The organism is Ruminococcus sp. OM04-4AA (assembly GCF_003462585.1).
GTDB classification, from domain to species: domain Bacteria; phylum Bacillota; class Clostridia; order Lachnospirales; family Lachnospiraceae; genus Mediterraneibacter; species Mediterraneibacter faecis.
In genome coordinates, this window is sequence record NZ_QTZH01000007.1 from 1 (window position 1) to 89,795 (window position 89,795).

68 protein-coding genes and 7 pseudogenes are annotated in these 89,795 nt (G+C 39.7%); 12 read left to right on the forward strand and 63 right to left on the reverse strand.

The genetic code is table 11. From position 1 onward, the window contains the following. Window positions 1-201 precede the first annotated feature (201 nt). Window positions 202-1,545 carry a phosphoglucosamine mutase gene (gene glmM, locus DXB52_RS03640; RefSeq protein WP_118106560.1) on the reverse strand — a complete coding sequence of 448 codons (1,344 nt, stop codon included), beginning with the start codon at window positions 1,543-1,545 and terminating at the stop codon, window positions 202-204. Window positions 1,546-1,834: 289 nt separating this feature from the next. On the opposite strand from glmM, the gene DXB52_RS03645 reads away from it, so the two are divergent. Both DXB52_RS03645 and DXB52_RS03650 read left to right on the forward strand, forming a co-directional pair. Then, complete coding sequence (locus DXB52_RS03645) at window positions 1,835-3,481, forward strand: SulP family inorganic anion transporter (protein WP_118106561.1); 1,647 nt, start codon at window positions 1,835-1,837, stop codon at window positions 3,479-3,481. 17 nt (window positions 3,482-3,498) lie between these two features. Beyond that, on the forward strand, window positions 3,499-4,296 hold the full coding sequence (locus DXB52_RS03650) for an HAD family hydrolase (protein WP_118106562.1): 798 nt from the start codon (window positions 3,499-3,501) through the stop codon (window positions 4,294-4,296). Between the two features lie 101 nt (window positions 4,297-4,397). On the opposite strand, the gene DXB52_RS03655 is transcribed toward DXB52_RS03650, so the two are convergent. The 7 genes from DXB52_RS03655 to DXB52_RS03680 all read right to left on the reverse strand — a co-directional run bounded on the left by DXB52_RS03655 (window position 4,398) and on the right by DXB52_RS03680 (window position 9,568). Beyond that, window positions 4,398-5,108, reverse strand: coding sequence for an acyl-[acyl-carrier-protein] thioesterase (locus tag DXB52_RS03655; RefSeq protein WP_055147974.1), 711 nt, complete (start codon window positions 5,106-5,108; stop codon window positions 4,398-4,400). A gap of 21 nt (window positions 5,109-5,129) precedes the next feature. Then, window positions 5,130-5,816, reverse strand: coding sequence for a stage II sporulation protein R (spoIIR, locus tag DXB52_RS03660; protein ID WP_118106563.1), 687 nt, complete (start codon window positions 5,814-5,816; stop codon window positions 5,130-5,132). 125 nt (window positions 5,817-5,941) lie between these two features. Further along, window positions 5,942-6,625, reverse strand: coding sequence for a GntR family transcriptional regulator (locus DXB52_RS03665; RefSeq protein WP_020436287.1), 684 nt, complete (start codon window positions 6,623-6,625; stop codon window positions 5,942-5,944). Window position 6,626: 1 nt separating this feature from the next. Next, window positions 6,627-7,502 (reverse strand): 4-(cytidine 5'-diphospho)-2-C-methyl-D-erythritol kinase, encoded by an 876-nt coding sequence (ispE, locus tag DXB52_RS03670; RefSeq protein WP_117541605.1) that lies wholly within the window; start codon window positions 7,500-7,502, stop codon window positions 6,627-6,629. 76 nt (window positions 7,503-7,578) lie between these two features. Continuing rightward, entirely contained in the window at window positions 7,579-8,733 is a 1,155-nt protein-coding gene (locus DXB52_RS03675; protein WP_472519941.1) for a DUF3794 and LysM peptidoglycan-binding domain-containing protein, read from the reverse strand. Then, window positions 8,730-9,137: a DUF3794 domain-containing protein gene (locus DXB52_RS16585; protein ID WP_472519942.1), complete on the reverse strand. Its 408-nt coding sequence runs from the start codon at window positions 9,135-9,137 to the stop codon at window positions 8,730-8,732. Before DXB52_RS16585 ends, DXB52_RS03675 begins: the two co-directional genes overlap by 4 nt. A gap of 11 nt (window positions 9,138-9,148) precedes the next feature. Continuing rightward, on the reverse strand, window positions 9,149-9,568 hold the full coding sequence (locus DXB52_RS03680) for a protease complex subunit PrcB family protein (protein ID WP_117569928.1): 420 nt from the start codon (window positions 9,566-9,568) through the stop codon (window positions 9,149-9,151). 173 nt (window positions 9,569-9,741) lie between these two features. Here DXB52_RS03680 and DXB52_RS03685 point away from each other — a divergent pair, with 173 nt between their 5' ends. Then, the gene (locus tag DXB52_RS03685; protein ID WP_117541611.1) at window positions 9,742-10,482 is read left to right on the forward strand and encodes a lysophospholipid acyltransferase family protein; all 741 of its coding nucleotides are present in this window, start codon (window positions 9,742-9,744) and stop codon (window positions 10,480-10,482) included. Between the two features lie 81 nt (window positions 10,483-10,563). On the opposite strand, the gene DXB52_RS03690 is transcribed toward DXB52_RS03685, so the two are convergent. From DXB52_RS03690 to DXB52_RS03715, 6 genes are all read right to left on the reverse strand, one after another. After that, window positions 10,564-11,031 carry an S-ribosylhomocysteine lyase gene (locus DXB52_RS03690; RefSeq protein ID WP_117541613.1) on the reverse strand — a complete coding sequence of 156 codons (468 nt, stop codon included), beginning with the start codon at window positions 11,029-11,031 and terminating at the stop codon, window positions 10,564-10,566. Window positions 11,032-11,130: 99 nt separating this feature from the next. Then, window positions 11,131-12,123, reverse strand: a complete 993-nt coding sequence (locus DXB52_RS03695; RefSeq protein WP_118106564.1) for an aldo/keto reductase — start codon at window positions 12,121-12,123, stop codon at window positions 11,131-11,133. 96 nt (window positions 12,124-12,219) lie between these two features. Beyond that, complete coding sequence (locus DXB52_RS03700; RefSeq protein ID WP_020436293.1) at window positions 12,220-12,375, reverse strand: rubredoxin; 156 nt, start codon at window positions 12,373-12,375, stop codon at window positions 12,220-12,222. Window positions 12,376-12,469: 94 nt separating this feature from the next. Beyond that, window positions 12,470-13,090, reverse strand: coding sequence for a flavin reductase (locus DXB52_RS03705; RefSeq protein ID WP_117541617.1), 621 nt, complete (start codon window positions 13,088-13,090; stop codon window positions 12,470-12,472). Between the two features lie 400 nt (window positions 13,091-13,490). Then, window positions 13,491-13,757 (reverse strand): helix-turn-helix domain-containing protein, encoded by a 267-nt coding sequence (locus tag DXB52_RS03710; protein WP_117541619.1) that lies wholly within the window; start codon window positions 13,755-13,757, stop codon window positions 13,491-13,493. Between the two features lie 50 nt (window positions 13,758-13,807). Next, window positions 13,808-14,713, reverse strand: coding sequence for a hypothetical protein (locus DXB52_RS03715; RefSeq protein ID WP_118106565.1), 906 nt, complete (start codon window positions 14,711-14,713; stop codon window positions 13,808-13,810). A 272-nt stretch (window positions 14,714-14,985) separates the two neighbouring features. Between DXB52_RS03715 and DXB52_RS03720 the strand changes: the two genes are divergently transcribed. Beyond that, the gene (locus DXB52_RS03720; RefSeq protein ID WP_118106566.1) at window positions 14,986-16,383 is read left to right on the forward strand and encodes an MATE family efflux transporter; all 1,398 of its coding nucleotides are present in this window, start codon (window positions 14,986-14,988) and stop codon (window positions 16,381-16,383) included. Between the two features lie 292 nt (window positions 16,384-16,675). Here the strand turns inward: DXB52_RS03720 and DXB52_RS03730 are convergent, their stop codons facing one another. After that, a complete protein-coding gene (locus tag DXB52_RS03730) occupies window positions 16,676-17,005 on the reverse strand; it encodes a hypothetical protein (RefSeq protein WP_003127052.1) in 330 nt (109 codons plus the stop codon). Window positions 17,006-17,018: 13 nt separating this feature from the next. After that, window positions 17,019-17,244, reverse strand: a pseudogene (locus tag DXB52_RS03735) (helix-turn-helix transcriptional regulator). A gap of 760 nt (window positions 17,245-18,004) precedes the next feature. On the opposite strand from DXB52_RS03735, the gene DXB52_RS03740 reads away from it, so the two are divergent. After that, entirely contained in the window at window positions 18,005-20,587 is a 2,583-nt protein-coding gene (locus tag DXB52_RS03740; protein ID WP_181989152.1) for a bifunctional diguanylate cyclase/phosphodiesterase, read from the forward strand. 103 nt (window positions 20,588-20,690) lie between these two features. Here DXB52_RS03740 and DXB52_RS03745 read toward each other — a convergent pair whose 3' ends face one another. From DXB52_RS03745 to DXB52_RS03780, 8 genes are all read right to left on the reverse strand, one after another. Continuing rightward, window positions 20,691-21,515 carry a TPM domain-containing protein gene (locus DXB52_RS03745; protein WP_055163004.1) on the reverse strand — a complete coding sequence of 275 codons (825 nt, stop codon included), beginning with the start codon at window positions 21,513-21,515 and terminating at the stop codon, window positions 20,691-20,693. A 12-nt stretch (window positions 21,516-21,527) separates the two neighbouring features. Then, complete coding sequence (locus DXB52_RS03750; RefSeq protein ID WP_118106568.1) at window positions 21,528-22,625, reverse strand: TFIIB-type zinc ribbon-containing protein; 1,098 nt, start codon at window positions 22,623-22,625, stop codon at window positions 21,528-21,530. Between the two features lie 63 nt (window positions 22,626-22,688). Further along, window positions 22,689-24,053: an SPFH domain-containing protein gene (locus tag DXB52_RS03755; RefSeq protein WP_118106569.1), complete on the reverse strand. Its 1,365-nt coding sequence runs from the start codon at window positions 24,051-24,053 to the stop codon at window positions 22,689-22,691. 178 nt (window positions 24,054-24,231) lie between these two features. Further along, the gene (locus DXB52_RS03760) at window positions 24,232-25,605 is read right to left on the reverse strand and encodes a hypothetical protein (RefSeq protein ID WP_118106570.1); all 1,374 of its coding nucleotides are present in this window, start codon (window positions 25,603-25,605) and stop codon (window positions 24,232-24,234) included. Window positions 25,606-25,758: 153 nt separating this feature from the next. Then, window positions 25,759-27,024 (reverse strand): MFS transporter, encoded by a 1,266-nt coding sequence (locus DXB52_RS03765; RefSeq protein WP_118106571.1) that lies wholly within the window; start codon window positions 27,022-27,024, stop codon window positions 25,759-25,761. A gap of 27 nt (window positions 27,025-27,051) precedes the next feature. After that, window positions 27,052-27,927 (reverse strand): shikimate dehydrogenase, encoded by an 876-nt coding sequence (locus DXB52_RS03770; protein ID WP_118106572.1) that lies wholly within the window; start codon window positions 27,925-27,927, stop codon window positions 27,052-27,054. 28 nt (window positions 27,928-27,955) lie between these two features. Next, complete coding sequence (locus tag DXB52_RS03775) at window positions 27,956-29,929, reverse strand: FAD-dependent oxidoreductase (RefSeq protein ID WP_330677943.1); 1,974 nt, start codon at window positions 29,927-29,929, stop codon at window positions 27,956-27,958. Between the two features lie 35 nt (window positions 29,930-29,964). Next, entirely contained in the window at window positions 29,965-30,801 is an 837-nt protein-coding gene (locus tag DXB52_RS03780; RefSeq protein WP_117826845.1) for a sugar phosphate isomerase/epimerase family protein, read from the reverse strand. Between the two features lie 426 nt (window positions 30,802-31,227). On the opposite strand from DXB52_RS03780, the gene DXB52_RS03785 reads away from it, so the two are divergent. Further along, window positions 31,228-32,115 (forward strand): LysR family transcriptional regulator, encoded by an 888-nt coding sequence (locus DXB52_RS03785; RefSeq protein ID WP_118106573.1) that lies wholly within the window; start codon window positions 31,228-31,230, stop codon window positions 32,113-32,115. 21 nt (window positions 32,116-32,136) lie between these two features. Here DXB52_RS03785 and DXB52_RS03790 read toward each other — a convergent pair whose 3' ends face one another. The 9 genes from DXB52_RS03790 to DXB52_RS16340 all read right to left on the reverse strand — a co-directional run bounded on the left by DXB52_RS03790 (window position 32,137) and on the right by DXB52_RS16340 (window position 39,672). Continuing rightward, on the reverse strand, window positions 32,137-32,865 hold the full coding sequence (locus DXB52_RS03790; RefSeq protein WP_117541640.1) for a DUF554 domain-containing protein: 729 nt from the start codon (window positions 32,863-32,865) through the stop codon (window positions 32,137-32,139). Between the two features lie 144 nt (window positions 32,866-33,009). Further along, the gene (locus tag DXB52_RS16590) at window positions 33,010-33,207 is read right to left on the reverse strand and encodes a hypothetical protein (protein WP_472519943.1); all 198 of its coding nucleotides are present in this window, start codon (window positions 33,205-33,207) and stop codon (window positions 33,010-33,012) included. Between the two features lie 5 nt (window positions 33,208-33,212). Beyond that, complete coding sequence (locus DXB52_RS03795; RefSeq protein ID WP_472519944.1) at window positions 33,213-33,686, reverse strand: FadR/GntR family transcriptional regulator; 474 nt, start codon at window positions 33,684-33,686, stop codon at window positions 33,213-33,215. A gap of 166 nt (window positions 33,687-33,852) precedes the next feature. Continuing rightward, on the reverse strand, window positions 33,853-35,328 hold the full coding sequence (nhaC, locus tag DXB52_RS03800; protein WP_118106574.1) for a Na+/H+ antiporter NhaC: 1,476 nt from the start codon (window positions 35,326-35,328) through the stop codon (window positions 33,853-33,855). A gap of 12 nt (window positions 35,329-35,340) precedes the next feature. Then, window positions 35,341-36,522 carry a trans-sulfuration enzyme family protein gene (locus tag DXB52_RS03805; protein WP_118106575.1) on the reverse strand — a complete coding sequence of 394 codons (1,182 nt, stop codon included), beginning with the start codon at window positions 36,520-36,522 and terminating at the stop codon, window positions 35,341-35,343. Between the two features lie 675 nt (window positions 36,523-37,197). Further along, window positions 37,198-38,334 (reverse strand): Fic family protein, encoded by a 1,137-nt coding sequence (locus DXB52_RS03810; protein ID WP_117569936.1) that lies wholly within the window; start codon window positions 38,332-38,334, stop codon window positions 37,198-37,200. Window positions 38,335-38,498: 164 nt separating this feature from the next. Then, on the reverse strand, window positions 38,499-38,876 hold the full coding sequence (locus tag DXB52_RS03815) for an IS3 family transposase (RefSeq protein ID WP_181989153.1): 378 nt from the start codon (window positions 38,874-38,876) through the stop codon (window positions 38,499-38,501). A 119-nt stretch (window positions 38,877-38,995) separates the two neighbouring features. Next, a complete protein-coding gene (locus tag DXB52_RS16335) occupies window positions 38,996-39,349 on the reverse strand; it encodes a helix-turn-helix domain-containing protein (protein ID WP_207661750.1) in 354 nt (117 codons plus the stop codon). Beyond that, entirely contained in the window at window positions 39,271-39,672 is a 402-nt protein-coding gene (locus DXB52_RS16340) for a helix-turn-helix domain-containing protein (RefSeq protein ID WP_207661749.1), read from the reverse strand. The genes DXB52_RS16335 and DXB52_RS16340 overlap by 79 nt, the downstream gene beginning before the upstream one ends. A gap of 156 nt (window positions 39,673-39,828) precedes the next feature. Between DXB52_RS16340 and DXB52_RS03825 the strand changes: the two are divergent. Next, window positions 39,829-39,942 (forward strand): annotated as a pseudogene (locus DXB52_RS03825) (winged helix-turn-helix transcriptional regulator); the annotation flags it as partial. A 22-nt stretch (window positions 39,943-39,964) separates the two neighbouring features. Here the strand turns inward: DXB52_RS03825 and DXB52_RS03830 are convergent. The 14 genes and pseudogenes from DXB52_RS03830 to hcp all read right to left on the reverse strand — a co-directional run bounded on the left by DXB52_RS03830 (window position 39,965) and on the right by hcp (window position 70,042). Beyond that, window positions 39,965-40,555 (reverse strand): nitroreductase family protein, encoded by a 591-nt coding sequence (locus DXB52_RS03830; protein WP_117542065.1) that lies wholly within the window; start codon window positions 40,553-40,555, stop codon window positions 39,965-39,967. Between the two features lie 99 nt (window positions 40,556-40,654). Then, window positions 40,655-40,867 carry a PF20097 family protein gene (locus DXB52_RS03835; protein ID WP_117542064.1) on the reverse strand — a complete coding sequence of 71 codons (213 nt, stop codon included), beginning with the start codon at window positions 40,865-40,867 and terminating at the stop codon, window positions 40,655-40,657. Between the two features lie 70 nt (window positions 40,868-40,937). Then, a complete protein-coding gene (locus DXB52_RS03840) occupies window positions 40,938-41,267 on the reverse strand; it encodes a DUF6054 family protein (RefSeq protein ID WP_054753011.1) in 330 nt (109 codons plus the stop codon). Between the two features lie 94 nt (window positions 41,268-41,361). Continuing rightward, window positions 41,362-42,456 (reverse strand): annotated as a pseudogene (locus DXB52_RS03845) (ATP-binding protein); the annotation flags it as partial. A 219-nt stretch (window positions 42,457-42,675) separates the two neighbouring features. Then, complete coding sequence (locus tag DXB52_RS03850) at window positions 42,676-47,583, reverse strand: beta-N-acetylglucosaminidase domain-containing protein (RefSeq protein ID WP_147343347.1); 4,908 nt, start codon at window positions 47,581-47,583, stop codon at window positions 42,676-42,678. Between the two features lie 198 nt (window positions 47,584-47,781). Next, a complete protein-coding gene (locus DXB52_RS03855) occupies window positions 47,782-52,956 on the reverse strand; it encodes a discoidin domain-containing protein (protein ID WP_118106579.1) in 5,175 nt (1,724 codons plus the stop codon). A gap of 504 nt (window positions 52,957-53,460) precedes the next feature. Continuing rightward, window positions 53,461-58,455: an NPCBM/NEW2 domain-containing protein gene (locus DXB52_RS03860; protein WP_472519945.1), complete on the reverse strand. Its 4,995-nt coding sequence runs from the start codon at window positions 58,453-58,455 to the stop codon at window positions 53,461-53,463. After that, window positions 58,356-59,564 carry a hypothetical protein gene (locus DXB52_RS03865; protein ID WP_118106581.1) on the reverse strand — a complete coding sequence of 403 codons (1,209 nt, stop codon included), beginning with the start codon at window positions 59,562-59,564 and terminating at the stop codon, window positions 58,356-58,358. The genes DXB52_RS03860 and DXB52_RS03865 overlap by 100 nt, the downstream gene beginning before the upstream one ends. Before the next feature lie 348 nt (window positions 59,565-59,912). Continuing rightward, window positions 59,913-61,289 (reverse strand): melibiose:sodium transporter MelB, encoded by a 1,377-nt coding sequence (gene melB, locus DXB52_RS03870; protein WP_117542059.1) that lies wholly within the window; start codon window positions 61,287-61,289, stop codon window positions 59,913-59,915. A 21-nt stretch (window positions 61,290-61,310) separates the two neighbouring features. Further along, the gene (locus DXB52_RS03875; protein WP_207658681.1) at window positions 61,311-63,389 is read right to left on the reverse strand and encodes an alpha-galactosidase; all 2,079 of its coding nucleotides are present in this window, start codon (window positions 63,387-63,389) and stop codon (window positions 61,311-61,313) included. Between the two features lie 23 nt (window positions 63,390-63,412). Continuing rightward, window positions 63,413-65,365 (reverse strand): beta-galactosidase, encoded by a 1,953-nt coding sequence (locus DXB52_RS03880; protein ID WP_117542058.1) that lies wholly within the window; start codon window positions 65,363-65,365, stop codon window positions 63,413-63,415. A gap of 179 nt (window positions 65,366-65,544) precedes the next feature. After that, the gene (locus DXB52_RS03885) at window positions 65,545-66,576 is read right to left on the reverse strand and encodes a LacI family DNA-binding transcriptional regulator (protein ID WP_117542057.1); all 1,032 of its coding nucleotides are present in this window, start codon (window positions 66,574-66,576) and stop codon (window positions 65,545-65,547) included. 265 nt (window positions 66,577-66,841) lie between these two features. Next, the gene (locus DXB52_RS03890) at window positions 66,842-68,353 is read right to left on the reverse strand and encodes a DUF438 domain-containing protein (protein WP_118106582.1); all 1,512 of its coding nucleotides are present in this window, start codon (window positions 68,351-68,353) and stop codon (window positions 66,842-66,844) included. Window positions 68,354-68,437: 84 nt separating this feature from the next. Further along, the gene (hcp, locus tag DXB52_RS03895; protein WP_181985434.1) at window positions 68,438-70,042 is read right to left on the reverse strand and encodes a hydroxylamine reductase; all 1,605 of its coding nucleotides are present in this window, start codon (window positions 70,040-70,042) and stop codon (window positions 68,438-68,440) included. 160 nt (window positions 70,043-70,202) lie between these two features. On the opposite strand from hcp, the gene DXB52_RS03900 reads away from it, so the two are divergent. Next, window positions 70,203-70,865, forward strand: coding sequence for a Crp/Fnr family transcriptional regulator (locus tag DXB52_RS03900; protein ID WP_117569854.1), 663 nt, complete (start codon window positions 70,203-70,205; stop codon window positions 70,863-70,865). Window positions 70,866-71,087: 222 nt separating this feature from the next. Here the strand turns inward: DXB52_RS03900 and DXB52_RS03910 are convergent, their stop codons facing one another. The 6 genes from DXB52_RS03910 to DXB52_RS03940 all read right to left on the reverse strand — a co-directional run bounded on the left by DXB52_RS03910 (window position 71,088) and on the right by DXB52_RS03940 (window position 78,682). Next, complete coding sequence (locus tag DXB52_RS03910; protein ID WP_118106583.1) at window positions 71,088-71,750, reverse strand: GGDEF domain-containing protein; 663 nt, start codon at window positions 71,748-71,750, stop codon at window positions 71,088-71,090. 224 nt (window positions 71,751-71,974) lie between these two features. Beyond that, on the reverse strand, window positions 71,975-72,562 hold the full coding sequence (locus DXB52_RS03915; protein ID WP_117542053.1) for a hypothetical protein: 588 nt from the start codon (window positions 72,560-72,562) through the stop codon (window positions 71,975-71,977). Between the two features lie 489 nt (window positions 72,563-73,051). Then, complete coding sequence (locus DXB52_RS03925; RefSeq protein ID WP_118106584.1) at window positions 73,052-73,768, reverse strand: hypothetical protein; 717 nt, start codon at window positions 73,766-73,768, stop codon at window positions 73,052-73,054. 29 nt (window positions 73,769-73,797) lie between these two features. Beyond that, window positions 73,798-77,856 (reverse strand): NPCBM/NEW2 domain-containing protein, encoded by a 4,059-nt coding sequence (locus tag DXB52_RS03930; RefSeq protein WP_181989154.1) that lies wholly within the window; start codon window positions 77,854-77,856, stop codon window positions 73,798-73,800. A gap of 115 nt (window positions 77,857-77,971) precedes the next feature. Continuing rightward, window positions 77,972-78,094, reverse strand: coding sequence for a hypothetical protein (locus DXB52_RS16595; protein WP_264466046.1), 123 nt, complete (start codon window positions 78,092-78,094; stop codon window positions 77,972-77,974). Between the two features lie 354 nt (window positions 78,095-78,448). Then, the gene (locus tag DXB52_RS03940; RefSeq protein WP_117542050.1) at window positions 78,449-78,682 is read right to left on the reverse strand and encodes a hypothetical protein; all 234 of its coding nucleotides are present in this window, start codon (window positions 78,680-78,682) and stop codon (window positions 78,449-78,451) included. A 387-nt stretch (window positions 78,683-79,069) separates the two neighbouring features. On the opposite strand from DXB52_RS03940, the gene DXB52_RS03945 reads away from it, so the two are divergent. The 3 genes from DXB52_RS03945 to DXB52_RS03955 all read left to right on the forward strand — a co-directional run bounded on the left by DXB52_RS03945 (window position 79,070) and on the right by DXB52_RS03955 (window position 80,795). Further along, entirely contained in the window at window positions 79,070-79,333 is a 264-nt protein-coding gene (locus DXB52_RS03945) for a type II toxin-antitoxin system Phd/YefM family antitoxin (RefSeq protein WP_005339381.1), read from the forward strand. Continuing rightward, window positions 79,330-79,662 (forward strand): type II toxin-antitoxin system RelE/ParE family toxin, encoded by a 333-nt coding sequence (locus tag DXB52_RS03950; protein WP_117542049.1) that lies wholly within the window; start codon window positions 79,330-79,332, stop codon window positions 79,660-79,662. Before DXB52_RS03945 ends, DXB52_RS03950 begins: the two co-directional genes overlap by 4 nt. 623 nt (window positions 79,663-80,285) lie before the next feature. Next, window positions 80,286-80,795, forward strand: coding sequence for a helix-turn-helix domain-containing protein (locus DXB52_RS03955; RefSeq protein WP_117542048.1), 510 nt, complete (start codon window positions 80,286-80,288; stop codon window positions 80,793-80,795). Between the two features lie 88 nt (window positions 80,796-80,883). On the opposite strand, the pseudogene DXB52_RS03960 reads toward DXB52_RS03955, so the two are convergent. The 9 genes and pseudogenes from DXB52_RS03960 to DXB52_RS04000 form a co-directional block, all read right to left on the reverse strand. After that, window positions 80,884-81,240, reverse strand: a pseudogene (locus DXB52_RS03960) (hypothetical protein); the annotation flags it as partial. A 234-nt stretch (window positions 81,241-81,474) separates the two neighbouring features. Further along, complete coding sequence (locus DXB52_RS03965; protein ID WP_118106585.1) at window positions 81,475-82,941, reverse strand: ABC transporter ATP-binding protein; 1,467 nt, start codon at window positions 82,939-82,941, stop codon at window positions 81,475-81,477. After that, the gene (locus tag DXB52_RS03970) at window positions 82,941-83,657 is read right to left on the reverse strand and encodes an energy-coupling factor transporter transmembrane component T (protein ID WP_117542045.1); all 717 of its coding nucleotides are present in this window, start codon (window positions 83,655-83,657) and stop codon (window positions 82,941-82,943) included. The genes DXB52_RS03965 and DXB52_RS03970 overlap by 1 nt, the downstream gene beginning before the upstream one ends. A gap of 136 nt (window positions 83,658-83,793) precedes the next feature. Continuing rightward, window positions 83,794-83,994: an MptD family putative ECF transporter S component gene (locus DXB52_RS03975; protein ID WP_237976327.1), complete on the reverse strand. Its 201-nt coding sequence runs from the start codon at window positions 83,992-83,994 to the stop codon at window positions 83,794-83,796. Between the two features lie 70 nt (window positions 83,995-84,064). Further along, window positions 84,065-85,438 (reverse strand): annotated as a pseudogene (locus DXB52_RS03980) (sensor histidine kinase); the annotation flags it as partial. Beyond that, window positions 85,426-86,088, reverse strand: coding sequence for a response regulator transcription factor (locus DXB52_RS03985; protein ID WP_118106586.1), 663 nt, complete (start codon window positions 86,086-86,088; stop codon window positions 85,426-85,428). The pseudogene DXB52_RS03980 and the gene DXB52_RS03985, both read right to left, overlap by 13 nt. A gap of 14 nt (window positions 86,089-86,102) precedes the next feature. Next, window positions 86,103-86,842, reverse strand: a pseudogene (locus tag DXB52_RS03990) (lantibiotic immunity ABC transporter MutG family permease subunit). A gap of 1 nt (window position 86,843) precedes the next feature. After that, window positions 86,844-87,574, reverse strand: a pseudogene (locus DXB52_RS03995) (lantibiotic immunity ABC transporter MutE/EpiE family permease subunit). Then, window positions 87,567-88,280, reverse strand: coding sequence for a lantibiotic protection ABC transporter ATP-binding protein (locus tag DXB52_RS04000; protein WP_055225704.1), 714 nt, complete (start codon window positions 88,278-88,280; stop codon window positions 87,567-87,569). The pseudogene DXB52_RS03995 and the gene DXB52_RS04000 overlap by 8 nt, the downstream one beginning before the upstream one ends. A gap of 291 nt (window positions 88,281-88,571) precedes the next feature. Here DXB52_RS04000 and DXB52_RS04005 point away from each other — a divergent pair, with 291 nt between their 5' ends. Continuing rightward, window positions 88,572-88,775: a helix-turn-helix domain-containing protein gene (locus DXB52_RS04005; RefSeq protein WP_118106587.1), complete on the forward strand. Its 204-nt coding sequence runs from the start codon at window positions 88,572-88,574 to the stop codon at window positions 88,773-88,775. Window positions 88,776-88,879: 104 nt separating this feature from the next. Here DXB52_RS04005 and DXB52_RS04010 read toward each other — a convergent pair whose 3' ends face one another. Further along, entirely contained in the window at window positions 88,880-89,413 is a 534-nt protein-coding gene (locus DXB52_RS04010) for a methionine--tRNA ligase subunit beta (RefSeq protein ID WP_330677939.1), read from the reverse strand. Window positions 89,414-89,795 lie beyond the last annotated feature (382 nt).

The following is an 89,795-nucleotide window of genomic DNA, read 5'->3' on the forward strand; positions in this document are numbered from 1 at the left end:
AGCATTCTTATGGGGGAAGGGGAATTATGCCCTTTTTTATGTAATATAACTATTATTATAATCATAAGCAAAAGGACGCATGAAAAAACTCTCGTTTTTTCACACGCCCTTCTTTTTTTGAACAAAGAAGATGCCTCGCGAAAAACTATATTTCACAAGGCATCTTTTACTGTCTTACACGACAACTCTCTTCTTAATTATTTACTCGCAAAGTCCTTCGCTTTCAATTACTTTCACTACGCTGTCTACGTATTTCTCGCAGATCTCGTCAGAAGCTGCTTCTACCATAACACGGATCACCGGCTCTGTTCCACTCTCACGAACAAGAATACGTCCGTCTGTTCCAAGTTCTTCAGCTGTTTTCTCTACTGCTGCCTGAACTGTTGCGTTATCCAGTGCTGTCTTTTTATCCTTTACACGAACATTCTTCAGAAGCTGTGGGAAGATCTTCACTTCATCTGCAAGTGTTCCAAGTGTCTGCTTCTTCTCAATGATCGCTTCCATAACCATAAGAGATGTCAGGATACCATCACCTGTACGTGCATGCTTGCTGAAGATGATGTGTCCGGACTGCTCTCCACCAAGAACATATCCATTCTTAAGCATGTTCTCGTAAACGTACTTGTCACCAACTGCTGTCTGCTCATACTTCATACCAATCTTATCGCATGCTTTATAGAGTCCCAGATTAGACATAATTGTTGTAACAACTGTATTGTCTTTCAGTTTTCCCTGCTCCATGAGATATTTACCACATACATACATAATGCGGTCTCCATCTACAACATTTCCATTCTCATCGACTGCGATACATCTGTCAGCATCTCCATCATAAGCAAATCCGACATCCAGATGTTTCTCTTTTACATACTCCTGCAGAACCTCGATATGTGTAGAACCACAGTTTGTATTAATATTCACACCATTTGGCTCATTGTTGATCACATAAGTTTTTGCTCCAAGTGCATCGAATACACTCTTTGCAACACTTGACGCACTACCATTCGCACAGTCAAGTCCGACTCTCATATCCTTGAAAGAACGTGTTGCGAGAGAGATCAAATGACCGATATAACGGTTTCTTCCTGCTGCATAGTCAACTGTGCGGCCAATGTTCTCTTTTGTTGCCAGCGGGATTTCATCAATCTCACCATCGATATAAGCCTCGATCTTTGCCTCAACCTCAGCATCCATCTTATGACCTTCGCTGTTGATTACCTTGATGCCATTATCATAGTATGGATTGTGGCTCGCTGAAATCATAAGTCCACAGTCAAAATCTTCTGTTCTTACTACATATGAAACACTTGGTGTGGTTGTCACATGAAGAAGATAAGCGTCAGCGCCTGATGCTGTCAGTCCTGCAGCAAGTGCATACTCAAACATGTAGCTGCTTCTTCTTGTGTCTTTTCCGATTACGATTCTGGCTTTGTGCTCCTGTCCGAAATACCATCCAAGATAACGTCCTACCTTAAATGCATGCTCTACTGTCAGAACTACATTTGCCTCACCACGGAAACCATCTGTTCCAAAATATTTTCCCATAATAATCTTCCTTTTCTTTCTTGTGATACCCTTTTGTTATCAGATCTATTCACAAATTTGCTACCGTAAAACACATTTTCATTATATCAAACATGCTTTACAAGTTATTCCTATTATATTACCTTTATAAATCAGATACAAGCTTTTTTTCTCTTAACATTACACTTAACATTACTCTTCATGTCTTTAAAAACATACACGGTTTCCTCTTCTCAGTGTCCCTTTTTCTATGCTATACTTGAAAGGTTATGTTTTATAGTTATCATAAAAGAAAGGATTAATCTATCAAATGAATTCATTGAAGCCGATGTTACTTACATCATTAAAGAGCTACAATCGTTCTCAGTTCATCAAAGACGTGACTGCCGGAATCATTGTAGCAATTATTGCATTGCCGCTGTCAATCGCACTGGCACTTGCATCCGGTGTAGGACCGGAAGCTGGTATCTTCACTGCGATCGTTGCCGGATTTGTCATCTCTGCACTTGGCGGAAGCAGTGTACAGATTGCCGGACCAACGGCTGCATTCGCAACAATCGTCGCCGGCATTGTTGCCAAAGACGGAATGGATGGACTTGTCATTGCAACAATCCTCGCCGGTATCTTTCTGGTTCTGATGGGACTGTGCCATTTCGGAAGTCTGATCAAATTCATCCCATTTACGATCACAACCGGATTCACTTCCGGAATTGCTGTTACAATTGTAATCGGACAGCTGAAAGATTTCTTCGGACTTACCTATCCGGATGGGGTAAAACCGATCGAAACAACAGAGAAATTCCGTGCTGTTGTTGAAAACTTCTCTACAATTAATATTGATGCACTGATTGTCGGTGCAGTAAGTCTTGCTGTTCTGATCATTGCTCCATACATCTTCAAAAGAATTCCTGGATCTTTGATCGCAGTTATCATTGGAATCCTGATGGTTCAGTTCCTGCCGTTAAAAGTTTCTACAATTGGAAATCTTTATACAATCAGCAACTCGCTTCCATCCTTCCATCTTCCGGCTGTATCACTTGAAGTTGTTCAAAATGCTCTTCCGAACGCATTTACGATTGCTGTTCTCGCAGCGATTGAATCTCTGCTTTCCTGTGTTGTCGCAGACGGAATGATCAACGGCAAACACCGTTCCGACATGGAACTTGTAGCCCAGGGAGCCGGCAACATTGCTTCTGCCCTTTTCGGCGGAATCCCTGCGACAGGAGCTATTGCAAGAACTGCTGCAAATATTAAAAACGGCGGACGTACTCCGATTGCCGGAATCGTTCATTCCATTACACTGGTCATTGTACTTGTCGTACTGATGCCATATGCCGGAATGATTCCAATGCCAACAATCGCAGCAATCCTGTTTATCGTTGCATATAATATGTGCCAGTGGCGTACCTTTGTAAAACTGGTCAAGACTGCTCCAAAGAGTGATATCATTGTACTTTTTGCTTCCTTTATCCTGACAGTACTCTTCGACCTGGTCGTAGCAATTGAGATTGGTATGGTTCTTGCCTGCCTGCTCTTTATCAAGCGTATGAGCGAAGAAACACACGTCAACAGCTGGACTTATGTGGATGATGACACCCCGGATGTCGATGAACACCTTCAGAAACTTCCACTTCAGATCCGTGTCTATGAGATCTCAGGACCTCTGTTCTTCGGAGCAGCAAGTGCGATCGAACACATTGTCGTAAAAGATTTTACTACCTGCCTCGTTCTTCGTATGCGAAGCGTTCCTGCACTGGACAGTACTGCTATGAATGCTTTGGTTGATCTGGTAGAAGTCTGTGAGTCAAAGGGAATTACGGTTGTCTTTTCCCACGTCAACGAACAGCCAATGAAAGTTATGGAGAAAGCCGGATTCACAGAACTGGTTGGAAAAGAAAACTTCCAGCCGAATATCAGTGCCGCACTGAAACGTGCTGAAGAAGTTATTGCAGAATAATCAGGAGGATTTTACATATGATCAAATTAATCGCAAGCGACCTTGATGGTACGCTTCTTCATAACGGAGCACAGAAACTGACTCCTCGTGCCATAGAACTGATTCATGAACTGACACAAAAAGGCGTTCACTTTGTTGCTGCAAGCGGACGCCAGTATGATAATGAGCGCAGACTGTTTTCTGAGATTAAGGACGAGATTTCCTATATTGGAGAAAATGGTTCTATCTGTATTCATCAGGGAAAGGTGATCTCTCGCGGAATAATTGCAGATGACCTTGCCTGCCGCATTATAGATGAAGTGAAAAAATCACCGAATTTTGATATTCTCATTTCCAGAGAAGATGCCTGTCTGATCGAAGATCATCATGAAGCTTTTGTAAATCATATTGTAAATGTCATGCAGAACACAACAAAAATCGTAGATGACCTAAGTAAAATCGAAGGTCCGTTTCTCAAGATCGCAATCTGTAATATGATTGATGACACAAAAGTAATCATGCAATATTTAGAACACTTACAGGAAATGTTCGGTGCAGAGATCAAGGTCGTTACTTCTGGAAATATCTGGATTGACTTCATTGCTCCGGGAACAAATAAAGGTGCTGCTCTTTCTAACCTGATGAAATTATTCCATGTAAAACCAAAAGAATGTATGGCATTCGGAGATCAGCAGAATGATTTGGAAATGCTTGAACTGGTCGGTCACAGCTACGCGATGTCTAACAGTGCACCTGGTGTATCCTACTATGCGGATGAAGTAACTGATTCTGTTGAGGATGTTCTGGAAGATGTCCTGGCAAGTCTTAATAAGTAAATATCACCTGCGAACGTTACTTGTTCGCAACAAAAATCTCCCGAATGTTCACAGAAATTTCTGTAGGAACATCCGGGAGTTTTTCTATTCTATCTCTTCTTTTATATTTCTTCTTTAAATTCCAGAACTGCATATGGTTTTGCCTGTTCGTCACAGAGTTCCACAACAATCCTGTCTGCTTCTTTACTCAGCTTCGGGTAGATCATATCCCCCAGTACAGCTGCCTTTTTATACTCTACACGCAACTGTGCAATCTGAAGATCATCCGGAAGAAATTCCAATGCCATCTGCACATACTGACAGTTATTCACATGCTCATTTGTGTCAATATGATACTTTCTGACTGGAAATGCTTCCAGATCATCTGTCTCTTCCGGAAGTCGGATTTTTCTTCCCTCATATGGTATATCAAGTGGTTCTTCTACTCCATACAACTGAACATCCTTTGGCTGCGGCCTGGTTGGTCTTCCTGTCTCTGTATCAATAAATGCCCAGACTGAATTCGCACAGGCGAGATATTTTCCATCTGCATCTTTCATATAAAAGTTCCTGTTTCCAAACAATCCCTTGAATTCTGTTGCAAATGTTCCGATTGTGATCTTCTCACCAAGCTCCGGTTTCCGATTCAGGATCACCTGCCAGTAAGATAAAAGCCACGCTCTTTTCTCTTCCTTCAGAACCGTTGTACCAATTCCAAGATCCTCCGACTGGAAGGTACTACAGTCCTGAAAATAATTGATCAACGCCGGAACGGTCATCGTACCGTGATGATCTACCTCGCTGTAACGTACTCTGCTGTCAAATTCATACATTTTCTTAACCTCTTTTATTTCTTATTTCCAAAAATACCAGCCAATCTTAAACTTTGTATTCGCTGTCACTTTGGAATATTCTTCTTCCGTCAGTACCTGTTTTAATTGCTTCTTTCCTTTGTCAGGAACCACCGCATTCGTTGTATCCAGAAAGCAGAGATTCGGATAAAGCACGCACCACCAGTTATGTCCCTCTGCACTTCCCAGTTCTACCCGCAGTGCCTGATAATTTCCCGCAGGAAATGTCACATCACCGTAAGTCCTGTCAGGAAAGTAACAGGTTGTCACAGCCACATTCACACTCTGATCTTCTCCTGCCGCCGCAACTGTCTTTTCTCCGATTGCACGAATCTCATCTATATGTGTACGTGCCCACTGCACAGTCTGCTTAAGACACTGTTTCTCTTCCGGTTCTTCTGATAATTCTTCTTTCATATAATCCAATACTGCATCTCTTACCTGCAATTTCAGATTCTGGTCCTTTTCGCTGTCACTATTCGCTAACACATGAAAGCGAAACACTTCCTGCGCCAGGTGCTTCTGTGTTTCTTCCTGTGCATATAATTCTTGTTTTGTATATATCATTCCTGTGAAAAAAGCAGCGATCAGAAGCCCCGCTGCCACTGAAAAAATCTCTACTCTTCCCGACAGTTTTTCTTCCCGGGCAGATTTCAACTTTCTTTTGATCAATGCAAACCGTTTCTTCATAATATCATCCTCCATCTATGAACAGTAACATGATAAATCAATTTTGTTCATACATGGAGTCTTTCCACAAAAATGAATTCCATACATATACAATAAAGAATGTGCCGAGGCACATTCTTTATTCTTTAAGCATTTTCTTCTTTCTCACGGATAGTGCCAACAACCGTTTCTGCCTGGTTCTTAATATGTTGGCTTGTAAACTTTGTAGCCAGCTCTTTATCATGTCCGGCAATCGCATCAATAATTGTCTGATGCTCATTCAACAGTTGTGGGTAGCATTCTTTCTTCTTCAGATATTCAATTCTGTATCTATACATCTGTTCGCGCAGATTATTCAGAAGCTGGATCAGTCTGCGGTTATCTGTTGCAGCGTAGATAATATCATGAAATGCAACGTCTGCCTGTGCGATCTGTGTAATATCATCACTGTTGAGAATAGACTCAAACGTCTCTGCTGCTGCACGAAGCTCGCGCACTCCTTCTTCATCCATTCTGTCACATGCAAGCTGTACTGCAAGCTCTTCTAATGCACAGCGCACTTCCAGCACATCTCTTAGATTCTTCTCTGTGATTTCTGCAACCTCGGCACCTTTTCTCGGGATCATGAGGACAAGTCCTTCCAGCTCCAGTTTACGGATTGCTTCACGGATCGGGGTTCTGCTCACTCCGAGTTTATTCGCCAGCTGAATCTCCATCAGGCGCTCTCCCGGTTTCAGTTCTCCGCGCAGAATCGCCTGTCTCAATGTATTAAATACCACATCTCTCAGAGGCAGATATTCATTCATTGTTACTTCAAAATCAGTTCCCATTTTACTTCCTCCTAACGTTGTGTATATTCGTTACGTATGCCTGTCTTGTCAGACCTTTGTCCCGAATCATCTTCTGTGCTTCTCTTGCTGATGCCCGGTTTTCAAACAGACCAAACACTGTTGGTCCACTCCCGCTCATCATTGCCCCGATTGCTCCGCAATCCTGCATCACCTGCTTGATATCCGCGATCACCGGATGCATCGGTATTGTCACATCCTCTAACACATTCCCCATAGAATCTGCAACCTTGTGAAGATCTCCCTTCCGAAGTCCTTCCAGAATTCCGTCAATATCCGGATGCTCGACAATCTCTTTGGAGTCCAGTGCTTCATACACCATCTTCGTTGAAACACTGATCGGAGGCTTGGCGATCAGTACCGTACATTTCGGCATTGCCGGAAGAACGCTTAACTCTTCTCCGATTCCTTCTGCCAGAACAGTTCCGCGCATAATACAATATGGAACATCTGCTCCAAGCTTCACTCCACGTTCCATCAACTGCTGCTGCGTCAGGTGCAGCCCAAACAACCGGTTCATTCCAAACAGAACGGCTGCCGCATTTGAGCTTCCTCCTGCAAGACCAGCAGCTACCGGAATGTGCTTATTCAGTGTGATCTGAACCCCTTCTTTCAGATCAAATTCATCCATCAGAAGCTGCGCTGCTTTATAAGCGATATTGCCATCCCCGGTTGGAAGAAACTTCAGATTTGTTGTCAGTGTAATTCCAGGTTCTTTCTTCTTCGCAATCTTCACTTCATCATACAGATAAATAGACTGCATGACCATTCTGACATCATGGTATCCATTCTCGCGTCTTCCAAGCACATCCAGGCCTAAATTAATCTTGGCAAGTGCTTTTAATTCAATTTGATTCATCCTATGTGCCTCCATCGCTGTTTTCCAAAGAACTAGATGTGAAAATTTACACAAATGTATCTTGTATACATAGTACTTACAGTATACTCATATTTTCTTTAAAAATCAACAATTTATCCCCTATTTTCACATTTTCATTTTCCAATTCGTTTACATTCATAATCCCCTCAACTGTAGTCATATACTGTTTTGCCAACTCCCAGAGATCTTCTTTCTCCTGCACAATATGACCAACGATTCCCGGCCTCTTATCCATCTGTTCAAGATCCAGCGGTTTCTCCAGGACAGATACGATTGTCTGAAGTTCTACCTCCCGCCGTAAGAATGCATCAAATGCAAGAATTGCTCTCACTTCTACAGCCTCACTGCCTGCCATAGACACCTGGATCTGATCTACATGGTGACTCATTGTACAACGTACATTTTCCGGAAGATCGGAACATTCGATCAGATGTTGGAATGGTATCATCCCCTGCCAGCTTCCATATGGTCTTGCATCATCTCCTCTCAGGTAGAGAAAGCTAAGATGCAGGATTCCTTCTATTTGGATTCCTTCTTCTCTATACTCCGTATGCTCTATCTGGATTTCCCCTCTGCTGCAGAGTACTTGAAGTACATCATCTTTTAATTCTGGAAGTGAAAGCCGTTCCGTTAGTTTATATCTGGATTGGTTCTGCATTAAAAGCTCTTCAAAAACCGTCTCCTGTTTTTCCGGAATACACTGCTCTTGCAAAGAGTAAATATCTTCTAACAACTCCATCTCCTGCTCTTCGTAAAAGTTCATCCGCAGCAGTAATGTCCCTTCAATCCCAAGGACCCGCATCTCGCCGTCCTCATCCATGCGGATATCAACCAGTGTATCCTCCAGCGTATGTTCCACAGAATAGAACATTCCTTCTGTCAAGCCATTGCAAAGAAGTTTTCCTTCATATGGAATCACCTGGCTGACCCAGTCTGCCTTCAATTCTTCTGACAGATAGAGACAGAACACCTGCAGTTCTCCTCTGACTGTCACCTCATCTGTCCCCGGGCGTAATTCTAACTTTCTACCGTGCACTTCGGATAACAGAATCTGGCTGATACTCTCCTTCGTTCCCGGTAATGTAATCTCTTCTTTTATTCTATAAGTGTCTTTTTTTGTGTCTGACAATCCAAGCAGACGAAACTTTTTCATTTTTTTATAAACTGCATGCTCACTTTCCACATCTTCCGTGACTTCTTCACTTATCATCTGGTTCTTCCAATTTCAAGCTCTGTCAGCAGATGCAGACTCAGCTTTCTGGAATGCACCATTGATACACTGAACTCTGTTCTGAGATTTTTCAGGAAATATTCTTCCTCTCCCGGTTGTTCTACATATACCATCTCTTCGAATGGAAGCTTTCCTTCTAAAACTGCCGGTTGCGGATCCAAAGAGGCTGTCATGTACAAAATCTTAAATTGAGCTTTTCCACTGATTTTCAGATAATTTTCCACAAGCTTCATATCTTCCGTCTTCACGCAGACTATCCCTTCAATTACATTTCCCACATCCTCCTTTGCATCCGGAACGTTATAATCTTCGTCCAGCTGAAACTGATCGTAAATACATTTTCCCTCATGCATCAGACGTATCGCTCTCTTCACAATTTCCATCCTGCTCCTCCTCAATCAAACATAACCTCTTTTTCTGTTCCACTGATTTCCACGACTATGTATGGAAATGTCGTGATTTCTTTCGTCTCTTCACCAGTTGCCGGTCCCATCAGACTTGTATGCAAACAAACTGCATGCTCCGTTTCATAAAGTTCCTTCACCTCAATCGTATATCCTGTTGTCGGACATGCACCGTATCCTTCTGCAAGATATGTCTTTCCCTGATCCGAGTAGACAAAATGAAATGCTTTCTTTTTTAACTGACCGATCACTTCTGTCATCTCCTCCGGAAGATGCTCCTGGTCGATCAGAATATATTCCAGATCTTTTTGTTTTTGCTCTTTCTCAATCCTGGTAATACATCCGCTTATAAAAAAACAGACACACAGTAGAAACACAGTTAAAATGCCCTTTTGTTTTTTATTTTTCATTACAATATTTCAGATACTGTAAACAGTAACGCCATCCGGATTTTTTATTTCCCTTCAATCTATGCATCAGTTGTATTTTTTATGCTGCTACGGTATAATAAGGCTACATGCGCCAGTAGTTATTTTATATTATGGCGACTCTATTATTCATAAGACAAAAGAAAGGATATTGTATGTTTCGATTTATTTTTGTTGCATTTTTTCTGATTCTTTACCTGATTCTTTCGATTCCTGTTTTCTTTGTGGAATGGCTGATCGGTAAGTTTAATCCACATGCGCGTGACATCAGTTCTCTGCGTATTGTCCAGTGGGGATTTAAAGTGATTTTGAAAATGACCGGTGTGGAAGTCACTGTGATCGGTGAGGAGAATGTACCGGATGAACCTGTTCTCTTTATCGGAAACCACCGCAGCTTCTTTGACATTCTGCTTACCTACAGCAGATGCAAGAACCTGACCGGCTATGTTGCGAAAAAAGAAATGGAAAAAGTTCCGCTTCTTTCCACCTGGATGCGTTTCGTCTATTGTCTCTTCCTCGACCGAGAGAATCCAAAGGAAGGACTGAAAACAATCCTGCAGGCAATTGATTATGTAAAGAAGGGTATTTCCATCTGTATCTTCCCGGAGGGAACCCGCAATAAGGGCGAAGAATTAACTATGCTTCCGTTCAAAGAAGGTGCTTTCAAGATTGCCACAAAGACCGGATGCCCAATCGTACCGATTTCCATGAATAATACTGCTGAAATTTTCGAGAATCATTTTCCAAAGATCAAGAAAACACATGTTGTTCTCGAATACGGTACTCCGATCTATCCAAATGAACTGGATAAGGATGTAAAGAAACATATCGGAAGTTATGTGCAGAATATCATGGACGAGACGATTCATAAAAATGCTGCACTCATTAACAATTAGAATTGCTTTCTCTAAAGCAAGGACAGGTGATTGGTCTTACAAACCAGTCACCTGTCCTTTTTTCAATGTTTTAATTTTTCTTTACTCCGGATATACAAGATTGCGCTCATTCACCAGTGCATCCTTGTATTTCTTAATGTAATACTTCGCCATATCCAGATTCTGCTCCTGATAGTTGCCACACTGTTCCGGAGCTGCTCCCGGAATCTCTCCCTCGAATCCAATAATGAAGTCACACATCTCAAGAACCAGATCAAGTACATCCTCTGAATCCAGATTTCCGAACATTACAAGATAACATCCTGTTCTGCAGCCCATTGGTCCAAAGTAGATCACGTCATCCTTCTTCTCACTGTTGCGGAGAAATGTTGCGGCCAGATGCTCGATCGTATGAAGTGCCGGAGTGTCAACTACCGGTTCCCTGTTCGGTGCTGTGATTCTCAAGTCAAATGTCGTTGTCACACAGTCTCCTTTGGCATCTCTTCTGGAAACATACAGACCCGGCATCAGATCCAGGTGATTGATTGTAAAGCTTGCTATTCTATCCATAGTAAAATCTCCTCTTTCAACTTTCATTTTTATCCAGTATAACACAGATTAGAAGTGGCAACTAGCTTAAAACAAGTACATGATGAACAAACTTACTGCTTAGTCCAGCGACAGTTCATCAATCTTGCGGAGCTCCTCTTCTGTAAATTCTGTATTCTGTATTGCCTTGATATTATCCAATACCTGTTCCGGTTTTGATGCACCTACAAGAACGCTTGTTACAATACCATCCTTCAAGATCCAGCTCAATGCCATCTCTGCCAATGTCTGACCTCTTCCGGCTGCCAGTCCGTTCAGTTCTCTGATCTTCACAAGTTTTTCCTCTGTCAAAGCAGATTTCTTCAGGAAACGACCGTCCGTCATAATTCTGCTGTCTTCCGGGATTCCTTTCAGATAACGGTCGGTGAGAAGTCCCTGCGCCAGTGGACTGAATGCAATAATTCCCTTCTCCAGCTTCTTCGCAGTGTCTTTCAATCCATTTTTCTCAATTGTTCTATCAAAGATAGAATATCTGTTCTGATTGATCACAAATGGGCACTTCAAATCTCTTAAAATTGCTTCTGCCTTTTCCAATGTTGGACCATCATAATTTGAGAGACCCACATAAAGTGCTTTTCCTGACTGAACTGCACTTGCAAGTGCACCCATTGTCTCTTCCAACGGAGTCTCCGGATCCATCCGGTGATGGTAGAAAATATCCACATAATCAAGCCCCATGCGCTTTAGGCTCTGATCCAGACTGGAAAGAAGATATTTTCTACTTCCCCAGTTTCCATAAGGACCCTCCCACATATCAAATCCAGCCTTTGTACTGATCAGAAGTTCATCTCTGTATATACCAAGTTCTTCTTTCAGAATCTTGCCAAAATTCTTCTCCGCACTTCCGTAAGCCGGTCCGTAATTATTTGCCAGATCGAAGTGTACGATTCCATTATCAAATGCTGTGAGAAGGATTTCCTTCATATTCTCATAGACGCCTGTATCTCCAAAATTGTGCCACAATCCAAGTGAAATTGCCGGGAGCTTTAATCCACTCTTTCCGCAACGTACATAAGCCATTTTCTCATATCTGTCATTTGCTGCCTGATACATGTTTCTCTTCCTCTCTTTCGTAACGTAAAACAGGTGATAAAATAGTTCTGTATCTATTCTACCACCTGTTTTCATTATTTTAAATAAAATTTCTCTTTACTCCTCAGAGAACTGATCCTTTCCTGCGGAGCACAGCGGACATTCAAAATCTTCCGGTACATCTTCCCACTTTGTTCCCGGTGCAATGCCGCCTTCCGGATATCCCTGCTCCTCATCATATTCCCATCCGCATAAATCACATACATATTTCATAATTCCATATCTCCTTTTCTCTTCATCTTCATTTTATAATTATTCCTGATCTCACATCTGTTCACTACATGACAAGATCAATGAATTATTACCATTAGTTTTCAAAAATTGGTTCAAAATCGCTGACATCATGTCCGCAGATCGGGCAAATAAAATCTGCCGGAAGTTCGCTGCCTTCATATACATAATTACAGATTTTACATCTCCAACCAACGATCTTCTTATCCTGAGGTATCTCTTTCTTCTTTGGTTTTACACGATTCTGGTAATCTGCATAAGTAAGCGGTGCATTCTCATTCAACAGTTTTGCATCTGTTACTTCTGCAATAAACAGAGTATGTGTACCAAGATCCTGCTGTTCCAGAACCTTACCACTGATTACAGCACATGCCTGATATCCCATATATGGTATATCATTCTGATCAACCGGAAGCGTCAGATCTTTCATCTTATCCACATCTCTTCCTGACTGGAATCCGAAATGCTTGATCGTCTCAAAGGAACACTGCACATCTAACAGACTCAATGCAAAGATTCCGCTTTCTTTGATCAGATCACAAGTATAATTACTATTTAAAACAGATATTGCAATTCGAACCGGATCATTTGCTACCTGCATGCATGTGTTCGTAATACAGCCATTTACTTTCTCGCCGGAACGCGTGGATAACATAAATACTCCGTAAGACAGATTGTAAAGTGCTTTTTTCTCCATGTGATTACCTCCCTTTTTATTTCAGTAATAATTACTATTATTATATTCATATAATAGCTGATTTCTTAGCTATTGTCAACTGTAAATTTTATTTTCTCCAGTTTTTCTTTAAATTTTCTTCTGTTTTTATTTGAATTTTCAGACAATCATTTCTACTTATGCTATACTATCATTATAGTAACTCTGTTTTTATTTGAATTTTCAGACAATCATTTCTACTTATGCTATACTATCATTATAGTAACTCGTTAACAGCAACATTTTGTAAAGGCAGGGATGATTATGAATTTAAACTATCTTGAAGAAACAATTAGAACATCTAAATATCTTGTTTGTCTCGCCGGAATGGAAGGAATAATGCTTGAAAAAGAGGCTGCACATGACAGCCTCTTTTCACCTTCTACTCTTCACCATATCCTAGAATCTCTTTAATCTCCGGAATTGTCTTCTTCTGTTCTCTTAACCGACGAATCTGCGCAATCCTTTCTAAGCTCTCAACTCTGCGGTATCTTCTGGTCAGATTCTCTTCTGCCTGCTCGAACGGCAGCATTCCTTCCTCTGTATAAAACTTCAAAGTACTGTAGCGCACTGCTGTAAGCCGCACAAGCTCTCCGATCGTCACATATTCTGCCTGCTCTATTACTTCCATGCTTCTCTGTCTTGACATCAGCTCACCTTTTCTACCGTCCACATAATTAGTATTTCCGTACTTTCTTCCTACTGCCAGTATGCCGGTACCAGGTTGACTCCCTGAATCGGTACTTTATATGCTGTTTTCGTCATTGGGAAGATACGGTAATATATGTTGCCTATTTTTAGTAAAGTCTCACTGCCTACTCTGATCTCCTCTACCGCAAAGCCTTTTTTCTTCAAATGTTCTACAGCCGCAGCTCTTCTGTCCGCCACGTTAGTTCCAAAAATAACCGTATCGATAAATACGGATTTTCTTCTGTCAAGGTAAGGAAATACAAGATTAACACCCTCTAAATATGGATTCTTAAGCAGTTTACTCTTAGTCTTCACAAACCGATTCATAAATCCTTCAAAAACATTATGAAATTCTGCTTCCCATAATGCACGGTACTTCTCATCCTGAACAGCAACTTCTGTCATACGTTCTTCTACACGATTCTGCTCTGATACAGAAAACAAGTCATGGATACAGCCACTTTCACGGAGAAGCCATAAGAGAACCGCATCTTCCAAACTAATTGGACCATCCTCTAGAATCTCTGCACGAAGTCCTTCTTTTATTCTGATATAACTTGTCTCATCACTAAGGTATGCCTTTAGTTCAACACCTGATGTATCATAATTCATATCACAGCCCAAAATATCCGGTACTTCCTTTAGAAGTTCTTCTGTTTCCAAAACAGCAGCCACTTCTTTCTCAATCTGAGTCTCCTCTTTTTTCTTTAATGTTTTTGCCATCTGTACCGCTTTCTGCAGTGCTGAAGAAAATTCTAAAAATGAATCCACATCTGCTTTTCCTAATTCTGTCTCCAACACCTGCGCAGCAGAAACAGCTCTCAATACAGCACTTTTTGCCACGCTTGGATGAATACTCTCCTGTCCGTCCAACGCAAGTAATGCATATTGCTGAGATAATGTAAGATCTTTCATACCTGCTTTCCTCCTATTTCCTGATTGCCATTTTTATTTTTACTTACTACTTACTACTTACTACTTACTACTTAGAAAATATCATACAGTACGCAAACTGTCAAGTTGTTACTATTACTTCTACTGACTTTACCTATTAACACAATAATTCAAGAATGCCAAACTGACCTTTAAGACATTTTCAAGTCTTCAACTATTGAAACGTACACCATGTAATGCTATCATTAATAATTGACGCTTTAAATTAAGTTTTCGTAATAACAGGAGAATATATGAACCAAAAAACAGCTTCTGCCTCTGCAGCAGAGAACAAAATGGGAACCATGCCAATCGGCAGACTCTTGTTCAACATGTCCTTACCGATGATGGTTTCCATGCTAGTGCAGGCACTTTATAATATTGTAGACAGTATCTTTGTAGCAAAGCTGTCAGAAAATGCTCTTACCGCAGTCTCTCTCGCCTTCCCGTTACAGATGCTGCTCATTGCAGTTGCAACCGGTACCGGCGTCGGTATGAATGCACTCCTTTCCAGAGCACTCGGAGCAAAGCAAAATGATGAGGCAAACAAAATTGCATCTAACGCTGCATTTCTTTATATCATAAGCTATATCGTATTTCTTATTCTTGGCTTTACCGTAGTAAAACCTTTCTATGCAAGCCAGATTGGAAATGCAGATATTGAGATCATGGAAATGGGAATCGATTATCTGAGCACTGTTATGATCTTCTCTATGGGACTGCTGGCACAGATTTGCTTTGAACGACTGCTCACTTCCACCGGAAGAACGATTTTCAGTATGACTTCCCAGTTGTGTGGTGCGATCACGAATATCATTCTTGACCCGATCCTGATCTTTGGTCTGATCGGCTTCCCTAAGATGGGCGTTACCGGTGCTGCCTTAGCTACAGTTATCGGACAGTGTGTAGGCGCACTTGTCGCATTTATCTGTAACCATAAATTTAACCCTGATGTGAAACTTCAGTTCCGTGGTTTCCGTCCGGACGGAAGAATTATCAGAACAATTTATGCAATCGGTATTCCATCTATTATCATGCAGTCGATTGGTTCTGTTATGACATACTCCATGAACCGTATCCTGATCACATTTTCATCTACTGCAACTGCCGTATTCGGAGTGTATTTCAAACTGCAGAGCTTTTTCTTCATGCCTGTCTTCGGTTTGAATAACGGTATCACTCCGATCATTGCATTCAACTACGGTGCGCAGAATAGAAAACGTATGGTCAAGACGATCAAGCTCAGTATGGCAACAGCATTTTGTATTATGCTCTTCGGATTTCTTTGCTTTGAATTCGTTCCACAGGTACTTCTCGGAATGTTCAACGCATCTGCTGATATGCTTACGATTGGAGTCCCTGCGCTTCGTATCATCGGTATCCATTACTTACTTGCATGGTTCGGCATCATCTGCGGTACTGTATTCCAGGCGCTTGGAAAGGCCGTGTTCAGTATGATCGTATCCATCATGCGTCAGCTTGTAGTACTGATTCCGGCTGCATATGTACTGGCAAAATTTGGTGGTCTTCATGCAGTATGGTGGGCTTTCCTGACTGCTGAGATCATGTCACTGATTGTCTCACTTATCTTTCTGTTCAGGACTAATCGGACGATTATTTCCAAGATCCCGGATGGAAGTGATATTCTATAAAGGGAAAAAGTTATGAAATTTACTACAAATTTTATATCTAATTTTCGATTATCCGCATAAACACTATACTTTCAAGTATTTTGAAGTATAGAAAACCATTCATTTTACCACGAATTTACCACGATTGAATGAGCCTTGATATGATGATAAAACGACTAAGGGAGATAGCACAAATAACTGTGCCTCTCCCTATATTTTCTTTGTTTATTCCGTTGATTACTTCATTTGATTTCAAACTTTAACGCCTTTTTATATCTCGTTTTTTTATTCCTATTATATTCATACCTCAATTCTACTTTTTAAAGCTAATAAGTTTTCCGTTGTATTTTACAATGATGAATATGATATAAAACACTCCTACAACAATCAAAGTAAGCCCTATGTAGTAGCCTAATTCAGAATGAGAGATTAAATTGATAATCGGCATAGCAATAACGCCAATGCTAACCAGTAGAGAACCTATTCCTATTCTTTTTGTAAACGCTTTTTTATCTTTTGGGTTGAGATGTGTATAATGATAACTATGTAAGAAAGTAATATTTTCTTTTATACCCACTTGATAAGATAAAAATAATAAAAACAATCCCATAACTATTTCAACAACCACTTCTTCTATTTCCATAATCATACACTCCTTAATCAAAATAAAATAATTCCTCAAATTTTTTATCTAAAGCTATACAAAGCACTAATGCTAATTTTGCTGTTGGATTGAACTGTCCTGTTTCAATAGAACTTATTGTGTTACGGGAAACTCCAACCATTTCTGCTAATTCCGTTTGCGATAATTTTTTTTTCTTTTCGCACCTCTTTTAATCTATTTTTTAAAATTAAATTATGGATCTCTTTAATCCTGTTCATCCTGTTTGGCACTGTCTTTTCAGGTTGGATCTTTCATCAAAATACGACCCGTGAACATTTAGTTTTTGACAATACAACCCAGCTTGTGACAACTGAACGATCCGAAGATAATATTCGAATTGAAGATGTCATTCTTCCAGATTCTTTTCAGAATCAACAATCCATTTTGTTCAAGACAACCCATACCCGGGCTGAGGTATTGCTTGATGGAGAGAAAATCTATGAATTTGGAAATGATACTGACACATTAAGATTCATGAAGTCTCCCGGCTCTTGTTGGCATATTGTCGATCTTCCAAAAAACAGTGATGGAAAACACTTGCAGGTCAGGATTATTCCTGTATATTCAGACTACTACGGAAATTCTTTCCATCTTTTTGGAGGGACAAAAGGAGACTGTACCCTGAAGATCCTGAGCAACAGTCTCTGTTCATTGGTTCTAAGCTGCGAAATCTTATCGTTAGGAATCATCTGCCTGATTTTATGCTTTTCTATAATGAGGAAAAATGATAAATATTCGTCAGATGAATCCTACATGATTTTCCTGAACCTTGGTGTTTTTTCTCTTTTGATCACACTTTGGACTCTAAAGCAATGTGGTTTTCTGCAGTTTTTAATTCCAGATTCAAGAGCACTTTATTTTATAGACTACTTTACTTTTTTCCTGTTTCCAGTACCTTTTAACTTTATTCTATATGATATCTGTAAAAGCAAATATCGTAAAGGAGCTGTACACCTGTCCATTCTCTATCTGTGCAATATGGCAGCGGCAGTATTGCTTCAATGTGCAGGAATCATCGATATCTTCCGCATTCTTCCGATAACTCATCTGATCATGCTGGTGAATGTAATTTATACAGTAACATTGATTCGTTATGAATCTATAAAATTACAAAATGAAGCTGCCAGACATTTTAAATATCCAATGTATCTGGTCATGGCATTGGGTGCTGCAGAACTTATTGCTTACTATATCCGGCATTTTCAACAAACCTCCATCTTCCTTCCATTGGGAACGATGCTATTCATCCTTTTGCTGGTCTGGATCCAGGTATCACGTTTTTATGATCAATATCTCCAGAAACAAAAGCTTGTTTACCTACAGAAACTTGCGAACACGGATCTGCTTACAGATACTATGAATCGAAATGCCTATGAAAAGAAAGTGAATCGTCTTAACGAACAGAAAAACGAACTTCACACTACCGGTTTTATTCTTTTTGACCTGGATAATCTGAAAATAATTAATGACCGGTTTGGACATGAGAAAGGCGATGAAGCTCTGCAGTTATGCTCTCAGTGCATTAAGCAATTCTTTCCTGAAAAAGAAAATCTTTTCCGCATTGGTGGAGATGAATTTGCATATTTCTACAATAAGAATAAGGAAAATAATATCGAAGACAGAATTGCTCAATTAAATCAAACTTTAGAAGCAACAGCGCATACATTTAACTATCCATTAAGTATTTCCTCCGGATATGCCTGTTTTCTTCCGGAAATGGATAGTACTTTTAAAGACCTTGCAAAACGAAGTGATCTCATGCTGTACCGCATAAAACGAAAGCGGAAACTTGCATATGCAGGCAATTCAGAACTTCTGACTGCCAACACGCTTATTAATACAGGAACATCTACCGAGGAAAAGCTGCATGAAGAAATCTTCAGCCACACAGAAAATTATCAGGATCTTTCGCTCAAAGAATTATGTAATATCATCAATCTGCTCAGCCCAAGCACAGATGGTTTCCTATATATGCTGGATTTCAGAACCGACTTTTTCTATATTGCTCCACAAGCTTTAGATCGTTTCTGTCTGCCTGGAAATGAATTCCATAATATGACAAAAGAACTTAAAGAATTCGTATACAAAAAAGATTATCCGCTTCTGAAAGCGGAACTGGATGATCTGCTCAACACAGACCGGAACACATATAATATGGAGTACCGCTGGCTGGATCTTAACAGGGAACCCGTCTGGATCAACTGCCGTGGCTATATCGTACGTGACGATCAGCAAGAGCCGATCTATCTGATCGGATGCATCAATGAAATTGGTAACCGACAGAAAGCAGATAATATTACCGGACTTCTCGGAAAAACTTCTTTAGAAAAATATTTCAAAAATTCGGTTTCTACGCTTAATAAAGGCTTCCTACTTCATATCGGAATTGACGGTTTTAAAATGATTAATGAAAACTATGGATGGGATTACGGAGACTACATTCTTCGAGAAACAGCGTCCTGCATCTTATCCTGTATCTCGGATAGCCAAAAGGTCTACAAGATAGCTTCAGATGAATTTATTATATTAGATACAACATCCTCTGATATGACAACAGCATCCAACCTTTATGACCACATATGCAAACATATTAATCAGTTTATTGAAGAAAACAACTTTGCTGCAGTATTTACTATTTCTGCCGGTATCCTGCCGCTTCCGGATCTATCACGGACCGGTTATGAAGAGATTATAAAGCGAACTGACTTTTCGCTGACCGTGGCTAAGCAGCATGGAAGAAACTGCTGTTATATATTCCAGGAAGAAGAGTACCAGAATTTCTTACGTATCCGCGAGATCACAAATGAGCTTCATTCAGCAGTAAATCATGATTTCCGTGGATTCTCAGTATGCTTCCAGCCAATCATGGATATCCGCCAGGACAGACTGACCGGAGCAGAGGTTCTGATACGCTTTACTTCTAAAAAATTTGCACAGATCTCGCCGGCTGAATTTATACCACTTTTAGAGACAAGCGGACTGATTATTCCAACCGGACGCTGGTTCATGCGAGAAGCAATAACTGCTTGCCGGAAAATCCGGATGCAAATTCCTGATTTCAAAGTTAATATTAATGTATCCCAGGTGCAGATCACAAAATCAGGTGTTATTACAGACCTTATCAGCGAGATGAACGCTTCTGGTCTTCCGCACACTGCAATTGTAATCGAACTGACAGAAAGTATTCTGCTTGAAAAAAATGAAAAGGCTCAAAACTTCCTGAAAGAATTAAAACAGGCCGGCTTGCAATTAGCGTTGGATGATTTTGGAACCGGTTATTCCAACTTTCATTATCTGAGTGAACTTCACCCTGATATTGTTAAGATCGATCGTGGTTTTACTTCAAAGGCAATCACAGACAAAAAGGAATATTATCTGTTAAATCAGTTTAGTAACATGATTCATAATCTTGGTCTGAAACTTTGTATTGAAGGTATTGAGACAGAAGACGAATTACAGAAGATGAAACTTCTGAAACCGGATTACTGCCAGGGATTTTACTGGGGACAGCCGTGTCTTTATGATGAGTTCAGGAAATATTTTGTGGATGTGAAAAGATAATTACAGCATTAAAAAAGAGAAGCCGATTCCCAATCATTTGGGAAATTGCTTCTCTTTTTTCACTATTAAAATTGCCCCGGTATTCTGTATCCGGACATCTCTCCTAGAATTTTCCGCCACCGCCTCCGGCAGTGCTTCCGGAAGATGTTGTATGTGTACTGCTTCCGCCGCCACCACTGGAAGAATCATTTTTCTCTTTTTTCGTTTTTGTCATTGTATTATACAGGAATATGTCTCTGCTCTCAGTAAGATTCATACTTCCAGCTTTCACATAATTATTAGCTGCTGCCTGGAAACGTACTGTTTTCAGCTTTGATTTCATAGTGCCAACAACAATCAATGAAAGGACGATACCAGCTACTAATGAAATCGGAATCCAGATCCATGACATTGGTTTTTGTGGTTCATTATCGATATCATAAGGTTCTCCGGTTTTTGCCTGCGTAATAAAATCATCACACTCGTCAGCAAATGTATCAAATGCTGCCGCAAAATCACCATCAGACAAATCACCCGTCATCTCTTCTCCTATGTACTGGATACCTGCATCCGTAAATGCTGTAATAGCATATCCGTAGGTTGCCATATACCAATCATGATCTTCCATGCTGATCAGAAGTATTGTTCCATCCTTGTCCGGTCCATAACCATAATTATGAGACTCGTAGAATCGTTCCGCATAATCAGATACCGTCAGTCCATCCAGTGTATCGGTTGTGGCAACCGTCACATCTACCTTCTGTCGCGTACTGATCTCATCTAACTTACTGGTTAACAGCTCCCTCTCATCTGCAGACAGGAGCTCCGCATTGTCGATGACACGAGGATATTCATTCGCAAATCCTTCTGTTTCCTCCGCAAAAGCCGGAACTGCAAGACCTAGACAGAGGATGAGGATCGTCATAAACGATAAAATTCTTTTCTTCATTTCCCCACCTCCCTAAAACAGTCCGATCAGGTGCAAAAGCCATGCAGCACCATACGTTACAACTGAGAATATAGCTGCCAGCATCACTGTCCAGCGTGCTGCTGCACCTTTATCTACCGGCAGATCGCCGACAAACTTTCCTGTCTGTCCATTCATTGCAAAGGTGTATTTATTTCCGTTCCATGTCGTATTCAGAAGCCATACCGGATACAGTGCATACTTTGCTTTTCCGCCATGAAATTGTACACTGCTATTGTCTGTTGTTACTGTAGCATAACCACCTTTTACTGTCTCAGCAAAAGCTTCCTCTGTAGAATGTTTTACACGTTTATTAGCACGTTCAATACTTTGTTCAGCAGTTACGTCATACTTATCTGCCAGATATCCTGCGAGATAAGCAGTCTGGAAATCCACCGCACCTGAAATATTGAATGGCTCGATAGATTCCATCAGATCATCTGCCATCTTTGTGGAGCCATCTACCGGAACATTTTCAAAACCAATACTTCCACCCCGGTGAACCATAAAATGACTTGTCTCAGTATAATCATAATCACTGTCACTCCACATGCGTACCTTTGTTGCCCGATAGCGGACTGCGGCATCTACATTTGTATCAAAAAGCCAGAATGGAACGTAAATACCTTTGATCTCATCAATATGATTCTGATCCTTGAAGATCTTTGGCAGAAGACGTTTTCCGGTCAGATGCTTCTTCAATCTTTCTTTTGCTGCCTTTTTATCTAATTTGAACGGGATCACCAGATCCGGTTTTAATGCTCCCGCAAATTGTCCCATCATTACGATCGGATTATCACAGAATGGGCAGGATGTTGCTGCCATGTTGGCATCTCCGACAATCTCGCCTCCACAGGACTTACACACATACGTGCGTAAACCATCTGTTTCACCTTCCTGCCATTCACTGCCTGCGGAAGTATCCCACTCCATGTCATCTGTCTGTTCATTCTGCAGCTCTGCATCATAACCTTTGAGTGCATCCATCTCGAACTCAGTATCACAGTACGGACACTTCATCTTCTGAATCTTACTGTCAAAGGCGATTGCACCGCCACAGCAAGGACATTTATATTCCTGCAAGCCTGCCATAACTCATTCTCCTTTCTTCCGTGCCGTGCTTCCGGCAGTTATTTTCTAACTGCTATTCATCCGTTACTGTCTGTCGTTCTCGTCAAAGATATCTCCACACTCCGGACAGAATCTCGGCGGATTCTTCGGATCTTCCGGTTCCCATCCGCACTTATCACAACGGTAAAGCGGCGCTCCTGCCGGCTTCTTTGCTCCACAGTTCGTACAGAATTTGCCTTTGTTTACTGCGCCACAGGAACACGTCCAGCCTTCGTCCTCTGCCGGTCTCTTTGTTCCACAGTTCGGACAGAAATTACCTGTTACTGTAGTACCACATGCACATTTCCATCCGCCTGCTGCCGGAGCTGCCTGCGGTGCCGGTGTCGGCTGTGGTGTCGGAGCTGCCTGCTGCTGTGCTGCCTGCTGAGCCTGCTGTTGCTGTCCCATAGCGAAAAGATTCTGTGCATTCATTCCACCACCTGCAGCGTTCATTGCCATACCCATGCCCATGAATCCTGTCATAGCTCCTGCCTCGTTGCCCGCTGCAGTCTTCATCGCATCTGCCTGAGCACCGACAAGTGTAGCTGCTGCCATTGTAGGATCACGCATGATAGCTGTACGCTGTGCCTGTTTAATCAGTTCTGCATCCTCGTCCGGAAGAATAACTGATCCAAGAGCAATACTTACAACCTTCAGTCCACGAAGAGTTCCCCATTTCTCTGAAAGTGCAGTATTCATGGCATTTTCAAGATCTGTATTGTGTGTTACGATCTGATTTGGACGAAGTTCCATCTCTGACAGACGGCCAAATGCCGGCTGCAGGGCTGAGATAAATTCTGTCTTAAGAGTACTGTCAAGTTCTTCACGGGAATATTCCTGTTCTACATTTCCACATACATTTGAATAGAACAACAGTGGATCAACAATCTTATAAGAATATACACCTGAACAACGGATTGATACGTCAATATCCAATCCAATCTTGGAGTCTACTACACGGAACGGAATCGGATTCGCTGTACCAAAACGGTTTTCCAGAATTTCTTTTGTATTAAAGTAATAAATTCTCTGATCCTTACCTGTATCTCCACCATAAGTAAAACGCTTGCCTACGGTTTTAAATGTCTCTTTAATGCTCTCACCGAGATTACCCGAGAAAATAGATGGTTCTGTTGAGGTATCATATGTAAATTCACCAGGCTCTGCACAAACTTCTACAACCTTGCCCTGTTCTATAATGATCATACACTGTCCATCAGCCACGGCAATACCGGAACCGTTAGAAATGATATTGTCATTTCCTTTTGTATTAGAAGAACGACCTGTCGTTCTCTTCTGACCCTTTGTAACAAGCACTTCTTTCGGCATAGATTCGCAATAGAAAAACTCCTTCCATTGATCCGCTAATGTTCCACCAAGTGCACCCATACCTGCTTTAATAAGTCCCATACTGACTCCTCCTTTTGCGATATATCCGATGTGTTTATTTTATCTATAATTTTATTATAACAGAATAAAAAAAATCTGTCTCTCTCAAAAAAATTGTATTTCTGCTGCTTTTTACGCAAAAAGCAGCTAGTCTATTTTCCAGACTAACTGCTCCTGTTGAATTCCATATCTAATTCTTTTATTCTTTTTGTTCTGTCTCTGAGATCTCTAATTTCTTCTTCTGAAATTCCATATTAGACAGTAAGATGTTCATTGCAAAACCTACAAGCAAAGCCCATCCGGAACCTTTGAATGCAAGCACTGCTGCCATTACTCCGGCAATACTTTTATCTGTACTCGTCTTACAATAATCCATACCAATTCTTGCACATACATATGCCTGGAATAACAAAGTGATCGCAGAACCCACGCCCATGATTGGTTTCATGAATGACACGATCGGCACTAAAATAACACTGATGAATGTTGCCATACGGAAAGAACTCATTCCACCGATCAGCGATTTCATCGCTTTCTTTCCTTCTTTATAACGCATTGCAACAGATACGGTCATACCAATCCAAAGCGGACCTGCCAGTGGTGGGAACGGTGCAAAAATTGCAAGGATCAGGTTTCTAAGACCACTGATCAGGTTTGATCTGCTTGAATTAAAGTCAATATATTCGTCAGTTCTGCTGTCCTGTGCTTCCTCTACCAACGTCTGTGATGTAACAAAATCTCCAAACGCAAGTACATAACAGATCAACGCCAACGGAATTGCACTTATAAATTTTGAAATCGGTGGAAATCCGACTGCAAAAATACTGACTGTGTGGAAAATATTACTAAAGTCAGGAATTCGGATGAGTGTTCCAAGTTCGAGAACCGGTTTTGACAATTCTCCAAGCAATACTCCTGCTAACATAGCAATCAGATATGGGAATAAGTTTCCATATTTTGCCATGATATCCAATATTTTATGTTTTTCTCTGTTCTTTTCACAGAACGGTGAAAAACTCAAAAACGCAAGTAACAATGTACCGGAAAGTGTTGCGATTGGCGCAGTCATCAGCTGGCTTCCATCTGAGAGCTGTCCTTGCAATACTGTAATCGGTGCTGCAATCAGAATACCGCCTTTGATTGAATTCGGCACACCATTCACGAATTTATCTGCAAGCTTGGTAATTCCCATAAATATAAATACAAATGCAACAAGCAGCTGCAATGCAATCATTGCCTGAATACGCTCCGGTCCTTTTGGGAATCCATTTAAATATGCCAGTGTAAATGGTAATGTCGGTGTGATCCATCCCGGGACAACCGGATCTCCTAACCATCCATGAAGCATGTACATAAATACTTCAATGATGACGCAGCTCCATGCAAGTTCATACGGAAGTCCAAGATTATCCGTCAGATACGGAATCGAACTTAACGCAGTAGCGCCAAGGATCAGACCTTGAAAAAATTCTACATATTCTAATTTATAATGAATTCCCGGAATACGCCACTGAAATGGGCCGAGTGGAATATAGGGAAGTTCGTTGGCTTTTCTTGTTCTTTTCGGACTCATCTTTTAAGCTTCTCCTTCATTTTTCGATTTACAAGTGTCTATTTTTTAACAATTTAATCTCAAAAAAAGGACTGCATTCTTTTTGATGATAACATCTTTTGGAACAACAGTCCATTTTTTTCGTATGAATTGAGATTGTTACTATGTTACTTCCTATAATACACTTTTCCCGAAGATTTTTTTGTGCTGTGCTACTAAGTAGAGAGAACTTAAAATAGCAAGGATTGCAAATACTAACAGCATGATCATGAGGCTGTATACTGCACTTGCCTCACCAGATGATTTTGTAAGCTGTGCTGCCACTACTGGGATCAGGTAGCTTGCCGCACCCATAAATGTGTAATAAATACCAGTATTTCTCCCCTTCGGTCCTGGGTTAAATAACTGAACAACTGCAAGACCTGTCTGAAGAGCACCTCCTGCTGCGAAGAATCCCAACATTGCGATAGCGATGTAAATGATTGCTACCTGATGGATAAACAGTACACCCGTAAGTGCCACTGCTGTACAGATAGAATCAATAAGGACAACCTTTAACGGGTTCCATTTTAATTTTGCCATCATGAACGCCCAGAAAAGTACTGCACAGATAGACCCAATTGTATAAATAGAAGTCATACCTGCTGCCTGAATCTCGGAAAGTCCACATACGGAAAGTCCAAATGCTTTTGTATACTGCTGTGCGCCATACATGATCGCCATGCAAAGGAACGCATAAAACATTACAAGAAATACGATAAATTTATTTGGCTTTACAAGCATTGCAGCCTGCACTGCATTATCGGATTTGTCTTTCTTTCCTTCTGACACTTTCTTCTGATCATCATAAGCAAACGGTGCAATAATTGCAAGTACCAGACAAATAACTGACATTACAACCGGAATAATAACATTTAATTTCCAGTTTCCGCTGTTTGCATTATGAACAACCAGGAATGGATAAATCATACCGGAAACAGAAACAAAAAATTTGATTCCGATCAGTGCAGATCCAGGTGCTGCCGGATAAGCTTCCTGTACAGCCGGATATCCTGATGCATCCCAGAAACCGGATGTTGCAACTCCTGAAACAAATCCACATACAGAAGCAACTAATGCACTTTTTGTAAATAAGAATCCAAGGAAGCATAGAATATATAATGCTGCTCCACCGATCATTAATTTTTTACGTCCTACATGATCCGAAATCTCTCCACCGATCCAGACGCTGACGAATTTACCAAAGCCTGTCCATGCAACTGCTGTACTTACCGCTGCAAGACCTGCTGCATATGCTGCTGACTGTGGGTCTGTCATATTGAATCCCCACTGTTTTGCAAAGTTTACGTTGTTCTGACTTAAAATGATAGCCTGGATACCATGTGTTAAATAGCAAAAATATACACAAAGGATAGACCACAAATATTTCTTTGCTCTCATTCCATCATTCTCCTTTTGTGAATGTAATTATTTTGCCTGAGCCTTCTGAAATTCCTGATACTCAGCAAGTGGCATCTCTTTTCCAACAAACAGTTCGTAGTTAACTGCCCCCTGCTGCAGAAGCATTCCTGCGCCACCGATTGCTTTGCATCCTGCTTCTTCTGCTTCAAGGATCATCTTTGTCTTCTCTGGATTGTATACAGTATCTGCAACGACAAGATCCTTACGGAATAAAGATTTGTCAACCAGAGTTACATCCTCGTGTGGTTTCATTCCCATAATCGTTGTATTGATAAGAATATCACAAGTTTTAATTTCTTCTTCCAGTTTAGCCTTATCAGCAAGATCATCTACAGTAACAACACAGTCCGGACACTTCTCTGCTAATTTAGCCTTTGTTCCTTCTGCTCTTTCGTAGAATTTATCTTTCACATTGAAAATATTAACTTCTTTTGCTCCGTCTAATGCTAACTGAACCTGAATAGCTGTAGCTGCTCCACCGGCACCAAGTACAACGATCTTTTTATCTTTTACAGATACACCGTTGATCTCGAGATTTTTAACAAATCCAACACCATCTGTAATGTATCCTGTGATCACACCGTTATCATTTACAAATGCGTTACATGCTCCGATGATCTCTGCTGCCGGAGAAAGTTTGTCAACTAACTTTGCTGCAATATTTTTACATGGCATTGTAAAGTTACCCGCGCGCATGTTGAATAAACGAATTGCCTCAAATGCTTTTGGCATTTCTTCCTCTGTTACATCAAACGCCAGATATGCATAATCTAATCCGTCATGCTGGAAACTGAAGTTGTACATTGCAGGTGATCCTGAGTGTCCAACCGGTGATCCAAATAATCCCATTAAGCCTGTGTGTCCAGAAATTCTTTTTTCCATGATTCTAATCCTCCTGATATAATTTCATTTATAAATTCAATGCAACCTCATATGCTTCTTTTGTGGCATCCAGTGCACGGCGTGCTCTTACTGCGTCACCTATCATGTGGACTTCTGGTACAATGTCTTTTAATTCTTCTGCAAAGTCATAAACTACGTTCTGTCCATCACGGTGTGTATAACGTGAGCTGAATCCCATAGAGAGGACAACTGTGTCGAATCCTCTTGCCTCGTAGATCGTCTCGTCTGATTTATCTGCTGCATTTTTGTAACTTACGCCATCTGAGAAGATCTCTGATACAGCTGCACTTGTAATCTGTTTGATGCCATATTTCTCAAATGCTTCCATAAGAAAAATTCTGTGCTCATGGATCACATCCGGTCCGATCGCATCTCTCATTTCGATAATGGCTACTTCATGTCCCTGCTCTGCTAAGAAGTCTGCTGTCTCTGCACCTACCATACCGCCACCAACAACTAAGACTTTATGTCCTACCGGGCGTGTTCCTTCCAGGCAGTCAACACCATAGACGATATCCGGATTTTCAATACCTTTGATAAATGGAAGTACTAAAGTCTCAGCTCCTGTTGCAAGGATCACTGCATCCGGTGTATCTTCTTTCAACATCTGTGCAGTTACTTTTGTATTCATCTTGATATTAACTCCGGCTTTTTCACATTTTACAATGTAACTTCTGATCATACCTGTGATATCACCTTTTCCTGGTGGATATGCAGCCAGTCTCATATTACCGCCAAGCTTATCTGTAGCTTCAAATAATGTTACATCATGTCCGCGTCTCCTCGCTGTAAATGCAGCACACATACCTGCCACACCACCACCGATCACGTAAACTTTTTTCGCCTTCTCAGCCTTCAGAAGTCCTTCTTTTTCATGTCCAAGTACTGGATTTACAAGACAACAGATTGGTTTACCTGCATACATATTGGCAACACAGCCCTGAAGACAGGCGATACATGGTGTAAGATCTTCCAGTCTTTCTTCCATTGCTTTCTGTGGTGTGTGCGGATCTGCAAGTGACTGACGTCCAAATGCTACTAAATCTGCATTTCCCATTTTAATGATCTGTTCTGCAAACTGTGGTTCTGTATATCTTCCGACTGTAATAACCGGAATAGAAACACATTTCTTGATATTTGCAACAAGCTCTGCTGAGAATCCGCCGTGAATTCCTGTCGGAGCCCACATATACTCATCTTTTAAATGTACTGCACGGGATACGTGAAGACCATCAATTCCGCAATCTTCTAAATAAGAAGCAACTGCACACATATCGTGATTATCAAGTCCTCCAAACATATCTTCTGTACTGTTAATACGTGCAAGAACAGCAATCTTTCCTTCTGTTTTCTTCTTTACTTCTTCAATAATGAGACGTGAAAATCTCATTCTGTTCTCAAAGTTTCCGCCAAATTCATCGACACGCTTATTTGTTCTTGGTGACATAAATGAATTTACAAGATAGCCGTGCGCCATGTGGATCTCTACTGCATCTGCTCCACCTTTCATTGCACGTTCTGCTGCTTCACCATATCCTTTTACAAGCTCATACACTTTTTCTGTAGATACTTCTTCAGGAATGTCTCTTCCATCTGCTGATGCAATTGCTGTAGCAGCCTGGATCGGTGCTCCTGCATTCTTTGCATTTCCTTCCGGTCCTGCATTCTGAAGCTGGATAGATACCTTTGCACCTTCTTCATGGCAGGCATCTGTAATTTTCTTTAGGCTTTCAATGCTGTTGTCATCATAAAGGCATGGTTTCTTAGGACCGCCCTTCGCTCCTTTATGTACTACAGTCGCTTCAATTGTGATCAGACCAAACTGACCTTTCGCACGCTCACCATAGTAAGCCACAGATTCGTCACTCCATGTTCCGTCTGAATTTGCGAAATTATTTCCCATCGGTGGAACCACAAAACGATTTTTAACTGTCATAGGTCCAATCTGAATCGGAGAAAACATATTTTTGAATTTCATCATTTACCTCTCTCTTTGGCATCATCTGTTTTTTCAAATTAGTCTACCAACTCTGGCCAAACTTCTTTTAATACTTTCTCTGTATTTTCATATGTATAAGCAGCTGCTTCTTTCAGTCCTTTTCCAAGAATTGCATCAGAAATAACTTCTACACCAACAACCTTCGGATCAACTCCTGCGTCTTTGATCATCTTAACAAATCCTGCTGTATCTTTTGCTCCTGTTCCCGGTGCAAGACGATCGTGCATAGACTCATCTCTTAAAATAGATGCTGCATATGGTCTTTCATAAGCATCATTGATCTGGATAGAAATAACTTTCTTGGCAATCTCCGGTGTAAGGATATCGTATGGCTGATCTGCTCTTACCCAGTGCCATGTATCAAGAATGAGCATTGCGTTGTCGCATCCAGAAGCTTTTACAACTTCCCATCCTTTCTTAAGATCCGGAATTCCGCTGTATGGCATCGGCTCAACACCAATGATGTATTTTCCTGCTCTCTGGCAAAGTTCTTTTAATTTCTGTGCTGTGTACTCAACAGAATAATTTTCCATCAGTCCACAGTTGATGTGGCCTACTCCAAAGAGTTCGCACATATGGAAACACATCTGCTCTTTGTATTTCTGCTCATAAGAACGATGTTCCTCACACCACTGAACAATGTACTCTACCTCTGTTACTTTCATATCATGTTTGTCAAGAATTGCAAGAATGTCTTCATCATGAAGTCCTTCATTCAATGCATCAACATAAGTCTCTGCGCGAAGACCGATTCCTTCATATCCTGCTTCCTTTGCAGCGATTACACGATCTTCAAATTTGCACTGATCTCCAAGTGTCCATGAACTTACTGTGATTGGGTTTTTCTTTGACATAATTCTTCCTCCATTGTAAAAATTGAATATAATCCATTGGATTTTCCTGTTCAATCTTGTTATTTTTTTCTGTTTTTATTATATCTGCTTGTTAAATAAATGACAAATTAGTAATTCTATCACAATCCATGCATTTTGTTTATAGATTTTATTTACACTTCGTGTTACGATATTATTATCAATAAGCATTATTGCGTATTTATCCCTCAAATAGAGTAACTGTTCAGAGCCAACCTCCAAAATGCTACGCATTTCGTCGGTGTGGCGTATCCGCCAAATAAAATTTCAAAAACAGTCTTAAAAATGCAAGCATTTTACATCTGTTTTATGAAATTTTGCTTGGCTCTGAACAGTTACCAAATAGATATAAAATGAACCAAATTAAATGGGAAGATACAAATTTTTATAAGGAAGGTATCAGACTTTATGAATCTCTATCATCTTAGATATTTTGTTACTCTCGCTCATTTAGAACACTACACAAAGGCTGCGGAGATCCTTTCTATCACTCAGCCAAGCTTAAGTCATGCAATCTCATCTCTGGAAAGTGAGCTCGGAGTAAAACTCTTTGAAAAAGATGGACGTAACGTTGTACTCACAAAATGTGGACAGGCTTTTCTTGTCGATGTGGAGCAGGCTTTGGATATGCTGGATTCAAGTATCAATAAACTGCAGATGACCGGATTTGGAGAAGGTCGCATCGATATTGTTCAACTCCGTACGCTCAGCAGTGCAGTTGTTCCGAACTTTGTAAAAGGTTTTTTGGATTCCACGCCTAACAAAAAAATCGATTTTTATTTTCACAGTTCAACCGGACTCACATCCGACATGATCCAGGGATTAAAAGAGCGAAAATACGACATCGCATTTTGTTCCAAGATGGACAACGAACCTCTCGTTGAGTTTGTTCCGGTTGCAAAACAAGAGCTTGTACTGATTGTACCTAAAGGACATCCTTTGGACGGAAAAACTTCGATTAATCTAAAAGAATCGCTTACGTATCCACATATCGTTTTTTCTAAGCGAAGCGGTTTAAGACATGTGATTGACAAGTTATTTGAAAATTGTGGCGGATACCCACAGATTGCTTACTCGATGGAAGAAGATCAGGGGGTTGCCGGATTAGTCAGTGCCGGATTCGGCATCGCAGTTGTACCACGAATGCCGATTCTTTCCTCCTTGCCGGTTTCAATCATAGAGATTGCCACTCCGTCCTGGGAGAGACTCTTCTACATGGCAACTTTGAAGAATGTTTATCAGGCACCTGTTATTACGAACTTTAAGAATTATGTATTGGAACATGCTGAAATATAGAATGATAAGTTTTCTTCTATTTTACAGCATCGGTACGATCATATTTACCCAGAACCAGCTCACCGGCATCACAAGCACCATGGCCGGGATCATGTCTGCGACTGGGAAATCGTGAATCTTTGCGATCCGAAAACCAGTTGCAAGAAGCAGGAAGCCTCCGCATGCCTTGAAATCAGCAATCATATCCGGCGTGGTCAACGGAAAGATAAGTTTTGCTGCTGCAAATATGATCAGAAAAATCACGCACTGCGGAACCGCAACTGCTACAATCACCATGCCTAATGTTCCTCCAAAAATCATCGCAGTAAAGAAATCCAGAATCGACTTTGAAATCAAAATTGTATGATCTCCACTCATTCCGGAATCCAGTGAACCGTAAATTCCTGTTCCACTGGCACAAAACAATACGATGATCGTCACAAGCATTGACATATACTCTTCTCTGGACATAGATTTGTTCTTATTTGGGAAGAGTTTTCCCACTGGTTTCTCCATGCAGGTCGCTGCGCTATTAATCATTCCGCCCAGATTGACTGCCAGACCAATGGCAGTTCCAATGATTACTGCGAAAATAACAGCAGGCATATTTTTCATAAGCCCAATGGAACTGACACCCATTCCCATTGCGCAGATTCCAAAAATCTTAGTAAGCTCTGCATTAAACTTCACGGGCAATTTGTGCCCGAATAATGCCCCGATCGCACCGCCGGCTGCAACCGACAAGGTATTGATAATAACTCCTATTGGCATAATTCATTCCTCTACTTTCTAAAACACAGATGCGGTGTAAGGAATCTCCTACACCGCAAATTTTCAGTTTGATATTCAGTTTATCATAATATTTTTTATAATGTAAAGCTTTTATTTTCTTTTTCAACTGACAAAATCTTTACTCTATTCTCTTTTTTTTGCTATTTCGAATCCATATTCGTTAATCTTATCTATTGCCTGTATCGCTATCTTCATATCACGATCCTTAAGAGCCTGCGCAAGCATCAAATGTTGCGGAATAGTTGCAAGCCAAATAGAATCATTTCCATCTTCTGAATCTTCTTGCAGTATAAATCGGTACGAACGAATTTTATTTATCATCTGTTCTATTGCGTTATTCCGTCCAATTTTATAAAGACTATCATGAAGCTTCGATCTAATACATGACTATATAGATTGTCTCCAGCTAATTTTACCATCTCCGCTGCTGTTGCTACTAATTGGTCTTTCTCCTGAAATGTTCCGCGCTCCATTGCATTCTCCACGGCTTTATGATCTAAAGCACTTTGAAGTTCTTCCATTTCTTCTAACGAACAGTTAGTAAGCTGAAACGTAAATGAATTATTTTCTCCATAAGGATTATTAATAAATACACCACTCCCTGTTTTTACATATATCAAGCCACGGTCTTCTAATATTCTCAATGCTTCTCGCACGGAATTACGACTTGTTTGCAGCATGGCTGACATATCACGTTCCGATGGCAGCTTGTCCCCTGGCTGGAGATTATTCATTTGAATGTACCGATAAATAGCATCTGAAATTTTCAAATAAAGAGATTTCTTTTCTATCGGTTTCATTGAAATTCTATTTTCATTTTCTGTATTATTTATATGATTCATAAGACTTCCCCAATTTCTATATAACTACATTAATAAAAGGACCCAATATCTTTTACAGATACTGAATCCTTTTAATTATAAGAAATTCTTATGAAAACGTCAAGTTTGTCCTTTGGGTCAAATATTACTCTGTTTTTCCAGATAACTCAAGGTACTCTTCATATGCAGCCGATCCTTTTTTAATCTTCGCAATTCCAAATCCTGTGAATCCCCAGATAATTGCAAAAATAACTCCTGTATAGCACAGCACTGCCCATGGCGCATACTGTACTGTCGGTACGCCAAGTACAGATGTCATATATACGCCAGCCAATGACCATGGTACTAAAGGTTCTACGACGGTAATACTGTCTTCCAGTGATCTTGACAAGTTCTTTGATTCCAATCCACGTTTAATATACTCTGGACGGAACATTCCACCAATCATAAGGAATGTCACTGTAGCTTCTCCGATTACTGTAATCATAATTACCCCGAGAATAACCGTGAGTGTAATCAACTGTCCTGTACCGTGGATATGTTTCATGATTCGTTCCAGAATCAATTCCATACTTCCACATACAGTAAGTGCTCCGATAAAGGAGAATCCGCAGAATGCCATTAATGCAGTATTCATCATAGAACTCATACCACCTCTCTGAAGAAGGTTCGGAACCTGTTCTACAATATTTTCAAGATCCATAGATGTGTGAAGCATCTCCATCTTAAATCCGCTAACCATACTTGCTGCACAATCTGTAAATGAAAATCCCTGAACTAGCATTGCAAGTACAATTGCTACAGCAGAAGAAATAATCATAACCGGAATCGTAGGTTTCTTCATAAGAGATCCTGCAATTACAATCACACAAGGAATCAATAATAACAGCCCTACCGGCATTGCGAGATTAAAAAGTTCTCCAAGTGTATTAATAATCTCGTCAACCTGCCCCACCTGTGAGTCACTTGCGAAGTGAGCTCCTGCAATAAGATAAACTACACAGCTCACGATAAATCCAGGAACTGTTGTGTAAAACATATGTCCAATATGCTGATATAAGTTTGTCTCTGTTGCAATTGCAGACATATTTGTACTGTCTGATAATGGTGACATCTTATCTCCAAAATAAGCACCTGCAACAATCGCTCCTGCAACTGCCGGAAGCGGTGCACCCATACCTGCTGCCACACTGATCAGTGCTGCGCCAACTGTTCCTGCAGCTCCCCAGGAAGTACCTGTGCTGACAGAAAGTATTACTGTTACAAGAAATGAAGTAATAATAATATATTTGGGACTAATAATCTGAAGTCCTATATATACAAGAAACGGAATTGTTCCACTTACTACCCACGCACCAATCATAAGTCCAACACAAATCAAAATCATGATTGCCGGAAATGCTTTTGCAAGTTTAGCTACTATTTCATCTTCGATTTCTTTCCATTTATGTCCCTGATACATGCACACACATATTGTAAATGCAGCACAAATAATCAAAAGAATCTTAATATCAATACTATAAACAACCAATCCTGTAAAAAGAACAACAAACATAAAAATCAACGGTAATACAGCTGTAAAGGGGGTTGGTTTTTTTACTTCTTTTCTCTCTTCTCCCATGATGGTTCTCCTTTATGAAATTTTATCAAGTGCCTGCTGCAAATCAGCAATCAGGTTTTCTGTTCCTTCAAGGCCACAGTGAATTCGTACAATATTTCGTGATACATTTAAGAATGCACACTGCTCTTCCGTCCAGTTATATGTATAAGCAATTGCAAGGCTTTCAAATCCTCCCCAAGAACATCCTTTCTCAAAGAGTTTTAGGCTATTAACAAAGGTTTCTGTCTCTTCTAATGTTCCGTCAATCTCAAGACTCATCAGTCCACATTCACCTTTCTGCTGTTTTCTTGCAAGCTCATATTGTGGATGTGATTCAAGTCCTGTAAAGAATACACGCTTAACCCTTGGCTGCTTTTCAAGGAATTTAGCCACTTCCATTGCCGTCTCGTAATGTCTCTGCATACGAACGTCTAATGTACGTAGTCCACGAATCGCCAGCCAGGCTTCCATTGGTCCAAGAACTCCGCCAAACCAATCTCTTTGAACCATAATCTCACGCATAAACTCTTCGTCCTTTGAAACAAGGACTCCACCTACAAGATCACTATGTCCGCCGATATACTTTGTCATGGTATGCATTACAATATCAATTCCCATATCCAATGGTTTTTGGAAAATCGGAGTGGAGTATGTATTATCAATGTACGTTTTGATTCCATGCTCTTTAGCAAGCTTTGCTACCCCTTCCAAATCTACAACATTAAATAAAAGCGTTGTAGGACTCTCCAAAATAATCATTTTCGTTTCTGGACGGATTGCATCTTCGAATTCCTTTACAGTTCTTCCATCAACATAAGTAACTGTTACATCATATTTCGGACTAAGGAACTCATCAAGTAAATGCTGTACTGGTCCATAACTTTCCTTAATACAAATCACATGACTTCCTGCTGTACAAATCTTAAGAATAGCCGCTGCACAAGCTGCCATACCTGCTGAAAATACAACTGCTCTTGAACCGTGCTCTAGTGCAGCAATTTTCTTTTCGAGAATTGCAACAGTTGGATTAGATGCTCTTCCATAATAGAATTCATCTTTAAAAATATCTACGTCGAAATAATCTTTTACCGTATCAAATACATGAAGTGAATTCATAAAAATCGGAGGCGTTACAGATTTCATATACTTTTCTGGATCTTCTCCTACGTGTGTCATTGCCAGTAAATCTTGATTGTCTGCTAATTGTTTTGACATCTTCTCTTTCCTTTCTTTTATTGGTTTGATGGTATTGTGGTTGATTGGCTCAACCAATTTATGTGATTATTATACATCTATTAACGTTTTTGTCAATATTTTTATGTGTATAAAATATTTTTTAGGCTTTCTGTATAATTTTTATTTTCTTCTTTTGTGCAAATGATACAACACAATCAAAGCAATATATCACTTCTTCGATTTGTCGTTCGTTTTTCGTTCCAATTCCTATATAGACTAAATCCGAAAAATGCAGTAAAATCAGTAATAGCTCGACAATACCGAAAGCGAATATAGATTGTTGGAGGAAGTTATGATTCAAAAAATCGAGAACAGAAGAAGTATAAGAAAATATAAAGAAGATAAGATTAGTAAAAAGTCACTCATACACTTATGCCAGAATAGGCATTTGCCATACCAGATGCGGAAAATACAGTAAGGATCATGCAAGAAGCCCCAGCCAAGAGACCTCGGAAACCATTCGCAGATATTGTTGAATTTAGGTAAGTTTTCTTTAAAAGCAAGATAGACGAAACGACTCTCCACTGTTTATCTACCTTGCTCACCCTAGTATCAAATATTTATCTATCTCTTAATTCTAGCACATTTTTTCAAGAAGCAGATCTGATTTAATAGTGTATTTCTTTTAAAATCTGCCCCTTTACACTGCCTCGATTACCTCTTAAATTTATATTTCCCTTTTCCGTAACCGGATACAGGTTCAATAATCTCTGCCTGCACCAAATTGGAAAGAAGTTTGGAAGCACCTGAACCTTTCAGCTCGAGAAGCTTCATAACTGCACTTCTTCCAAATACCTCATCAAAGCCAAACTCTTCAAAGAGTCTATGAATATGAACTGTCGTTTTTACTGAGAAAGCACTGCCTTTTTCGGAAAGTACACTTTCAATATCCACTTTTTCGTCTTGAATATCCACTTTTTCATTCTCAATATCCACTTTTTGATCTTGAATGTCCACTTTTCCTTCATTCAAAAGTCCACTTATATGAAGATTTCGACTATGAAGCTCATTTTTCTCGTTCAAAAGCAGATTTCTGAGAAATGTTTCCAAATACTCTGTTGTTTCGTGAATACCTGTTTGCAGGTTCGTATAGTTTGCACGGACAAGTGCATTTCTGAAATACCACGCATTTTCCGCAAAAATATCATTGGTTGCAGAGAATCCAAGTGTCCTTAGATATTTAATGAAGAACACTGCCGTTGTTCTCGTATTGCCTTCCCCGAAGATATGGATTTGCCATAACCTTGAAACAAATACCGCAAGATGATGAATAATCCCATCCATTGAAAGCCCTTTATAACTAAAGTCTTTCTCCTGCGAAAAATCGTATTCAAGTGTGGCTCTCAATTCAGAAGCACTACCGTACATAACAGTTGCCCCATCAAGCACCCATTCTTTCTTTGTAATATTGTAATCTCTAATCTTTCCTGCGTGTTTATAAATACCCTGAAAGAGTTTGCGGTGGATAGCGATATACTCATTCGGAGAAAATGTAAACGCTGTTTCAGAAAGAATTTCTGCAATACGGGACGAAACCTTATCTGCTTCTTCAGTACGCTCATCGTCAGACAAATGCACTGGTCTTTCTTCATAGTAACTGTCGATAAGACTCTGTGCTTCTTTCATTGTGATTTTGCCTTCAATATTCTGAATGGCAGTATCAATCAAATATTTAGATGGTTTGAGTCCGTCCACTGCCTGAAGTCCGATGGCCGTACTCCAAGCATAACCCTTATGAGCTTTATCTGGTTCAGACTCCCTCAAATATTCCTTAAACGGGTCTTTTTCCATATCCACTACCTCGCTTCATAATTTTATAATTCAAGCTTCCTTTCCAATTTCCGATTTTGTTTATCTTATTTTACTAGAAAAGGTAAGAGATAAAACGGTTTCAACACTTTATATAAACATATCATATCGTAAAACATGCATTCCTTCAATGTACACAAGTTCTATTATATACATTTCTTCAATATTACAAAAGAAGAGAACTCCCCGTCAAGTAGACAATTGAAATCCCCTGTCACATCAGTGAGCCATTTCTCATTTGGTGCTTTGGCAGTGAACTCGCGATTAAGTATGTTTTCAGCTATATACTGAGGGTTTGCAGCCTGTCTTGTGCACCAGTTGTTAGAATACTTGATAGTTGATTTTATATTAAGTTTACGGCAAATGCGTAGCACACGTTTATCGTTTACATCAATACCATGATATCGTTCCAGATCATCTCTGATCCTTCGATAGCCTTTATCCGGTGACTCTGTATGAATCTTTTCTATCTCATCAGCAATAAGTCTATTCTTTTGTTCACTTTCAGGAATTTCTCTATGCAACCATTTATAGTAAGCGGCTCTGGAAACTCTGCCAAGTTTACAAAGTGCAGCGATTGGATAATTATGTTCTTTGTGTTCTTCTTTGATTGCCTGATATATATGTTCATGACGAATCAGGCTTAGCCCAGCCTCCTCTCTATTTCTTCGAGTTTTTTTAAGAAAGATGCCTCCATTTCAGCACGTGCTTTCTCTGCTTTTAAAATTTTAACTTCAGCACGCAGCTTTTCTAATTCACTCATCTCATCTGGATGTTTTCGTTTGCCACGGTTATCTCTTAAAGCTTCCACTCCACCAGCTTCATATTTGACTATATAATTACGAGCCTGTTGATAGGACACCTGGTATTGTTCTGCTGTTTGGACATAATTACGATCATGTGCGATACAATACTGTACTATTTCAACCCGTTCTTCAAAAGTAGTTTTTTTCCTTTGGTCATGATAATGCTTCCTCCTGTTCCAGAAGATTTTAATTCTTCATGACCATTATACTTCTTTATCCAGATTTGTAACTTAGCTTTTGAACGGATTCCGTATTTTTTGCAAATATCATCTTGAGAACCATAGCCTGCTAAATAATCTAAGACTGCTTGTTGTTTCAATTCTTTGGAATACTTTTTATTCCCTTTCAATGTGAATACATTTGCTCCCATAGATTCATAGTTTCGAATCCATTGTTGGACAGATGCGAGACTTACATCAAACATATCGGCAATTCGCCGTTGGCTTTCTTTTTCCTCCAGATATAGATTTACAGCGTATATCTTATCCTCAACAGATACTTTTCTTTTAGACATAAAATATGCTGTGTCATTTGAGGATACCTTTACTAACTTCTTTCATACTCTCTTTTTCTTCTTTCACAATCAACGGAATTTCTAAACAACCTTTATTCTGCTATATTAATTTCTAGTGATTTCATCAAGCTCATTCATTTTCATCACCTCTTCCGTATTCGCACAGTTTATCCGGAGGTTTCCCCAAGAGTTGAATACAGTCTAAGCGAACTTGGACTTACTCTGAAACCTATTCTCGACTCAATGGTCGAATGGGGAACGCCTATAAAAAAATGTAGGAAGAATTTTTTATTTATCTGTACTCAACAATGTCTGTCAAAGGTTTCCGTGGTCTTTTGGCTGGGGCTTCATTTGCAAATCCGATAGCGACAATTCCTGTCAACTGGCTGTCTGTTTCAATGAAGTCTATAAGTTCATTATATGCAAAACACGTATTTGCAATCCATAATGTACCTAATCCATAACTTGTCGCAGTCAATATCATGTTTTCAATAGCAGCGCCTATCGATAGCGAATCACAAATTTCCACAATACGTTTTTCATCTTCAATACTATCAAATGGAGTTTTCTGATTTGTATTAAGCACTGCTATAAGACATGGTGCTTCTTCCATAACTCTAACAGTATTCTCAGCATCCGGTATAGCAAATGCCCATTCTGGCATAAGTTTATGAGTGATTTTTTCTGACTTTATTCCCTGGTGCATAACATCAACCAGCTTAGACTTTTCTTCACCTTGATATACAATAAATTTCCAAGGTTGTCTGTTTTTGGCAGATGGAGCAAGAGTCGCACTGTAAATTATATCTTCAATTATTTCCTTACTGATCTCATGCCTTTTATATTTTCTTATACTCCTTCTGTTCTCAATTTCTTTAATCATAGATTTTACTTTCCTATCAATTATCGTCTATAAGCACTCTTGGCAATACTACGCACTATCTCACATTTCATATAAAATTTTGAATTCTACAAATTGAATTTATCTATTTGCATAATCAATCAAAATCTTTTTGCAACTACTGCAACGATAAGCTTCGCAATGAGGGATTCCGCCTGAACCTTTACTCAGTTCCAAATCGTCCGATTTTTTAATACGAAAAACTTTTATCGGATTATCAACTGCAAAAGTAATGTCTCGTGAGCTCATTAGGTATCCTCTTATCATTTCTTCACCACAATATGGACATTTCATGCCGATTTGCCTCCCTCGTAAAACTTTAATTATTTTTTTCGCAATAATATTGCAAATAAAACGATTAGAACTAATCCAACAACTCGATTAACTTATCAAGAAATGCCTCTTCCCCCCATGTATTAATTTTGAAAAATACAGCTTGGCTTCCTCCTGCTGTAATTGCAGAAAGTTGTACTGGATCTTTATCATTTTGAAAAAGTGTAATATTAAGACTCACTCTGTTTCCTCCTGCATAGCTGTAACGCTCAAAAACACGAACGCTGCAACGCGCAGTTCCACTTCGAAAGTCACTGGCATCTTCTAGCGTTGCAGACATACTACCATTTATTATTCCGTCTTCAATTTTAGAAAGCAACTGATCAAAATCTTCATTTATATATCTTTCTATTTTTGCCATGCAAAACACCTTCCTCTCAACTATCTAAACTGAAATTTGAATCACTATTTACTTATGCTTCATAGTGCCTGTCACCAATGTGTTCTATCCAATGTCAAAACTCTAAACTATCCGCGTTCAAAAGGAAATATTTCATTCCCATGATGACAAATCCCTCATCATTTCTCCAAGGTCTTTTGCTGCCATTTACAATGACAACCTTCTTGAAAGAGTCCGGGATATTACGCAGAGAATTGAACTCCTGAGTCTGCTTTTCTTCTGAAGTCATGTCATAAGCAACCTGGATGTAGTATCTCTGATTTCCTTGGTTAACTACAAAATCAACTTCCAGCTGCTTACGGACACGCTTGCCCTCTTTATCTTTATCAAAGATTTGCACAACACCCACATCAACATTGTAGCCACGAATCAGAAGCTCGTTATAAACAATGTTCTCCATGATGTTGGTAGGTTCCTGCTGTCTGAAATTCAAACGGGCATTTCTCAGTCCTGGATCAGTAAAGTAGTATTTCAGATTTGCACCAATATACTTTCTGCCCTTAATATCGTATCGGTTTGCTTTAGAAATCAAAAACGCATCTGCCAAATAGTCAATATGATTGGAAATCGTTTTATTTGTATAACTCATCTGACGCTCACTGGCAAAGGTATTAGCAATCTTTGAAGGGTTGGTCGGTGCGCCAATTGCAGATGCAAGCACATCAACCAGAATGCCAATTTCATCCACATTTTGGATCTTGTTTCTTTCAATTACGTCCTTCAGATAAACATTTGCAAAAATGTTTTTCAGGTAATCTGCCTTCTGTCGTTCACTCTGTAAACCTACGACCTGCGGCAATCCTCCATAGATCATGTAGTCATCCCAGGCATCGTCGTAATCACCTTCATAGACAGAATAAACCTCTGCAAAAGAGAGGGGGTAGATTCTGATCTCATCACCTCTGCCACGGAACTCAGTCACAATGTCGCTGGACAGAAACTTAGAATTGCTTCCGGTGACATACACATCAATGTTGCTCATCATATTATTGAATGGCATCGAGATCTCATCCAAAGTCTTCCCCCATACGTCCGCATCCTGCAACACAAGGCCCTCCGATAAAATCACATTTCCTTCATTCTGAAGAATCACTTGCAAGCCAAATAAATCCCTATAAAACTCTATGGATTTTTCTATATCATCTACCACAATCAGTACATTCTTTAGTTACTGCATGGCTATAATGCAAAATATAATGTAAATTTAAAGGAGAAAATACACATGAAAAAAATTAAGGAAATAGCTTCAGGATTATTAATACTTCCTTTCAGGTATAGATGACTACACTGTTAAATTCATTTAAATTTCTCTACAAAAGCTCACTGCTGGTTCAAAAAATACCAACAGTGAGCTTTTATTTCTTACCCCCTATTTCCTTTTCCTGCGAATAATCACTACTGTAATTATTGCTATGCAAGCTACCATGACCAAAACTATCGGAAGAAGATTTCCTTCATCACCAGTTTGCACTGCCTGACCTTTTTGATTTGTATTTTGACCTGCATTATTTTGATTTCCTCCTACATCTACTGTAGTTTTCTGTACCAATGCGCGACGTGCATTTTCTAATTCTTCTGTTGCTGCTTTTACTTCTTTTGCACTACCTGACTTCAGAAGTTTTTTCGCTTTTTTCAATGCATCTTCTAATCTCTGATAAGAGTCTTCTGTATACAACTCCTTATCCACTTTTTCAGCCGCCTGAATCTTATCCTTTAATGCTTCTACATTAACCAGTTTTTTCATTGCCTCTTGAATCTTATCAATATATTTATCATCAGCGCTCTTTTCTGCCTCTGCGACAATATCCATCAATTCCTTATAAGAGTCTTCTGTATAAGATTCAGCCTTCAATGCCTTCGCTGCCTGAATCATCTGCTCCAAAGCTGCTTTATCACTTGTAGTCAATCCATTATATTTTTCTTCGATTAGTTTCAGCGCCTGTGCAACCTGTTCTTTTGTACCTGCATCAAGAAGTTGTTTTCCTGCTTCTACAGCTGCAACATAATACTGATAACTTTCGTTCGTATATAAAGTACCGTCTACGCTTTCTGACTGTTTAATCGCTGCCTTCAGAGTACTGATATCAACTAGATTTAACATGCTATTCTGGAAAGCAGTTCTCTTAGTAATAAAGTCTTTTGGATTTACACGTTCTGTTCCGGCTATTTCTGCCTCTTTATCCGTAGCCACCAACGTATCAATTTCTGATTTAATCGCTGTCAACGCCTGATAACTAGCTTTTGTATACGGATCTGCTTCAACCAAATCATATTTTTTCGTTTCCAGCTCTGCAAGTTCTCTGTTTCTTGTAGAATAGACAAGATTATTCTGCGCTTCTGTCACATTTTTCATCAGCTCATCTGCATCTGTCTGCGACAAATTATCCGGAGTTTTCATTGCCTTTTCCAACTTGCCAATTACATTTGCATATGCAGAATAAGTAACTTTTGTATAAATTGTTTCCTCATTACTGATTTTTTCAGCCAACACTTCATTCATCTTTGCGACGGTTTCTTCATTCGCTTTTGTCTTTGCATTTGTACGTGCTGACTCTAATGCTTTAATCGCTGAATCCACCATTGCCTGACTTGCATTTTCATTATCATAGATTTCCTGTGCAGTTTCTTTTGCCTGTGTGTAAGCTGTTTTGCTATCAGCTGTCCATGTGTCATCCTCTGCTTTTGCAAGCTCTGCTTTTAATGTTTCTTTGTTTACTTCTCCGCCACGTTCTGATGAAGTTTCAATCTCAGCAATTTCCGGAATTACATCTTTCCAAGTAACAGTCAGTGTTTCCAGCATTTTTCCTTCCGGAATAACAAACTCATTGATTACTTGATTCAGTTTTCCAAGGTTTACTTTTTCACTAGCTTTTGTAACATTACTTTTATCTAAATAAGTTGCTGTAACATCTGCTTTAGAAATATCGCCGATCTGTATCAGACGAACAGATGCGATTGATGTTGGATCTAACACTCTCCAGGTAAATGAGCTGTTCTTTTTAGAAGACTTATAAGTTGTACCATAGCTTCCATCCCGCATATTAGACGGAAGCTTTCCTGCTTCTTCAATTGCTTCTGACACAATCTGTCTACTCTGCTCAGGAGAAATATATTCTCCTCCATTGATCTGCAGTTCATTAATTGCAACCCATCTATGATTATATGTTTCATTCGGCATGATGCGGATATATCTTCCATCTACATCCAGACCTGTTGCTTCTTTATACATATATCCCGGATTTTTATCATCATGGGTCAGAGTAATGCCTTGCATGTCTTTCGCTACTGTATTATCATGCACATTTTGAGTTGGTTTTCCAACCGTCATAACCTCTGTCCAGTTTTCACCATCTGTTGACACTTCAAATTTTGCATTTCTCAAATAATTCAACTGTGTTTCTACAATATAGTAACGCAGAGAGTTAAAGTGAATAACTTGTCCCAGATCAAATGTGATATGTTTGCCAGCTTCCTGTTTTCCATTGATCATACCCAATGTACTTAATTTTCCATCAAATACATTTCCAACAGTTCCTGCCACACGCATATCATTTGCATCCTGTGCTTTTTCAAAGTCTGTATCTACTTTTTTAGCTCCGACAAACTTATAAGTCACTTTAAAATCATTCAAAGTAATCTGGCTTGCTTCTTCGCCATTATTTTTAATGCGTATATACGCTGCATCTACATTTTTTGCATCCGCTGCGTAAGGCTTCCATGTGATTTCATTCATAGACGTCTCCAGAACTACATTTTCCGAAAGTGCCGGAATTGTAATATTCTGTATTGCTTTGATATCGCCAAGTTTCACTCCGATATACTCGTCTTTGTTCAATGTAACTGTTCCGTTACTTAATGAAACACTGCCTTCCTCCAGACTTGCAGTGATATTTGTATCAACGTTCGTATAAAGCCCTGCTCTCGCACCACTTGCATCTTCATTTGCCGGAGAAAGAATCTCTATTTCACCAATTCTTACCCAGCCTCCTGTTACTGTATTATTATGAATACGCACCGCTTTTACATTAGCAACATTTCCGAATGAAATGGTCTGATCACCTTTATCCGACAATGTACCCGCTTTTGTCCATGTACTCGTTCCCTCAATCTGATACTCTACATCTGCATTGCTGAACTTATCACTCTTTGCTGAAACTCCCTGCACTAAACGGAAGGAACCAATTGTTTTTGGCTCCGGGAAAGTAACTGTCAATGTTGCTCCTGCTGGAATTGTATCTCTTCCGGGGTTTTCGTATGGTCCTTTTGCCAGCCATACTTCACTGCTGTTATCTCCATCAAAATATTTATCTTCCGATGCGTTATTTTGTATAGATATCTGCTCATATGTAACAGTTCCTGTATATCTTTTCTGTGTATTTGGATTGATTCCGGTGTCAATATAATCAGTTACATATTTTGCCATCGCTTTAATAAACGGAACAATATGCTGTACTCCGACTTCTGCTTTTTCATAATGATCCAGATACCAGAGTTCATGTGTCTTTGACTGCTCGAATGCAGCTTTTGCTTCTGCATTATAACGAAGTGCAGTATCTGCATCCTCATTGACAATTGCCTTAATAGCATTCAAATATCCAATTGCTGAAACAGTTGTATCATCCCAGCAATCCAGCCAATATACAATCTGATCTCTAACCTTTATGTCTACAGCCTGTTCTCTATAAACAGCAGCTGCATTCTGTAAAATCTGGAATTCCGCAATCAATGCATCCGCTTCTTCTACAGTAACTGTACCTGTCTTTAATTTATCACGAAAATCCGTCAGTTTCGGAGCTAAATCTACGGATTCCTGCAATGCTGTTACTCGAGAATCCATGTTCTGATTCATCATATGTTTAGACAATTCATACAACGCTGTAGAGGCTTCCGTTTTCGCTGCTGAATTGTGGTCTACATATTTGAAAGAATCCTGCCATGCCTTGTTTGCTATATCTGCATTTTCCCAAATATTCCATGAATAACATGCATTTCCGAAAATTGCCACTTTACTTGGCTCTGACTGCTGCATCGGATTAAGTACGATACCTTGAATCTTTGCCGGATCAACTCCTGGATGTAGGAATGTTGTATATCCGCCCATGATCAGATGGCTTTTAGAATTATCTGTACAAGGCCAGTTAATCCACATATAAGGACCGCGTCCCGCATTATTCGTAAATGTATTGGTAAAGTTCTGGTTTACTTCGCCCCATACTCTACCGCCTGTCATAACAACCTGTACATTTTCCGGGAAATTTTTGTAATATGCCTGTCCGTTGTACATATATTCCTGTGGACAAAACGGCAACGTCTGTTTCAAATCCGGATATGTTTTTTTCATTTCTGCCAGCCACGCTGTCATATCCGTTAAAAACTTATTATAATTATTTCCACCTACGTTTCCCGCATCGTCTGCCAGAATTGCAACCTGTCTGACACCGGCATCAATCACCTGAGCAAGTTTATCTTGTACTGCTTTTAAATCAGCTTGATAATTGCCGTCAAATCTAACCGGATTATACATAAACGTATGAAGTGCATACACAAAACGGCATTTAGATGCATTCCCAGCTTCTGCCAAAGGTCTGATTAATGTATTCAGTTCCTCTTCTGTATATAATTCTCTCCATTTTGCATTATGCTTTGGATCATTTTTCGGTGCATAGAAATAGGAATTCAGTTTATAATAACCGCCCCATTTCATAAGATTGATTCTATCTTCTGTAGACCATGGATTTCCATAATACCCTTCAATAAATCCACGACTTGCAACATCTGCCCAGTCCTCAATGTGAAAATTCCGGATGGTATTACTATCCATCTGCTTCAAAATATGATACAACGTCGTCAATCCATAATAACTTGCATCTGTGTCTGCACCTACTACAGTAATCACATCATCATTACTATCCAATACATAGGCGTCCAGCTTTTCATACAAATCCGCTGACTGCATATTCACATGTTCATTTGCATAAGTATCTGCAACTTCTCCCGAACCATCAATTCCAACAAGAATATTCGTCTTGCCCTCTTCAATTGACTCGGATGTGGTCACTGTTACCCCGTCTTTCAACGCAAGTGCTTCTGCTAATTGATCTTTCGTTGCCTGATCGATTCCTGATTCATATACTACATTGACCTCGTTTTTGATAACATAGTCACCTTCCGTATATTGAACCACCTGTGGATTCGGATAAATTTCATACTCTGCAGCCGCAGCTTCACTCCGGACTGGCGATATTGTCAGTCCGGAAACAGTCATTACTAATGCCATGACTCCTGCAGCGAATTTCTGAAAGCCTTTTTTTGTTCTTTCTATCAATTCGTAATTTTTTCAAAATTTCCTCCTTAAAAGGATTGTCACATAATACTCTTCAAATTGATTATTTAACATCTTTCCTTTTCTTTCCAATCATTATAGCTCCTACTATTCCTACTATACCAGCTGCTGCTAATGCAACTACGCAAATTCCTACTGATGCAGTATCCCCTGTTTGTACTGCATTATTTGAATTGTTTGTATTGCCTGTATTTCCTTTGGAGCTACCATTTCCGTCCGGTTTACCTGAACCCTGGTTTCCTGAATCCGGTTTTTCTGGATTCGGTTTTCTGGATTCGGCTTTTCTGGATCCGGCTTTTCTGGATCTGGTTTCTTAGCTTCTGTCACTGTGATTGCAAACTCTGTTTCAAAACCACCATAGGTCACTGTTACTTTTGTATTTCCTTTAGACAACGCTGTCTTTGTATCTGGATTAAATGCAAAGTCTTTTGCAGTCTCTTCTGAATATACAACATCCGCCGTTGTACCATTGTCATATGATGTAGTAAGTACAAGACCTGTAGGATCTAAGGTTTCTCCTTCTTTATATGTTGTTTTTGTCGGGAAGCTCTTTATGGAAATATTATTCATTTCCGGTTTTTTCAACTCAATTGTAAATGATACCTCTTGACTTCCTGTATATCCATACTGTCCAATACCTGTTACGATTGCAGTTGCAGTTCCTGGTGCCTCATTATTATTATAAGTAAGTTTGTAGTCTATGCCATATCTGAGCACCTTATCTCCCAAGGTAACTTCAATGTCTTCTTTTGACAATGTTACCGGATGATCTTTATCTACAACAGAAACCAGTTTTTTCTCATTTGTAAGAGAAACAGTTGCATCTGAAATGTCTGTCTTTGAATCTGCTTTACGCAAGCGAATCTCTGCAGCACTTGCAAATTTATTCTGCTGTGATCCTTCACCATAAGTTTCAACGCCGGTAAGTCGAACATATTTTGCTTCTGTCGGTTCATTAAACATTGCGATATACCAGTCATCTGTATTATCCCAATTTCCAACAGAAACTTCTGTCCAATTTTGATCGTCCTTACTTACCTCTACTCGATACTTACTGATACGTCCATTTGAAGCACCACCACGTCCTTTGTAGCGTAATGCATCTAGGCTAGTAATTTCATTTAACTCAAATTTAATCCAAAATGTATCACGACTCGCTTGCGGATTCCATGATGTATGCCAGATAGTACCTTCATTGCCATCTAAAACATATCTTGCCGGACCTTCATTGCCTTGTCCACTCTGTTCACTTCCAGCTGTCACCGACATTTTTTGGGTATCATAATCCCGTCCTGCATAAACTGGATCTGTATTTCCAACACCTTTTCCGTCTAAGTTGATGACAAATTCATTTCTGGTTGTATGATCTTCTGATTCAATGATTAGCTTCGCTTTATTTTCATACGGCGGTACATAAGTTACCGCTGCATTATCAGCTGCCACATAGTCTATTGTATCAATAACAATAGCTTCTGTATCAAAACTTCCTGCAGCAAGTTCTTCCTCACTTAACTCAAGACCATTTACCGTTAATTTAGAAAGATTTGCAGTAGAATTGGTCGTATATGAACCATTCCACTCAATAATCTCTACTTCTGTAATACCAGTACATGTTTCTGTTTTTCCTGCCTCTTGAGGAGTTGTATTTGTTACTTGCAGTTTTACAAAAGTTGCTACAGTTGGATCAAATGTATATGTATATGCTTTTACACGTTCTGGACTTTCATTTTCCGCAATTGTTTCTTCCACTGAAAGTTCTTTCCAACTTCCTTCATCTCCTGTTTCAGATACAAAGAGTTTTGTTCTTCCTTCCCGAGGGAATGTCATTGCACCATTATCTTTGGAATAATATACAACAATTTTTCCTACACGTTGCTGAGTAGCATAGCGGAATGTGATTTCAGAAGTTGGATCTGTATTTCTAGTTGCCCAGTTTGACCAACAAGTTGGATTTGCGCCTCCACTGTTGTTGTCTCCAATTTCTTTCTTTCCATCCTTAATTGCATCCAGTGTATCTGACTGTTGTCCTTCCGGTACATCCTGACTTAAGTATGCTGCGCTACTTACACTGGAGCCTAGCTCTATCTTCTGTTTTTCTACACGAATGGTCGCTGTAACCTCTACATTCTGTCCTAGAACATCTGCTGTTCCTTTCACTGTCACAATTCCTTCTGCATCGTAACTTCCATTCGGTTCTCCCCAAGCAACTGGGAAGGACGCATTCATTACTTCACCATCTTGAAGTACCGCCGGTCTAGATTCCGGAAGTGTCGGTTTCGTTCCAAGCGGAACAGTTGTTGAATAGTTCAGCAGGGAAACTACCTGGTCAATCATATTGACGATTACTGTAAGAGTATCTCCTGCCTCTGTTGTACCTGCTACAGAAAATGTACCACTCTGTGCAATCTGTTCTTCTGTAATTGCATCCCATGTTACAGGAATCTCTTTTTCACTTCCATCTGTATACACTGCTTTAACAGTACTCGGAAGCTGTGGCATATTACCGGTTTTTACATAGTAGTTTTTAGACATTTCGTAATAACTGATAGCCTTTTCTCCTGTTGTATCCTGTTCTACCGAAGTCGTTGTTACTGTCACTGAAGAAGTTTCCAAACCTTTTGCACTGGCTGTTACTGTAATACTTCCCGCTTTTTTTGTAGACTGTACAATTGCCAGTACTTTTCCTGCAAATGCATTTCTGCTATTTGCCTGATAGGAGGTATGATCGTCTTGTCTTCCGTTATCAATACCCACCAGTTTACCTTCGCCTTCTACTTTAAAGGTTACTTTATCTTCCGCATTCGGAATAATATTTCCGTCTTTATCTGTTACATCTACAGTTACATAAGTTAAGTCCGCTCCATCTGCTGCAATTGTATCGCGGTCAACTGTAGCTTTTAAATTCTTCTTCTCACCGGTGGTTGTTACAGATGTTCGACCATTCAGTTTTTCCTCTGAAATTTTCTGTCCATCCTGTCCGTAAGCTACTGCTGAAATTGTACCTGCTTTATACGGAACCTGCCATGTCAGATATAAATTCTTATGTTCTGTACCAGACTTATCCGTGCCTTCATAATACTGATATGTATACCCTTGTGTATTTGACTGTTTCTGTGTAAATTCCTTTGTCCCAAGGCTCTTCTTATCACCCGTTTTTGCATCTGTAAAGAATAATTCTACTTTTTTCGCATCTGTATAAACGACAACCGGAACCTTTCCACTGCTATCTTTCTTCACTGCATCTTCATTCCATGCCGGTAAAATATGAAGGGTATTTACTTCGTCATTCCACTGGCTCTGATAGAAGTAGTAACTATCTTTTGGAAATCCTGCAGTGTCAATAATTCCAAAATATGAATTCTTTGGAGACGGCCATGTTCCTTGTGCTCCTTTTCCAGTTCCGTTCCATGGTGTCGGCTCTCCAATATAATCAAAACCGGTCCATACATATTCGCCTGCCACAAAATCTCTCTTAATAACCTCGTACCAGGCACTGCTGGCAACTGCCCCCCAGTTAACTGCTGAATTATCATAGGATGTTAACTTCTGACCCGTCTTACTTCCATCTATTCTGTCATATACACCTCGACTATTGACTGCTGAAGCAGTTTCAGAACCATACAACTTCCAATTTGGGTTACTATTATGAAGCGTATCATAATCATTTCCAGAGCAATAATTCAAACCAACCGTACCATTTGCAGTTGTCATAGCATCCATCATGTTTTTCGGTATTCCAATCTTATTACCTTTTAACACGTTGTCGCCACGTGTTGCCGGTCTTGTGGTATCCAACGCAGTTGTCCAATCAATCAAATTCGCCTGAACATTTGCATACGCCTGTGTCAATACACCGGTTGCACCTTCCTGAACTTCATTTCCGAGGGACCACATGATAATAGACGGAGCATTCCAGCCACGTTTTACTGCTGCTGTTAAGTCATATTTTGCCCAAGTCATTCCATTTTCTTTTCCAAGAATCTGATTACTTTCACCTATTGTCTGATTGAAGAATCTGGCATAATCATTGTTATTTCCATTCTTGGCATTTTGCCAGCCATCAAACATCTCTTCTACAACAAGGATACCTTTTTCATTACAAATATTTATCAGTTCTTCTGCTGCCGGGTTATGTGTAACACGAATGGAGTTACATCCCATTTCCTTTAAGATTTCCACCTGACGCTCAATTGCACGTTCCCATGCCTCTGCTCCAAGCGCTCCCTGATCGTGGTGCATACACACACCTTTCAGTTTCATATTTGTTCCGTTTAATGAAAATCCACTATTTTCATCAAATTTAAAATAACGGAATCCATATTCTGTATCGTAAGTATCTACAACCTCTTCACCAATCTTTACTTCTGTACGCACTGTATAAAGCGCCGGATTTGTAGTACTCCATAATTCTGGATTCTGTGCATTTACTGTTGCATCAATCGCTGCGGTTTCACCTGCCGCAATCGCTTTTGTTTCTGTTGTCACAGTTCCGATATTAGCGCTTGGCTCCCCACCTTTTTTGAAAATGGTATGAGTCAATGTCACATTCTGTTCTCTGTCTGAATCGTTTGCTACAGTTGTCTTAATATTAGTAGTCACCGCTCCGCCTTTTTCTGTTTCCAAATTTGGAGTTTCTACCTTTGTCCCATATAAGTCAACATGTACAGGATTTACAATATTCAAATCTACACTTCTATAGATACCACTTCCTGAATACCAACGGCTGGATGGTGTCTGATGATTTACCTTTACTGTAATTACATTCTCACCATCAAATTTCACCAAATCAGTGATATCAAATGAGAATGGAGTATAGCCATACGGATGGCTTCCCACCTGTGTTCCATTGACCCAGACTGTAGCATCCATATATACGCCACCGAAATCAATTCGCACACGTCTATTCTCCGCTGTTTTTCCAAGCGTGAAACTCTTTCTGTACCAGCCAATTCCACCCGGAAGATATCCGCTTTCTGCTTCCATCTTCGTTGAATACTCTTGTTCAATACTGTAGTCATGAGGCAGATTTACATGTTCCCATTTAGAATCATCAAATGCCGGTTCTTCCGCACCTGATGCATCTCCCAAATAGAACTTCCAGTTGTCATTAAAATTGACATCTCGTTTTGCTGCCGAATAATTGTTTACATAAACAACTTCTTTATCAGAACTCATCTGGCTTTCTGTTCCAGAAAGCACATTGACCGGAGTTCCTGCCGCAAATGAAACACTTGGAACAAGCATTCCAAAGGCAAGTGTCAGTGCAGCTGCTGCCATACCTTTTCTTTTTAAATTATACTTTTTCATACTTTTTTCTTTTTAGACTTTTTATAGCCTACTCTCTTCCTCCTTTTCCTTATTAATCTCTCGGAATCTTCGTAAATATTATCCTTATCCAAATACTCTTGCTCGTTCCACCTGGGATATCATTGAACGGTTTTGGAATCTGGATTTATCTTTTACCGAGCGAGAAATCATTATATATAGTTAATTTTAGTATCTCATAAAAATAAGAATGCAACTCGTATTTTTTGTTTCATCCCTCCTGATTCTTTGTCATATTCGGAACTCTCAATAACAGAACCTGGAAAGGGCTTATCACTCACTTAGCGCGCTACCCCTTTCTTTCGTTTTTGGATTATAATGTTCTGTGGTTGTAACATGCATTCAAGGAATATAAACCATTACAGCCAAGAAGTGGTTTCTTATAGAAGACTGCGGGATACTCTTCAGAATATCCCGGCAGTCTTCTATAATTTTTTACTTTTCACAGCTCCGTAATTCATAACGGTCTGTTTCTGTTCATCTAGATTAACTTCTTTTTCTGCGATATACAAGTGTTGTGATCACTGCTCCAGCGGCTACCATTACAATTCCATACAATGCGAAATTCGCTGTATCTCCAGTCTTAATTGCCTTTACAGTGTTCTGTCCTGCACCACCATTCGGAGTTGAGCTATTAGCATTATTGTCCTTTGCTCCACTCTGATTCACATTTCCATTAGCGCTGTTATTACCACTATTGCCATTATTTCCAGCATTTCCATTGTTATTGCTGTTATTATTTCCATTATCTGGTTTCTCTGGATTTGGTTTCTCTGTCTCACCGTTTCCTTCTACCATAACCTTAAACTCTTTAGTGGCAACACTTCCATCTGTTCCAGTTACCTTTACTGTTACGATGACTTCTGTATCCTCTTGCGGTGTATTCACCTCGCCATTCAGCGCGATAATTCCTTCTGGATTCACACTACAAATCTCAATCTGTGCGTTTTCTGGTACTTCCGGTAATGCTAGTTTCTTCGTATCTTTCTTAATAGAAGTTGCAAAAGATTTATCTGCAATAATACGACGCATGATTTCTTCTGCAGTTATCACCTGCTCAGGCTCTGCATCCTTCTCAAATACTCCGATCAGGTCTACATCCTTTTCAACCTTAAATGTATACTTCGCATCGGTACTTAAAATATCCTCTGCATCTTTCAGCTTCCATCCTACAAAATGGTATCCTTCTTTCGCTGTTGCTGTTACTGTTGCCTCTTTGCCATCTTCATAGATTCCGTCCTCATGATCCATGCTGACTGTTCCCATTGTTTCAGCACTTGCTGTTGCTGTTACTGTATACTGTTTAACTGGCTCTGCATCCTTCTCAAATACTCCGATCAGGTCTACATCCTTTTCAACCTTAAATGTATACTTCGCATCGGTACTTAAAATATCCTCTGCATCTTTCAGCTTCCATCCTACGAAATGATGTCCTTCTTTCGCTGTTGCTGTTACTGTTGCCTTTTCTCCATCTTCGTAGATTCCGTCCTCATGATCCATGCTGACTGTTCCCATTGCTTCAGCACTTGCTGTTGCTGTTACTGTATACTGTTTCTTTACTACAGGATTTGCTACGAAGTTTGCTGTCAGTGTCACATCTTCTGTCACATCAAATACATGTGGATTTGCATCACTGACTTCTGTTCCCTCTGCGTTTGTCCAGTTTACGAAATGATATCCTGGATTTGCTGTTGCTGTTACTGTAGCGGTATCATACTTCTGATACTCGTTCTTATCGGTTACTGCACTTCCCATTGCCGGGTCATTTACTTGAACGGTCACAACTACTGGCTGCGGCGCTGTAAACGGTTTTGTCAGTTTCGCATTTGCCCAGTCACCATGATCGCTCCAGTTATTTGCACCTTTGTCCATAACCAATTTCAGTTCTGTTGCATCAGTTATATCAATATCACCTGTAAATCCTTTTGCTGTGTTAGTTCCCATTACATCACTTGTGAACTTCAGATTTCCATCCACATATACCTTAAATGTGATACTTGCCTGAGAAGGATTTATCTTTGTCTCACGGTCTACACCATAATAAGATGAAAAACTCGTATATCCTTTGCCAGTCAGATCGTAAATGATTGTAGAATCTGCATGGCTTCCGATTCCTTTATCAAAGGTTTCTTCCTTTGAACCGTCCCATAACGTCAGTGTGTTGTTTCCACAGCTCTTATCTTTTCTTGTCGGATTACCTGAATCTCCGGATGTCTGTGATGTCCAGTCAAGATCAGATAACCATGTATCTCCTGATGCATGAACTGTTACTTTATAAGTCTTTTCTGTGGACTTATCCGCAGAAGTTACTTTCACTTTCACATTGTTGTCACCTTCTGTCAGTCCCAGTTCTGCCGAAGCACTTCCTGTTCCTGTCTGAATCACTTTATCTTTCCAGATAACTTCTACGGTTGCATCCGCCTCTTCTGCTGTTGCATTGATTGTCACAGCAGATTCTGTTGCAGATGCTGTATATTTTAATGTATCTGCATCAAAGTTTTCTTTCAGAGATACATTTCCTCCAAGGCTTAATGCTTCCAAACGTGCATTTGCAGCATTCGGCACTTTCAGTTTCAGTTTATAGTAGACCGGCTCTGCACTTGTCTCAGGTGTCACACGGATCGTAATCTCATTGATTCCCGGTGCAACTGTCACGACTCCCTGAACAGTCTGTGCTGCGGATGTAACCTCTTTTCCGTTCACGATGGAAACAGTTGCTCTTGTACTCTGTGCTGTCGCTGTAACCTGCGCTGTTGTTGTTCCTGTTGCAATTGGGAGACTATATTCATAAACTCCCTCTGCCAGTTCGATTGTCTGTCCGTTTACCTGCATGCTTTCCAACAATGCATTGTTATCTCCCTGACGGCTGATTGTGAAACGATATTTTTTCATTGTCACGCCATCTTCTGCTGTAACATTTACCTCGATCAGATTTCTTCCGCTTGTGAGAACTGCGTTTCCGCTCAGTTCAGCTGTTTCTTTTCCATTCACCAGCACTTTTACTGTTGCCTTTGTATCCTCTGCTGCAAAGGAATACTTGATTTCCTGAACGTCACTTCCCGCTGTTGTCTGATAGAAAGTTGTTCCTTTTACAAACTGGAACATGTCTGTACTTTCACTAGTTTTTATATCAGCTGTCGCCAGATCTGCATTTGCAGATTTGACTGCTGATGCACCTGAATCTGTGCCATTTCCGGTTACTTTTACTGCATCAGACCATACAATGTCTCCTGCTGCACCTGTTCCGATCAGCGGTACATAAGCAGCTTTCACATATTTGCCTTTCAATGCTTTAGAAGCTGTCAGAGAAGTTCCCTCTACTCCGCTGATAATGGAATAGTTTCCATTTTCTTTATCAGCAACTGCCCATTTTACAATTACGGACTGTCCTGTAGTATCTCCTGCCGCTGTCAGGCTGTCAGCAGCTTCGTCATATGTTACCTTAACATTGGAGGCGGTCGGTTTCACTGCCTCTTCAACTAATTTTACTTCTTTATTATTCACTGTAACATCAGAATAAGTGATGGATCCTGTATTAGTTCCCTGGCTTGCGATTGCCAGCTTAAAATTACCGCTCAGGAAACCGCAGTCTGTTCTCGAACCGATGGTGGTCCAGTTGTTCTTATCTGCACTGTAGTAAGCTGTCACTGTGGCATTATTTTTTACCAATTTCAGCCAGATTGGATTTGTGCTTACATTTGCCCAGTTATTATATGGTTCCTCTACTGCACTTCTGTTCTGCTCTTTTACAAGTGCTACTGCACTGGTAGAGCCATCACGATGCTTCTTTTCCAGTGCTACATAATTGTCCGCATCATCATAGAGATAGATTCCTGCATCTGCCCATGTATTTGCAGGAGTTGCACCTGTCAGTTTGAATACAAGTGTCAGATTTGTTCTGTCTGTTCCTTCCGGCAATGGTTTTACAAGGACATTGCTCGGTGTCTGCTGATTGAAAAGCCCCTGACCGGTGAAATCCTGTTCCAGTCCGCCTTCAACGGTTGAGCTTACACGATATTTGTCAGATGCTGTCGGATAATCTACTGTAATATCTGATGCGATTGTCTTTCCGTTCTGCCAGATGGATACCAGTTTTGATGCTTCATAACCGTTGGCTGTAGATGCTGTCACTACAACACTTCCCGGTTTTACTGCTGTCAGAAGTCCTTGTTCAGTGATTGTTGCTTTATCAGTCTCAGTTCCGGTCTTGGCATCATAGACCTTCCATGTCACTGCGCTGTTCTTGTCTGCACCGTTCTCTTCAGCGTTCCATTTCAGATTTGCAGTATACTGGATCGTATCATTTACGTTAATATTTTCTTTGGTATCAGCTGCTGTCAGCTCTATTCCTTCCGGCAGATTACCAAGTTCACCTGCGTTGACTGTGAATGTAACTGTATTGGTCGGGAACTTACGTCCTCCAACAACCATATATCCTGTTACATTGGCTGTTCCTGCTCCAACTGCAGTTACGACACCTGTACTGGAAACTTTTACTACTTTTTCATTGTCAGATTCGTAGTACATCGTTCCGTTCGGTGCTGTTGTGGAATCTGCGTTTACCTTCATTGCATCATTGGTGACTGTAATATCAGAAGCACTCATATTGCTGATTGAACTTCCGGCATTCAATCCACCGTCATACTCATTTCCTTCGATCACTACATTTTTACAACCATTAAAGTTGTACAGTTTTCCTGATAAGGTATCACCACTTCCGCTTACGGTCAGTTCTGCACTGTCGGCTACATTCAGTTCTGTAGAACTTCCGTCTTTTACTGCCAGACTCAGAGATCCATCTCCGTTGATCGGATCCTGTCTGTAAATTTTATTATTTTTAAAGGTAAGGTTATCTACACTCTTTGCATCAAGAACTCTCTTATTGTACGTAAAAAACGTATTGCCCTTGATCTTAATATTAGAATGTACGGTCTTTTCCGTAGATACAGTCGGATTGGTAGGCTCAATGAAAATTGCCTGTGCATTTCCTCTTGTAAATGTATTATTACGGATGGTCACATCTCTGACCGGACCTGACTCATACCAGCCCTGAGCATCATCAGAAATATAGATGCCTGCCATACTCATTCCGTCAAATGTATTATTTTCAATGACAATTGGTTTTCTTGTAGTTACAAGGATTCCTCTTGTCGGAACTTCCTTAAATTCACAATTGCTGATGTTGACAGCAGGTGTATAAGTGATATTTTCTACCACATGTTGATTTACCTGAACGTCGGCAGGAATTGCCTTATCCAATGTCAGCTTGATGGTTGTCAGACTTCCTGAACCTTCACCCATGTTTCCGCCCATTCCGTCCGGTCCGTCAACCTTTGTTACTGTGCGAACGGAATTTTCAACTGTGATCATATTTCCCTTTGTCATGAACTCGATTTCGTCACCTTCGAAAAAGTTCGGGAAACCAGCTGTTTCATGATGGTTGTACTGTACTGTGATTGTTCTTCTGTCAGACTGATGGATGTAACTGTGTTAAATGTTCCGTGGATATTGATCGGGTCGTCATGAGGACCTGCAAAGGTACAGTTATTAATATTGATTGCTCCTTTGCATCCGGACATCTGTACAAAGTCAGCATATCCGGCTGTTGTTCTTCCACTTTCCTTTGGTGCTTCAAAATCAACATCTTCCATTGTAATGTTTTCAGAATGCTGACCTACCATACCAAATCCATGAAGGAATTGGATATCAAGAGAAGTCATCTTAATATCTTTGCTCTTCCAGAAAAACGTTCCTGCATGATCACGTACGGTCGGACGTGACTGAAAGCACATTCCGTTCTGAACTTCACCGGCTTTACTATTATATGTAATCTTTACACGATGATTTCCAAGATCCTCAATAGAAGCTACACCTTTTAATGCAGCATTTCCATTTCCTGCACCGAATTTGATTCCCTGTACGGTATCTTCCCGCTGGGTATGATAACCTGACAGATCGGAGATACTCCAGTAACGTTGACCTGTATAAGGACTTACATCGCTGTACCATTTAATCGTTGTTCCTGCAACTTCATAATTATAGCACTCAGGAATATACATAGTTGCTGTATTTCCCTCTACACTCTCAACAGTCATATCAATAACTGTCGGAACCTGGAAATCCACTGCAAAATTTTTAAATTCAACATCTTCGCAACCGATTGTTGCAAATGTTGTCATTTTACCATGGAACATAAACAGAGAGTTGTTTCCATCTACGGTAACATGATCCATATCTTCCAGAAAAATACCGATCTTCTTCATTTTATTGTTCTGATCGGCACCTACAGTATTGGAAACATATAATTCTCTTTCTATTGCTTTATCTGGATAGATATCATAGCGTCCTTCCGGGAAATTAATCTTGACTTCTTTTCCCTCTTTCGTTGCATCTTTCGCAGCTGCGATTGCTTTCTGTATTCCGATTGCACTATCCTTCCCACTGTCCGGATATACTCCGTAATCCGTAACATCGATTACTTCTGTTCTTGCAGCTGCTTCGGCCTTCTGCACACCTGCGCCCGAAACAATTCCCGTTATCACAAGACAGGCTGCAAAGACAAGCGATAAGATTCGCCTTCTCTTTTTCATTTTTTCCTTACCCCTTTCCATTATATATAAGTGATTTTATTTTCTCATAAAAAAAGGGGGGCTGGCTTGCACTTTTTTATCACACCACCTCCGATTTTTTGTCATATTCGGAACTTTTTAATAACAGAACCGAGAAAAGGCATATCACCCACTTAACGCACTGCCTCTTTCTTTCATTTTTGGATTATAATGTTTTGAAGTTGTTGCTAGAAATTTATGATATGCAAAATACTACTACCAGTGAAAAAAAATTCCATGCGCAATCTCATACAGTGATACTATTGTCTTAACAAAAAAAGGCAGCGCACTTAATACTTAGCGCGCTACCTCTTCATCTCATTTCATTTTCTATTCTTCTGTTTCTTCCGTTTTGTTACCTTTTATTTTTTCCATGATCTCTTCCAGATATGCGCCTTCCAGTTTGTAGCCTTTTGCGTAGATCACAAATGCAAGGATTGTAATTACAGAAGGTACAACACCCATTAATACTCGCATTCCCATGATTGTAGACGCGCTCTGTTCTGCGTTTGCTACATAGCCGACAATTGTAAGGCCTACACCGATCAGCCAGGCAGATACTGCAGATGCGGTCTTAACAAGCAGTGTCTGGAATGAAGCGATAATACTTTCATTTCTACTTCCTAATTTTACCTGTCCATAATCGATAACATCAGCAAGCATAACGGTTGTTGCTCCTAATGTAAGACCAGAACCCAATTTATAGAAGATACCACTGATTGCTACAATTACCATGTTCTGTGGTGCAAAGAATCCACAAAGTACAACTCCTGCGAGACCAATTGCAGGACTGAAGCTGGCAATTGCAAATACCTGTTTCTTTGTAAAATAGTTAGAAAGGATTGGGAAAAGGAACAAAGCTGCAATCTCTGCAAACTGTGCTGCAGTTGTGAAGATTGGATATAAGCCTTCATTTCCGGTTACATATTTGAAGTAATAAATTGCAATACCACCGGCAAGCTGTACAACAAGATTGTAGCAAAGCACAATTCCGATAAATACTTTCAGCTGATCATTTCCGGCAATAACATGAAGTGCATCTTTGATTGTAAGCCTTTTTGCTTCTTTACCCGACTCCGCTTCCTGACAGCTGCGGTCTTTTACAAATACAACAGTAATAATAGAAGTAATTACAAAAATCACTGCAATAATTTTCGCAAGTGCAGAATATCCAACAGCGCTGTCTCCTTTACCAAGAACAGATACAAGTTTCAGAGCAAACGCACCCATAAGAAGCCAGGCTGTACTTGCAAAAATTCTCGGGATAACTGACATAGAATCTCTTTCTTTTTTCGTGCTGGAAAGAGACGGAAGCATTGACCAGTATGGAATATCCATAACTGTATAAGTCATTCCCCACAAAATATAAACAACAGAGAAATATATATACATGCCAGTTCCTTCTAATCCGGAAGGTTTTGTAAACATAAATACTAAAACGATTGCATTTAACACCGTACCAATCAAAATCCAAGGTCTGAATTTTCCCCATTTTGTTCTTGTGTTATCAACAACAAATCCCATCATTGGATCGTTGAATGCATCCCACACTCTGGCAACCAGAAACAGGTTACCGACAAAAAGCGGTGTCAATCCGATCGTATCTGTAAAATAAATCATTAAGAAATACGAAATAATGGCATAGCATAAATCTTTTCCCAGTGCTCCAATACCAAATGATAATTTAGAAAAGTTTGAAAGTTTCATTTGATGTTCTCCTTTGCTTTTTTATAATTTGTTTATACGAATCAACATGCTTGCGTAGTCACCCGTCAACCGCATGTCAAATCCATGTTTCATAAGATAACTTCCACTCTTTGTGAGTTTGCCATCTTCCATAAGAAGTTCGTAGGACGCATTTTCTTCCAGTCCACGAAGTTTCACTGTCACTCCACGATGTCCCAGCTTGCTTTGTGGGAGAAATGCGAACAGTACGCCCTCATTTCCTTTCATATATTCATATAGGAAATAATCATTTGCCGACGTATGATTCAGACGATAGAACGTACCTTCCTGAATGATCGGACGGATTTCCTTGTACTGTGCGATCATTTCCTGAGAAAGAGCAATGTCTTCTTCTGTAAATTTCAAAATATTACATCCAATTCCAAGTGTTCCCATCATTGCACTGTGATAGCGGAATTTCATTGGAATCACACGGTTGGACAGGAAGTTCGGACAATCGGTCACCCAGGCACGCATTGCCTTGATCGGATAAATGTAAGAATATGCATCCTGGATAAACAGACGGTCATATGCGTCTGTATTATCGCTCGTCCAGAAATCATCAAAAATTCCGAGAATGCCGTAATCAATACGTCCACCACCAGATGCGCATGCTTCGAACAATACAGCCGGATGCTTTTTCTTCGTTTCCTTCACAATATCGTAGAGTGCCTGGATGTGCTTATACCAGAGATCTTTCTTTAAATTTGTCTGAGAGATTGGTCTGTTTGCATCCCATTTGATATAGTCGATTTCGTGGTTAGAGAGAAGATTATCCAGCATTTCCAGTACAAACGCTTTTACTTCATTTTTTGTAAGATCCAGCACATACTGTTCTCTCGATGTGTCGCTCTCTCTTGTATCAAAGTGATAGATCCAATCCGGATGCTTCGCATAAAGCTCTGCCTTTGGATTTACCATTTCCGGCTCTACCCAGATTCCAAACAGAAGTCCCTGCGCTTTCACTTCGTCGATCAGCTCATCGATTCCATTCGGGAACTTCTCTTTATTTACATACCAGTCGCCAAGGCCGTTATCAATTCCGTGACGCTGGCCAAACCATCCATCATCTACTACGAACAACTCCGCACCCAACTCTTTTGCCTTAGCTGCAAGCTTTTTCTGCTCCTGAACCGTTACATCAAAACCGGTTGCTTCCCAGGAATTATAAAGTACCGGACGAAGTCCTTCCCGAAGTAGAAAATCATTTGCAAACTGATGCAGGTTGTGGGACATTGTCTGAAATCCATCTGCTGAATACCCACAGAGAATTTCCGGTGAGGCAAAGCTTTCTCCCGGCTTAAGATCCCATGTGAAATCATGTGTGTTAATTCCCATCTGCACAAGTGTCTCTCCGTACTGTGTCTGCTCTACCGCCCCGCTGAAATTTCCAGTCATACGAAGTGCGCCAAAGTACACATTTCCGGTTGTCTCTGTGGCATCCTGATCCAAAATGAAATAAGGATTGTGATTGTGGCTGGAAATTCCTCTTCTATTTTCGAAAATGATTTTTCCATAATCGACTTTCTGCACGAATTTCTGCTGTTCTGCGCCCCAATGGCCGTGTACATTTCTAAAATTCAATCCTTCATATGGAACATGAAATTGCCCACTGTGCAGCTTTTCTATCTGCATAACTTCTGTCGACTCATTTTTCAGCACAACGAAACGTTCCATCAAGTCATACGCTTCGTAGATTTTATAATGCAGTTCCATTACAAGGGCATAATGTTTGTCTTTTAAAATGATCACCAGTTCCTCACACTGTTCGTTTTTCTGGATCTCATAATTTACGTACTCGTAAGCCACATCTCTCGTCCCGTCTGCAAATGTAACCTTCAGACAGTGTTCTTTGTATCGAAGACCTCCGTATACAGGAAATTCTTCTTTTGTGATCTCATATACCGGATCGTTCGTAGATACTTCTGCAAGCTCCGGCATTTCGAAATCTTCCATCGCATTGATCCTGCTTCCCCAGTACAAATGTCTCACTAATCCCTGATTGTCAATTCCGAACGCGTAACTGTTAGAGCGCGTCTGGAGCATAAAAAGATTTTGTGAATCGTTCACTACAATACCCACTGTTCTACCTCCATTTTTACCTGTTAATTTATCGATTTAATCACACATTCGAACGGTGCCAGTTTTACACCGTCTTCTTCTGCCTCTGTCCCATTGTGATTTATATACATTTTGATCTGTTGTTCCTTTTCTCCTCTTGTAACAATTTCCACACCATTTTGAGATGGATACATCGGAATCTCTTTCTCTTTCATGATCGTCTCCATGAGTGCTTTTGTAATGGATTCTTCCAGTCCACATCCAATATAATAAACCATTCCTTTACCGGCCGGTTTTCTTGTCACTGCCGCAAATGAATCGTAAAATGTATCTCCATACCGGAAGAGGATTTCTGCATCTTTTACTTCGATCATGTCTCTGAAAATACCGCCCATGCCGTTATATTTTGCAAATGCGCCTGTCCCCACAACCGGAAATGCATCCAGCGTCTGAAGGCTCTCTGTTTCTACTACGCAATGTCCGGCAAACTCATTGTATCCAACCGGTGCCGTCTTTCCAAACGGTACATTGTTGTTCGCATCTTTCACCGAACAACGGTAAGTTAGTACAACCGTTCCGCCTTGTTCGGCAAATGCTTTTACTTTCGCTTCCATTTCCGGTTTGTGAATAATCATCTGTGGAAGGATGAGCACCTGATACTTCGAAAAATCGCGGTCTTCCGGAATGACATCCACTCCTACGTTCACATCGAAAAATGGCTTGTAAAATTTCTGCATTTCTGCTGCCGGATCAAGCAAAATACTCTGTTTCTGGATACGGAAAGAAGCAAGCGAATCGTAATCATAAACAATTGCCACCTGATTTCGAATCGGTGTTTTTAATGCCGCGTCATAATTTTTTATATCCCGAAAAAAGCTTTGCACTTCATAAAATTTTCTTCTCTTTACATTGTCTGCATCTAAAATTCCATAGCAGAACTGTTCCGCTCCTTTTGTTGCTCCACGATAACGGAAATACATCATAGAATCACAGCCATGTGCCATTCCCTGGTAGGACCACATTTTTGCCTGATTCGGTCTTGGCAGGAATCCCGTTACATCATGTCCTTGCGCTCCCATGATGGCTTCCGTGATCCAGAAGTTCTCCCCTTTTAAGCCTCGTATATAATCCAGACCGAAGGCAATTTCGTGGGGTGCGATTGGTTCCTTCTGACCGCCCCATACCGGGTAGTTGTTATACGCGACCTGATCCAGGGTCGCAGCCACTTTCGAATAATCTACATGTTTTCCAAGTCCACCGCCTGGGAAATCGTGCATAACAACTGCTTTCGGCGCGATTGATTTGATCAGCTTCGCCTGAAAATCAATAAAATCAACAATCACTTTACTTCGGAAACGCTCCCAGTCCTGACGAAGTGCCGGATTATGTGTTGTAATTGTCTCTGTCGGAATTGGAATCTCATCGAAAGAATTGTATTCCTGAGACCAGAACGTCGTCCCGTATGTATCATTTAACCGATCGATCTGTCCTTGGAACGTTTCGCTCAAATATTGCTGAAATTTTTTCTGACAGTTTTCACAATAACAAATATCGCTTCCTTCATGTCCGATCTCATTGTCGATCTGCCATGCTACGATTGCTTCTTCATTTTTATAATGTTCAACTAAAGCACGAACAATTTTTTCCGAATACGCATACATTGTGGCACTGTTAAAGCAATACACATGTCTTCCTCCAAAGGAACGTTTTTTTCCTCCTTCAAATTCCGAAAGAATGTCCGGATATTTCTTTGCAAGCCATGCCGGAATCGTAGCGGTAGGAGTTCCCATGATCACTTTCAGATTTCTCTTCTTCGCTTCTTCGATCACATGATCAAAAAAAGAAAAATCAAACTGCCCTTCCCTCTTCTCCATCATATGCCAGGAAAATTCCGCAATACGAATTACATTACATCCCATCTCCACGATCGTATCCATATCCTGTTCCATCAGATCGATATTCCACTGTTCCGGGTAATAATCAACACCTAACAACAAACTTCCTTACCTCCTCGGTTCTCTCTTTATCAACGATTTTACCAAAAGTTTCACTAATAGTTAATAAAACTTTTACTATTTTTTACTGTTTTTAGTAAAGTTTTTACTTTCCCTTTTACTTGCTGAAAAAGTGCACAAAAAAAATGCGTATCAACCTATTGGGGACACGCATTTTTTGTCTATTTTTTCTTTTCCACACTTCCACGTTTTACTAAACTACATGGAATAATCACTTTCTTTGGAATGATTTCTCCCATCCGCAGCTGCTCGATACATAGCATTGCTGCTCGGATTGTTTCCTGGATATAAGTCTCAATCGCATCCAACGGCGGGTTACAATTTCCTGATATTGATGTATTATTAAATACGATCATATTCGTATCTTTCGGAACAGAAAATCCACGTTCCGTCAAAGCCTTAATCACTCCCGGTACAAGTACGTCACTGCTAATGAGCATCGCCTCCGGAGGATTCTTGTGTGCATCTAAATATGCGATCATCGACGCATATGCACTGCGTGGATTCATCTCCGAATCGATCACCCATTCCTCATCAAATGTATCTCGCATCGTCTCTGAGTTCCGGTAGTAATAATATCTTGCATCCATTGTCAGTTCTTTCTTATAATCATATGTATTCACCGCACCAACGTAGGCAATCTTTTCATATCCCATCTCTTCAAAATAATTCAGCGCATTTCTTACCGCCATATGATAATTCGGTAAAATACTGTAATACTTCATCTCATCCGGTGACGAATCTATAAATACAATGTGATCTGTATACTGGTGAAAATCTTTCACCTCTTCTTTCGTAAATCTTCCAATTGCAACGATTCCGTCAAGCTCTATCTCACGTCCCGTTCCGAAACGACCAGTTTCATCTCGATACAACGGAACAGTTGTCCACCCTTTTTCAAAACATTCACTATCTAACATATTTTTCATAAGAAGATAATAAATATCGTCCTGAAGTTCCTCCATCTGAAGCATTTGCGCAACTCCGATACAGATGTTCTTCTCTTCTTCCGACTGGGAATTTCCCCGGTTATATCTTTGCGACAAAGAACGGTAATTTAATTCCTGCGCAACTTCAAGAACTTTTTGTCTTGTCTGATCTGTTACATTTAACGTCTGATCATTATTCAATATCCTTGAAACCGTACTTTGTGAAACCCCAGCCTTTGATGCTATATCTTTTAAAGTAGCCATACTGATTCCTCCTTCTTTCACAAAGTTCTATAACAGTGTATCACAGAAATTCTGCAATTACCAGTAACCTTTAATCGTATGACCACCAGTACAAGTATCAGGATCAGTATCGCCCTCTCGATCACCTCTTCCAGAACATACTGTTCTTTCTACCGCTTTTTTCTACTTTATTCTTTTTATTCATCTCATTGAGGTGTCAGTTTTATCCGACACCTCATAGAATATTTCCCTTTTTATTCGATTACAATCTATGGTTTTATGCGTTTTAACTTGTAAAGTGCTCTTTTGCAAACTGCATATCCTGTACCACTTCTACAGTTCCAAGATAATTATCTTTTTTGTCTCTCACTGCATAATAAGTAACTAAAAATGGTTTTCCCTGCTTTTCGATCCAAACCGGAACGCTATCACGAGTATGATTTTTAAAACTTTCTATAATGGAGCGAACCATTGATTCTATCTTAGGCGGATGACAAGAGAATACTTCTCTGTCAATTGCCATGCCAGGGCGTTTGAACACTTTCGCTCCTTCATTAAAGAAACGATTTATATTATTATCATCGATAAATGTAATCTCTATTGGCAACGTATTAAGCATAGCTTCCAACTGTGCTGCACTCATATGTCCACCGCCCATTACTATTTCACCTTCATAAATAGCCGCCTCATGACGATTCTTTTTATCCTGCACATATTTTTCTGCTTCTTCCCATCTATTATCAATGCCATACACTAATGCATAGTCTTTGGCATCTTCATAGATTTCATACCATTCTTCGGCTGTAAAATTCATTGCGCAGATAGGGAACAGTATATTAGTCTCTTTATAAATCATTTCATCTGCTCTTGTTAAAACAGCCTGTACTCTTTTAATCCATTCTTCGTCATGATTGCATTCCTTATCTATTGCTGCTAATTCATCTCTGATTTCATCATCAACAGTCCACATAACATACGATGGTCCTGATATTTCATAGCGAACTTTAAGGAGTGGATAAATCAAATCACCCTTTTGTGCATAGTGTATTGCTATTTGTCTAAAATCTGATATTTTTTTGCTTACATCTTCGCCCTTTTCCAGTGCACCTCTAATATCTGCTATTTCTTTGCTAAACTTCTCATTTGCTTCTGTAAAAGAATAAAGAGGATGGCCCTTTGTTTCTCTGAGTGCTTTTGCAAGCTCATGTTTTCTGACATATGCATCCGTCATAGTTGTCATTTCGGATGTTTCTTCCTTTTTTAAAGATTCTTCGACTGCCTTTTCAGCATTTGCTATTTTTTCTTCTTTGGTTAAGCCATGAAACAATGCACTATGCACATCACACAGTTTCTGCACCTCTGTAATAGGTGTTCCCTCTTTTATAAGTTCCTGCTCTGCCTTCATAATTTCAGAAGCATCTACATCAGAAAAATTCTGGACAAAATCTTTTTTAACACTTTCTAAATCTTCTCCATTTCCAAGTCTCTTTAAATAATCCTTCAGTAATACTGTATTGCCAGTCTCTTTGGCTTGAAATTGTTTGCTCCCCATAGAAGAAATATCTGGCATATTACCAGTAATTTCAAAACCATTTTTTATCAGTTCTGCTATAACAACCGGAATCGAAATTCCTTTTGCCTTTGCACCCTTAGGAATTGTCATAATTCGTCCAACGGAGTTTAGCATAGCCGGCTTCTTAATTTCATCAAACCCAAGATTTGCCATAATATCAATCACTTCTGGATAAGTTTTCGTAATATCATACACCGACCAGTTTAAATCAATTTTTTTACTCATAATATTTTACCGCCTTTCCCCTATTTTGTTTTAAGAAAAATCTATCTCACAATTGTAAATCTGTCTCTTTCCGTTCCCGTCTGATTATTTATTTAATAACTTTTTTAGATCCTCTTCCGGTGTACTAATTGGAGAAATCCCATAATTCTCTACTAGGAAATTCAGCACATTTGACGAAATAAATGCTGGTAATGTTGGTCCGAGGTGAATGTTCTTGATTCCGAGATAGAGAAGTGTAAGTAAAATAGATACGGCCTTCTGCTCGTACCATGAAAGTACCATCGATAGCGGGAGTTCATTTACATCACATTCAAATGCTTCTGCTAAAGCGATTGCGACCTTGATTGCACCATAAGCATCATTACACTGTCCCATATCCATGATTCTCGGAAGTCCTCCGATTGTTCCTAAATCTAAATCGTTGAACCTATATTTTCCACATGCAAGCGTCAAAATAATGCTGTCTGCAGGAGACTGTTTCACAAACTCTGTGTAGTAGTTTCTTCCTACTCTGGCTCCATCACATCCACCAACCAGGAAGAAATGTTTAATATCTCCATTCTTTACTGCTTCAATCACCTGATCTGCTACAGATAATACAGTTCCATGTGAGAAACCAGTTGTCACCTGCATTCCTCCATTAATTCCAGTCATATGCTGGTCTTTGGTATATCCACCTAAGGCGAGTGCCTTTTCAATCACCGGTGTAAAATCCTTTTCTTCTCCTATGTGTACCATTTCCGGATAAGATACAACTTCTGTTGTAAATACTCTGTCTGCGTAGCTTGGTTTTACAGGCATAAGACAGTTCGTCGTGTAAAGAATTGCTCCAGGAATATTATCAAACTCTTTCTGCTGATTCTGCCATGCTGTACCAAAGTTTCCCTTTAAATGAGAGTACTTCTTAAATTCTGGATATGCATGCGCTGGGAGCATTTCACCATGTGTATAAATATTGATTCCCTTATCTTTTGTCTGCTCTAATAAAAGTTGTAAATCTTTTAAATCATGACCGGTAATAATAATAAATGGTCCTTTTTCAATTGTAAGAGGTACTGTTGTTGGTACAGGAGTTCCATAAGTTGTAGTATTTGCCTGATCTAAAAGCTCCATACATCTTAAATTCACTTCTCCAACCTCTAATACAATAGGAAGTAGTTCATCCATTCCCCAATCCTTCATTCCGACTGCAAAAAGTGCCTTATAGAAGAATTTGCTGATTGTTTCATCGGTATATCCAAGCACACTTGCATGATATGCATATGCAGCCATTCCACGAATCCCAAAAAGTATTAAGGATTTTAAGGAACGAACATCTTCATCAGTAGTCCAGAGAGTATTCATATCAAAATTATCGTTTCTTCCACATGAGCCGGAACATGTAAAGCAATTTGGTACTAATTTCTTTTTTGCATTTTCTATCTTATAAATTAAAATTTTTAATGTCTCATCATTAAAGTTTACGTTTGTAACGGTTGTAAACAATCCCTCAAGAACTAATTGATTCATCTCTTCGGTTACAAGGTGCTCATTGCCCTCGGCTGCACGAGCAAGTCCGATTAATGCTCCTGTAAGCTCATCCTGTAATCTTGCAGTATTGGCGGACTTTCCGCATACTCCTGCATTTCCGGTACATCCTGTACATCCTGCGGTCTGTTCACATTGATAACAAAACATTTTATTTTCCATGTCTTTCTCCTTTTCTATTGCTTTATTCATCATTTCTTGTTGTTTAATGGTACTATATCAAACTCACAACAATTATTCCGTTGTCCAGACAACATTTTTGTTTTGTTTTCGATTTTTGTGATATACTATGGAAAAGATGAAAAGAAGGATTATAGAACTCATGCAAAAATATATGAACATCTTAACGAATACACCTTTGTTTCAAGGAATTTCAGAATCAGAAATTCTTCCAATGCTTAAATGTCTATCTGTCAGCATTAAAAATTATTCAAAAGGTGAATACCTGCTAAGAAGTGGCGATAAGGTACAAACTATCGGCATGATTCTATCTGGCCAGGCTCTCATAATAAATGATGATGTCTGGGGGAATCGCAATATTATTACAGAGCTGTCATCAGGAATGCTCTATGGCGAAAGCTATGCCTGCATCAGCAGTGTTCCTGCTCAAATCAGTGTCATTGCCAATGAAAATCTCACCGTCATGCTTTTCAATATAAATCATATTATTACAACCTGTTCTTCATCTTGCAGTTTCCATACAAGATTGATTCATAACCTGTTAGAGATAATAGCAAGAAAAAATGTAAGATTGATGAACAAAATAGATCATATTTCTAAGAAAAATTTACGTGACAAGATACTTAATTACTTGTCTGGCGAATCTATGCATGCCGGCTCTAACACATTTACAATCCCTTACGATAGGCAAGGGCTGGCAGATTATCTGAATGCAGATCGAAGTGCTCTATCTAATGAATTAAGCAAATTACAAAAAGAAGGTGTCCTCTCTTACAAGAAAAACACCTTCTCTTTGAAGTATTAGCTGGTTATTAGCTGATTTTCATCACCCATGACTTAGGCGCAATTTCTAAAGTGGCAGACCGTATCCTCGTAATGAACAGCGGACGTATTGTAGACAGTGGAAGCTTTGAGCATATCCGAAATCATTCTCAGGATCCTTACACCCGCTTTCTCATAGAAAAACGTTCTGCTGCAAATTCCCACAACTACTACGTTATCATACATCACTTTCTTCCCCTTTTATTTACTCTATTACGTAAGTATCTTTTCCATTCTTCTTTGCCTGATAAAGCAAACCATCAGATATCATGATGCATTCAGCTAATTTTCTCCCTGCTCCCTTCACACGATAAAGTCCGATGCTGCAATGCACATCCTGTCCCTTTTCTTCTGCTTTATCATGAATCTTTTTTCTGAAGCCTTCAATGCGTGCCGTTAATTCTTCCCTATCTCCGATATTCTGCTGGAAAAGAATATACTCATCACCGCCATATCTGCATGCAATGTCTGACGGACCACACATTTCCTGAAGTGCTGTGGCTACTTCGCGAATCCAGAAAACACCGGTTTCATGTCCATATGTGTCATTGACAGACTTGAAATTATCGATATCCATAAATCCCAATACTGCCATATCACTTTCTGACATATTTTCTAAACAGTTTCTAACCTGATCCACACCACTGGTTTTATTCCATAACCCCGTCATGATATCGTGGCTCGCTCTGTATTCGGAAATCAACAATTCTCTTTTTGCATCCAGCCACTGATCCGAAACCTGTATCATATGATTTACAGAAATAATCATGGATGAAAAGAAAATCGCCAGATTCTGCAGATACCAGGTATCAATAACATAATCAAGGAACGCTGTAGCTGTCAGGATACAAGCATATATCAGATACAAGCGAAATGTTTTTTTTGCTATATTGCTTCCTCTCCAACAGCAGGGCAGCTAATACTATCAAAATATCTAATGCAAGCAGAACCTTGATGATGCCCGCTTTTCCAAACGTCATCATGTTTTCTAGAATAGCTGTCAATAAGGCTCTGTGCTTCCTTCATTGTGATTTTACCTTCATAAACGGAATTACGTCCTCTTTTCTCTAAAACATACTTGTTTTTCGTATATTATTTTACAGTTACCAAATTATACAATCTCTGTCCTAACTCGTCCTCTCCAATTTTGCTTTCCAGAGAACCTTCATATACTATTTGCATCGTAATATTATCTGATAATTTAAGAGCTACAGCAACAGCCTGACCATTAAATGCCTCTACATGATATAAAAGTGCCGGAACAGATGCATTTCCTATTGATTTTGCCTCTGGATAATATGATTTAAACTCATCCCAAGTTATCTCATCAGGCACATAGGTATCTACGTTAATTCCCGTACCATCTGCTTCAAGTGATGCCATTGAGAAACATGCCAAATGTTTTCCTGTAGAAAATCCTCCTTCTGACATTGCTTCCTCCATGGTAGTCATAGTTGAATCCAATCCCTGAATGCTTTGCTCTTCATTGTTTTCATCATAATACGAACCTAAGAGTACATAATTTAATGGTACTTTAAAAGTACAAATATCCTCTGTAACTCCCATTGCTATTTCTGTAATACCTGTTGCATTCGGATATACACCTGTAGTATCTCCACTTGTAGTCTTTGTTTGTGCTTTAGATTCTGCAACATCACCTGGTTCTTTTTCTTCTGTCACACCTGTTTACTGCGTAGATTTCGTTGTAGGTTCAGCTTGTGATTCTGATGGTTTTTTCCCACATCCTGTCATAGTAATCATCATTGCCGCAATAACTGTCAAAATAATCTTTCTCTTCATAATCTTCTCCTTTTAATTTAATTTTTTCATAGGCGTTTGCGAAACGCCAAACACAGAACGAAAAAACACTTCATGCTGATTTACTTCTTGCCGGAATTACACAGCTTGTTCCCGTACTTGTTGCTGATAAAATCCACCAGCATCAATATATACGAAGTTTAAAATCTTTGATTGCCTGACCTTTTGGTATTTATAGCATTTTCTTCGCAGTCCATCTGGGAAGTCTTTTTGTCATGTCTAATTTTGATATCACCTGCTTCTCATCTTAGGAATCCTGCATTGCAGGATTCTTACCGCATTTTTAATCAGGATTGCGCAAAGCAGGAGGCTGTCTGCATCCTGCAGAACAGCCTCCCGGTTTTCTGTGTATTATTTTATTTTTCGTTTTCGTATCCTCAGAGCTATCAGCACTCCGGCACTCACTGCTATCCCGGCTATCCACACCGACATATCAGCAACATCTCCGGTTTTCACACCATTTTTCCTCTCTGCTGTATCTGTTTTCCTATTCCTTTCTTCGTCTGTTGTTCCACTATTTGATGAATTATTTTCCCCGGTTGCCGGAGAATCACTCTTATCTGTTGTTGGCGAATCATTCTTTGAATCATTCTTATCTTCTGATGGTTTCGTTGTATCTCCCAACGTTATCGTCACACTGGCAGCATCCAGCATCTGCTTTGTATCTTCTGCCGTAGCCGCTGTAAGTTCGCTCACTCTTACAATCGTCTCCCCTGCTGCATCAGCTTTCTTTTTAAATACAAACTGTACTGCATTAACAGATTCTTTTATTGTTTCTGACTTAATCACCGTTGTAAATTTACCATTATCACTGTTATACACCGGTTCCTGCAATCTGGAATCTCCTGCTTTCATTTCTGTCAGTTCCAACTTTGCATGATCATAATCCAGGGTTCCCGCCATTGCATCGATTCCCTTCTCTGTGACCGGAAACTCAAGTGTCACCTCTAACGTCTTCTCTTTACTGGCTGCATTCAGTTTCACTTTCTCCTGCGCATTCACTGTAAGGTTACTGAACGACATCAATACAGCAATCATAACAGCCATCACATATACTCTTTTTTTCATATTTTTCCTTACCTGACCTTTATGCACTCTTATTTTTTCAGGATCGTCTTGTTCAGAACAGACAAATCCACAATGTCAATCGTATCGTCCTGATTCATATCTGCCGCCAGCAGAGTTATCCTGTCTTTGATCACCAGGCGGTCTATCAGATGTTTGTTCAGCATAGCCAGATCTGCGTCTGTTGTAGCTCCGTCGCCGGTCAGATCTCCTTTTACCACCAGAGTATAATTTACATTATCATTCAGTGTCAATACGCTTCCGGTTGCAACAACCTTCGTCTCTTTTCCATCTCTGGTAAGTTTTATGCTTCCGGCATTGGTATTGATATTTTTCAAAAACTCCTCCAGCGAGGTATTGGCATTAATATTTTTAATGATACCATTATCTCCCACATGGTACACCTCTGAATCAATTTCCAGTTTTCCCGAATCTCCGTTCTCAATCCAGGTTACTTCAGCTGTCACATAACCCATATTGCCCGCTTTATCGCGAAGTTCAAAGGTGAAGGTTCCGTTTTCCTGGAAAGTGTGACTGCCATCTTCATCTGCATTCAGAATCGTTACATTCTCCTCTGAGAAATCCTTCAAGGCTGCTTTTACCGCAAACTGTGTCGTTTCTGTAATATCGTATTCCACTGTCGCCATCGGTGCTTCCCTGTCAATCCAGGTCACTTCGGCTGTTATGGTTTTTTCTTTGTCATGAATGTCTTTATATGTAAATGTATAATTGCCATTCTCTGTAAATGTATGGCTCTCGTCTCCGATCACCGTATATCCCGCCGGAACCTTCAAGGTCGCAGTAACATCCTGATTGGTCCAAGATGTTACGGAATATTCTACCTCCGGTTCCTTAAAGACCTTCGTACTGTCTTCATAATAATTAAATCTTGTACCGCTGACGTACTTGTTATTACCTTCGTGATTGCCATAGGTTTCTACAGCTTCTACCTTAACATATCTTGCAGGCATCGACTCTTTTAATGCAATCGTCTTTCTCTGTTCATTGTTTGCAAGGTTCGCCTGCTCTCCGGCCAGTGTCCAGTCCTTGCCATCCATACTCACGTAGATCTTCGCTTTTTTAATTCTTCCGTTCAGTCCTGCCGGATCATACGTCACCTGTGACAGATACCGTACTTTATCCAGGCTGACAACATAGGTCTTATCCTGTGCCACTTCTCCCCATTTCGTATGCCATGTCGTATATGGGCTGGCGTCTATCATATGTTCAGACTCATATCCTCTCTGTGCGGTTCCTGCCGACACAAAGCTGATATTCTCTACATAGATATACCGTTTCGTTTCTGTCTCTGCTGCTTCTGTAAAATCAAATACTGTCGATTCTCCCTGCAGGTAAGTTCCATGTGCTTTATAACGAGCTGTCACCTTTACCTTTCCTTCAAATCTGAGGTCCGCCGTATAATCTGTCCAGGTCTTTCCGCCATCTGTACTGCATTCCAGATTCTGAACCTTTCCAATAAATGTATTCTCGTCATCATTTGCAGCTAATGTTTTAGACTCGATTCCTTCTCCCTCCAGAATGTCTATGATAAACACCTGACTGGAACCGGATATCTTTACTTGTATATCATGCTCTGCAGAGATACTGCTGATCTCCTTTTCTGTAAGACTGATCTGATGATCCAGCGTCGTTTCCCATGTGTTTCCGCCGTCCAGACTGTACTGAACCTGGAAATTGTAATCATCATACTTGGAATTCATAACAATCTTGCCGGCATTTTCTCCATCAAACGAGAAAGAAGCAAGGTCCACTTTACTGCTTCCCAGCAGCTCACTTGCAATCTCGCGGCATGCACCGGACTGTAGGACTTCCTTATCCGTTGCTTTTACAGCCTTATTCAGAGCCTCTGTTTTCAGCATATCAATCTCTATGACATCATCGTTACCCAGATATGGCTCAATCACTCTTAACAAGTCTGTCATTGCCATCGGATAGTATGTGTATGTATCTACAATCTGCTCTGCAAGTGCTCTCCATTCTGCACTGGTCCGCTGCTGTTCCTTATATATGCCGATCAGCTGCTCATAGCTGTCAAGATTCAGCTTGAATGCTTCCAATGCTTTACGGTATGTATCCTCTTTTCGGTTACTTTCTCCATAAGAATTGGCAATCAGATTATAATAGAATGATTTATTATAATGATCATAATCATTCAGTGCCGCCTGTCCCAACAGCTGATATCCTCCGTTATTTCCTACAGAAGATTTGTTGCCATTGCCAAGATCCATATCAATTCCCATATGCTTTCTTGTAAAGGACTTATTATTCCAGTCAAACAGCAAACGGTTGCCGTTTCCGCCATACCAGGTGGTCGAGCTCTGTCCCCATCCGAAAATGTTGTTGCCGATATCCCACACACCCTTGCCGTCTGCATTCACCGAATAGGTCAGATAAGACTCGTGTGCCGGCTGGTAGACACCTACCGATGGGATTCCATGAACTCTGTGTAGATTTGAACCAAGTCTTGAGATATTCCAGCAGATACCTCCGGCCTCCATTACCATCCAGGTCTTTTCCGTCTTACTTCCATCCGAATTAAGACCATATGGGATTCCATACTGCTCCAGCTTATATTTATCATTATATGCCGCATAATTCTCCTGGGCATACAGCCTGTCCTGATGATAATTCGGCGAGATATACTTCATATAGTTATATGGATTCAATCTCTTTTCGAGATTATTCGGATATTTTGATTCCGAATATCCACGCAGCCACTTAATCTCACTGTTAGCAGTAGAGTCATTCACCACCATACGGATCAGTTCCATATGATAGGAAGAAAACTCGGCTTTTCTCACAAAAAGCTCCGTATCATATAACTCTTTTAAAATCTCATAGCGTTCATTAATGTCATAGGAGTTCGCCGGTGAATTGAAACTCAATGGTGAGCCATTACGGTCAGTGCTGTAGGATATCGCCAGTGCGATCATCATCTTTTTATATATATCCCCGTCAGCCTTGTCCAGATCCTCCTTCTGGTTCTTGTACAGACTTCCAAGCAGCTTAAGACACGCCTGCGAGTCCCCTACATTTCCCGTCTCTATAAACAGCTGCAGATTCTCCTTGTTATTAAAAATCCACCGAATCGCTTCCAGAACCTCTCCATCTGCATCGTCTTTTATTGCACTCTGCAATGTCCAGTATCCCATGCGGTTCACAAATTCTCTTTTTAATACGGTATATAGCTGATTGCTGTAATTCTCTTTCACTGTATTTTGGGAAAGCTGTTCATCATAATATGCGGTCGGTCTGATATCCTGTATTAATTCTGAGGACATATCATAATCTGTCTTAACGATTCTTGCGTCCGCATATACAGAGTGATCTGCCCCGTTCGATCCGTTGCTGTCTGAATACAGCCTCAGATACCGGTAACCCTTAACATTCAGATCCACCTCGATCGCATTACTGGCGGAAGTAACCACCCCACTCTTATATAATTCCTCCCAGTTTGTCCCGTCCTTTGAGACAGAGATTCTGAACCAGACCTCTCCGTTGCCGCCTCGTTCCGCATCAACACCCATTTTCGCAACAAAACGTGTATAGACATCCGAATACGCTGAAATATCATAGGTAAGCTGTGATGTGGCGTGTGCTCCCATTCCTTTTTTGAAGTATACTCTGGAGCCATCGAGCAGAAGGCTGATGGTGCCTCCTTCGATATTTTTATCCTTCATGATATTGCCCCAGCCGGCATAGGACCATCTGTTGTCCGTAATATACTCCATATCCGATATATAACGGTACTCGGCTTCTGTCGCAGACTCTGCCACTGCATCTGCCGCCTTCTCCTCAGTCCCGCCAATCGCCGCCTCGACATCAACCCCCTGATTCACATCAACGTCTTCCTCAGCTCCGGTGTTTTCATCCATATCCCCATGCCGGATCTGTTCCTGCTCATCCACCGCGGAATCTGCTGCGGAAGAATCTGCCGTGGAAGAATCCGCTGTGACTGAATCCGCTGTCTCTGCACGTACTGTCAGTACCCCCGGCGATGCACTCGTCTGACACACAATTGCAGCCGCAAGCATCGCTCCTAAAATCTTTTTAATTCTTCTGTTTCTCACTTTATCTCTCCATTTTTCATTCATATACTAAACGAAGCATACAAACATACTATATGATGTCAATATGCTTCATTCACTATGGTATTTTTTTTTTAAGATAACATATATCCGGCTGCTAATCAACACTCTCTGAAAAGTTTCGCGTTATTCTTTTTCTTCCGCGGATACTGACGGTCGTCAATACTCCTGCACTTACCGCAAGCAGTGCCACCAGCAGCCAGATCGGCGTCTGAGGCATTTCCTCCGGCTGCGGTTCCTCCTCTTTTTATTCTACCTGAGACACAATAATCTCAGCATATTCTCTGTCATTATACCCCCCGATATTTTTTGTCAATTCCTTTAGACATCATAAAAAAAGTTGCTAAAATTTTATTGAAACTTCCCGTTTTGACCTTTACGGGAATTTACCTTGACAAATCTCAGGGGGAGTGTTCTTTCTGCTATAATGATCTTAGTGATATGAGTGTGGTATGAAAGGAGTCCACCATGAAAAAGAATCAAAAGAAAAATCTGAAAAAGAACCTTCACCTTTCCTATAAGGACAGATGTATTATGTGTGATAAATACTTTTGCCATTATAAATGCTCCTTCCTTAGAAATCATATTCATCTGGATCCAGTCCGGCATCTTCCAGTACTTCTCTTCGTTCATCTGCATCCATAAACTCCAACTCGTCTGGATCCAGTCCCGATAATTCTAACTCTGTCTGTACGTCAGAATCGTCTTTCAGTAGTTCATTTAGGAAAGTAAATTCCATTGCGCTTTCCAGTGGACTAATATTTCCATCATGGTTCAGATCAAACATCCTTCCGAATATTCCTTTCATTGCCAGCTCCTCCATTTCTTTGAATTTTATGATTTAATCTTCTTTGATGGTGACAGTGTATATCAATAGGTGGGGTATAAAAATCCCTGCTCTTTTATACTGCTATCCTTCTAAGACAAAAGGCCCAGAATACCTTTTTCTGAGCCTTTCCATCTTGTTGTTTTCAATTATAGATAAAGCTATTATGCAACATTTTGATTCTCATCATCTAGTTGAGGTAAATCTTCATCGCTGCCAATTGCTTTTAAACTTGACACTTACTTTCTTTAAAGAAAGGTCAATCTCATTGACATATTAAGATTTAATTCTGCCAACACTTATAGCAAACCCATTGACTTCATAACAAAATTTATGTATAATTTTGTTATTAGATAAGGAGGTGCTTTTATGCCGACAATCAAATCAAGTGCTGATTTAAGGAATAATTACAATGAAATTTCTACATTTTGTCATAATTATCCAGAACCAGTTTTCATTACGAAGAATGGAAAAGGAGACCTTGCAGTTATGAGCATTGAAGCCTACGAAAATCTTGCCAGCCGCTTTGAGCTTTACAGCCAAATCAAGGACGGAATGGACGATATTGCATCAGGCAACACCCGACCTTTCTCTGAAGCTATGGCAGATATCAGGAGCCGCCGCACACGATGAGTTATCAGCTTCATATCACATCCACCGCAGAGCATGATATTATGCGTGCTGTGGATTACATCGAATTTACACTAAAAAATCCACAAGTTGCTGACAATCTGTTAGATGCTGTCACAAAGCAGATAGGAACATTATCAGATTTTCCTCAAAAGTTCCGTCTTGTCGATGATCCGGTTTTAGCAAGTTGGGAAATTCGTTTTGTAATAATCAATAATTACCTTGCCTTTTATACTATTGATGAAGAAAAGCAGACCGTTATTGTAGTCCGTTTTCTCTATCAAAAAAGTAACTGGTGTTCCATTCTTCGACAGGGATTTCCCCTGGTTTAAGGAATCTGTTTTTGCAGATTCCTTTACTTTTTATAAAACACAATTATTCAGTTGTCTGCTCAATCTATATTGATTTTAAATTTCCTAAACTTGACACTTCCTTTTCTTAAAGAAAGGTCAATCTCATTGATATACCCACATTTCGGGCATTTGATTTCAATATTTCCGGTTGTCATTGTAATCTTGTCGAAAACACACCACTCACCCGATAAAGCGGCTATCATCAGAATTAACGTCTTAGTGACCTGTATATTCAGTTTTCAATTCAAGTGAAAGGATTCCATTTTTATTGATTGGAATTACTCCCTTCACTTATTTGGAATTGCTCAGGCTTTTGACACCCTATTTTTAAAAATTTTTTAAATTATTTTTTTAGGAAGATATTTTAGAACAATAGATAAGTAGAAAAAGCTTCAAATCTTGTGTATAATTAAGAAATAAAGATAGAGACAAATGGAATTTGTCGAATTGTTTATAATTCAGAATAATATATCAGTATAAACGGCAGAAAAATAATGGGACAAGAGTGTCCCATAGATAAAACAGGGCATTTGCTCACTTTGTGTCCTGTTAGGTAACAGTGAAAAGTTATATGCTGAACACCGTAAAGGAGGTTGCGCACAATGAATCAAGCGAAAATCGGTAAGTTTCTGGCAGAATTACGTAAAGAAAATGGGATGACTCAAGAACAGTTGGCTGAGAAATTGAATGTTGCCAGAAGAACAATATCTCGTTGGGAAACGGGAAACAATATGCCCGACATTGATATATTGATTGAGCTTTCTGATTTATATGCTGTTGATCTCCGGGAAATATTAAATGGAGAGAGGAAAAGTGAGAAAATGAAGAATGAAATAAAAGAAACTGTATTACAGGCAGTAGATTATACAACTACGGAGTCAGAGAAGTATAACCACAGGGTTCGTATATGCAATTCGATTGCGTTGTTATTCTTAGTAGTATATATGTTGTTTAAGGATACAACGCTGTATGTCCAAAACGAGGTAGTAAGTATAATTATTGATGTTGCCCTGGGTGTGAGCTTAGGAATGTTACTAACAGGATTTGTTTTTTCAGGTCGTTATGGTATTAAAATAAGAGCATTCAAGCAGAGAATATTCAAGCGTCAATAAAACCAGAAGTTAACTGTACAAATTCCGATTATCAACAACAACGATAAAATGTCACACAGTTATTAACAACCATGTGACATTTATATTCTTAATACAATTTTGCACCTGCTGGGATTGCGTCATCTAACATTACCAGATTCAGTTTTTCTTCTCCATTTACATTGTGAATTGCAGAAAGAAGCATACCACATGAATCTATTCCCATCATAGAACGTGGTGGAAGATTTACGATTGCAAGTAAAGTTTTACCTACAAGTTCCTCCGGCTCGTAAAATGCATGTACTCCTGAAAGAATAGTTCTTTCATTCTCTGTACCATCATCAAGTGTAAATCTAAGAAGTTTCTTACTCTTAGGTACTGCCTCACAATTTTTTACCTTTACAACACGGAAGTCTGACTTTGAGAATGTATCATAATCAACCTGCTCCTCAAATAAAGACTCTATTTCAATACCTGTACTATTTTCAACAACTGCTGCCACTTCTTCTGTTACTACTTCATTGTTATCCATTTGATTGTAACTCCTTTGCATTAATTTCTCATCATAATATGTAATATCGGTTGAAACTGCACTACTATTAGCTAGTATACCATAAACATACTGTTTTTAGGAAGAAACGTCTTATTTCATCCATAAATAGTAGTCAAGAGTATTTCTCACTATGTCAAAAAATCCTTATTAAACCTCAAAAAAGTTTCTCAACTTCGGCTCGTTTTCCTTACTCACCTGATACAATTCCTTGATCATCCCATTTTCTATATGAATAATATAATTACAACATGAATAAATAAGTTCCAAATCATGAGTTATCAAAAAAATGGTCCTGCCCTTTTCGTGCATTTTTTTTATGCACTCTGCCACCTGCATCATATGGAAATAATCCAATCCACTGGTCGGTTCGTCAAAAACGATATATTCTCTCATGCTTGCTACTGCACTGGCTACTGCCACTCGCTGCTTTTGCCCTCCGGAAAGTGACATAGGATGCTGCTTTCTGTAATCATACAAATCAAATTCTTTTAGTATTCCCTCTAACAAATTATCATTTTTCTCATCCATGCTAAGAATTATCTCCTCTTCAACACTTTCCGTAAAAAGCTGACGATTCACGTCTTGCATGACAAGAAAAGAATTATTAAGCCTCTTTTTTGCTTTGAGCATGACATTGCCATCTTCCAGCAATCCCTTTGCTTTCTTCTCTAAACCGCAAAGGGATCTGACAAATGTGGACTTTCCTGCACCGTTTCTGCCAATAATTGCTATAACAGAAGCCTTTGGGATGTCCATCTCATCAATGAATAAACTCAATTTCTTTGAGCCTTTATATCGAAAAATAAAGTCATGTATTCTCATAAACGTTTTAGCCTCATTGTAATTTTGAATTTCCAGATTATCGTATGAGAGGTTCCTAAGTCCCATGCTCATAAGTTCCTCGGCAGGCAGTTTTTGCATTTCTACACTGCTGAATTCACGAACTATCTTTCCCTTTTTCATATAGATAAAACGGTCAGCAATCCCCTTAAGGTATCGGAACCTATGTTCAGCAATTACAACTGTCTTGCCTTTCTGTTTCCAGTATCGAATCATCGCTTTCAGTTCAGTTACAGCATGCATATCGAGATTTGATGAAGGTTCATCCAAAACAACTATCGGATTATCTGTTATAGACACACTGGCACAAGCAATTTTCTGTTTTTCACCACCCGAAAGCTGGAACATAGTTCTGTCAAGTAAATATTCAAACTTTAATTCATGACTTGCGTCCTCAATTCGCTTTATAATCTCATCTTTATCATAATTTAGATTTTCAGCACCGAATGCCAATTCACTTTTGACATCCACACAGAAAAACTGGCTTCTTGGATTTTGGAAAACGCTACTTACTTTACTTCCCATATTATAAATGTTACCTTCCTGCGTTAAGTGTCCCAAAACCTTTACCTGACCATCCATACGTCCCTTGTAGTAATAAGGAATCAGTCCATTAATGAGACGAATAATCGTAGACTTGCCACAGCCTGACTCGCCACACAAAACCACAACCTCTCCCTCATTAATCTGTAAATTAACATGAGTTAATGAAGCATTTTTTTGCTCTTGGTAATGAAAGCAAACATTATTTATATCTATTACTTTATTACTCATTAAATCACACCTCCAAGTTCCAGAAAGTACAACAAGATAAAGCCAATACCCAATACGAACAACGCATAGTCAACCCATCCAAATCCGCAACGTGATATATTTGTTCTACTTTTCTTGTATCCAAGACATCTAGTTAAGGCTGACGCAGATAAGTCCTCACCAATATTTACCACTGATATCATTAATGGAACCAACCTATATTCCAGTATCTCCACCGGTTTAAAAAAGAAATATGAAAATCCTAATTTTCTCATTCTCATAGCATCGCTGATCCCTTCTGCCTCCTCCTTTACTGTCGTAAAAAAGCGAAACATAACAGAAACAGGAATAATGACCTTTTGCGATACATGCATTCTTTCCATAGATGCAATAAATTCGTTTACCCTTGTGCTACAGAAAAAATACACTCCAAGCATTCCACCAGGCAAAAATTTTGTACCCATCGATGATAGAAATCCCAACAGCATCATCATAAATCCACTGGTATAATCTAATACATACAAGACAATGATGTGACTGATTAGGTATATCACCAGGTAGACCCATGCAGGCTTAAATCTTTTTGATGTTAAAAGCAAGACAAAGGGCAAAAAGCCAATGATGAATCTCAGATATGGTAAAAGAACACCTGAACTTGTATCCAGCATGACAATATTCATCACGAGCAATAAAAACAATTTTGTTCTTGGGTCAATATATAATGCCTGCTTCTCCATGTTTTACTTTCCTTTCCTTCTATATTTTCTACGAAATGAATAATATCACCTGCCACTTTAACAGCAAACGCATCAAGTTCCTAAGCGCTTATACAAAAATGCCACACATTTTTTCAAACATGTGGCATTACTCTTTTTAGGCAATTCCTGCTTTTTCAAAATGTTTCTTTAATACAATCTTTCCAAGCATAGTTCCCAAAAAACCACCTACAATAGCAAGTACGATAATTACCAATACCATGTAATCTGGAGTAAGTGCCATAACAGCGTCTATGTATGCATCTGTTCCACCGTTTTCTCTATAGTTTGCAAAGAAAGTATCTCTCATAATCCACATCGGAAGCATTGTTCCAATTGTCCAAAGAGTGAATACACAGTATCCTACAACATTCCTTGCGGTCTATTTGGCTTGTTTCCTGACTACTCAGGAAAAATATTTCTACCCTCGCCCCACCTGTATTTTCAGAATTTGAAAGTTTAATACCTCCACCATATTTTTCAGCCACAGTTTTTGCAAAAAATAGTCCCATCCCATAATGGGCTTCGCCATTTCTACTTGTGTCATCCATAAAAAACTGCTCTGTGCCATGCAATAATGCTTCTTTTGTAAATCCTGATCCGCTATCCTCCACAATGAATGTCAGCCGGTCATCCTGCTCCTTTGCGTCAATATAAATGATTCCATTTTCTTTTGTATGCTCCACTGCATTCTGAATCACATTCATTACGGCTCGGAACATTGGATCATAAGCAATCGTTACCTTTTTATCACTTTGTTCCGCCTTCCAATCTATCTTCTGGTGATAGATTTCTACCAGTCCGAGTGCCTGTTCCTTTATATCTGCGAAAAAATCTTCTAACCTCACCGTTGTATAGGTAACATCACTGCAATTCCATGATTTTGTGACATCTATCAACTGTTTTACATAACTTTGTATCTGTGTTGTGCCATTCAAAACATAAGTGATATTATTCTTCTGTTCTGTGGTCAGTTCAGTCTCTGAAAGTAGTTCTGCATTTCCCCGTACAATCGTAAGAGGTATTTTAATATCATGCGCCAAAGCAGACATCTGTTGTTTCTTTTCCTGCTCCGTTTTCCACTGCTTTTCTAAAGATTCTCGCAATGCATCTCGCATATCATCGATTGCCGATAAACAGTCATCAAACTCTTTGATACCGGAACAGGATGTCTCATATTCCAGATTTTGATCCTTTATTTGTCCGATTGCGTCTAATACAGGCTGCATCTGCTTTTTGATTCTTTTTCCAAAACGTATGGACGGAATGATGATAATCGCTACCGATCCAATCACAGACATAATAATCATCACATTCTGTGGTCCTATAAAATGCTCCCTCAAAAAAGCTGAATGATATTGAGGTGTCAGGCGATATTGCAATACAACATATTCATTTTCCCTTACAATTACTTTATAAAAATATTTCCCGGATGCGTTTCCGTACTTTGCAACATTCCATGCTATCTGTTCGTATTGTTCTGACAGATCTCCACCTATTTTCTCTCCATTCTCTGAAAAGATTACATAATCACAAAGTGCGGGAATCATCTCAGCAGTCACTTTATCTGCACGTAAAATCGTATCATATGCTTCATTAATCTTTTGCTCTGCATAATTTGCCGGATAAATACAGCCCACACTAATCAAAAGGTACAGCAGCAGATAAGCAACAATCACCAAACCAACTAATGATCCAAGCATGACCAGTACATATCTCATAAAAATCCTGCTGAGTGCATTGCTTCTCTTTACTCTTCCCATTTATATCCAATCCCCCAGACTGTTTTTATCGGTATATAATCATAATCCGCAAATTTTGCTCTTATATTTTTGATATGCGTGATAATAGTACTGTCATTACTCTCATTGTCAAAGCCAAAGACCGCTTCCAATATCTGTTCCTTCGAGAAAACCTGTCCTCTGTTTTTAGCCAGAAATTCACAGATTTCGTACTCCGCTTTCGTAAGAGGAAGTTCCTTATCATCAACCAATAGTTTCTTTTGAGATATTTGAATACAGACCCTCCCCAAAACCATCCGGACAGAATGTTCCCTGTGCTCTCTTCTAAGATGTGCATTGATCCTTGCCCGAAGTTCCATCACTCCAAATGGCTTTGAAATATAATCATCTGCTCCTAAAGAAAGTCCGTTTACCAGACTGTTTTCCTCCGTTTTTGCCGTAAGAAACAAAATCGGACAATCCACAAGTATCCTAATTCTTTTGCATAATTCGAAGCCATCAATTCCAGGCATCATAATGTCCAGTAAAATCAGGTCATAACGATGTAATTCTTCCATATTAATTTTTAGCGGATTACTTACTTTGGTAACCAGATGTCCATCCTTATTCAAAATGCTTTCTATCATTTCCAAAATTGCCGGTTCATCATCAACTGCCAGTATTTTTGCCATAGTTTCCCTCGATTCTATTCCGATATTCTGTTTCCTTCCCAGTGGTTTACCCACCAAAAATAGTATACCATACTAATCCCTGTAAATATTAAGCAACCTGGTATGAATGACAACCATTCACCTACACTAGTTTCTCCCAATACAGATTGCAGATAAGTATATGGTACTCTTCCCGTCCAGCAGACAAATACATATTTCCACACATAATCTCCAAGTCCGGTAAGCATCAATGCACTAATTAGTCCTGATATAATCCCTGCTCCAATGGATACACCTTTTCCAAACTGAAAAGCCAGAATCAGCTGCCACAGATAAAGTGGAACACTGCTTCCCCACAGAAGCACTGCTGCAAGTATACATACTTTCATGCTTCCGATGTTGCTTGATGAGATTCTTCCAAATCCAATTCCGAATATGATTGCTGTCAATAGGACAGAGCACAGACACAAAACCAGTAGCATCAACAGTTTCGATAAAAATGCTGCAGGTTTATCCGGTAAAGACAACAGATTTTGAAAATCACCTGCATTTTGTTCCTGTTCCATCACACTTGCTGTAAAAATTCCAATAAGTACCGGAAGTCCTGCTCCTATTGCCTGATAAAATGCAATCACTTTCATTTTTTCATTCCATGGTGAAAAAAGTAATATATTAAAAATATAACGCTGGTTATAATCGGAATCAGTAAGTGTGCCAGAATCACAGATGTTCCTTTCATCTTTCGCAAGTCTGCATTAAGAGATCTTCCAATCATCTTATTTCACCTCTCTTCTCTCAAACCATTTCAAAAACAGAACCGTTACAAAAACAAACCAGATGATTGAGAGACACATTCCCGGAACAATGACTCCCGTATCCAAAAGAGGATTCCCTGCTTCTGCGGCAAGTCCATTTGGTAAAACATGAAGCAACGGCACATCATTCGCATAGGGATTGCAGAAACAAGTACATACCAGATTCTGGTTTGTGATATTACCACACCGCTGACGGTAATAAACAGGCAGACGAACAAGTTTACAATCATTCCAAATCGTTCACTTAAAAATAAAGCTACCGGAATCTCCCATAACTCAGAAACCGTCAGAAACAATACTGCAATCAACGCTCCTCCAACTGGAACATGTGTCGTTAGAAGAAAGCCTCCAAGCGTTGCTCCTGCAAACACAATCACATTAGAAAACAAAATCATGTACCCAATATAAATAATTTTCCCCAGCAACAATTTTCTTCTGTCTGTGGGAATAGTCATTAAATGATAGTATTTTATCTTTTTCTCCTGCGCCACAGAAAGATAACAAAATAGAGCAATCATCCCCGGCAGCAAAAGTGTATACCACCAGTTCCAAACACTTTCTGCATAAGCATTTGTCATCCCAAGAGTAAATATAAATGCCATGACAAATGTAAGAAGAGGAAATCCCCAGATAAACTTTTTTCGCATGGTTCTTTTGGCTTTTTGATGTTCTGCTTTTATAATATTAACCATGGATTTCACCTGCTTTCTGGTTTTTTCTTACCACATTCATAAACAAATCTTCAAGATTATCTCCCTGCTTTAATGCTCCTTCGTATCCTAAGATTCCACCTGAAATAATCCCGACTTTATCTGCAAGTAACTGTACCTCTGAGAGAATATGACTGGAGAGAATTACAGTGATTCCCTGTTCCGGAAAAGACCGGATCAGCTCTCGTAATTCCTCGATGCCTATTGGATCTAATCCATTCGTAGGTTCATCCAATATCAAAAGTTCCGGTTCTCCAAGCAATGCCATTGCAATGCCTAGTCTTTGCTTCATTCCCAAAGAAAACTGTCCTGCTTTCTTCTTTCCGGTGTTTGTAAGTGATACAATCTGCAAGACCTCATCAATTCTGTTTTCATCTGTACCAAGCAATAATTGTCTTACCTTCAAATTCTCTCTGGCGGAAAGATTTTCATAAATAGGCGGATTCTCAATTAACGCTCCTATTTTTGATAAATCTTTCCTATCCCAAAGTTTTCCATCAAAGTAAATCTTTCCTGCAGTGGGTTTCATCATACCGGTCAACATTTTCAATGTGGTAGATTTTCCCGCACCATTCGGTCCAAGCAGTCCATAAATCTGTTTCTTTTCTATATTAAGTGAAACATTATTTACCGCTTTCTGCTTTCTAAAATATTTACACAAATTTTGTGTCTGCAACATCATTTCCATCTTTACTATCCTTCCTTCCATATTTCATTTCTTACTGAAATATAACCTAACAGAAAAAAATAAAGATTTGATGAAGATTGCTAAATAAGCTGTTACAAATACGAAGTCCTAATTTACCGAATATCTCCGTGATTCCATCCAAACTATATAACCTTATAGGATTTCCTTCTTTCATTTCAGGCTTATAAAGTGCTTCTCCATACATATAGTCTACCTGCCCATATATCAGCGTTTTTCTATCCTTCTCCCATTCAAAAGCAGATAATGTAAGTCCCTTTTCTCCTGCATCCCATAACTTGCAATGAGCCGTTTTTTAATACACTCAAGAAAAAGCATATAACACAATATCAGCTCATAAACCAATATCATGTCTCAGCCGGTCAATTGTCTCGTATGCGTTCGAATACGCATATATCGACACACACCATTGATATGCTTTGCAATATTCTTGATTGTCAAATTGACGAAATATTATGTTTTTACAAATCAAATTAACTATTATAAAAAAGTAGCAGGCATTAATTGTCTGCTACTTTTAACTAAACGTGTTCTCTTTAAATCAATGATTTTATTTTTCTGAATTTTGATATCTTTTAATTCTAGTATAACTTTGCGCCTGCCGGAATGTGATTATCAACCATAATAAGATGCAGTTCTTCATCCTCTGAATCTTTCAGATTATTCACGGCTGAAAGCAACATACCACAAGATTCAATTCCCATCATTTTTCTCGGTGGCAGGTTAGTGATCGCAATAAGTGTCTTTCCAACTAATTCTTCTGGTTCGTAATATGCATGAATACCAGAAAGGATTGTTCTATCAATACCTGTTCCGTCATCAAGAGTGAACTGTAACAGTTTCTTTGACTTCGGTACTGCAACACACTCTTTCACCTTTACTGCACGGAAGTCTGACTTGCTGAATGTATCAAAATCTACCTCTTCCTCAAACAAAGGCTCAATCTTTACATTTGAAAAATCAATCTTCTCTTCTTTAGTCGCAATCTGGTCGCATTTTTCTGCTTCGTTACTCTTAGATGCCTTATTTTCCTGCTTATCTGCGCCGATAGACTTCATTGTCGGGATTAATTGAACGATTCCTTCCACCCTTGTCCACCGAGCTCCGTCAAGCACCGTACACATCCAAAAACCGATTTTTTTGGTCTTCCACTGAGGTCCATAGAGCCACAAGTCGGCTGTGTCTTTTGTGTAGTATAAGTTTTTATTTAATAGATGAGGAAGATATATCTCCCCCTACTTTTATAGTGCGCACATGTCCTCAAAAACATGATACATCACTAATTATATTATAATCTTTCCCTGGAGATTTGCAACAATTGCCTTCAGACCTTGCTCTAAACTGCCGTAACCTATGCCGTGAATACTACGATTTAATGGATAATCGCAGTGCCTATGTGAATAAGCTTCAGGGTGAATTACGCATGGCGTTTCCACAGTATCTCGGCATCTTTTCCAAGGTTACAATCAACACTTCTCTTACACTGTTGGAGACTTA

Excerpts from the sequence above, each read along its gene's own strand:
- DXB52_RS03965 (WP_118106585.1), bottom strand. The coding sequence starts at position 82,941 with ATGAGTAATAAAGTAATAGATATAAATAATGTTTGCTTTCATTACCAA.
- DXB52_RS03780 (WP_117826845.1), bottom strand. The coding sequence starts at position 30,801 with ATGTCAAAGAAAAACCCAATCACAGTAAGTTCATGGACACTTGGAGAT.
- DXB52_RS03790 (WP_117541640.1), bottom strand. The coding sequence starts at position 32,865 with ATGCCAATAGGAGTTATTATCAATACCTTGTCGGTTGCAGCCGGCGGT.
- DXB52_RS03970 (WP_117542045.1), bottom strand. The coding sequence starts at position 83,657 with ATGGAGAAGCAGGCATTATATATTGACCCAAGAACAAAATTGTTTTTA.
- DXB52_RS03890 (WP_118106582.1), bottom strand. The coding sequence starts at position 68,353 with ATGAGTAAAAAAATTGATTTAAACTGGTCGGTGTATGATATTACGAAA.
- DXB52_RS03685 (WP_117541611.1), top strand. The coding sequence starts at position 9,742 with ATGTTTCGATTTATTTTTGTTGCATTTTTTCTGATTCTTTACCTGATT.
- nhaC (WP_118106574.1), bottom strand. The coding sequence starts at position 35,328 with ATGGGAGAAGAGAGAAAAGAAGTAAAAAAACCAACCCCCTTTACAGCT.
- DXB52_RS03720 (WP_118106566.1), top strand. The coding sequence starts at position 14,986 with ATGAACCAAAAAACAGCTTCTGCCTCTGCAGCAGAGAACAAAATGGGA.
- DXB52_RS03665 (WP_020436287.1), bottom strand. The coding sequence starts at position 6,625 with ATGGGAACTGATTTTGAAGTAACAATGAATGAATATCTGCCTCTGAGA.
- DXB52_RS03730 (WP_003127052.1), bottom strand. The coding sequence starts at position 17,005 with ATGGAAATAGAAGAAGTGGTTGTTGAAATAGTTATGGGATTGTTTTTA.
- DXB52_RS03975 (WP_237976327.1), bottom strand. The coding sequence starts at position 83,994 with ATGTGGATTATGAGAGATACTTTCTTTGCAAACTATAGAGAAAACGGT.
- DXB52_RS03940 (WP_117542050.1), bottom strand. The coding sequence starts at position 78,682 with ATGAAAGGAATATTCGGAAGGATGTTTGATCTGAACCATGATGGAAAT.
- hcp (WP_181985434.1), bottom strand. The coding sequence starts at position 70,042 with ATGGAAAATAAAATGTTTTGTTATCAATGTGAACAGACCGCAGGATGT.
- DXB52_RS16590 (WP_472519943.1), bottom strand. The coding sequence starts at position 33,207 with ATGATAAATAAAATTCGTTCGTACCGATTTATACTGCAAGAAGATTCA.
- DXB52_RS03865 (WP_118106581.1), bottom strand. The coding sequence starts at position 59,564 with ATGAAAAAGAGAAGGCGAATCTTATCGCTTGTCTTTGCAGCCTGTCTT.
- DXB52_RS03680 (WP_117569928.1), bottom strand. The coding sequence starts at position 9,568 with ATGAAAAATAAAAAACAAAAGGGCATTTTAACTGTGTTTCTACTGTGT.
- DXB52_RS03955 (WP_117542048.1), top strand. The coding sequence starts at position 80,286 with ATGAATCAAGCGAAAATCGGTAAGTTTCTGGCAGAATTACGTAAAGAA.
- DXB52_RS03645 (WP_118106561.1), top strand. The coding sequence starts at position 1,835 with ATGAATTCATTGAAGCCGATGTTACTTACATCATTAAAGAGCTACAAT.
- DXB52_RS03810 (WP_117569936.1), bottom strand. The coding sequence starts at position 38,334 with ATGGAAAAAGACCCGTTTAAGGAATATTTGAGGGAGTCTGAACCAGAT.
- DXB52_RS03740 (WP_181989152.1), top strand. The coding sequence starts at position 18,005 with ATGGCAGCGGCAGTATTGCTTCAATGTGCAGGAATCATCGATATCTTC.
- DXB52_RS03765 (WP_118106571.1), bottom strand. The coding sequence starts at position 27,024 with ATGAGAGCAAAGAAATATTTGTGGTCTATCCTTTGTGTATATTTTTGC.
- DXB52_RS03655 (WP_055147974.1), bottom strand. The coding sequence starts at position 5,108 with ATGTATGAATTTGACAGCAGAGTACGTTACAGCGAGGTAGATCATCAC.
- DXB52_RS03650 (WP_118106562.1), top strand. The coding sequence starts at position 3,499 with ATGATCAAATTAATCGCAAGCGACCTTGATGGTACGCTTCTTCATAAC.
- DXB52_RS03925 (WP_118106584.1), bottom strand. The coding sequence starts at position 73,768 with ATGAAAAAAAGAGTATATGTGATGGCTGTTATGATTGCTGTATTGATG.
- DXB52_RS03705 (WP_117541617.1), bottom strand. The coding sequence starts at position 13,090 with ATGGAGAAAAAAGCACTTTACAATCTGTCTTACGGAGTATTTATGTTA.
- DXB52_RS03830 (WP_117542065.1), bottom strand. The coding sequence starts at position 40,555 with ATGATTAAAGAAATTGAGAACAGAAGGAGTATAAGAAAATATAAAAGG.
- DXB52_RS03805 (WP_118106575.1), bottom strand. The coding sequence starts at position 36,522 with ATGTCAAAACAATTAGCAGACAATCAAGATTTACTGGCAATGACACAC.
- DXB52_RS03750 (WP_118106568.1), bottom strand. The coding sequence starts at position 22,625 with ATGGCAGGCTTGCAGGAATATAAATGTCCTTGCTGTGGCGGTGCAATC.
- DXB52_RS03885 (WP_117542057.1), bottom strand. The coding sequence starts at position 66,576 with ATGGCTACTTTAAAAGATATAGCATCAAAGGCTGGGGTTTCACAAAGT.
- DXB52_RS03855 (WP_118106579.1), bottom strand. The coding sequence starts at position 52,956 with ATGAAAAAGTATAATTTAAAAAGAAAAGGTATGGCAGCAGCTGCACTG.
- DXB52_RS03795 (WP_472519944.1), bottom strand. The coding sequence starts at position 33,686 with ATGAAACCGATAGAAAAGAAATCTCTTTATTTGAAAATTTCAGATGCT.
- spoIIR (WP_118106563.1), bottom strand. The coding sequence starts at position 5,816 with ATGAAGAAACGGTTTGCATTGATCAAAAGAAAGTTGAAATCTGCCCGG.
- DXB52_RS16340 (WP_207661749.1), bottom strand. The coding sequence starts at position 39,672 with ATGTCTAAAAGAAAAGTATCTGTTGAGGATAAGATATACGCTGTAAAT.
- ispE (WP_117541605.1), bottom strand. The coding sequence starts at position 7,502 with ATGAATCAAATTGAATTAAAAGCACTTGCCAAGATTAATTTAGGCCTG.
- DXB52_RS03675 (WP_472519941.1), bottom strand. The coding sequence starts at position 8,733 with ATGATAAGTGAAGAAGTCACGGAAGATGTGGAAAGTGAGCATGCAGTT.
- DXB52_RS03690 (WP_117541613.1), bottom strand. The coding sequence starts at position 11,031 with ATGGATAGAATAGCAAGCTTTACAATCAATCACCTGGATCTGATGCCG.
- DXB52_RS03900 (WP_117569854.1), top strand. The coding sequence starts at position 70,203 with ATGCAAAAATATATGAACATCTTAACGAATACACCTTTGTTTCAAGGA.
- melB (WP_117542059.1), bottom strand. The coding sequence starts at position 61,289 with ATGAAACTTTCAAACTTTTCTAAATTATCATTTGGTATTGGAGCACTG.
- DXB52_RS03950 (WP_117542049.1), top strand. The coding sequence starts at position 79,330 with ATGAGTTATCAGCTTCATATCACATCCACCGCAGAGCATGATATTATG.
- DXB52_RS03775 (WP_330677943.1), bottom strand. The coding sequence starts at position 29,929 with ATGATGAAATTCAAAAATATGTTTTCTCCGATTCAGATTGGACCTATG.
- DXB52_RS16585 (WP_472519942.1), bottom strand. The coding sequence starts at position 9,137 with ATGGAAATTGTGAAGAGAGCGATACGTCTGATGCATGAGGGAAAATGT.
- DXB52_RS03850 (WP_147343347.1), bottom strand. The coding sequence starts at position 47,583 with ATGGCATTAGTAATGACTGTTTCCGGACTGACAATATCGCCAGTCCGG.
- DXB52_RS16595 (WP_264466046.1), bottom strand. The coding sequence starts at position 78,094 with ATGCCTCAGACGCCGATCTGGCTGCTGGTGGCACTGCTTGCGGTAAGT.
- DXB52_RS03755 (WP_118106569.1), bottom strand. The coding sequence starts at position 24,053 with ATGGGACTTATTAAAGCAGGTATGGGTGCACTTGGTGGAACATTAGCG.
- DXB52_RS03945 (WP_005339381.1), top strand. The coding sequence starts at position 79,070 with ATGCCGACAATCAAATCAAGTGCTGATTTAAGGAATAATTACAATGAA.
- DXB52_RS03785 (WP_118106573.1), top strand. The coding sequence starts at position 31,228 with ATGAATCTCTATCATCTTAGATATTTTGTTACTCTCGCTCATTTAGAA.
- DXB52_RS03745 (WP_055163004.1), bottom strand. The coding sequence starts at position 21,515 with ATGAAGAAAAGAATTTTATCGTTTATGACGATCCTCATCCTCTGTCTA.
- glmM (WP_118106560.1), bottom strand. The coding sequence starts at position 1,545 with ATGGGAAAATATTTTGGAACAGATGGTTTCCGTGGTGAGGCAAATGTA.
- DXB52_RS03715 (WP_118106565.1), bottom strand. The coding sequence starts at position 14,713 with ATGAAAGATCTTACATTATCTCAGCAATATGCATTACTTGCGTTGGAC.
- DXB52_RS03760 (WP_118106570.1), bottom strand. The coding sequence starts at position 25,605 with ATGAGTCCGAAAAGAACAAGAAAAGCCAACGAACTTCCCTATATTCCA.
- DXB52_RS03770 (WP_118106572.1), bottom strand. The coding sequence starts at position 27,927 with ATGGAAAAAAGAATTTCTGGACACACAGGCTTAATGGGATTATTTGGA.
- DXB52_RS03695 (WP_118106564.1), bottom strand. The coding sequence starts at position 12,123 with ATGTATCAGGCAGCAAATGACAGATATGAGAAAATGGCTTATGTACGT.
- DXB52_RS04000 (WP_055225704.1), bottom strand. The coding sequence starts at position 88,280 with ATGGAAATGATGTTGCAGACACAAAATTTGTGTAAATATTTTAGAAAG.
- DXB52_RS03835 (WP_117542064.1), bottom strand. The coding sequence starts at position 40,867 with ATGAAATGTCCATATTGTGGTGAAGAAATGATAAGAGGATACCTAATG.
- DXB52_RS03700 (WP_020436293.1), bottom strand. The coding sequence starts at position 12,375 with ATGAAATATGTATGTGATTTATGCGGATGGGAATATGATGAGGAGCAG.
- DXB52_RS03840 (WP_054753011.1), bottom strand. The coding sequence starts at position 41,267 with ATGGCAAAAATAGAAAGATATATAAATGAAGATTTTGATCAGTTGCTT.
- DXB52_RS03985 (WP_118106586.1), bottom strand. The coding sequence starts at position 86,088 with ATGGCAAAAATACTGGCAGTTGATGATGAACCGGCAATTTTGGAAATG.
- DXB52_RS03710 (WP_117541619.1), bottom strand. The coding sequence starts at position 13,757 with ATGTCAAGACAGAGAAGCATGGAAGTAATAGAGCAGGCAGAATATGTG.